The sequence below is a fragment of the Hymenobacter jeongseonensis genome, assembly GCF_015694725.1.
GTDB classification, from domain to species: Bacteria; Bacteroidota; Bacteroidia; order Cytophagales; family Hymenobacteraceae; genus Hymenobacter; species Hymenobacter jeongseonensis.
In genome coordinates this window covers 1-115,343 of sequence record NZ_JADQDQ010000003.1, presented here as the reverse complement: position 1 = coordinate 115,343, position 115,343 = coordinate 1, and the positions used below count along the sequence as shown (strand labels likewise).

General features: G+C 60.5%; 98 protein-coding genes. 50 read left to right on the top strand and 48 right to left on the bottom strand.

Features of this window, described 5'->3' with window-relative positions; translation table 11 throughout:
- Positions 1-139: 139 nt before the first annotated feature.
- The 12 genes from I2I05_RS07420 (at position 140) to I2I05_RS07365 (ending at position 17,982) form a co-directional block, all read left to right on the top strand.
- Positions 140-517 carry a ribosomal maturation YjgA family protein gene (locus I2I05_RS07420; protein ID WP_196281608.1) on the top strand — a complete coding sequence of 126 codons (378 nt, stop codon included), beginning with the start codon at positions 140-142 and terminating at the stop codon, positions 515-517.
- A 139-nt stretch (positions 518-656) separates the two neighbouring features.
- Positions 657-1,268: a sigma-70 family RNA polymerase sigma factor gene (locus I2I05_RS07415; RefSeq protein WP_196281607.1), complete on the top strand. Its 612-nt coding sequence runs from the start codon at positions 657-659 to the stop codon at positions 1,266-1,268.
- A 146-nt stretch (positions 1,269-1,414) separates the two neighbouring features.
- Positions 1,415-2,437, top strand: coding sequence for a FecR family protein (locus tag I2I05_RS07410; protein WP_196281606.1), 1,023 nt, complete (start codon positions 1,415-1,417; stop codon positions 2,435-2,437).
- Between the two features lie 153 nt (positions 2,438-2,590).
- Positions 2,591-5,890, top strand: coding sequence for a TonB-dependent receptor (locus I2I05_RS07405; RefSeq protein WP_196281605.1), 3,300 nt, complete (start codon positions 2,591-2,593; stop codon positions 5,888-5,890).
- Positions 5,891-5,899: 9 nt separating this feature from the next.
- Entirely contained in the window at positions 5,900-7,459 is a 1,560-nt protein-coding gene (locus I2I05_RS07400; RefSeq protein ID WP_196281604.1) for a RagB/SusD family nutrient uptake outer membrane protein, read from the top strand.
- 156 nt (positions 7,460-7,615) lie between these two features.
- The gene (locus tag I2I05_RS07395; RefSeq protein ID WP_196281603.1) at positions 7,616-8,989 is read left to right on the top strand and encodes a glucoamylase family protein; all 1,374 of its coding nucleotides are present in this window, start codon (positions 7,616-7,618) and stop codon (positions 8,987-8,989) included.
- Positions 8,990-9,128: 139 nt separating this feature from the next.
- Positions 9,129-10,895, top strand: coding sequence for a family 43 glycosylhydrolase (locus I2I05_RS07390; protein ID WP_196281602.1), 1,767 nt, complete (start codon positions 9,129-9,131; stop codon positions 10,893-10,895).
- Positions 10,896-11,039: 144 nt separating this feature from the next.
- Positions 11,040-13,358, top strand: a complete 2,319-nt coding sequence (gene bglX, locus I2I05_RS07385; RefSeq protein ID WP_196281601.1) for a beta-glucosidase BglX — start codon at positions 11,040-11,042, stop codon at positions 13,356-13,358.
- Between the two features lie 150 nt (positions 13,359-13,508).
- Positions 13,509-13,958 (top strand): hypothetical protein, encoded by a 450-nt coding sequence (locus tag I2I05_RS07380; RefSeq protein ID WP_196281600.1) that lies wholly within the window; start codon positions 13,509-13,511, stop codon positions 13,956-13,958.
- Positions 13,959-14,020: 62 nt separating this feature from the next.
- Positions 14,021-15,772 carry a DUF885 domain-containing protein gene (locus tag I2I05_RS07375; RefSeq protein WP_196281599.1) on the top strand — a complete coding sequence of 584 codons (1,752 nt, stop codon included), beginning with the start codon at positions 14,021-14,023 and terminating at the stop codon, positions 15,770-15,772.
- 164 nt (positions 15,773-15,936) lie between these two features.
- Positions 15,937-16,509 (top strand): DUF7677 family protein, encoded by a 573-nt coding sequence (locus I2I05_RS07370; protein WP_196281598.1) that lies wholly within the window; start codon positions 15,937-15,939, stop codon positions 16,507-16,509.
- 345 nt (positions 16,510-16,854) lie between these two features.
- The gene (locus I2I05_RS07365) at positions 16,855-17,982 is read left to right on the top strand and encodes an AMP-binding protein (RefSeq protein ID WP_196281597.1); all 1,128 of its coding nucleotides are present in this window, start codon (positions 16,855-16,857) and stop codon (positions 17,980-17,982) included.
- A gap of 23 nt (positions 17,983-18,005) precedes the next feature.
- Here the strand turns inward: I2I05_RS07365 and I2I05_RS07360 are convergent, their stop codons facing one another.
- A complete protein-coding gene (locus I2I05_RS07360) occupies positions 18,006-18,707 on the bottom strand; it encodes a hypothetical protein (RefSeq protein WP_196281596.1) in 702 nt (233 codons plus the stop codon).
- 296 nt (positions 18,708-19,003) lie between these two features.
- Here I2I05_RS07360 and I2I05_RS07355 point away from each other — a divergent pair, with 296 nt between their 5' ends.
- The 6 genes from I2I05_RS07355 to I2I05_RS07330 all read left to right on the top strand — a co-directional run bounded on the left by I2I05_RS07355 (position 19,004) and on the right by I2I05_RS07330 (position 25,631).
- Positions 19,004-19,450 carry an ABA4-like family protein gene (locus tag I2I05_RS07355; protein WP_196281595.1) on the top strand — a complete coding sequence of 149 codons (447 nt, stop codon included), beginning with the start codon at positions 19,004-19,006 and terminating at the stop codon, positions 19,448-19,450.
- 43 nt (positions 19,451-19,493) lie between these two features.
- Complete coding sequence (locus I2I05_RS07350; RefSeq protein WP_196281594.1) at positions 19,494-20,366, top strand: hypothetical protein; 873 nt, start codon at positions 19,494-19,496, stop codon at positions 20,364-20,366.
- A 38-nt stretch (positions 20,367-20,404) separates the two neighbouring features.
- Entirely contained in the window at positions 20,405-20,917 is a 513-nt protein-coding gene (locus I2I05_RS07345) for a DUF2867 domain-containing protein (RefSeq protein WP_196281593.1), read from the top strand.
- Between the two features lie 29 nt (positions 20,918-20,946).
- Positions 20,947-21,957: a sensor histidine kinase gene (locus tag I2I05_RS07340; RefSeq protein ID WP_196281592.1), complete on the top strand. Its 1,011-nt coding sequence runs from the start codon at positions 20,947-20,949 to the stop codon at positions 21,955-21,957.
- A 4-nt stretch (positions 21,958-21,961) separates the two neighbouring features.
- The gene (locus I2I05_RS07335; RefSeq protein ID WP_196281591.1) at positions 21,962-22,768 is read left to right on the top strand and encodes a LytR/AlgR family response regulator transcription factor; all 807 of its coding nucleotides are present in this window, start codon (positions 21,962-21,964) and stop codon (positions 22,766-22,768) included.
- A gap of 376 nt (positions 22,769-23,144) precedes the next feature.
- Complete coding sequence (locus I2I05_RS07330) at positions 23,145-25,631, top strand: TonB-dependent receptor (protein ID WP_196281590.1); 2,487 nt, start codon at positions 23,145-23,147, stop codon at positions 25,629-25,631.
- Positions 25,632-25,828: 197 nt separating this feature from the next.
- On the opposite strand, the gene I2I05_RS07325 is transcribed toward I2I05_RS07330, so the two are convergent.
- The 5 genes from I2I05_RS07325 to I2I05_RS07305 form a co-directional block, all read right to left on the bottom strand.
- On the bottom strand, positions 25,829-26,629 hold the full coding sequence (locus I2I05_RS07325; RefSeq protein ID WP_196281589.1) for a LytR/AlgR family response regulator transcription factor: 801 nt from the start codon (positions 26,627-26,629) through the stop codon (positions 25,829-25,831).
- 6 nt (positions 26,630-26,635) lie between these two features.
- Positions 26,636-27,697, bottom strand: a complete 1,062-nt coding sequence (locus tag I2I05_RS07320) for a sensor histidine kinase (protein ID WP_196281588.1) — start codon at positions 27,695-27,697, stop codon at positions 26,636-26,638.
- 39 nt (positions 27,698-27,736) lie between these two features.
- Positions 27,737-28,390: a hypothetical protein gene (locus tag I2I05_RS07315; protein ID WP_196281587.1), complete on the bottom strand. Its 654-nt coding sequence runs from the start codon at positions 28,388-28,390 to the stop codon at positions 27,737-27,739.
- A 236-nt stretch (positions 28,391-28,626) separates the two neighbouring features.
- On the bottom strand, positions 28,627-29,331 hold the full coding sequence (locus I2I05_RS07310; RefSeq protein ID WP_196281586.1) for a hypothetical protein: 705 nt from the start codon (positions 29,329-29,331) through the stop codon (positions 28,627-28,629).
- Between the two features lie 214 nt (positions 29,332-29,545).
- Positions 29,546-31,795 (bottom strand): TonB-dependent receptor, encoded by a 2,250-nt coding sequence (locus I2I05_RS07305; protein ID WP_196281585.1) that lies wholly within the window; start codon positions 31,793-31,795, stop codon positions 29,546-29,548.
- Positions 31,796-32,074: 279 nt separating this feature from the next.
- Between I2I05_RS07305 and I2I05_RS07300 the strand changes: the two genes are divergently transcribed.
- Positions 32,075-33,382: a PAS domain-containing protein gene (locus tag I2I05_RS07300; RefSeq protein WP_196281584.1), complete on the top strand. Its 1,308-nt coding sequence runs from the start codon at positions 32,075-32,077 to the stop codon at positions 33,380-33,382.
- A gap of 58 nt (positions 33,383-33,440) precedes the next feature.
- Positions 33,441-33,806: a hypothetical protein gene (locus tag I2I05_RS07295; RefSeq protein ID WP_196281583.1), complete on the top strand. Its 366-nt coding sequence runs from the start codon at positions 33,441-33,443 to the stop codon at positions 33,804-33,806.
- A 233-nt stretch (positions 33,807-34,039) separates the two neighbouring features.
- Here I2I05_RS07295 and I2I05_RS07290 read toward each other — a convergent pair whose 3' ends face one another.
- Positions 34,040-34,807 (bottom strand): TatD family hydrolase, encoded by a 768-nt coding sequence (locus I2I05_RS07290; protein ID WP_196281582.1) that lies wholly within the window; start codon positions 34,805-34,807, stop codon positions 34,040-34,042.
- 153 nt (positions 34,808-34,960) lie between these two features.
- Between I2I05_RS07290 and I2I05_RS07285 the strand changes: the two genes are divergently transcribed.
- Positions 34,961-35,353 carry a BlaI/MecI/CopY family transcriptional regulator gene (locus tag I2I05_RS07285; protein WP_196281581.1) on the top strand — a complete coding sequence of 131 codons (393 nt, stop codon included), beginning with the start codon at positions 34,961-34,963 and terminating at the stop codon, positions 35,351-35,353.
- Positions 35,343-36,824, top strand: a complete 1,482-nt coding sequence (locus I2I05_RS07280) for a M56 family metallopeptidase (RefSeq protein ID WP_196281580.1) — start codon at positions 35,343-35,345, stop codon at positions 36,822-36,824. The genes I2I05_RS07285 and I2I05_RS07280 overlap by 11 nt, the downstream gene beginning before the upstream one ends.
- Positions 36,825-36,911: 87 nt before the next feature.
- Here I2I05_RS07280 and I2I05_RS07275 read toward each other — a convergent pair whose 3' ends face one another.
- The 5 genes from I2I05_RS07275 to I2I05_RS07255 all read right to left on the bottom strand — a co-directional run bounded on the left by I2I05_RS07275 (position 36,912) and on the right by I2I05_RS07255 (position 41,956).
- Positions 36,912-37,973 carry a glycosyltransferase gene (locus I2I05_RS07275; protein ID WP_196281579.1) on the bottom strand — a complete coding sequence of 354 codons (1,062 nt, stop codon included), beginning with the start codon at positions 37,971-37,973 and terminating at the stop codon, positions 36,912-36,914.
- A 53-nt stretch (positions 37,974-38,026) separates the two neighbouring features.
- The gene (locus I2I05_RS07270; protein ID WP_196281578.1) at positions 38,027-38,707 is read right to left on the bottom strand and encodes a polysaccharide deacetylase family protein; all 681 of its coding nucleotides are present in this window, start codon (positions 38,705-38,707) and stop codon (positions 38,027-38,029) included.
- Between the two features lie 5 nt (positions 38,708-38,712).
- Entirely contained in the window at positions 38,713-39,222 is a 510-nt protein-coding gene (locus tag I2I05_RS07265) for a hypothetical protein (RefSeq protein ID WP_196281577.1), read from the bottom strand.
- A gap of 101 nt (positions 39,223-39,323) precedes the next feature.
- Positions 39,324-40,487, bottom strand: a complete 1,164-nt coding sequence (locus I2I05_RS07260) for a glycosyltransferase family 4 protein (protein ID WP_196281576.1) — start codon at positions 40,485-40,487, stop codon at positions 39,324-39,326.
- Positions 40,484-41,956 carry an oligosaccharide flippase family protein gene (locus I2I05_RS07255; RefSeq protein WP_196281575.1) on the bottom strand — a complete coding sequence of 491 codons (1,473 nt, stop codon included), beginning with the start codon at positions 41,954-41,956 and terminating at the stop codon, positions 40,484-40,486. The genes I2I05_RS07260 and I2I05_RS07255 overlap by 4 nt, the downstream gene beginning before the upstream one ends.
- A gap of 150 nt (positions 41,957-42,106) precedes the next feature.
- On the opposite strand from I2I05_RS07255, the gene I2I05_RS07250 reads away from it, so the two are divergent.
- Positions 42,107-43,189, top strand: a complete 1,083-nt coding sequence (locus I2I05_RS07250) for a GumC domain-containing protein (RefSeq protein WP_196281574.1) — start codon at positions 42,107-42,109, stop codon at positions 43,187-43,189.
- Positions 43,186-44,676 carry an O-antigen ligase family protein gene (locus tag I2I05_RS22315; protein WP_196281573.1) on the top strand — a complete coding sequence of 497 codons (1,491 nt, stop codon included), beginning with the start codon at positions 43,186-43,188 and terminating at the stop codon, positions 44,674-44,676. Before I2I05_RS07250 ends, I2I05_RS22315 begins: the two co-directional genes overlap by 4 nt.
- Here the strand turns inward: I2I05_RS22315 and I2I05_RS07240 are convergent.
- The 3 genes from I2I05_RS07240 to I2I05_RS07230 are packed head-to-tail and all read right to left on the bottom strand — an operon-like array spanning position 44,669 to position 47,476.
- A complete protein-coding gene (locus I2I05_RS07240) occupies positions 44,669-45,973 on the bottom strand; it encodes a PP2C family protein-serine/threonine phosphatase (protein ID WP_196281572.1) in 1,305 nt (434 codons plus the stop codon). The genes I2I05_RS22315 and I2I05_RS07240 overlap by 8 nt on opposite strands.
- A gap of 49 nt (positions 45,974-46,022) precedes the next feature.
- Positions 46,023-47,174, bottom strand: a complete 1,152-nt coding sequence (locus I2I05_RS07235) for an ABC transporter permease (RefSeq protein WP_196281571.1) — start codon at positions 47,172-47,174, stop codon at positions 46,023-46,025.
- 44 nt (positions 47,175-47,218) lie between these two features.
- Positions 47,219-47,476, bottom strand: a complete 258-nt coding sequence (locus tag I2I05_RS07230) for a hypothetical protein (protein WP_196281570.1) — start codon at positions 47,474-47,476, stop codon at positions 47,219-47,221.
- Positions 47,477-47,709: 233 nt separating this feature from the next.
- Between I2I05_RS07230 and I2I05_RS07225 the strand changes: the two genes are divergently transcribed.
- The gene (locus I2I05_RS07225; RefSeq protein WP_196281569.1) at positions 47,710-48,285 is read left to right on the top strand and encodes a hypothetical protein; all 576 of its coding nucleotides are present in this window, start codon (positions 47,710-47,712) and stop codon (positions 48,283-48,285) included.
- 342 nt (positions 48,286-48,627) lie between these two features.
- Here I2I05_RS07225 and I2I05_RS07220 read toward each other — a convergent pair whose 3' ends face one another.
- Both I2I05_RS07220 and I2I05_RS07215 read right to left on the bottom strand, forming a co-directional pair.
- Positions 48,628-49,848, bottom strand: a complete 1,221-nt coding sequence (locus tag I2I05_RS07220) for a glycosyltransferase (RefSeq protein ID WP_196281568.1) — start codon at positions 49,846-49,848, stop codon at positions 48,628-48,630.
- Complete coding sequence (locus tag I2I05_RS07215) at positions 49,845-50,918, bottom strand: lysylphosphatidylglycerol synthase transmembrane domain-containing protein (protein ID WP_196281567.1); 1,074 nt, start codon at positions 50,916-50,918, stop codon at positions 49,845-49,847. Before I2I05_RS07215 ends, I2I05_RS07220 begins: the two co-directional genes overlap by 4 nt.
- A 120-nt stretch (positions 50,919-51,038) precedes the next feature.
- On the opposite strand from I2I05_RS07215, the gene ruvC reads away from it, so the two are divergent.
- Positions 51,039-51,620, top strand: a complete 582-nt coding sequence (gene ruvC, locus I2I05_RS07210) for a crossover junction endodeoxyribonuclease RuvC (RefSeq protein WP_196282021.1) — start codon at positions 51,039-51,041, stop codon at positions 51,618-51,620.
- Here ruvC and I2I05_RS07205 read toward each other — a convergent pair.
- Entirely contained in the window at positions 51,617-54,133 is a 2,517-nt protein-coding gene (locus I2I05_RS07205) for a glycosyltransferase family 2 protein (RefSeq protein ID WP_230688212.1), read from the bottom strand. The genes ruvC and I2I05_RS07205 overlap by 4 nt on opposite strands.
- A 262-nt stretch (positions 54,134-54,395) precedes the next feature.
- Between I2I05_RS07205 and I2I05_RS07200 the strand changes: the two genes are divergently transcribed.
- Complete coding sequence (locus tag I2I05_RS07200; RefSeq protein WP_196281566.1) at positions 54,396-55,787, top strand: glycoside hydrolase family 2 TIM barrel-domain containing protein; 1,392 nt, start codon at positions 54,396-54,398, stop codon at positions 55,785-55,787.
- Between the two features lie 63 nt (positions 55,788-55,850).
- On the opposite strand, the gene I2I05_RS07195 is transcribed toward I2I05_RS07200, so the two are convergent.
- The gene (locus I2I05_RS07195; RefSeq protein WP_196281565.1) at positions 55,851-56,651 is read right to left on the bottom strand and encodes a PhzF family phenazine biosynthesis protein; all 801 of its coding nucleotides are present in this window, start codon (positions 56,649-56,651) and stop codon (positions 55,851-55,853) included.
- A 199-nt stretch (positions 56,652-56,850) separates the two neighbouring features.
- Between I2I05_RS07195 and I2I05_RS07190 the strand changes: the two genes are divergently transcribed.
- The 3 genes from I2I05_RS07190 (at position 56,851) to I2I05_RS07180 (ending at position 60,269) form a co-directional block, all read left to right on the top strand.
- Complete coding sequence (locus I2I05_RS07190) at positions 56,851-57,420, top strand: RNA polymerase sigma factor (protein ID WP_196281564.1); 570 nt, start codon at positions 56,851-56,853, stop codon at positions 57,418-57,420.
- Positions 57,417-59,216 carry an outer membrane beta-barrel protein gene (locus I2I05_RS07185; protein ID WP_196281563.1) on the top strand — a complete coding sequence of 600 codons (1,800 nt, stop codon included), beginning with the start codon at positions 57,417-57,419 and terminating at the stop codon, positions 59,214-59,216. Before I2I05_RS07190 ends, I2I05_RS07185 begins: the two co-directional genes overlap by 4 nt.
- A gap of 102 nt (positions 59,217-59,318) precedes the next feature.
- The gene (locus I2I05_RS07180) at positions 59,319-60,269 is read left to right on the top strand and encodes a hypothetical protein (protein ID WP_196281562.1); all 951 of its coding nucleotides are present in this window, start codon (positions 59,319-59,321) and stop codon (positions 60,267-60,269) included.
- 71 nt (positions 60,270-60,340) lie between these two features.
- On the opposite strand, the gene hutI is transcribed toward I2I05_RS07180, so the two are convergent.
- A complete protein-coding gene (gene hutI / locus I2I05_RS07175) occupies positions 60,341-61,618 on the bottom strand; it encodes an imidazolonepropionase (RefSeq protein ID WP_196281561.1) in 1,278 nt (425 codons plus the stop codon).
- Between the two features lie 460 nt (positions 61,619-62,078).
- Between hutI and I2I05_RS07170 the strand changes: the two genes are divergently transcribed.
- Positions 62,079-62,612 (top strand): 2'-5' RNA ligase family protein, encoded by a 534-nt coding sequence (locus I2I05_RS07170; RefSeq protein WP_196281560.1) that lies wholly within the window; start codon positions 62,079-62,081, stop codon positions 62,610-62,612.
- A 16-nt stretch (positions 62,613-62,628) separates the two neighbouring features.
- Here I2I05_RS07170 and I2I05_RS07165 read toward each other — a convergent pair whose 3' ends face one another.
- The 3 genes from I2I05_RS07165 to I2I05_RS07155 all read right to left on the bottom strand — a co-directional run bounded on the left by I2I05_RS07165 (position 62,629) and on the right by I2I05_RS07155 (position 65,535).
- Positions 62,629-64,161, bottom strand: coding sequence for a glycosyltransferase family 39 protein (locus tag I2I05_RS07165; RefSeq protein ID WP_196281559.1), 1,533 nt, complete (start codon positions 64,159-64,161; stop codon positions 62,629-62,631).
- A gap of 70 nt (positions 64,162-64,231) precedes the next feature.
- Positions 64,232-65,239 carry an alpha/beta hydrolase family protein gene (locus I2I05_RS07160; RefSeq protein WP_196281558.1) on the bottom strand — a complete coding sequence of 336 codons (1,008 nt, stop codon included), beginning with the start codon at positions 65,237-65,239 and terminating at the stop codon, positions 64,232-64,234.
- 50 nt (positions 65,240-65,289) lie between these two features.
- Complete coding sequence (locus tag I2I05_RS07155) at positions 65,290-65,535, bottom strand: hypothetical protein (RefSeq protein WP_196281557.1); 246 nt, start codon at positions 65,533-65,535, stop codon at positions 65,290-65,292.
- 54 nt (positions 65,536-65,589) lie between these two features.
- On the opposite strand from I2I05_RS07155, the gene I2I05_RS07150 reads away from it, so the two are divergent.
- On the top strand, positions 65,590-66,936 hold the full coding sequence (locus I2I05_RS07150) for a YfcC family protein (protein ID WP_196281556.1): 1,347 nt from the start codon (positions 65,590-65,592) through the stop codon (positions 66,934-66,936).
- A 151-nt stretch (positions 66,937-67,087) separates the two neighbouring features.
- On the opposite strand, the gene I2I05_RS07145 is transcribed toward I2I05_RS07150, so the two are convergent.
- Both I2I05_RS07145 and I2I05_RS07140 read right to left on the bottom strand, forming a co-directional pair.
- Entirely contained in the window at positions 67,088-67,495 is a 408-nt protein-coding gene (locus tag I2I05_RS07145; RefSeq protein ID WP_196281555.1) for a DUF6960 family protein, read from the bottom strand.
- 117 nt (positions 67,496-67,612) lie between these two features.
- A complete protein-coding gene (locus I2I05_RS07140; protein WP_196281554.1) occupies positions 67,613-68,290 on the bottom strand; it encodes a hypothetical protein in 678 nt (225 codons plus the stop codon).
- 189 nt (positions 68,291-68,479) lie between these two features.
- Here I2I05_RS07140 and I2I05_RS07135 point away from each other — a divergent pair, with 189 nt between their 5' ends.
- Entirely contained in the window at positions 68,480-70,369 is a 1,890-nt protein-coding gene (locus tag I2I05_RS07135; RefSeq protein ID WP_230688211.1) for an alpha-amylase family glycosyl hydrolase, read from the top strand.
- A 23-nt stretch (positions 70,370-70,392) separates the two neighbouring features.
- Here the strand turns inward: I2I05_RS07135 and I2I05_RS07130 are convergent, their stop codons facing one another.
- Together I2I05_RS07130 and I2I05_RS07125 are read right to left on the bottom strand one after the other, a co-directional pair.
- Positions 70,393-71,061: an NADPH-dependent F420 reductase gene (locus I2I05_RS07130; RefSeq protein ID WP_196281553.1), complete on the bottom strand. Its 669-nt coding sequence runs from the start codon at positions 71,059-71,061 to the stop codon at positions 70,393-70,395.
- 63 nt (positions 71,062-71,124) lie between these two features.
- Positions 71,125-71,754 (bottom strand): nitroreductase family protein, encoded by a 630-nt coding sequence (locus I2I05_RS07125; RefSeq protein WP_196281552.1) that lies wholly within the window; start codon positions 71,752-71,754, stop codon positions 71,125-71,127.
- A 190-nt stretch (positions 71,755-71,944) separates the two neighbouring features.
- On the opposite strand from I2I05_RS07125, the gene I2I05_RS07120 reads away from it, so the two are divergent.
- From I2I05_RS07120 to trpS, 7 genes are all read left to right on the top strand, one after another.
- Complete coding sequence (locus I2I05_RS07120; RefSeq protein ID WP_196282018.1) at positions 71,945-73,783, top strand: glycosyltransferase; 1,839 nt, start codon at positions 71,945-71,947, stop codon at positions 73,781-73,783.
- A 63-nt stretch (positions 73,784-73,846) separates the two neighbouring features.
- Entirely contained in the window at positions 73,847-74,719 is an 873-nt protein-coding gene (locus tag I2I05_RS07115; RefSeq protein ID WP_196281551.1) for a DUF4198 domain-containing protein, read from the top strand.
- A 70-nt stretch (positions 74,720-74,789) separates the two neighbouring features.
- The gene (locus I2I05_RS07110; protein ID WP_046246220.1) at positions 74,790-75,164 is read left to right on the top strand and encodes an STAS domain-containing protein; all 375 of its coding nucleotides are present in this window, start codon (positions 74,790-74,792) and stop codon (positions 75,162-75,164) included.
- Positions 75,165-75,285: 121 nt separating this feature from the next.
- On the top strand, positions 75,286-76,197 hold the full coding sequence (locus I2I05_RS07105; protein WP_196281550.1) for a ribonuclease Z: 912 nt from the start codon (positions 75,286-75,288) through the stop codon (positions 76,195-76,197).
- Between the two features lie 115 nt (positions 76,198-76,312).
- Positions 76,313-77,059 carry a queuosine precursor transporter gene (locus I2I05_RS07100; protein ID WP_196281549.1) on the top strand — a complete coding sequence of 249 codons (747 nt, stop codon included), beginning with the start codon at positions 76,313-76,315 and terminating at the stop codon, positions 77,057-77,059.
- 41 nt (positions 77,060-77,100) lie between these two features.
- Positions 77,101-77,742, top strand: a complete 642-nt coding sequence (locus I2I05_RS07095) for a hypothetical protein (RefSeq protein WP_196281548.1) — start codon at positions 77,101-77,103, stop codon at positions 77,740-77,742.
- Between the two features lie 18 nt (positions 77,743-77,760).
- A complete protein-coding gene (gene trpS / locus I2I05_RS07090; protein ID WP_196281547.1) occupies positions 77,761-78,735 on the top strand; it encodes a tryptophan--tRNA ligase in 975 nt (324 codons plus the stop codon).
- A 108-nt stretch (positions 78,736-78,843) separates the two neighbouring features.
- Here the strand turns inward: trpS and I2I05_RS07085 are convergent, their stop codons facing one another.
- From I2I05_RS07085 to I2I05_RS07065, 5 genes are all read right to left on the bottom strand, one after another.
- Positions 78,844-79,752, bottom strand: a complete 909-nt coding sequence (locus I2I05_RS07085) for a hypothetical protein (protein WP_230688210.1) — start codon at positions 79,750-79,752, stop codon at positions 78,844-78,846.
- Between the two features lie 158 nt (positions 79,753-79,910).
- Entirely contained in the window at positions 79,911-81,056 is a 1,146-nt protein-coding gene (locus tag I2I05_RS07080; RefSeq protein WP_196281546.1) for a CaiB/BaiF CoA transferase family protein, read from the bottom strand.
- A 47-nt stretch (positions 81,057-81,103) separates the two neighbouring features.
- The gene (locus I2I05_RS07075; protein ID WP_196281545.1) at positions 81,104-81,793 is read right to left on the bottom strand and encodes an ATP-binding cassette domain-containing protein; all 690 of its coding nucleotides are present in this window, start codon (positions 81,791-81,793) and stop codon (positions 81,104-81,106) included.
- Entirely contained in the window at positions 81,790-82,122 is a 333-nt protein-coding gene (locus I2I05_RS07070) for a hypothetical protein (protein ID WP_196281544.1), read from the bottom strand. The genes I2I05_RS07075 and I2I05_RS07070 overlap by 4 nt, the downstream gene beginning before the upstream one ends.
- Before the next feature lie 43 nt (positions 82,123-82,165).
- Complete coding sequence (locus tag I2I05_RS07065; protein WP_196281543.1) at positions 82,166-82,906, bottom strand: class I SAM-dependent methyltransferase; 741 nt, start codon at positions 82,904-82,906, stop codon at positions 82,166-82,168.
- Positions 82,907-83,150: 244 nt separating this feature from the next.
- Between I2I05_RS07065 and I2I05_RS07060 the strand changes: the two genes are divergently transcribed.
- Positions 83,151-84,824 (top strand): DEAD/DEAH box helicase, encoded by a 1,674-nt coding sequence (locus I2I05_RS07060; protein ID WP_196282016.1) that lies wholly within the window; start codon positions 83,151-83,153, stop codon positions 84,822-84,824.
- 82 nt (positions 84,825-84,906) lie between these two features.
- Here I2I05_RS07060 and I2I05_RS07055 read toward each other — a convergent pair whose 3' ends face one another.
- The 5 genes from I2I05_RS07055 to argS form a co-directional block, all read right to left on the bottom strand.
- Positions 84,907-85,293, bottom strand: a complete 387-nt coding sequence (locus I2I05_RS07055) for a hypothetical protein (RefSeq protein WP_196281542.1) — start codon at positions 85,291-85,293, stop codon at positions 84,907-84,909.
- Positions 85,294-85,422: 129 nt separating this feature from the next.
- Positions 85,423-86,319, bottom strand: a complete 897-nt coding sequence (locus tag I2I05_RS07050; RefSeq protein WP_196281541.1) for a 1,4-dihydroxy-2-naphthoate polyprenyltransferase — start codon at positions 86,317-86,319, stop codon at positions 85,423-85,425.
- Between the two features lie 200 nt (positions 86,320-86,519).
- Positions 86,520-87,107, bottom strand: coding sequence for a glutathione peroxidase (locus tag I2I05_RS07045; RefSeq protein WP_196281540.1), 588 nt, complete (start codon positions 87,105-87,107; stop codon positions 86,520-86,522).
- Between the two features lie 76 nt (positions 87,108-87,183).
- Positions 87,184-87,765 carry an LOG family protein gene (locus I2I05_RS07040; protein ID WP_196281539.1) on the bottom strand — a complete coding sequence of 194 codons (582 nt, stop codon included), beginning with the start codon at positions 87,763-87,765 and terminating at the stop codon, positions 87,184-87,186.
- Positions 87,766-87,858: 93 nt separating this feature from the next.
- A complete protein-coding gene (gene argS / locus I2I05_RS07035; protein WP_196281538.1) occupies positions 87,859-89,700 on the bottom strand; it encodes an arginine--tRNA ligase in 1,842 nt (613 codons plus the stop codon).
- 128 nt (positions 89,701-89,828) lie between these two features.
- Here argS and I2I05_RS07030 point away from each other — a divergent pair, with 128 nt between their 5' ends.
- Positions 89,829-90,455 carry a class I SAM-dependent methyltransferase gene (locus I2I05_RS07030; protein WP_196281537.1) on the top strand — a complete coding sequence of 209 codons (627 nt, stop codon included), beginning with the start codon at positions 89,829-89,831 and terminating at the stop codon, positions 90,453-90,455.
- A 342-nt stretch (positions 90,456-90,797) separates the two neighbouring features.
- Here the strand turns inward: I2I05_RS07030 and I2I05_RS07025 are convergent, their stop codons facing one another.
- Positions 90,798-91,043 carry a hypothetical protein gene (locus I2I05_RS07025; protein WP_196281536.1) on the bottom strand — a complete coding sequence of 82 codons (246 nt, stop codon included), beginning with the start codon at positions 91,041-91,043 and terminating at the stop codon, positions 90,798-90,800.
- Between the two features lie 278 nt (positions 91,044-91,321).
- Positions 91,322-94,891, bottom strand: coding sequence for a PAS domain-containing protein (locus tag I2I05_RS07020; RefSeq protein ID WP_196281535.1), 3,570 nt, complete (start codon positions 94,889-94,891; stop codon positions 91,322-91,324).
- A gap of 291 nt (positions 94,892-95,182) precedes the next feature.
- Between I2I05_RS07020 and I2I05_RS07015 the strand changes: the two genes are divergently transcribed.
- The gene (locus I2I05_RS07015; RefSeq protein WP_196281534.1) at positions 95,183-96,388 is read left to right on the top strand and encodes an alpha/beta hydrolase family protein; all 1,206 of its coding nucleotides are present in this window, start codon (positions 95,183-95,185) and stop codon (positions 96,386-96,388) included.
- A 22-nt stretch (positions 96,389-96,410) separates the two neighbouring features.
- Here I2I05_RS07015 and I2I05_RS07010 read toward each other — a convergent pair whose 3' ends face one another.
- Complete coding sequence (locus I2I05_RS07010; RefSeq protein WP_196281533.1) at positions 96,411-97,580, bottom strand: acyltransferase family protein; 1,170 nt, start codon at positions 97,578-97,580, stop codon at positions 96,411-96,413.
- Positions 97,581-97,659: 79 nt separating this feature from the next.
- Positions 97,660-98,634, bottom strand: coding sequence for an arginase (locus I2I05_RS07005; RefSeq protein WP_196281532.1), 975 nt, complete (start codon positions 98,632-98,634; stop codon positions 97,660-97,662).
- A 244-nt stretch (positions 98,635-98,878) separates the two neighbouring features.
- Here I2I05_RS07005 and I2I05_RS07000 point away from each other — a divergent pair, with 244 nt between their 5' ends.
- The gene (locus I2I05_RS07000) at positions 98,879-100,273 is read left to right on the top strand and encodes a type III PLP-dependent enzyme domain-containing protein (protein ID WP_196281531.1); all 1,395 of its coding nucleotides are present in this window, start codon (positions 98,879-98,881) and stop codon (positions 100,271-100,273) included.
- Positions 100,274-100,371: 98 nt separating this feature from the next.
- Positions 100,372-100,527, top strand: a complete 156-nt coding sequence (locus I2I05_RS06995) for a hypothetical protein (RefSeq protein ID WP_196281530.1) — start codon at positions 100,372-100,374, stop codon at positions 100,525-100,527.
- 78 nt (positions 100,528-100,605) lie between these two features.
- Here I2I05_RS06995 and I2I05_RS06990 read toward each other — a convergent pair whose 3' ends face one another.
- A complete protein-coding gene (locus tag I2I05_RS06990; protein ID WP_196281529.1) occupies positions 100,606-101,124 on the bottom strand; it encodes a D-glycero-alpha-D-manno-heptose-1,7-bisphosphate 7-phosphatase in 519 nt (172 codons plus the stop codon).
- A gap of 70 nt (positions 101,125-101,194) precedes the next feature.
- On the opposite strand from I2I05_RS06990, the gene hemG reads away from it, so the two are divergent.
- The 3 genes from hemG to I2I05_RS06975 all read left to right on the top strand — a co-directional run bounded on the left by hemG (position 101,195) and on the right by I2I05_RS06975 (position 104,479).
- Positions 101,195-102,568: a protoporphyrinogen oxidase gene (gene hemG, locus I2I05_RS06985; protein ID WP_196281528.1), complete on the top strand. Its 1,374-nt coding sequence runs from the start codon at positions 101,195-101,197 to the stop codon at positions 102,566-102,568.
- A 122-nt stretch (positions 102,569-102,690) separates the two neighbouring features.
- Positions 102,691-103,434, top strand: coding sequence for a polyprenol monophosphomannose synthase (locus tag I2I05_RS06980; protein ID WP_196281527.1), 744 nt, complete (start codon positions 102,691-102,693; stop codon positions 103,432-103,434).
- Between the two features lie 109 nt (positions 103,435-103,543).
- Entirely contained in the window at positions 103,544-104,479 is a 936-nt protein-coding gene (locus I2I05_RS06975) for a TerC family protein (RefSeq protein WP_196281526.1), read from the top strand.
- A gap of 233 nt (positions 104,480-104,712) precedes the next feature.
- Here the strand turns inward: I2I05_RS06975 and I2I05_RS22310 are convergent, their stop codons facing one another.
- Positions 104,713-106,836, bottom strand: coding sequence for a transglycosylase domain-containing protein (locus I2I05_RS22310; RefSeq protein ID WP_196281525.1), 2,124 nt, complete (start codon positions 106,834-106,836; stop codon positions 104,713-104,715).
- 163 nt (positions 106,837-106,999) lie between these two features.
- Between I2I05_RS22310 and purB the strand changes: the two genes are divergently transcribed.
- Positions 107,000-108,340, top strand: a complete 1,341-nt coding sequence (gene purB / locus I2I05_RS06965) for an adenylosuccinate lyase (protein WP_196281524.1) — start codon at positions 107,000-107,002, stop codon at positions 108,338-108,340.
- A gap of 92 nt (positions 108,341-108,432) precedes the next feature.
- Positions 108,433-109,533 (top strand): glycosyltransferase family 9 protein, encoded by a 1,101-nt coding sequence (locus tag I2I05_RS06960; RefSeq protein ID WP_196281523.1) that lies wholly within the window; start codon positions 108,433-108,435, stop codon positions 109,531-109,533.
- Positions 109,534-109,554: 21 nt separating this feature from the next.
- On the opposite strand, the gene I2I05_RS06955 is transcribed toward I2I05_RS06960, so the two are convergent.
- The 5 genes from I2I05_RS06955 to I2I05_RS06935 form a co-directional block, all read right to left on the bottom strand.
- Entirely contained in the window at positions 109,555-110,682 is a 1,128-nt protein-coding gene (locus I2I05_RS06955) for a glycosyltransferase (protein ID WP_196281522.1), read from the bottom strand.
- 89 nt (positions 110,683-110,771) lie between these two features.
- Positions 110,772-111,722 carry a glycosyltransferase family 2 protein gene (locus I2I05_RS06950; RefSeq protein WP_317192326.1) on the bottom strand — a complete coding sequence of 317 codons (951 nt, stop codon included), beginning with the start codon at positions 111,720-111,722 and terminating at the stop codon, positions 110,772-110,774.
- A gap of 19 nt (positions 111,723-111,741) precedes the next feature.
- Positions 111,742-112,266: a DUF4199 domain-containing protein gene (locus I2I05_RS06945; RefSeq protein ID WP_196281520.1), complete on the bottom strand. Its 525-nt coding sequence runs from the start codon at positions 112,264-112,266 to the stop codon at positions 111,742-111,744.
- Positions 112,267-112,317: 51 nt separating this feature from the next.
- Positions 112,318-112,875: a DUF4199 domain-containing protein gene (locus I2I05_RS06940; RefSeq protein ID WP_196281519.1), complete on the bottom strand. Its 558-nt coding sequence runs from the start codon at positions 112,873-112,875 to the stop codon at positions 112,318-112,320.
- 72 nt (positions 112,876-112,947) lie between these two features.
- A complete protein-coding gene (locus I2I05_RS06935) occupies positions 112,948-114,996 on the bottom strand; it encodes a BatA domain-containing protein (RefSeq protein ID WP_230688209.1) in 2,049 nt (682 codons plus the stop codon).
- Positions 114,997-115,343 lie beyond the last annotated feature (347 nt).

Genomic DNA, 115,343 nt, shown 5'->3' with positions numbered 1-115,343 from the left:
ACCTCAGCGACGTGGCCAAGCAGCGTCCTGCGAAGCGCAGTCGAATTACTAAACTGCGTCGTTATCACAAAAGAGCCTGCGAAATCCGCAGGCTCTTTTGTGATAACGACAGCTGGTTTTCCCGCAATTCTTGGTGACTATGAAGTTTACTTTCCGCCGGGGTTATTTTCTGTTAACTGTTTTGCTGCTGCTGATTGAAGTCGTCATCGGTCTTTATGTTCACGACCGAATTATTCGCCCTTACGTCGGTGATTTATTGGTGGTGATGCTGGTGTACTGTTTTCTCAAAAGCTTTATCGCGAGCCCCACTCCTGTGTTGGCGGCCGTGGCGCTGGCCATTGCCTATTTGGTCGAAGCTTCCCAATATGTTGGATTGGTCAGGCAGTTGGGCCTGCAGGATTCCCGAGCGGCTCGCCTGATTCTGGGCAGTTCCTTCTCGTGGCTGGACATGCTCACTTACACGCTGGGCATTCTACTTGTGATTGGACTTGAAAAGCGTCGGGGAAATCTCCGATAAACAGTCAGCATCCTTATTTTTTTGAGTATTCAGCAGCGCTAGGCATCGAAATCTCAAACCCTCTGGCTGCTTTTCAACTTATGGTTACGGCTACAACAGAATCGGCCTGCTGACGTACTAGCACATTCATCCCCTGTTCATGAATCACCTTGGCAGCTCTGATTCCAAGCACTTGAAGCTTTATGCTGCCTGGGATGATGCTGCGCTGGCACGGGCCCTGCGCCAAGGCGATGAGCAGGCATTTGCAGAAATCTATTCCCGCTACGGCTTTCCGCTGCTGGAGCAAGCTTTTCGGAAAATCAATTCGCGGGAAGCAGCCGAAGAAATCGTCCAGGACCTGTTTGCGGCTCTGTGGCACAAGCGCGAAACGCTGGAGGTGCAAAAGCTGAAAGAGTACCTGGGAACTGCCGTTAAATACCGGGTAATTAACTTGATAAAAAGCCGCATGACCCACGCCGACTACCAGGCGTATTGCCGCGCCATGGCCAGCGAGACGGACCGAAGTACCGAGCAGAACCTCGCCGCCGCGGATTTGTCGACGGCATTGAAGGCGGGGCTCAGGCGTTTGTCAGGCCAGACCCAAGAAGTATTCCACCTCAGCCGCATGGAGCACCAATCGGTGCCCCAAATTGCCATGCGCCTGCGCCTGACACCCAAGGCAGTTGAGTATCATCTCACCCGCGCCCTAAAACATTTGCGCGTTTCGCTGAAAGAATTTCTGGTTCTAGCCGTTTTTCTGCTTCAAGTGTAAATACCTTATTATCAATATTAATAAGCTTGACCGGGGCTAATAAACTGCGTCGAGGTAAGTGCTGGATGATTTTAATATGGCAGGAGGCTTAGGGGTTTGCGGCCGGTAACTGACTATTAAGCCAGCACCCTTATGGTGGCCCCCATATGTCGCAAGCCGAATTCCATGCGCTGTTGAATCGCTACCAAACAGGCGACTGCACGCCCACGGAAAAACAGCGCATCGAGCACTGGTACCAAAGCCTCGGCTCGGAGCGGCAGCTGGGCCTCACCGCCGAAGAACAGGCCGAGCTGGTTGCCACGGTTTGGCAACGAATTGCCCAGCAAGCGGCAGACATTCCGCCCGTTTCGGCGGCCCGTACGTTGTGGCCCTCGGGCGGAGTTAAGTGGGCAGCAGCAGCCCTATTTGCGTTGGGAGTGGGCATTTTGGCACTCTTCAACGGTGGCGGCCCGGCAGCCACCATTGCTATTTGGCAATCAGCTACTGCGCCACGTAATGCCACTTGGGTTGTGGCGGCCAACCCCACTTCCCGTTCTGCCCGCGTGGCCTTGCCCGACGGCAGCATCATTACCCTGGCGCCGGCCAGTTCCCTGAAATACCCTCGCGCATTTTCCGGGGCGCAGCGGAAGGTCTACCTGACGGGCGAGGCATTTTTCGATGTTTTTCACGACGCGGCCCACCCCTTCCTGGTATACACCGACCAAGTGGTGACAACGGTATTGGGCACCAGCTTTCGGGTGCAGGCTTTTGCCGGGCAGTCCGAAGCCCAGGTGCAGGTGCGCACGGGCCGGGTGCGGGTGAGTCCGCGGGTTGCGGTGCCCGGTGCTGCCGCAGCCAGCCTGGTGGTGCTGCCCAACCAGCAGGCCGTCTACTCGGCCGGCCGCCAGCAGCTGCGCCGCGAGGTGATGGCCCAACCGGCGCTGCTTGCGCCCCAGCCATTTGTTTTCAACGACCGGCCGGTGGCAGAAATTCTGACGGCGCTCGAAAAAGCGTACGGCGTAGCCATTGAGTACGATGCGGCGGGCTTGCGCCACTGCACGCTCAACCTGAGGCTGGCCGACGAGCCGCTTTTCACCAAGCTGGATATCATCTGCGAGGCTTTGGGCGCATCCTATAAGCAGGCCGATGGCCGAATTTTATTCACCAGCCAACCCTGCGCGGCGGAGTAGCCGAGCAACCTTCTCCCCTTTTCATAAATGCTCTAAATTCCGCAATCGATTCCGGCTCCTGCTATGGCTGCTTCAGCGCACTCCGGTACATTGGACTTTCCGTTTGAGGCCCGCCGGCCAAGAGTGATTCCCACCCACCTTACCCATTTCCTTATGAACATTCGATTACAATTCCCGCCACTGCTGCCACGCTTCCGGCGCCTGGCACTGCTTCCGGCCCTGCTGCTGTGCCTGCTGGGCAGCATCACATCGGCGGCGGCCTCGGCAGCCCCGCCCGTTTTAGACCAGCTCATTACGCTGCAGGCAAAAGAGGAACGCATGGCCACCGTGCTGAGCAAGCTGGAAAACCAGGCCAATGTGCGCTTTCAGTACAGTCGGCAGCTCATCGGCGCCAACCGGCGCGTATCGGTGAATGCCGTGGGCCAGCCCTTGGCCCAGTTGCTGAGCCAATTGCTGGAGCCGCTGCAAATCAATTATAAGCTCATCAACGATGCCATCATTCTGCGGCCCGTGGCGGCGCCGGTGGCACCCGCGGCACCTGCCGATGCAACAGTCACCGGCCGGGTGGTGGACGAGAAAGGCGTGGGCTTGCCCGGCGTGAACGTCGTCATCAAAGGCGGCAGCAATGGCACCCAGACCGATATGGACGGCAAGTTCACCATCTCCGTGCCCGAGAACACCACGTTGGTGTTCTCATTTGTGGGCTACACCTCGCAGGAAGTGGTGGTGGGAACCCAAACGACCATCAACGTGGCGCTGGTGCCCGATGCCAAAGCCCTGAGCGAAGTAGTGGTGGTGGGCTACGGCACGCAGCGCCGCCAAGACCTGACCGGCGCAGTAGCCCGCGTAGACGGCGCCGAAATTGTGAACCAGCCGGTGCAAACGCCCACGCAAGCACTGCAGGGCAAGATTGCCGGCGTGCAAATCATTAGCGACGGCACGCCTAACTCGCAGCCCAAGGTGCGCATCCGGGGCACGGGCACGCTGCTTGGCGGCGCCGAGCCGTTGTACGTGGTAGATGGGGTGCAAACCACCGACATCCGCAACCTGAGCAATGCCGACATTGCGAGCATTGACGTGCTGAAAGATGCTTCGGCGGCCGCCATCTACGGCGTGCGCGGGGCCAATGGCGTGATTATCGTGACCACCAAAAAAGGCGCGCTGGGCAAGCCCATGCTGAGCTACAGCGGCACGGCCGGCTTCAAGCAAGCCGCCCGCCTAGTGGACATGGCCGATGCCACGCAGTACGTCAACTACCTCAAAGACACCTCGCCGTCTACGGTGATTCCGACCTTCACGGGTTCCACCGATTGGTACGACGAAATTTTGCAGCGCGGCACCTACCAAAACCACAACCTGGCGGTATCGGGCGCGACGGAAAGCGTGCGCTATTATTTCTCGGGCAATTTGCTGCAGGACGATGGCACGGTCATCAACAACAAGTTCAAGCGCCTGACGGTGCGCTCCAACACCTCGTTCAACCTGTCGGACAAGGTGACGATTAGCTCGCAGGCTTCGTTCAGCCACGCCGACACGCGCGACGTGAACATCGGCACGGCCTACGGCAACGCCTACCGCGCCGCCCCGATTATTCGAGCCAAAGAAAACGGCTTGTACGGCAACACCTCGGCCTTTGGCAACGTGGGCAACCCCGTGCTGAACATCGAGAAAAACGACAACAAATCCCTCGAAAACCGCTTGCAGGGCAACATCGGCATCGACCTGCGGCCGATAGAAGGCCTGACGTTGCGCTCGGCCATCAACGTGGACTTGAATTCCGACAACCGCCGCGTGTACGACTTCCAGTACCGCAACGACGGCAGCACGTTCATCACCACGGGCGGCAACCAACGCAACGACCGCAGCAACCTGGCCGTGACCCAAGTGGGCGCCTACCGCTACCTCTGGGAAAACACCGCCACCTACCAGCGCACTTTCAACGAGTTGCACAACCTGACGTTGCTGGTGGGCAACGTGGTGGAAGAAGGCTTGCGCAGCGAGTTTTCGGGCATCCGCAAAAACGTATCGGCCGACCCCGACCAGTGGTACCTGAACACCGGCGACCCCAACACGGCCGAAAACAACGCTTCGGCCGCCAAAGACCGGCGCTTGTCGCTGCTGGGCCGCATCAACTACGCTTACAACAACCGCTACCTGCTCACCACCAACCTGCGCTACGACGGCACGTCGAAGTTCAACCGCGACCAGCGCTTCGGCTTTTTCCCCTCATTGGGCCTGGGCTGGGTGGTTTCAGAAGAAAACTTCCTGAAAGACAACAGCACGCTGAATTTCCTGAAGCTGCGCGCCAGCTTCGGCCAGCTCGGCAACGACCAGATTCCGGCCGACTCCTATATTCTGACGGCGGACGCCAACATTCCCTACGTCATCAACGGGCAGCCGGTACTGGGCGCCGCCATTCGCCAGATTAAGGACCGCGACGTGCGCTGGGAAACCACCACGGAGTACGACGCCGCCATCGAGTTCGGCTTCCTCGACAACCGCCTGACCGGCGAGTTGACGTATTACGACAAGCGCACCTCCGATGCCCTGATTCCGGTGAACATTCCCGCCATCTTCGGCGACCCCGAAAACCAGTACATCACCAACGCGGCCGACATCACCAACCGCGGTGTAGAGGCGGCCCTCAACTGGCGCGCCGCCATTGGCAGCAGCCCCGACTGGACCTACAACATCGGCGCCAACGTGACCTTCAACAAGAACCGCATTGCCAACCTCAACGGCGGGCAGGCCTTGTTTGGCGGCACCAACCTGGTGACGCGGTCCGACAACGGCGTGGCGGCTGGCAGCTTCTTCCTGCTCGACGCCATTGGCGTGTACCAAACCGCCGACGAAATCGCCAGCTCGCCCACTTCCACCGTGGGGCCGCGCGAAATCGGCAGCTTGAAATACGCCGACATCAACGGCGACAACGTAATTGACCTCAAGGACCGCAGCTACTTCGGCTCGTACCAGCCGCCCGTGTACTTCGGCATCAACGGCGGGGTGAACTACCGCAACGTGGACTTCTCGTTTGTGTTTTCGGGCAACTTGAAGAACAAGGTGTACAACGCCAAAAAGCAGCTGCGCACCACCAACACCGACAACATCGAAGCCAGCTTCGCCAACGACCGGTGGACGGCCACCAACCCCTCGAACACCAACCCCAAGGCCCTGACCAACGGCATGCCGAACTCGACGTATTTCCTGGAGAAAGGCGACTACCTGCGCCTCACCAACCTGGTGGTGGGCTACACCTTGCCCACTGCCATTCTGGAAAAAGCGCGTCTGGCGTCGGTGCGCGTGTTTGCCGCCGCCCAAAACGTGTTCACGATTACCGATTACACCGGCTTTACGCCGGAGCTGGCCGGCGGCCCCCTCGATTCGGGCATCGAAGCCACCACCTACCCCACTAGCCGCACCATCACGCTGGGGCTGAACGTCAACTTTAAATAACGCACGCCGATGAAAACGTTTTTCTCCGCCTCCGCCTTTCCCCGCCGCGCCGGCACGGCCGCGCTGGCCCTAACCCTGGCCGTGGCCAGCGGCTGCAAAGATTTCCTGGATGTAGCGCCTCAGGGCCAGCTCAGCGAAGACGCCATTCGCCGGGACCCGGCGGCTGCCCAAAAGTTGGTTGACGGCGTGTACAACTCCATGTACCTCGGCGGCTTCGGTCCCGATGTGCACGGCTTGCAGTTCGTCATTCTCACCGACATTGCTTCGGATGATTCCGAAAAAGGCAGCACGCCGAACGACTACGGCGACGCCGCCCAGGTCGACAATTTCACGCTGACTTCGACCAACAGCAACATCAACAACGCCTGGAACGGCTACTACCAGGGCATTTCGCGTGCCAATCAGGCGCTGGATAAAATCCCGCTGAGCCCCGCCGAGGATGCCGTGAAAAACCGTTTGCTGGGGGAGGTTCGCTTTCTGCGCGGGTACTTCTATTTCAACATGGTGCGCCTGTTTGGGGGTGTGCCCAAGCTCGACCGCGTGCCGCTGGCGTCGGAAATCAACAGCCCCGAATTTCAGCAGCGGGCCACGGCCGAAGAAATCTACCAGTTCATCATCGACGACCTGCAATTTGGGGTTGACAACCTGCCCATCAAGGGTGCCACCGAAACCGGCCGCGCAACCAAAGCCGCCGCTCAGGGCATGCTGGCCAAGGTATATCTCTACCAGAAAAACTACCAGAAAGCATTTGAGCTGACCAACGAGATTATCCAGGGCACTTCGGGCGCCTACGCCCTCTACCCCACCTACGCCGATGTCTGGCGCGTGGTGGGCGCCAACAGCTCGGAATCGGTGTTTGAGGTGCAGACGGGCATCAACGCGGCGTGCAACAACTCGGCCGTGGAGCTGTACACCGTGAGCCAGGGCCCGCGCTCCGGCGGCCGCGGCGGCTGGGCCGACTTGGGCTTCGGCTTCAACACCCCCACCCAGCAGCTGGCCGATGCCTACGAGCCCAACGACGTGCGCCGGGCAGGCAGCATCATCTTCATTCAGCCCACGGCTCCGGCCGGGCAGCGCTCCACGGGCACGGTGCTCTGGGACGGCTTCCGCATTCCGAGCAAGGACTCGGTGGAGGGCTTGCGCTATAGCTACAAGGCCTACCACAGCCGCACCAAGGAACCGAACTGCGGCAACAACGACTTCCTGCCCAAGAACATCCGCATTCTGCGCTACGCCGAAGTGCTGCTCATCAATGCCGAAGCGGCCCTGCAACTGGGCAACACAGCCGCGGCCACGACCAGCCTGAACGCCGTGCGCACCCGCGCCGGCCTCGGCGCCAAGCCCGCCACGCTGGCTAACATCTGGCAGGAGCGCCGGGTAGAGCTGGCCCTGGAGCACGACCGTTTCTTCGACCTTGTGCGCCAAGAAAGCGTGCAGCCAGGCCGCATCGTGCCCATTTTCGCAGCGCAGGGCAAAACGTTCACCAAGGGCAAGAACGAGATTTACCCCATTCCGCAGCCGCAGATTGACCTGAGCGGCGGCCGCCTAACGCAGAACCCCGGTTATTAAGCCGTTGGAATTTCCTGAATTAAAAAGACCGTCATGCTGAGCGCAGTCGAAGCATCTCGCGTGTGGCAGTAACTCAATCGTTGCAAAGGCATTAGTTAGCTAATGCACGCGAGATGCTTCGGCTGCGCTCAGCATGACGGTCTCTATATGATTCTTATGAGCACCAAACCCTTACTTCTCCTGCTGCTATTATTGCCTGGCTTGCTCCAGGCCCAGCCGAAGCCCGCACCTAAAAAAGCCCCGGTCAAGAAGGTGGCCTTCGACGCCACCAAGCGGCCCCGCAACCTCACCGACGACCAGCTGCTGGACCTGGTGCAGAAGCAGACGTTCCGGTATTTCTGGGACTTTGGGCACCCGGTATCGGGCATGTCGCGCGAGCGCAGCAACGTGGCCTATGATTATGGCAACGAGGTGGTGACCACCGGCGGCACCGGCTTCGGCATCATGGCCATCATCGTGGCCGCCGACCGCAAGTGGATAACCCGCGAGCAGGCCGCCACGCGCATCTACAAAATCGTGCGGTTTTTGGAGAAAGCCGACCAGTTCCACGGCGTGTTCCCGCACTGGATGGACGGAGCTACGGGCAAGGTCATTCGCTTTGGCGCCAAGGACGACGGGGGTGACATTGTGGAAACGTCATTCCTGATGGAAGGCCTGATTTGTGCCCGCCAGTACTTCACCGGCGATACGCCCATTGAGCGCGACGTGCGCAACCACATTCTCTGGATGTGGGAAAACGTGGAGTGGAACTGGCAAACCCAGGGCGGCCAAAACGTGCTGTACTGGCACTGGAGCCCCAACAACGGCTGGAGCATGAACCACCAGATTCACGGCTGGAACGAGTGCCTGATTACCTACGTGCTGGCCGCGTCTTCGCCCAAATACGCCATCGAAAAACCGGTGTACGACCAAGGCTGGGCCGTGGGGCCGGAGTTTAAAAACGGCAAGGAGTACTATGGCGTCAAGCTGCCGCTGGGCCCGGACTTGGGCGGACCGCTGTTTTTCACGCACTATTCTTTTCTGGGCATCAACCCCCACGGCCTCAAAGACCAGTACGCCGACTACTGGCAGCAAAACCAGAACCACACGCTCATCAACTACGCCTACTGCGTAGACAACCCCAAGAAGTACAAAGGCTACGGCCCCAATAACTGGGGCCTGACGGCTTCCGACAGCCACAAAGGCTATGCCGCGCACAATCCCAAAGAAGATTTGGGCGTGATTTCGCCTACCGCCGCGCTTTCGGCCTTCCCCTACACGCCGGAGCACTCGATGCGTGCGCTGAAGCACTTTTACTACGACTTAGGCGACAAAATCTGGGGCGAGTACGGCTTCGTTGATGGCTTCAGCGAGCAGCACAACTGGTACGCCAAATCTTACCTCGCCATCGACCAGGGCCCCATTGTGGGCATGATAGAAAACCACCGCACGGGCCTGCTTTGGAAGCTGTTCATGAGCTCCCCCGACGTGCAGCGCGGCATGACCAAGCTGGGTTTTGAAAGCCCGATGCTTAAGCCGGTTACCAAATGAGCCTAATTTTCAAACGTCATGCAGAGCGGAGCGAAGCATCTCGCGTGCATTGCTAAATCAATCGTTGCAACAGCTTTGATTACTACCACAAGCGAGATGCTTCGCTCCGCTCTGCATGACGTTCATTTTTAATTCCATTATGCTCAGAAGCATCTGTTTCTTCTGTCTTCTTACGCTGCTGAGCCTTTCCACCCAGGCGCAGCCCAAAACCACTACGTCCACCCCGCTCCGTACCTACTGCAATCCGCTGAACCTGGATTACGGCTACACGCCCATCCCGGAGTTCGCCACCGCCGGCCGGCACCGCGCCACCGCCGACCCGGTTATCACGCTGTATAAAGGCGACTATTACCTGTTTTCGACCAACCAGTGGGGCTATTGGCACAGCAAGGATTTATCGAACTGGCAGTTCGTGTCCCGCTCCTTTCTCAAGCCCCAGCACAAGGTATATGACGACCTGTGCGCGCCGGCCGTGTTTGTACTCGGCGACACGCTGCTGGTATTTGGCTCGACGCACAACAAGGATTTTCCGATTTGGATGAGCACCAACCCCAAGGCCAACGAGTGGAAAGAGGCCGTGGAGCCGTTCCAAATCGGCGCCTGGGACCCCGCCTTTTTCCTCGATACCGACGGAAAGCTTTACCTCTATTGGGGCAGCAGCAACGAATTCCCGCTCTACGGCCAGCAGATTAGCCGCAAAACCTTTCAGCCCATCGGGCAGCCCAAGGAGATGTTTGGGCTCAACGACAAGCAGTTCGGCTGGCAGCGCTTTGGCGAATACCTGGACAACACCTTCCTCGACCCGTTCATGGAAGGCGCCTGGATGACCAAGTACGCCGGCAAGTACTACCTCCAATACGGCGCGCCCGGCACCGAATTCAGCGGCTATGCCGATGGCGTGCAGGTGGCCGACCAGCCGCTCGGGCCATTCACGCCGCAGCCGCATAACCCCTTTGCCTACAAGCCCGGCGGCTTTGCGCGGGGCGCCGGCCACGGCAACACCTTTCAGGACGTGTGGAACAGCTGGTGGCACGTTTCGACGGTGGTTCTTTCCAGCAAAAACAACTTCGAGCGCCGCCTGGGCCTGTGGCCCGCCGGCTTCGACGCCGACGGCACGCTCTACACCAACACTACTTTCGGAGACTATCCACACTACCTGCCCAACGGCCCGGCCGACCACGCCAAGAGCAAGTTCACGGGCTGGATGCTGCTCAACTACCAGCGCCCGGTGCAGGTGTCGAGCACGCTCGGCGGCAACCTGCCCAACTACGCCGTCGACGAAAACATCAAGACCTATTGGAGCGCCGCCACTAGCAACCCCGGCGAGTTCATTCAGACCGACCTCGGCAGCGTGAGCACCGTGCGGGCCATCCAAATCAACTACGCCGACCAAGACGCCGAATTTCTGGGCAAATCCAAAGGCGTCTATCACCAATACAAGCTCTACAGCTCACTGGATGGCAAAATCTGGAAGCTATTAGTAGATAAAAGCCGAAACAAAACTGACGTCCCGCACGACTATATCGAACTGCCCGCGCCCGTAAAAACTCGCTTCATCAAGCTTGAAAACGTGCACATGCCCACCGGCAAATTTGCCCTCAGCGGCTTGCGCATCTTCGGGCTTGGCAGTGGCACGAAGCCTGCGTCCGTCAAAAATTTCGTGGTGCTGCGCACTGAAAAAGACAAGCGCAGCGCCTGGCTAAAATGGGCTCCAGTAGCCAATGCCTACGCCTACAACATCTACACTGGCCTTGCCCCCGACAAGCTCTACAGCTGCATCATGGTACACGGCGCCAACGAGTATTACTTCAAAGGCATGGACAAAGACCGGCCCTATTATTTCACCATCGAAGCCATCAACGAAAACGGGGTCTCAACCCGCACGCCGGTAGCGCTGGCGAAGTAAAAATCGAAAAACACCTACACGTCATGCAGAGCGCAGCGAAGCATCTCGCGGGCCACCACTAATTAGTTAGAGCACGCGAGATGCTTCGCTGCGCTCTGCATGACGTTATTTCCTTTCCGACCTTCCGCTTACTCTCAGCTCCCTATGAAGTCACTTTCGCTCACTGCTGCTCTCGCATTTGGCCTCGCCATCTCCCCTGCTGCCCAGGCCCAAAAGAAGCCCGTTCCCGCCTCCAATTCCACCGACCAAAAGATGAAAGCTTTCATCGACGACTTGATGGGCAAGATGACGCAGGACGAAAAAATCGGCCAGCTGAATCTGGTTTCGGTGGGGTTCGACGTGACCGGGCCGGTGGTGAGCAAGGACGTGGACGCCAACATTCGCAAGGGCTTGGTGGGCGGCGTGTTCAACACCTTCACCCCCATCGCCGTGCGTAAGCTGCAGGAAATAGCCCTGAAGGAGTCACGGCTGCACATTCCGCTCATGTTTGGGTACGATGTCATTCACGGGCACCGCACCATTTTCCCCATTCCGCTGGGCCTTTCGGCCAGTTGGGACATGGCCGCCGTGGAACAGAGCGCCCGCATCGCGGCTGAAGAATCGACGGCTGATGGCCTCAACTGGGTGTTTTCGCCCATGGTCGACATTGCGCGTGATGCCCGCTGGGGCCGCATTGCCGAAGGCGCCGGCGAAGACCCCTACCTGGGCTCCAGCATTGCCCGCGCCATGGTGCGCGGCTACCAAGGCCCCGGCAACGACCTCACCAAAGACAACTCGGTGATGGCCTGCCTAAAGCACTTTGCCCTCTACGGCGCCGCCGAAGCCGGCCGCGACTACAACACCACCGACATGAGCCGGCAGCGTATGTACAACGAATACATGCCGCCCTACAAAGCGGCCATCGACGCCGGCGTGGCCTCGGTCATGTCGTCCTTCAACGACATCAACGGCGTACCCGCCACCGGCAACAAATGGCTGATGACGGACCTGCTGCGCCGCCAGTGGGGTTTTAAAGGATTCGTGGTAACGGACTACACGGCCATCAACGAAATGGTGGCGCACGGCGTGGGCAACGACGCCCAGGTGTCGGCCCTATCGCTGAATGCGGGCGTGGACCAGGACATGGTGGGCGAGATTTTCCTGAAAAATGTGGCCCAGAACATAAAGTCCGGGGCCGTGAGCAAGGCCCAGCTCGATGCCGCCTGCCGCCGCATATTGGAGGCCAAATACCGGCTGGGCTTGTTCCAGAGCCCCTACCGCAACGTGACCCAGGAACGCGCCACCAGCACCCTAATGAAGCCCGAATTCATTGCCGCAGCCCGCGACATTGCCCGCAAAAGCCTGGTGCTGCTGAAGAACGAGCGCAACGCTCTTCCCCTGAAAAAGACTGGCTCGGTGGCTCTCATCGGCCCGCTGGCCAACCGCCAGCGCGACGTGATTGGCAACTGGAGCGGCGCCGGCGACTGGAAACAGGCCGTGTCGGTAGAGCAAGGCCTGCGCGCCGCTGCCCCCGGCCTGAAAATCACCTACGCCAAGGGTGCCAACATCGCCGACGATGCCCAGATGCTGGAGCGCCTAAATGCCCACGGCGGCGAGTTGGAGCTAGACAAACGCTCTTCGGAAGAGATGATTCGCGAAGCCGTGCAAGTGGCCCAGGGCGCCGACGTGGTGGTGGCCGTGGTGGGCGAGAGCCAGGGCATGACCGGCGAAGCCGCCAGCCGCGCCGACATCGGCCTGCCCGGCCAGCAGCTCGAGTTGCTCAAGGCGCTGAAGAAAACCGGCAAACCGCTGGTGCTGGTGCTCATGAATGGCCGGCCGCTTACCCTAAGCTGGGAAAACCAGAACGCCGACGCCATCCTCGAAACATGGTTTGCGGGCACGCAGGCGGGCCACGCCATCGCCGATGTGCTCTTTGGAGCCTACAATCCGTCGGGCAAAATCACGGCTACTTTTCCGCAGGTGGTGGGCCAGGTGCCGCTCTACTACAACCACAAGAGCACCGGGCGGCCTTACGCTGGTACCGACAAGCTCGACAAGTACAAGTCGCGCTACCTCGACGTGAGCAACGAGCCGCTCTACCCCTTCGGCTTCGGCCTGAGCTACACTACGTTCAGCTACGGCAAGCCTACGCTCAGCAAAACCATGATTTCGCCCACCGAAACCTTGGAAGTAAAAGTGACCGTGCAGAATACCGGCCAGTTTGACGGCGAGGAAGTGGCTCAGCTTTATATCCGCGACGTGGTGGGCTCCATCAGCCGCCCCGTCAAGGAATTGAAGGGTTTCCAGAAGGTGATGCTGAAGAAAGGCGAAAGCAAAACCCTCACCTTCCGCATCGCGCCCAACGACCTGAAGTTCTACAACAACGACCTGAATTTTGTAGCCGAACCCGGCGATTTCAAGGTATTTGTGGGAGGCAACTCGCGCGACGTGCAAGAGGCTAGTTTCAAGTTGGCCGACCGGTAGCGCCGGACGCGTTCAATTCACCTGCCAGGCTCTTTGAATACCTGTTTGGGCCGCTGAGATTTTATCGCCCGCTAATCCTTCCGCCAGCGGCAAAATAACGAGTCGCCTTAAGTTTAGCCGTTTAACTTAGGCCTCCTTGTTTTGCCTGCTATGACGGATGCCGACTTTCGCCGCACCATTCGCCGCCTTCGGTGGCAGCACTGGTTGCATTACCCGGTGCAGGGCCTCGTGATGGGGGCCGTGGTGCTGCTGGCCGGTCCCCGAACCGCGGTGGGCCCCACGCTGGAACCCCGCCTGGCTACCTGGCCCGTGCTGCTGCTACTCGTCGCGCTTTTGCTCGCGGCAGGGCTGGTTCTCTATGCCTTTTACCGGCGCATGCAGCCCAACTTGCGGCGCCCGCCCGAGGGCAACCTGCGCTTTTACCAGGGCCGAATCTTCCTACGCAACAGCTTGCTGGCGCTCGTGCCACTGCCCTTGCTGGCCTCCTACGTACTCACCCACAAGCCCTTCGACCTCATCGCCGCTGGGGCGATGCTCGTGGCCTTGTGCTGGCGCCTAACGCCCACCGCCGTCACTTATCAGCGCTGGCTGCTTAGCTAACGTTTCTTTGTCGGCCGCACCGGCTAGCTGCCGATTTCCTACCCAGCTTTACAGCAATACCCATGAAACCTTTTTTACTGCTGACTTTGGCTTTTTTTCTGCTCGCGCCGGGGGTTTGGGCGCAGCAGCCGGCAGTCCAGAAAGACATTGCGGGGGCGCTGAGCAGCATCCGGGAGTTTGAGGCCCAGGCGCGCAAGCGCGACAGCAGCAGTGCCCACCCGCTGGGCTCTTTTAAGGAGAGTGATTTCGCGGCGCGGCACGTCTTCTTCAAAAAAATTGACGCCAGTCTGAAGGCGATAAACCCGAAGACGCTGTCGTTTCAGGATGAAATCAACCTGGAATTATTGAGCCATGAAGTGCAGGACGAATTGGCTGATTATGAATACAAATCTTATCTAAATCCGCTGCTCACGGATGCGGGGTTTCACGCCCGGTTGGCTGCGCGGGGCAATGCCAACATCAATTCCAAAAAAGACGCCGAGCAGTACCTGTTGCTGCTAAAAGACATTCCGCGGTTTGTGAATGAAAACGTACAATTGATGCGCGCCGGACTGGCCGTGGGCATCAGTCAACCGAAGGAAGTTATGCTCGGCTACGAGTCGAGCTACGCCCAACACGTGGTGGATGCGCCAGAAAAATCGGTTTTCTGGAAGCCCTTTATCAAAAAGCCGGCGGCCATCGGCGAGGCAGATTGGACGGCCCTGCAAGCGCAAGCCAAGGCGGTGATTACCAAAGATGTCATCAGCAGCTACCAAAAAATCAAGGTGTTTTTTGACCAGGAATACCTGCCAAAGGCCCGCACCACGCTGGGCGCCAATCAGTTTCCCAACGGGCCGGCGTACTACGAAAACCGAGTGCGCCACTACACCACCACGGCCCTCAGCTCGGAGCAAGTGTACCAGCTTGGGCTGGTGGAAGTAGCCCGCATCAGAGCCGAAATGGAGCAGGTGATTCAGGAAGTGAAATTCAAAGGCAGCTTCCAGGAGTTCATCTATTTTTTGCGTAACGACCCGCAATTCCACCCCAAAACCGGCGATGAGCTGCTGAAGGAAGCCGCCTACATCGCCATGACCATTGAAGGCAAGCTGCCCGCGCTATTTGGGCGGCTGCCGCGCCAGCCGTTTACGGTGGTGCCGGTGCCCGAATACCTAGCGCCGAATTACACCTCCGGCCGCTATTCGGGGGCGCCGATTGCGGGCAAGCGGGCGGGCGAGTATTGGGTGAACACCTTCAATCTGCCCAGCCGGACGCTCTACACGCTCGAGGCCCTGACGCTGCACGAGGCCGTGCCCGGCCACCACTTGCAGCAGGCCCTCACGCAGGAGCTGACCACGCTGCCCGAGTTCCGGCGGCGCCTTTACATCAATGCATTTGGCGAAGGCTGGGGCTTGTACAGCGAGTACCTGGGGCACGAAATGGGCCTGTACAAGAGTCCATACAGTATGTTTGGCCGGCTGACGTATGAGATGTGGCGGGCCTGCCGGCTGGTGATTGACGTGGGCATTCACGCCAAGGGCTGGACGCGGGAGCAAGCCGTGCGCTACCTGGCCGACAACACGGCGCTTTCGTTGCACGAGGTGAACACCGAAGTAGACCGCTACATTCTGTGGCCGGGGCAGGCGCTGGCCTACAAAATGGGCGAGCTGAAAATCAAGGAAATGCGGAAGAAAGCTGAAGCGGCTTTAAAGGAAAAGTTTGACGTCCGCGCTTTTCACGACATGGTGCTTTCCAACGGCACCGTCACGCTCTCAATACTGGAGAAAATGACGGACCGATTTATTGCAGAACAGCTAAAGAAGAGAAAGAAATCGTAGAGCAACTATAGGGCCTGCGCAGCCAAACCGTTGACATCGCGTAGCAGTTGCGTAATCCCACCCTATTTGGCTTGTTTTAAGCTATCGAGTGGCTTACTATGGATGGATTACCGCTACTTGCAGTGCCGCTGAGTAGCGGTAATCGAAATGTTAGCACCCATTTTATGCCCGTATTATCAATTAGACAGAAATCAAGTGTTAGGCATTTCATTTACTACCTAGTGAATGGAACACTTGACTTCGATTTAGTAGAACAAACATTTGACGGACAATACCATGAGGTATTAAAAAATGAGCCTGAATTATTTTATAAAACTGCTTGTGTTTTTATTAATCAAGAAACAGCCCAAAATCTTGATTGGCCCAACGTCAAAAAATTAGGAAAATTTATTTGTAGTTTATATAAACAGGATAAAGAACTTTCAACGTTTGAGAGTTGGGAGACAAATTACGTAGCGACTGTTCCAGGCTATTCGAGCGATTTTAAGTTGTTTACAGAATGGCTTATTAAAACAGAAGTTGTCAAAGGAATTTCTTACAAGCATTACATTAGCGAGGGAGCGAGTTTTGCTGAACAGTGTTTTGCGATTTGGACAAATGTTGTTGAATTTAACGACAACAAGGTTAGCAACTCTGAATTTGCAAGAGAAAGAGTAATACGATATATAAAGTCATATTATTTAGAGGGATTTATAGACGATTTAGAAGACTGGGAATTCGAACTGCATATGGAGTAAAAACGGCGGCTAACATTGTGTTTATAAAATTATAGCTGGACGTTAAGCACTCGGTTTTTAAATCGCTATTTTACTTTTGTGTTTAATTGAAACTGACATTTTTCAAATATCACAACTTTATAAAGGAGCTATTTGGGAAGTACGCCTAATAAAACAGGGCGTCATGCTGAGCTTGCCGAAGCATCTCTACCGCGCAACTAATTCAATTTAGTATTGCGTTAGAGATGCTTCGGCAAGCTCAGCATGACGTGCGGAGACTTATTAAACAGGTTCAAACACAGAAAACGTTACCTAAACAGTAAAGCGTATCCTTTACGTAAGAACCCGGGCCGCTAGCTTTGCGTCATGCCTGCTTCCCTTCCTACGTCCCTCCTCCTCAACGGCCGCGAGTTTACCTACGCCGCCATTCGGCAATACCCGGCCCAGCTCGCGGTGCCCGTGAATGGCTACGAGGCCAAGGTGCTGGACTTGGTGCGGCAGTGGCTGAACGGCACCCAGGAATTTGGGCTCACCACCTCCGGCTCCACGGGCGCGCCGCAGCCCATTGCCCTGCGGCGACGGCAGCTGGAAGCCTCGGCCGCCCGCACGGGCGACTTCTTCGACCTCGGCCCCGGCGACCGGGCACTGGTGTGCCTGAACTGCGAGTACATCGGCGGGATGATGATGCTGGTGCGCGGCCTGGAACGCAACATGCACCTGACCATTGTGGAGCCCCAGGCCAACCCGTTTGCACTGGTGGCCGCGGACGCAGAGTTTGACTTTGCGGCATTTGTGCCCTTGCAGCTCAAAGCCGTGCTGGCGGCCGGCCTGGCCCCGCGCCTCAACGCCATGAAAGCCATTTTGGTAGGCGGGGCACCTGCCGACACGAGCCTGCAACAGGAGCTGCAACCGCTGCGGGTGCCGGTGTACCTCACCTACGGCATGACCGAAACCTGCTCGCACGTGGCCCTGCGCCGCCTCAACGGGCCCGAGGCCAGTTCCAGTTTCCGGGTGTTCAGCGGCATTGCGGCGGGGCAGGACGAGCGGGGCTGCCTGACCCTGCGCGGCGACGTTACCGACGACCAACTCATCATCACCAACGACCAGGTGAATCTGCTCGATGCCCATACGTTTGAGTGGCTGGGCCGGGCCGATTTTGTGATAAATTCCGGCGGCGTGAAGGTGCCCGCCGAGAAAGTAGAGCTGGTGCTCGACGTAGCGCTGGCCGAGCTGGGCGCGTCGCGCCGCTGCTTTGTGGCCGGCCAGCCCGATGAACGGCTGGGGCAGGCGGTGACGGCTTTTATCGAAGGCCCGGCGCTCAGCCCCGACCTGGAGGCGCAGCTACAAACGCTCCTGACCACCCGGCTGGGCCGCTACGAGTGGCCCCGGCAGCTGCGCTACGTGCCCGAGTTCCACACCACCGCCACCGGCAAGCTGGACCGGGCGGGCACGCTGCGGCAACTAAAAGAATTCACGGGCAGCGCCAATTTATAGCCCACGCCCACCAGTTACCTGGCTTAACTCTCGCGCAGGCCTTCCTGCGTGAACAGCCGCTGCTTGCCCCGCACCACCTTTATCAAGTCGCCCAGAAAGAGCTTGGCGCGCACGTAAAAAACCGGGCCGTTGAGCTCGCGCTGGATGGGCGGGGCCACCAGTACCGGCTGCCGCCAGCCCGCCCCCGCCCCAAAGCCGGCCCAGCGAAATATTCTGACATGCGCCGCAAAAGAGGGCTCGACCACGCCCATAAAATCCCGGGGGGTTTTGAAAGAGCTGCCTTCCGGCGTTGCATAAAGCACATACGCCGAGCCCATGCCCAGTTGCAGGTTGGTGCTCAGCTCCCAGCGCGGGGTTTCGAGCAGTACGTATTCTCCGTAGCCCGCCAGGTAGCGAAAACGCAGCTCGGCCAGGGCATTGGGGGCGGCGTTTTCGGGGCGGGCCTGCCGGGTGGGCACGCCGGTGCTGAGGAAGTAGATGGCCGCGCCGGTACGTAAGCGGTTTTTGAACTCCACGCCCAGTTTCAGGCCGTTGATGGTGGTGAAATGGTAGTTCAGGATGGCATAGCGCGAGTCGTACTGCACCACTAAGCGCCGGTGGTCCAGGCGGGGCACGGCCCGGCGGCCCACGGCGGTGTCGGGCGGGGCCGGGGCTTGCGGTGGGGCGGCCGCGCTGGCTTGCGCCAGCAGCAGCAGTCCGACCAATATCGGTAGCGGGGATGCCATTATGGGCGGAGTACGTAGGAACGGCAGGCCAGCGTTGCTCCCTGCCGCATCACAACCGGCGCCCGGGCGCAGAGGTTTGGCCCCGCAGCTGGCGTTAGCGCCAATCCTTCGCCTTGCGCAGCAGCGCGGGCCGGTCTTCAATACCTCCGGCCCGTGCCCTTACGTGGGCCGTCGCAATTTCATGCTGCTGACAATCCGGTTCATCCGTCAAATTAGCCGCTTCAACCCCATCGTTCTGGCAAACGGGTAATTGGAAATGTATTTTTGATGCAGTTCCTGCAACGTATCAGCCACTTATGCTCACCCCTGACTTTCTATTTTCGGTGGCCAACCCCATTGCCTCGCTTGGATGGCTGCTCCTGCTGCTGGCGCCGCGCTGGCGCGTGACGCGCGCGGTGGTGCTCAGCGGCGCCTTGCCCCTGCTGCTGGCGGCTACCTACGTGGGGCTCATTGGCTACCAAACGCTGGCCCACCCGGCGCCGGGGGCGGGGTTTGGCTCGCTGGCTCAGGTGGCGGCCCTGTTTCGCGAGCCGTGGGCGCTGCTGGCCGGCTGGGTCCACTACCTCTGCTTCGACCTGGCCGTGGGCGCCTGGGAAACCCGCGATGCCCAGCGCCGCGGCGTGCCGCACTTAGTCCTGATTCCTTGCCTGGCGGCCACGTTCATGCTCGGCCCGCTGGGCCTGCTGCTGTACTGCGGCCTGCGCCAGCGCTGGCAGCCGGCCCCGATTGCCGTTCCGATTTGACTATTTTTTTCCTCGCTCCACTCGCTTCATTTTCTTGCCAACTATGGAAACCGTGCTGATGTCCGCCCCGTTTGCCGCGCCGGCCCCGGCGGCGCCCCACCCTAATGCGGCTACCTGGCCGCAGCGTGCCCGCATGGCCCTGCGCGTGCTGCACCGCGCCAATCCGGCGCTGTCGTGGGCGGGCTGGCTAAACGTGGGCCTGCTGCTGGTAGCCGTGGTGCTGCTGCCCCTCGACCAGCGCACCGTGACCGGAGCCTTGGTGTGGGTGAAGCCCATTAAATTCTGCCTGTCGGTCATTGCCTTTGTCTGGACGCTGGGCTGGCTGCTGGCCGATTTGCCCGGCCCGGCCCAACGCGCCGTGCGCTGGCTGAGCACGGGCGTGGCGGTGAGCATGCTGGTGGAGCAAGCCGTCATTTTTATTCAGGCCGCCCGCGGCACTACGTCCCACTTCAACATCAGCTCCGCCTTCGACGGCCGCCTGTTTCAACTGATGGGCATTTTCATCATGCTCAACACCATGCTCACGGTGTGGGCCGTGTACCTGGTGTGGCGGCACCGCCCGCACGGGACGCCCGGCTACGTGTGGGGCGTGCGCCTGGGCCTGCTGCTTTTTCTGGCTGGCAGCGTGCTGGGCGGCATGATGATTCACCTCAACCAGCACACCGTGGGTGCGCCCGACGGCGGCCCCGGCCTGCCCGGCCTGGGCTGGAGTACACGGGCCGGCGACCTGCGCATTGCCCATTTCATTGGCCTGCACTCGCTGCAAGTGGTGCCGCTGCTGGGCTGGTGGCTGGGCCGCCACGTGCCGCGCCAAGCGGTGCTCTTCACGTGGCTGGGGGCCGCGGCCTACGCGGGCTTGGTGGGCGCATTGTTTGCGCAGGCCATGGCGGGCGTACCGTTGTGGGCAGGACGATGAACTTTAATCAATTCGCCCTCCATCAGCCAGCCGCCCCCATGCCTCCACCTGTTCTGCCGCCGGCCAGTATCGTTCGAAATTCGCTGCCACGGGTTGATTTCCTGGATACCTTCTGCCTTGATTTTCATCTGGGCCGGCTGCTCACGGCGAGTGAGGCCGCCCAAGCGTGCTTTCAACAAGCGCCCGCCTGGGTACTCTGGCTGATGCGGCTGCGCAATGCGCTGGTGAAAATGCTGGGCTTGGCTACGACCCTACCACCCGGGTTGCGGGCCTTGCAGCGGCCGTTGGTTCCCGGCGATTTCGTGGGGCCTTTCCGGACGTTTGCTGCCAGTCCGTCCGAAGTACTGCTGGGTCTCAATGACCGGCACCTTGACTTCCGGGTGTCGGTGCTAGTGGCCCGCGAACCGCACGCCACGCGGGTTTTTATGAGCACGGCGGTGCAGTACCACAACCTGGCGGGGCGCCTGTACTTTGCGGTGGTGCGGCCGTTCCACGCCGCGATAGTACCGGCCATGCTGCGGGCCTGCCGGGCCCGGCTGCTGGCCCGGTAACTTCGCCCTTCGGTTCCCTATCCATTTTCATGAACGAGCGCCGCCTCCTGCTTTTCGGCATCCCGGTGATTGCGACCTTGGCCATGCTCATGCGCGGCGTGAGTGAGCTGCCCATGCTGCCCACTCTTGTGGTTAGCTGGCTGATTTCAGTGGTTTACACCGTCATTTTCTGGCTGAGCAACCGGGCGCTGTGGTTTGCCCTGATTCGGCGGTTTCCCGACGTGGAACAGACTGCCCACCGGCTGTGGCGGCTGGCCCTGGGCAGCCTGGCCATCGGGGCCGCGGCCACGCTGCTGCTGGGCGAAGCCTTGCACTGGATATTCTACCAAAATCACATTTGCGCCGACCAATTTTGGCAGGAGCTGGCTCTCAACATGGTGCCTACCCTAGTAGTGCAGCTGATTTACGAAAGCCGCCACTTCTTTGAGCAGTGGAAAACCAACCTGCAGCGCGCCGAACAGCTGGCCCGCGCCGGCACCCAGGCCCAGCTCGACGCCCTACAAAGCCAGCTCGACCCGCACTTTCTGTTCAATAATCTCAACACGCTGTCCGCCCTCATCGAGCCCGGCAACGCGCCCGCCCAGCAGTTTGTGGAGCAGCTGGCCGATGTGTACCGCTACGTGCTGCAAGCACAGGGGCAGGCCACTGTGCCACTGGCCGAGGAGCTGGCATTTGTGGAAACCTACCTGTCGCTACACAAAGCCCGTTTTCGTGATAATCTAGTCGTTGAGATTGCCGTCCTCCCCGCCGCGCTGGCGCGCCGCGTGGCACCACTCAGCGTGCAGCTTCTGGTGGAAAACGCGCTGAAGCACAACGTGGCCTCGCGCCAGCACCCGCTGCACCTGCGCGTGGCCACCGGCCCCGCCGCCGATTCGCTCACCGTTGCAAACACGCTGCGCCCCCGCACGGCCGGTTTGGCGCCTGGCACGGGCACGGGCCTGGCCAACGTGCGCCGTCGCTACGAGTTGCTCAAGGCCGGACACACCATGGAAGTCCACGAAGAAAACGGGAATTTTGTCGTGCAAATCCCTTTGCTGTAGCCCCATGACCGTTTTGCTGCTCGAAGATGAATACCCCGCCGCCGAGCGGCTGCAGCGCCTGCTAGCGCAGGCAGCACCTGCTATCCAGGTGCTGGCTGTGCTCGACACCGTAGCCGGGGCGCTGGCCTGGCTGGCCAGCCACCCCGCTCCGGATTTGATTCTCAGCGATATTCAGTTGGCCGACGGCCTCAGCCTGGAAGTGTGGGAGCAGGCCGTGGTGCCGAGTCCGGTCATTTTCACTACTGCTTACGATGCCTACGCCATTCGTGCTTTCCAGGCCAACAGCGTGGCCTACCTGCTGAAGCCCGTGAAGCTGGCCGAACTGCAAGCTGCCCTGGCCAAGCTGCGCCAGTGGCCGGTAGCACGGCCCGAAACAGCGGGAGCTCATCCCACCCACTCGCCGGGCACCGCCGATGCGTCCTTCAGCATGGAGCGCCTGCTCGACGCCCTCCCCCGCCCCGGCAAGCCCTACAAAACCCGTTTTTTGGTACGCCAGGGCGAGCAGTTCCTGCCACTGGCCGCTACCGAAGCCGCTTGGTTCCTCAGCCGGAACGGGGTAACCACCCTGGTGGTCGCCGATGGCCGCCGCTTTGTGGTTGACTACACCCTGGAGCAGCTGGAAACGCTACTTGACCCCGCGCTTTTCCGGCGCCTCAGCCGCCAAATAATTGCCCAGCTATCGGCCGTACGGCGCCTTCAGCCCCACTTCAATGGCAAGATGACGGTTGACCTGCACCCCGCTCCAAGCGAAGAAGTGCTGGTGAGCCGCGAAAAAGCCGCGGCCGTGAAGGCTTGGCTGGAAGGCAACTAAAGCCGAAACCCGGAGTCATTGGCGCGGAAATCACTGAATTGAATCAGTCCGAGAAGAGCCCAATTCAGGGGTTTGCGCGGGCTGTTCAAAAAAAGTTTTCGCAAACCTGTAACGTTCCGAAACTCGCGCGGTATCCACACCCAAATACCCTGCTCACCTTCTTTCTGCGCGTGGACTAACCGTCCATAAAAAGTCCGGCGGAGCAGGCTGGTTTACGACTGGCCTGCTCCGCTGCGGAGGCACCCCCCGCCTCCCATTTCCCCACAGCTTCTCCTTTGCCGCTAGGCCTTTTGGGCCGAAGGAGACTTGCCTTGCCCTTTCTGAGCTAACCACAAACGTCCTGAATCTACTTTTTCCGCCTCTTTTCTAGCACCTTATGCACTTCTCCTACTCCCTAAAAAGCACATCCATCCGCCGCGTTGGCTTGAACGTGCGGGCAGTTGTATTGCTGGCCTTTACTGCTTGCCTGACATCTTTTGCCGGCCACGCCCAAACGGCGGCCGTGACCGGCAGCGTGCGCAGCGGCGCCGGCGCCCCCATCGAATTTGCCACCGTTACGCTGCACCGCGCTGCCGACTCCTCAGTAGTAAAAACCGAGTTCAGCGACGCGCAAGGTGCCTTCCGGCTGGAGCAAGCGGCTGGTGGACGCTACCGGGTTTCGGCCTCGCAAGTAGGGTTTGTGCGCTTTTGGAGCGACGCGTTTGAGTTGCCGGCGGCCGGCCTAGCACTGCCAGCTTTTGCCCTGCAAACCAGCGCCGCCACGGCCCTGAAAGAAGTGACCGTGGTAGGCCAAAAACCGCTGTTTGAACGCTTGGCCGACCGTACCGTGGTGAACGTAGAAGGCTCGACGCTGGCTGCCGGCAACACCTCCCTAGATGTGCTGGCCCGCTCGCCGGGCGTGACCGTGGACGGCAGCGACAACCTGTCTCTGAAAGGCCGCTCGGGCCTGTTGGTGCTCATCGACGGCAAGCGGCAGCCCATGACGGGCACCCAACTGGCCGACTACCTGCGCGCCCTGCCCGCCGACCAGCTCAAGAGCATCGAGCTGATTACCAACCCGCCCGCTAAGTACGACGCGCAGGGCGGCGCCGGCATCATTGCCATCAACCTCAAGAAAGACCAGCGCCTCGGCACCAACGGCAGCGTCAATGCCAGCCTGGGCCGCAGCGACTACACTAAGTTCACTACCGGCCTGACACTGAACCACCGGCGCGAGAAAGTGAACCTGTTTTCGTCGGTGACCTACGCCAAGCGCGAGTTTTTCAGCGAGCGCAACACGTTCCGCTACTTCTACGAGACGCGCGACGGCCAGCCCGTGCTACGCGGCACCAGCGACCAGCGCAACAGCACGGTGTCGACGAGCCACTTTATCTATTCGCGGGGCGGCGCCGACTTCACCCTATCGAAAAATACGGTGCTCGGCGGCGTGGTTACGCTGTTCTCCGTGCCAAACCCTGGGCCCAGCAGCCGGGGACTGAACACCAGCGTATTCTACGACGCCAACGGCCGGATTGAGGACTCGTACACGGCCCTGAGCACCAGCCTGGGCTACGACCCCAATTTCTCGGGCAACGTCAATTTCAAGCACACTTTTGGCGAAGGCACCGGCAGCCCCGAGCTCACGGCCGACGTGGACTACGCGCAGTACAACAACCACCGCACACAAAGCCAGACCACGTTTTTCGAGCCCAACGAGGCATTCAACACCCTGGCCAGCGACCAAACCAGCCAGCTGAGGATTCAGGCGGTGAAGGCGGACTACACGCAGTCGCTGAACGAGAAAACGAGGTTCGAAGCTGGGGCCAAAGCCAGCCTGGTAACGGCCGACAACGACATCCGCTTCGAAAACACCCGCCTGGGCGTGACCACCTTGGACCGCAACCTGAGCAACCGATTCAAGTACGACGAATTCATTTCGGCCGCCTACGTGAACCTCAACCACACCCGCGGCAAGCTCAACGTGCAGGGCGGCCTGCGCGGCGAGCAAACCCACGCCAAGGGCCAACAGGTGACCACCAACGAAGGCTTCGTGCGCGATTACTACCAGCTGTTTCCAAGCGCGGCGCTGAAGTACACCCTCAGCGAGCGCCACGAAACCAGCCTCTCGCTGAGCCGCCGCATCAACCGGCCCGGCTACAACCAGCTCAACCCCTTCCGCTTCATCATTGACCCGGCCACGTCGGGCAAGGGCAACCCCGACCTGCGCCCCGAAACCAGCCTCAACACCGAAGCCAACTACACTTACAAACAGAAGTACACCCTTGGCCTGAGCTACAGCCGCACCGACTCGCCCATCACCGACGTGGCCTACCCCGAAACCGACAGCACCACGGTCTCGACCAACGTCAACCTCGATTTGCAGCACTACGTGGCCCTCACCCTTACGGCACCCTTCACGGCCGGCAAGTGGCTGAACGTCTACAACAACGCCATCCTCTACTACATCCATTACCAAGGCAACCTGGCCGGCACCTCGCTGCGCGCCGGCAAGCCCACCCTCAACTTCAGCAGCAACTGGACTGCCACGCTGGGCAAGGGCTGGGGCGCCGAACTGAATGGCCGCTACACCTCGGCCCAGCGTGTGGGCTTCTTCGAATTCAAGCCCATGGGCCAAGTGGGCCTGGGCATCAAAAAAGACCTGTGGGACCGCAAGGGCACCGTCCGCCTGGCCGTGACCGACATTTTCTACACCGCCCCGCTGCGGGCCGTGTCGGAGTACACCAACTACCGCCAGGACCTGTACCTGCGCCGCGACTCGCGCGTGGCCACGCTCTCCTTCAACTGGCGCTTCGGCAATGACAAGGCCACCGCCTCCCCCACCCGCCGCACCGGCGCCGAGGAGGAACGCCGCCGCGCGCAGTAAATGGTAGCGTAATGTTAAGAGGTATATAAATATAAAAGGTCGTCATGCTGAGCGCAGCCGAAGCATCTCGCGTGCAGTAGTAATCATCTGAATTAGTGGTGGCACGCGAGATGCTTCGGCTGCGCTCAGCATGACGACCTTATCAGAGGACGTTGCTAGAGGACGTTAATAGTGGACGTTCAAATTGATTCCTGTTCTTATCTATCTAGCCAGCTTTTGAACACCTGCACTTTCTCACGGCTCACCAGCACTTGGGCATCGGGCGCTACGGGCTTCAGCACGGTTTGCAGGCGGGAATTGGTGTAGTGAATGATATCCTGAATGGCGCTTTGCTGGGCCAGGTAGGCGCGGTTGAGGCGGAAGAAGCGGCGCGGGTCCAGCAGGGCTTCGAGCTGGTCCATTGTGTAGTCCACCACGTATTTGCGGCCTTCGGTGGTTTGCAGAAAAGTGGCTTTTTCGAGGCTGAAAAAGTAGGCAATCTGGTCAACCAGCACCACTTTCAGGTGCTCCCCTACCCGCACCACAAACTGCGTTTTATAGGCAGTTGGGGCCGCCGTTTGCTGCATTTGTTGTAATAGTTGCCCCAGCAAAGCCGGGTCAAACGCGGGAGCCGGGGCGGCGGGCGCTGTACCCGCATGCACCGTGCGCAGCTTGTGTAAAGCCGCCGTTAATTCGTCCTCGTCGATGGGCTTGAGCAGGTAATCCACGCTATTCACCTTGAAGGCCTGCAGCGCATATTGGTCATACGCGGTGGTGAAAATGACGGGGCAGCGCAGCTGCGTGCGCTCAAACAGCTCGAAGCTGAGGCCATCGGCAAGGTGAATATCCAGAAACAGCACGTCGGGAGCCGGTGCCACGCTTTCGAGCAGGCTAAGGGCCTGCGTCACCGATTCGGCCGTGCCCAGCACCTGCACGGGCTCGGGCTGGCGGGCCAACATGTCGGCGAGGCGGCGGGCGGCCAGGGGTTCGTCTTCAACGATGAGCGCGCGGAGAATCATAGCAAATTAGAGCGTCAGGAGCGGCAAGGTCACCACAAACTCGCCGTTTTCGGGGTTGATGACAATGGGCTTATCGGTGAGAAAGGCATAGCGCGCCGCCAGGTTTTTCAGGCCCAACCCGGACTTTTCACCGTCGTTTAGTCGGCGCGGCCGCAGCGTGTTGCGCACCGTGAGCGTGCCGCTGGCCACATCCAAGCCCACCGAAATGCGCAAGGGGTCGGCCTGAAAGGCGGTGTTGTGCTTAATGACGTTTTCCAGCAGGAGCTGCAGGGCCAGCGGCGGCACGAAGAACGGCGCCAGCTGGGACGCGGGCGGCAGGCTCATCTCGACGGCCAAGGCATCGCCCAGGCGGGTTTTCTGCAGGAATAAGTACGACTCGGCAAACTTCAGCTCGTCGGCCAAGGGCACCAGTTCCTGGCTTTCGCTATCGAGCACATATCGGTACACCTGGCTGAGCTGGCGGATAAAGCGCACGGCCCGGGCCGGGTCGTTTTCTTCGACCAGCGAGGTCAGCGCATTCAGGGAGTTGAATAGAAAATGTGGATCGACTTGCCGGCGCAGGGAGTCGAGGCGCGCCACGGCGGTTTCTTTTTCCAGCCGCTCGGTCTGAATGGCGGCTTCGCGCCACTTCAGCAAAAACGCCCGACTGTGCTGAAACAGCGACAGCAGCACCGTGACCACCAGCGGAAACGCAAACTGCTGCCATACCGCCGCCGTGAACATTATGCTTATCGGTTGATGAAAATACAGCGTCCGAAAACCCAGGTTGACTAGGAAAATAGCCACCAGGGACACCAGCAGCGACACCGTCATGGTGAGCAGAAACCGCCGCACCGGCGCCGCACGCCACGACGCAAATCGGTCGAGCCACGCCACGGCGCCATCATTAGCAAACCACAGCGAACCCGTGTAGGCCAGGGTAATGAAGAAATTCACCACCATCTCGCTCTTGCTAGGCCTGTTGACGAAAAAGGTGATGACCACCGTGATGGCCAGCAGTATCAGCCCCAGGCGCAGCCAGCGGGGCATGGGCAAGCGGGCCGTGGCCGCGAAAGAAGCGTTGCTCATAAGAATAATATCAACCGCAAATGACGACCAAATGCCGGGTTACGCCAACAGCGCCGCCCGGCGCCGGGCCAGCCGCCCGTAGTACAGCACGAAGCCCACTTGCATGGCCATGCCCAACATTGAGGGCAAAAACTGGCTGTAGGGTTTGAACTGGGGCAGCACCGTGCCCGTGAATGCCGCCACCAGCGCGAAGTACGAACCTATCATCTTCCACAAATGGTCGTAGAGCCAGCCGCCGTGCCGCCACCATTTCCGAAACCTGAACCGAGCTAAATCATACACCAGCAACGCCGCCAGGTAGCCCATGGTGGAATAAATAACCACCGGCGACCACACCAGCGGACTGCGGTTCAAACCCACCAGAAACCCCACCGAACCGACCAAAAAAGCCAGCGTCACGGCCGCATCAATGGCCGTTGGACCAGTATCCCGCGTGCGCAGCACCCGGTAGCCCGACCACGCCTGGTACACGCTCAGCAGCACCACCGTGAGCAGAAAAGGCCGGAAGTTGAACACCGCCAAACCCAGTACCGCCGTGAGCAGCACCACCGCCATCACCCGCAAAAACCAGTGGCCAAGCCGCACGTGCGCAGCCCCGCCCTTGCGCACCAGCAGCGGCCCCAGCCCCAGCAGCAGCGCCAAGCTGCCACTAACGATGTGCAAGCCAATGTTGAAGTGGTGTAAGGTTTCCATTAGGGGAATTTGATGCTAGATGTGCAGGTAGGACTCGTTCGGGACGTATCGATTGGCATCCCGCTCGCACCTCCTGTCATGCTGACGAAGCAAGCACATTATCCAGTTCGCACGATTCGTTTGGCGGTGATAAGATGCTTCGTACCTCAGCATGACAGGAGGCGCGGTAGAGAAGCGTCAACTGCGCGGACGCCCGGTGAACCGAACGTTTTATGGGTGTTAAAGCAGTACCGGATTTACTTAGCGGCAGCCTGCGCGGCCGGTTGCTCGTAGGCTTTTAGGCGGCTTTGCAATTGCCGCTCGCCCCAGTTTGGCAGGAGCGAATTGCTGGGTTTGTAGGCGGCGTAGCGGGTTTTGGCTTCGTCATAAATGGGCTTGGCTACCTCCGGGCCGCCGCCGAACATTTTGGGCGTAAAGTACAGGTTGTTGGCTTGCACCAAGTAGATGCGGGGGTTGGCGGGGTTCACCTTCTTGGCCTGAGCCAGCGTCTCATTCACCAGCGCCGCATACTTGGCCGAGCGCATCATGGGCGAAATCCCGAGCCGGGCCTGGTAGATGTAGCCTTGCAACACCAGCAGCTCCGATTCGTCGCCGCCCAGCTTGCGGGCGCGGGCCAGCCCAGCCTCGGCCTGGTCGAGGTACTTGTCCCGCACGTCGCCATCTTCCTTGCTCTGAAAACAAGTGAGCAATAGCGCGTAGGACTGGTAGTACTGGGGCAGCCAGTCGGTGGCCGCCGCAGCGCTGGCCCGCTCAAACTTGCTGGCAATTTGCTTGAGTTGGGCAGGGTCGCCGGTGCTATTCAGTTCCGTGATGGTGGCGGCCATCATCTCGGCATAGCCGGCGGGCGCGGCCACGGCCGAAGGGGAGACAGCTGCAGGTGCCTGAGCCGCTGCCGAAAAAGACGTCGAGGCCAGGGCGAGTAATAACAAGTGCTTTTTCATGAGCTTGAGAAATGAAGGTTGAAAAGGTGAAGTGAGTAGCGGCAAAGGCGCCGGCCGTGGTTGATGATTCAAAAGTGGCGGCCTGCCGTAGCCCCTGAAATTTTCTGTGACCGAAGCGTCGGATAAGGCCGACGAAGCGGCGTATCAGTAGCGCGGACTTTTAGTCCGCGGCAGAACCACGCTGGCTTTTTCCAACGCGGACTAAAAGTCCGCGCTACTCCGGGACTACGCTCGTGTCGGCGGGCCGGGCCTTGTTGATGGACACCATGAGCACCACGAACAGCATGCGCGGGGCCGAGGGCGTCACGTTTACTCGCTGGTAGGTGCCTTGGTCGCTGGGCGTGGCGCCGTAGCGGTAGCCGAACACATTGTCCCGGCCCAGCAGGTTGGAGCACGATACGTGCACAATGGTCAGGTTCTTTTTGATGCTGGTGACGTAGCTGAAATTCATGCTCAATTCCTGGTAGCTGGGGGTGCGGATGGCCCGGAAGCTGGGGTCGTAGCTCAGGCGCGGGCTGGTGTAGTTGACGGTGGCTCCCACCAGCGTGTGCAGTTTGCCGAACCAGTACTTGCCCACCACGCTCATGCTGTGCCGGGCCGCAAACGTGGGCACGGCCAACCCGGGGTCGGTGCGCTGCTGGCGGCGGGTGTCGAGCAGGCCGTAGCTCACCCAGTAATCGAGGTTTTTCACCGTTTTGCGGTCGCGCCAGAACAGGTCCACGCCGCGGGCGTAGCCGCTGCCGGTGCTCTGGTAGGCACGGGGTTGGTATTGGGTGGCGGCATCGAAGCGCGTGAGGTGTTGGTAGTCCTTATAGTAGCCTTCCACGCGCAGGGTGCGGTCGGCGCGCACACGCTGGTAGGTGAGCAGGTAATGGTCGGCGCGCTCGAAGCGCAGGGCGGGGTTGCCGTGGGCAAAGAGCAGCAAGTTGTTGGCGGGGGTTTGGTAGAAATGGCCGTAGGCGGCCGACACCTGGCTGGCTTCGGTGAGTTGGTAGGCCAGGGCCAGGCGCGGGGCAGCGTTCCAGCGGTTCAGCACCCCCGAATACTCGGCCCGCCCCCCTACCCGACCGGCGAGCTGGCTGGTGAAAGCGATGTTGGCTTCGGCGAAGGCGGAGGCCCGCTGCTCGTCGAATTCCCGCTCGGGCAAGTCGGCGGCGTGGTCGTCGGCGTGCTGCCGGGCCCGTTGGGCAAACCGCTGGCCCAGGCCTTCGGCGCCCATTTTCAGGTTCCAGTAGGTGCCCACCGAGTCATTGGTAAGCACCACGCGGCCCACCACGGATTGCTCCAGCTCGTGCACGCGGCTGATTTCGGGCGCGGCGCCTTGGGTGCCCAGGTCTATGGTCTGCTCGTCGCGGGTGGCAGCAAGGCCGGTGTTCAGGCTCCAGCCGCCGCGCAAGGGGCTGCGGAAGCTGGTGTTGAGGTACACGTTGGTGTTTTGCAAATCCACGGGGCGGCCGTTTTGCCACTCCACGGCGGGCGTGCGCACGGCGGTGTGGGCTTTGGTGAAGGCGCCGTAGGCCTTGAACATGCCCGCCTCGCCGGTGCGTTGCCGGTAGGCCACCGAGCCGCTGCCCGACTCGTAGGCCGAGAGCACGCGCTGCGGCACCACCCCGAAGTAGGGCCGCATATTCATGTAGTCGCCGGCCACGGCCACCGACGACCGTTCCCAGCGCTGCTGCTGCGACAACCCGATTTGCCCCAGCGACAGCAGCGTGATGCCCGTCTGCGTTTCCGGCGCCAGGTCAATCGAATTCAAAATCACCGCCGCCGATAAGGCCTGCCCGTACTCCGCGGAGTAGCCGCCGGTGCTGAACACCGTGCCCTTGAAGAGCATGGGCGAAAACCGGCCCCGGGCGGGCGTGCCACTCACGCTGGCCCCGTACGGGCTTTGCAGGGGCAGGCCGTCGAGGTACTGCTTGGTTTCGCCGGCCGCCCCGCCGCGCACGAACAGCTTGCCTTCGTCGCCGTTGCGGGTGGTGCCGGGCAGGGTGTTGAGGGCGCCGGCCACGTCGGCCAGGGCGCCGGCCGTGGTCACAATATCCAGGGGCTTGAGTACGCTGCTGCGCTTTTCGTCGCTGGCCTCGAAGGCGCCGGCCGTCACCACCACGTCGCCGAGAGCGGCGCGGGAGGCTTTCAGGCGGATGTTGGGCAGCGCCAGGGCATCCAGGCCGAGCGTGACAGGCAGTTCCTGCGGCTCGTAGCCGATAAACGTGACCACCAAGCCGAAACCGCCCACCTGGCGCGTCTCGAACTGGAACCGGCCCAACGAGTCGGTGCTGGTGCCGTCGAAGGTGGTTTTCAGGAACACGTTCACGCCCGGCAGCGGCTGGCCGCCCGCGTCGCGCACGGTGCCAGAGATGGAGGTAGCGGCGCCAATTGGCGGACTGACAGCAGGGGCTTGGGCGGCGGAACGAGTACAGCCCAGCAGCAGCAGCAGCAAGGCCAGGAGTAAGGAAGTTTTCATGGAGACCGGCGGGTAAGTTCTGGTCCAAAGGTGCCGGCTGGGGCAATCCGCTTTCAACTACCTGTTGCCGAAGCAGCGCAGCCGCCGGATGAAGTGCCGGCTCAGGCAGACAAGAGCAATGAGGAAGCCGGCGGTTGCGGAGAGCACGCCCCTTATACCAACCCGAGAAGTGCGGCTTGCTAGCGCCCGGCTTAGTAGTTTTGCACCTAGTAGTACGACTACGCCCCTGGCCCTCTTTGCGGAGGGCTTCCGTTTGCCCAATCGTTGTTTCCCCCGACCATGCCCGCACTCGTTTCCCCTGTGGATTATCAGCAATTATTCCGCTCCCTGCCGGACAATTTTCTGCTCATGACCCCCGATGCGACCATTCTGGACAATACGGACGCCCACGTGGCCGCCTCGATGAAATCGCGCGAGGAAGCCGTGGGCCGCCCGATGTTCGAAGCCTACCCGTCGGTCGACCAGAACCAAGGCAACATCATTGCCGAGTCGCACGAGCACGTGCGCCGCTACCTGGAGCCGCACGCCATGCCTGTCATTCGCTACGACCTGGCCCGCCCCACCGAGCAGGGCGGCGGCTTAGAAGAGATGTACTGGCAGGCCACGCATTACCCCTTGCTCGACGAGCAGGGCCAGCTGCAATACATCCTGCAGCGCACCCAAAACGTAACCGAGCAGTACCGCGCTGCCCAGGAGGCCGCCCGCGTTCAGAAAGCCCTGGCCGAAGCCCAGGACCGCACGCGGTTCGTGCTCGAAAGCCTGCCGGTGCTCATCTGGACGGCCACGCCCGACGGCCACCGCGACTATTTCAATCCCCGTTGGTTGGGCTTCACGGGCCGCACCATGGCCCAGGAAACGGGCAACCAGTGGACCGCCAACATTCACCCCGAGGACCACGACCGGGTGATGCAAGCTTGGCGGCATTCGGTGGAAACCGGCGCGCCCTACCAGGTGGAGTACCGCCTGCGCCGCCACGACGGCCAGTACCGCTGGATTCTGGTGCGGGCCACGCCCCGCTACGACGAAGCCGGCGCCATCAACCTATGGGTGGGCGGCGCTACCGAAATCCACGAGCAGCGCCAGATGGTGCAAGAGTTGTTGGAGGCCAACGAGCAGCAAAGCAGCCTATCGGAGCAAGCCTACGAGCTGTACCAGAAGGCGGAAAATCAGCGCGAAACCTTCCATAACCTGTTCATGCAGGCCCCGGCCATGATTTGCATTCTGCGCGGCCCGGAGCACGTGTTCGAGTTTGTGAACCCGGTGTACCAGCAAATTTTCCCGCACCGCCAGCTTCAGGGCCTCACCGTGGCCGAGGCGCTGCCCGAAATCAAGGAGCAGGGCATCATCGGGCTGCTCGACAAGGTGTACCAAACCGGCGAAACCTTCAACGGCAACGAGCTGAACATGAAACTGGAGCGCGACGCCAGCGGCCAATTGCACGACACCTATTTCAACTTCATTTACCAGCAGTTCCGCGAGCAGGGCCAGCCGGCCGGCATCATGGTGTTTGCCTTCGAAGTCACCGAGTTGGTGAACGCCCGCCAGGCCCTGGAGCGGCTGCGCGATGCCCCCGACGCCACCGCGTAAGCCCCACTCGCCCCACCTGCTGCAATTTCCCCGCATTACCCGCTTACCCCCTCCCCGCATGGCCCTCACTCCTTTCGACTTTCAGCAAGCCCGCGTGAAGCAGGTTTTGTTTAAGTCGCGGCTACGCTCGGTGCTCTACGGGGTGCGGGAGGCGGAGCCGGAGTTATTTTCGATTCGCGACAATCCCCTTGGTCAGTGGATTCAGACCACCTTGAAGCCCGCCCTGCGCGCATCGGGCGAAGTAAGCGAACTGGAGCACCTCACCCAGCAAATGATGCGGACGGGCCAGGAACTGGCCACCCGCTACAACCGCGGCCAGATTGAGGAGTCGCGCGCCGGCCTCGACCAAATCAATGCCTTCGCCGACCAGATTGAAAACCTGCTCAGCCGGCTCGAAGCCGGAATGGTGGCGGGCGCCAAATAGCATTTCCGCCAATTTCAATTAAGAAAATTAAAGAAACTGTATAGAAATGCAATACTGGCCGTCATGCAGAGCGCAGCGAAGCATCTCGCTTGTGGCAGTAATTCAATAATTAGTGGCAACACGCGAGATGCTTCGCTGCGCTCTGCATGACGTTCTTTTGAGTTACGAATCCACTTCAATTAAAAGAAAAAGGGAGAGCCGCGACCATCCGCGGTTCTCCCTTTTTGGTTGGCTCACAAATTGAACAGCGCCGCTGCGTTGCGCGTAGTGGCCTCGGCCACTTCCTCCACGTCTTTGCCCAGCAGCTCGGCCACCCGCCGCAGTATTAGCGGCAGGTAGGCGGGCTCGTTGCGCTTGCCGCGGTGCGGCACAGGCGCCAGGTAGGGGCAGTCGGTTTCCAGCAGCAAGTGCTCCAGGCCAATGCCCGGCAGCACCTTGTCGGCGCCGCCATTCTTGAAGGTGGCCACGCCCCCGATGCCCAGCATAAAGCCCAGCTTAATGGCGCGCTCGGCTTCTTCGGGCGTGCCCGAAAAGCAATGAAACACCCCACGCAAGCTACCGTCCTGCGCAGCCTCCACCAGGTCGGCGGTTTCGGCAAAGGCCTCGCGGGTGTGTAGCACAATGGGCAACTGGTGCTGCTTGGCCATTTGCAATTGAATTCGGAGGGCCTCCTGCTGCTGGGGCAGCAAGGTTTTGTCCCAGTACAAATCGAGCCCGGCCTCGCCCACTGCGGCGAAGGGCCGGCGGCCCAGCCAGGTTTCCACTTCATACAAGTCCTGCTCGAAACTGCGCGTGACCGAGCACGGGTGCAGGCCCATCATGGCGAAGCAGGTTTCCGGGGCCTGGGCCTCCAGTTCCAGCATGGCGTCGATGGTGGAATGGTCCACGTTGGGCATCACGATGGTGCGCACGCCAGCCTCCTGGGCGCGGCGCAGGGCATCGAGCCGGTCAGGCTTGAACTGTTCGGAGTAGAGGTGGGCGTGGGAATCGGTGATGTGCATGATGCGACAAAGGTCGGGGGCAAGGCGGGCCGAACCCGAATTTTTTCGCCACGAATCTTTGATTTCGACCCCAATTCAACCAAAAACTGCTGAATCAGTTTTATAACTGATAAATAAGTTTCAAAACTGATTAAGCAGTTATACATTTGTTGCATGGAAGAATTAACCAAAACCGAGGAGCGCATCATGCAGGCTTTGTGGAAGCTAAAGAAAGCTTTTGTGAAGGACATAATCGAGCAGCTACCTGATGAGCCCAAGCCGCCCTACAACACCGTGTCGTCGGTGGTGCGCATTCTGGAGCGCAAGGCCTACGTGGGCTTCAAGGCCTACGGCAAAACCTACGAGTACTTCCCGCTCATCAGCAAAACCGAATACCGGGCGGCCAGCCTCAAACGCATGCTTTCGCAGTATTTCGACAATTCGCCCACGGCCCTGGTCTCCTTCATGGTTGAAGAAACACTGAGCCAGCGCGAGAAGCAGCAGCTCCTCGACCTACTCCACGATTCCGAGAGCACCACTTCCAAACCCGACGGCGATGCTAAGTAGCACTTTGCTCTATCTGGCCGAGGCAAGCTTTTGCTTGGCCGTTTTTGCCCTGGCCTACCGCCTGCTGCTGGCCCGGCTCACCTACTTCGCCGGAAACCGGGCCTACCTGCTGGGGGCGCTGGCGGCGAGCGTGGTCATTCCCCTGCTGGCATTTCCGGGGCTGGCCGATTTTCTGGCGGGTTCGGTTTCGGAATCCCCGGCCGGCCGGCCGCTCGTTTTTCAACTGAACTGGAAACCCAGCCCAACGGCTCCCGCAGTTGCTGCCACCGGGGTCGGCCCGGACCTGGCCGCCCTGTTGATGCACGGTCTGCTGGGGCTTTACGTCCTCGGCGCCCTCTACAAGCTCGTGGCGGCCACGCGCAACCTGCGCGACCTAGCGCAGCTCGCCAAGCGCCACCCGAGCACTGACTTAGGCGCCTTCGCCATCGTGCACCTGCCCGAGCCCAGCTTACCGGCGTTTTCCTTTGGCCGGCACGTGTTTCTGTCGCCGCAGCACGAGGCGCTGAGTGCCGAGGAGCGTCAGTTGCTGCTTTTGCACGAGGGTGTGCACGTCCGGCAGAAGCACACGGCCGACCTGCTTCTAGTTGAAGCACTGGGCGTGCTTTTCTGGTTCAACGGCTTGGTGCCCTATTTCCGCCAGCAGCTCAAAACCGTGCACGAATACTTGGCCGACGAGGCCGTGGCCCGCGCCCAAGGCAGCCCCCGAACCTACGGCGAGCTGTTGATAAAGCTGGCGGCGCAGCAGCCCCCGTTTGCCTTGGCCCACGCTTTCTCCAACAAGCAAATTTTTCTCCGCATCAAAATGCTCACCCAACCAACTTCCTCACCTATGCAAAAACTTCGTTTCCTCTTGGTATTGCCCGTGTTTGGCTTCGCCTGGGCTGCCACCGCCTGCACCGGCTCCCCGGCTACCGAGGTTGCCGCCACGCCGGCCGCTACCACTTCCACAAATGCGCCAGCTGCCACAGCCACTCGCATTGGCCGCATCACGTGGCAGGGCAATACCTACTTGTCGACGGCGGAGCTGAATGAAGCGCTGGGCCTCAAAACCGGCGACGCATACGACTCAGCCACGGTGGTGCAACGCCTGAATTTCGACCCCAAGGGCCGCGACATCACCTCTCGCTACATGGACCACGGATTCCTCTTCTTCTCGGCAGTTCCCACTGCCACGCCACAGCCCGACGGCACAACGGACTTGGCTTTTGCCATCAGCGAAGGCCGGAAGGCCAAGCTGCGCAACATCACGGTCAGCGGCAATAAGAAGACGTCCAGCACGGCCTTGCTCGCGCCGCTGCCCTTGCGCTCAGGCGATGATTTCAGCCGGGCAAATTTGATGAAATCCCAAACCATTTTGGCCCAACAAGGTAAAGTCAATCCGGCCAAAATTGCCATCAATCCCAAGCCGGTAATGAGTCCGAACACACCCACCGACTTTGTGGACATTGAGTTGGTTGTGGAAGAAAAATAGAGCGCAGAAATACAAGATATGTTGGCCAGGGCCGCCGCTACGCACCGAACGTGTAGCGGCGGCCCTTTCGGCTTGTGCCCGGCCTCTTTACTCGTAGCGTCTTCCCTTCCAGACGATGCCGCCGCCCAGCAGTCGGTAGCACACTAGGCCGACAGTCAGCCCAATGGTGTACACCTCAAATAAGGGCAACAAGTGCCACGCCAGCCGCAGCCCGGCCCGGCGGTGCGCAAAATGGGCCAAGCTTCCCTGCACCAGCACTTTCAAGCCCCAAATTCCCAGCGCAAACCCCGACCCGCCCGCCCATGCCACGGCCACCAGCGCCGGCCAAAATCCGCTGAAAAACAACAGTTCCAGGCGCAGGCGCAGCGGCAGCGCTTCCACGCCCTTCAGCCAGCGGCGGCGCTGCTTCATCAAGGCCGCCCAAGTGAGGATGGGCAACGAATCGGCCCGCACGGCGGGAGCATACACATTGCGGAAGCCGTAGCCTTGCTCCAGCGTGGCGTTGAAGAGGGCAAAGTCTTCGGTGACCGAGAACGGCAACGCTTCGTAGCCGCCGGTAGCCTGATAAGCGGCGCGGGTCACGAGCATGTTGTTGCCCATGGCCGTCACGGGCCGGCCCAGGTCGCTCACCACCTGCACCATGCTCAGCGACAGCAGCCAATCGATGCCTTGCAGCCGATGAAATAGCCGCGGCCCGCGCACCGCCGTGATGCCCGTGACCGTGCCCACGCCCGGCGCGGCATGCGCCAGCAGCCCTGCTAGCCAGGTAGGCGGCACGCTGATATCGGCGTCGGTAATAAAGAAGAAGTCTGTGGTCGCGAGTTTGGCCAAGTGGGCCAGCACATTCGCCTTGCCCCGGGCTTCGCCCAACGTGGCAGAAATGGGCACCACCCGAAACTGCCCGGCAAAGCCCTGCATGGCGGCGGCGGCCACGGCGGCAGTGCCGTCGGCGCTGGCATCGTCGCCAACCAATACCTCGATGAGTTCGGGCGGGTAGTGCAGAGCGCGCAGGCTGGCGAGGCAACGCGGCAGCGCCGAGGCTTCGTCGCGGGCAGCAATCAGCACGCTCACCCGGGGCAGCGGCGCGGGTAGCGCTCGGGCGGGCCGGGCCCCGCGCCGGCTGGCAAAGCGCCAAGCGGCGTACGCCATGCCCAGCAGCCAAATTGCCAGAAAACCGGAGGATAAGAGTAGCACTGCCCCGCTCACAGTACTGCAAATCCAAACCCCTGCCCCGCCAGGTGCGCCAGTAGCCGCGGCAACACAAACCGCAGCCGGGCGCTGGCCTTGTGGCTGTCATGAAACACCACAATATCGCCCGCGCGCACCGCCGCTAAGGTGAACCGCAGGCAATTTTCCGGGCTCAGGTCCGGGTCATAGTCCCGGGTCAGAACCGACCACATGGCCACGCGGTACCCGAGGCGCAGGGCTTGCAGCAACGGCCAGGTCAGCCGGCCGTGGGGCGGGCGAAAAAGCAAGTCGGGCGAGGTCAATTCACCAGGATGAGCTAAGCCAATTCCTGATAATTCCGCCTGGCAATCGGCAATGCCCTGCAAATAGTCAGCCCGCGTACTGGCCCAAGCGCTGCGGTGCCGGTGGGTGTGGTTGCCCAGGCGGTGCCCCGCCGCCAGGGTGGCACGGGCAATGGCCGGGTAGCGCGCCAGGTTTTCGCCCACGCAAAAAAACGTGGCGCGGGCGTTGAACGCGGCCAGCTGTTCGAGCACCCAGGGGGTTTCCTCGGGTATAGGGCCGTCATCAAACGTGAGGTACACGACGGGCGTGCCGCTCGCGGTGTGGTGCGGGCCGGTCCACTCGCAGCCGGGCAACAAGGTGTGCAGCAGCCGCGGCGGGCGCGTGAGCAGGGCGGCGTCGAGCCGGGCGCGCATCGGCATCAGGAGCGCACCACGCGCATAAACGGCGCTTCCTTATCGGGCCGCGGCCCCAGCACCGAAGCCAGGGTTTCGAGGAAAGCCAAGTGAGTATCGGGCTGGCCGCCCGCCGGGCCGCGGCCCAGGTGCCGGTGCACCTCGCCCGACCACTCCCCCACCAGCGTGGCGGTGCCGGCCGCGCTGCTCAGGCCCAGCGCGGCTTCCAGGGTGAAGTAGCGGGGGCGGGTTTCCACGGCTTCTGCATTGTCTGGATCGTCGTCCTCTTCGTACACCAGGGCCGAATAGTGTGCCTCCATGGTGGCCTGGGGGGGCGGCAGGTGCAGCAGCGCCGTGGCGCGGCCGGCTACTTCGTGCCAGCTCAGACGCAGGCCTTTGGGCGCTACTTTCTCGGCGGCAGGCAGGCTATCGGCCGCTTTCTCCCACATGTACAACAGCAGCTCGCGGGCCAGGTAAGGGTCGCGCAGCTCGCGGCGCACCGAGGCCGGCCGGCGCCAGGCCATCTGCGGGAGCATCACGTGAGTGAAATTATAGGGGTGCGACCGAGCCATTGACACAAAAGTAACGCCTGGCTTGATGAAGAATGAAGGCGGCTGGGCACCACGGCGCAAATTCCTCAGGCACGGCGGCGGGTCGCGGCCTCAATGGCCTCCCACAGGACCTCGGCGCTCCGCGTCCAGGAAAAACGGCGCAGGTTTTCGTGGCCCTTGGCGATGAGGTGCCGACGCAAATCCGCATCGCCCCACAGCTGAGTGAGGCCGGCGGCAATGCGCTCGACATCGTTGGGGTCGACCAGTAATGCCCCGCCCTTGCCGGCCACTTCCGGCATGGAGCTGACATTGGACGTGAGCACGGCGGAACCACTGGCCTGGCCCTCCACAATGGGAATCCCAAAGCCTTCAAAATAAGGCACGTACACCGTAGCTCGGGCCGCGGCGTACAGCCCGGCTAAATCGGCATCGACGACCCGGCCGGTGAAATGCACCGCCGTTTGGTGGCGCATGCGCTGGTAGGCCGTGAGGATGGGGCCGGCTTTCCAGGCCTTGCGGCCCACAATCAGCAGTTGGGCGTTGGCCGCGGCGGGGCCGCCCGTGGTTTTGAACAAGTCGAAGGCCCGCAGCAGGTTGCCCAGGTTTTTGCGGGGCTGCAAGGCGCCGACAAATAAAAAATACGGTTGCCCGTGGCTGAACCGCCGGCGAACTTCGCGTTGCCCGGCTTCGGGCTGGGGCTGAAAGAGGTCGGCCGGGGCGTTATAGGCGACGCTGATTTTAGCAGGCGAGAGGCCGTACGTCTTCACGATATCGGCCTTGGTGAACTCCGACACGGCCACCACCTGCTCCGAGGCCTTGGCAAAGCGCGGCATAAACCAATGGTAGTACTTGCGTTGCAACAGGCCCACATCGAGCGGGAAATGCTCGAAAGCCAAGTCGTGCACCACCGTCACGCGCGGAACTCGGGTGTTTAGAGTCGTAAAGCCATCGGGGCTGAGGAAGGCCGCGGGCTGGTGCTTGGCCAGCCACCGCGCTACCACGCCTTCAAACCATGCGACATACAGGAATGGATGCCGCGCGGGCGGAAACAGCACGTGCGGCACCACGTTGGGCCCCAGCAAATAGCGCGTGTCGTACGGCCGGTCGAAGAGGAAGTGAAATGTTACGTCCGGATGCAGGGCTACCAGCCGGCGCAGCGTTTCGTAGGTGAAGCGGCCAATGCCCTCCAATTGGTCGCCCGGCAGCAAAAACCGGGTGTTGACGGCGATATGAAGAGGGCGGCTACTCATGCTTTATGCCCCGGCAGCAACTGGCTGATTTCGCCTTGGCGCACCAAACCCGTCCCGAGAATAATTACTCCGAAAATCACCCCCATCAACAAGGCTTCCAGCCACCAGCCCAGGGCGTTATTCAGGCCGAATTGCAGGATGTACCACGTGCCGCACAGCAGGCCAAAAGCCAGCAGCAGGCGCGCCAATAGCCGAAACGGCACGCCTACCGCCGTGCGCCGCGCCACCAGCACCAGATAGCCTCCCGACACCGCTACGGCGCACAGCAGCGTATTCAGTGAGGCCGCCACGGCTCCGTAGCGGGGCAACAAAACCAAGTTCAGCCCGATGTTTAGGGCAATACTGCCCGCCACTAGCCAGCTCACGGCCCGCTCGTGGGTGGTGCTGGTGAGCAAGGTGCTATAAATGGCAAAAAAGGCGTGAACCAGCACGTTGAGAAATAAAATCTTCAAGCAAAAGGTCATGCGCGCCACCTCGGCTGGGGTGCTGTGCGTGAATTGCCAAAACAGCACCTCGCCCCGGAACAGCACGAAGGCCACCACAAACAGCAGCGGCAGCGTGACCACGCGCTGCCCAAACCACAGCAGCTGGCGCTGGGCCGCCGCATCGCGGGACACGCTGGCGAATTTCGCAAAAAACAGCGGCAATACCGTCCAGGCGTACATCATCACGGCATCGACCCAGCGGTAGGCCCCGGCGTAGTAGCCGGCCTCGATGGGTGAGGCCAAGCGTTCGAGCATCACCATGTCGATGCGCTCGTTGACGCCGTACAGCAGAGTCATGAGGGCAAACGGCAGGCTGGCCCGCAGCGCCGAGCGGGCTACAGGGCCGCGCCAGCGGTACTTCACCCGGCCAAAGAGGCGCGTCATCAGCCCGTAGAGCAGCACGGTGGTGAAGGCCGCCGCCGCCAGCCGGGCCCCCACGTAGCGGGGCAGCGTGAGGCCCACGGGAATGAGCACCACAACCGCTCCCAGCAGCAAAAATTTCTCGACTACCGAAAGCACGGCGTCGGTGTTGAAGCGCTGGCTGGCTTGCAGCGTGCCCCGCAAAAACTGCCCGTATTGGGCCAGCAGCAGGGCCGTGCCAATGGCACCCAGCAGCACCAACTCGCTGCCCCGGTAGCCCAGCACCCAGCCCACGGCCAGCATGGCGGCCAGGGCCACGGCGTTGAGGGCGCCGCGCAGGGGCAGCAACGTGGGAAAGGTTTCGGCCATAAACGTGGGCTCGGCAGCGCCGCGCTGCACGGAGTAGGGCGTCAGGCCCAGGTCGGAGAGGGCGGCCACGACCAGCGTGAGGGCCGACAGGGCCGTGATGAGGCCGAAAGTGGCGTGCCCGAGCCGGTCCTGCACCAGGTTTTCGACCACCACCCAGGCCGGCTTCACCAGCAGGTTGAGGAGGACGACGAAGCTGATATTGCCAAAAAACCGTTTGATACCGTCGAGTTCGCTAAGTCCGGATGTTAAAGCCAACGGCTCGCGCCGGCCGCGCAAAGCTACGCACCGCGCCGGGGCAGCCGCACCACGGGCCGCACCGGGCCATTTTCAGGCTATCTTTGCCCGCCACCGTTCCGCTGCCTGCCCACTACATATCAGCGCGGGGAACGTGGCCTTCCTCTCTGTATGTCTGCACCTTCTTTCTCGCTGGTGGGCCTCGGGCCCATTATCAACCGCTGGAAATACTTCGTGGCCGGGGCCGTGGCATTGGCCGCTTTGGTGAGCGTGGTAGTGGCCCTGATGCTGCCCAATGTGTACCGTTCCACCGCTGTTTTCATCCCGACCAACCCGCAAACGGCCGACCCCGACCGCCTGCTGGAAGACAACGCGATGACGCGCAGCAAGCTGGAACTGGCCAGCCGGGCCGAAGACCTGGACCGGGTCATCACCATCGGCGAGTCGCAGCCGGTGGCGGAATTGATTATCAAAAAGTTTGACCTCTACAAGCACTACAAGGCCGGCCCTCCAGGCGACGATGCCACCGACAATTTTGTCCTGAGCGAATTCAGCGGCAATTTCAGCATCGTGCACAACGAGCGCGACGCCATTGAGTTGACTTTCACCGACGAAGACAAAAACCTGGCGGCGGCCGTGGCCAATGCGATGGTTCACGTCATCGATTCGGTAAACCAGCAATTGACCCTGGAAAACCGCCGCACCGTGCTCGACCTCTACCGGCAGCGCTACGACTACCTCAGCATCAGCTTCGAGCGCAGCCGCCGCGAGCTGGTGGGGGCCCGCCGCCGCTACGGCATCTACGGCCTCGAAATGCAGGGCCGCTACATGGCCAAGCAAATCATCGAAACCGAGGCGGCTTTGCGCAAGGCCGAAGGCAGCGGCGGCGACGTGGCCGGCCTGCGCCGGGCGCTGCGCGGCCTCACCCGCGCCGACGGCGGCAACCTCATCAACCTGGAAAACTACGTGCAGGGCACCGACTCGCTCAACATGTTCAGCACACGCGTTATCGACTTGCAAACCCGCCTCATTGCGGCCCGCTCGGCTTTCGAGACGGCTGAATTGAGCATCAAAGGCCGGATTTCCAGCCTGTACTTGGTGCAGAAGGCCTACCCCGCCACTCGGAAGTTTAAGCCCGTGCGCACGCTCATCGTGCTGGGTTCCGTGCTGGTGACGTTCGCGCTTTCCGTTGTGCTCATTGCCTTGCTGGAGCTGTACCGCCACAACCGGCTCGGGACCACCCGCCCGGCGTGAACCCGCCCGTGAACGAGCTGCTGCACCGGCTTCGGCGCTCTTTAGATGGCGCCCAGCTCCTTTTTGTGGTATTTGTGCTGCTGCTAGTTGGTGGCGGGGCGGCGGCGGCATTGCGGCAGCAGCCGGCCCTGCTCCTGCCCGGCCTGCTGGTGGTGGGCCTGGCCGTGGCGCTGGTGGAGTGGCGCTGGCTGTACTACCTGCTGTTTTTTTTGCTGCCGTTTACGGAGGAAATCAGCTTGTTTGGGGGCTTGAGCATGGACGTGCCTTCCGAGCCGCTCATGTTGGCCCTCACGGCCTGCGTGGGCGTGGCGCTGCTACTACGCACCGGCCAACTGCCTCGGCGCGAGTGGTTGCACCCACTGGTGCTCATTCTGGGCCTCATGCTGCTCTGGACTGCCCTGGACACCGCCTTTTCGGTCGATAAAACCAAGTCCATCAAATACCTGCTGGCCAAGGCGTGGTACATCACGCCCTTCTTGCTGGGCACCCTGCTCATTGTGCGGCGCCCGCACGAAACCTGGCGGTTTGTGGCCGTTTATGCCACCGGGGCGTGCCTCAGCGTGCTCTACGTAGCGGCGCGCCATGCCACCAAAGGCTTCAGCTTTGAGGACATTAACTGGGCGTTGCACCCGTTTTTTCGCAACCACGTCATTTACGCTACCATGCTGGCGCTGCTCATGCCGTTTGGCTGGCTGGCCATGCGGGCGGCGCGCACCGCCGGAGTCCGGCTGCTTTGGCAAGTTGGGCTCGGTATTTTGCTATTTGGCTTGCTCACATCCTACACCCGGGCTTCGATTTTGTCGCTGCCCATCGCCGGGTTGTTTTATGTGGTGATGCGCTGGCGCCTAACGCGCCTGATGCTCGTGGCCGTGGCCCTGGGCACGTCGCTGGCGGTCAGCTACGTGGTGAGCGGCGACAACTACATGGAATTTGCGCCCAACTACGAGCGCACCGTTTTCAACGGCCAGAACTTCGAAAAGCACCTGACTGCCACTTATAAGCTGCAAGACGTGTCGGGCATGGAGCGGGTGTACCGCTGGGTAGCCGCCGCCCGCATGATAGCCGACAAGCCGCTAGTGGGCAGCGGCGCCGCCACTTTCTACCCCGAATACAAGCGCTACACCATCAAGAGCTTCCGGACTTACGTGAGCGACAACCGCGAGAAATCGACCACGCACAACTACTTTCTGCTACAGTTGGCTGAGCAGGGCATTCCCGGATTTCTGCTATTTCTGCTATTGGTAGCAACGTCTTTGCTGCGCGCCGAAAGTCTGTATCATCGGGCGCGGCAGCGGCCTGAGGTGCAACGGGTGGTGCTGGCTGCCGTGCTTGCCTTCGTCATCATCGTTTTCCACCTCACCCTGAATGAACTGGTGGAGGTTGACAAGGTTGGGCCGGTGTTTTTTATCTGCCTGGCGCTGCTCATACGCGCCGAAGCCTGGCTAGAAGAAGCAAACGAGCCTGCTTCGGAGAGCCAGCTTACTTGAAGCGGCAGCTCAGAATCGTAACGTCGTCGGCATACTGCGAATCCTGGGTGCTGAATTCGTTGATGGTATGCAGCAATTCCTGGTGCAGGCGGGCCAGCGGCAGGTAGCGGTTGCGCTGCAATACGGCCAGCACGCCTTCTTCGCCAAACTCGTTGCTATCGGCATCAAACACCTCGGTGAGGCCGTCGGTATAAAGCAGCAGCAGCGAACGGGGCGGTATCCTAATCTCGCCGACGCGCAGCAAGGGCAGCTCTTCCATGATGCCCAGCATCACGGTGCCATCCTTGAGGGTTTTCACGTCCCCGTCGTCGGTGATGAGCAGCGGGTCGTTGTGGCCGGCATTCACGTAGCGCAGGCAGCGGGTGCGGCGGTCGTAAATCCCCAAAAAGGCCGTGATAAACTTCTCGCCTCCGGAGTTGCGAAACAGCAGGTGGTTGAGCTCGGGCACGATGGTGGCGAGTTCTACGCCCTGGCGCAGCAGCGTGCGCAGGCCCGCCTGAAAATTCGACATCAGCAGGGAGGCCGGCACGCCTTTGCCGCTCACGTCGGCCACGCACAGCAGCAGGCGGTCGGCATCGATTTCGACCACGTCGTAGTAGTCGCCGCCGATTTCCGTGTGCGGTACGTAGCTGCGCTCAATACACAAGTGACTGTCGTTGGGCAGGTTGCGGGGAAACAGCATGGCCTGTACCTCCTGCGCAATCTCAATTTCCTTGCGCACGGCCGCATCGGCTACGCGCTGGGCTTGCAGGCGGCGGTTTTCCACGGCCCCAATCAGGGTGTTGGCCAGCGAGCCCAGAAACGGGATGAGTTGCTGGCGGTCAAAATCTGAGCGTAGACCGCCGACGAATACGTAGGCGGCCACTTGCTTCTGGCGCAGAATGGGGATGATGAGTTCGTACTTGTCCCACTCAGGCCCCAGGTGCAGGTCTTCCACGGCTTGCGGCTGCGTTACCCCGCCCTCAATCAGGAACGGCGAAAGCTTCAGTTTTTCGGCCTCGGCCAAGTCGCACCCCAGGGAAACCCGCACCCGAAAAATGTCGTCTTCGCGCGCAAACAAGAGGAGCTGCACCACGTTGCGCTGGCCCTGCAGGGTGAGGCGCAGCATGTGGTAAAGCTCGTCGACGGTATGGTCGCGGGCCGTCATGTCGTGCGCCACGCCCAATACGGTATCCAGCTCGAACTGCTTAAGCAAGAGTTGCCGCCGAAGCTGCTTGATTTGCTCATTGTGGGCCGCCTGCAGCTCGGAAGAGTCTACAAAAGGTGCCTCAGCAGAAATAGGAAGGGCAGGAGACATGTAAGCAAGGTAAGCAACGCGGGCGAAATATGCACGCGGTGGTGCAAATTTAGCCAGCCACCGGCGTTTTGGGGTCGTAGGCGTCGCGGAGGCCGTTGCCGAGGAGGTTAAAGCTGAGAACCAGCAGCGAAATAGCGGCCCCAGGGAGCAGCGTCAGCCACAAGCCGGCCTCGGTGCCGAGCAGGTCGTAGCCTTCCTTCACCATCAGGCCCCAGCTGGGCGCGGGGGGCTGCACGCCCAAGCCCAAAAAGCTCAGGCCCGCTTCCAGCAGAATGGCCGCCGCAAAGTTGCTCGTGGCCAGCACAATGAGCGGGCCGCGCATATTGGGCAGCAAATGCCGGGCAATGAGGCGTGGCGTGGGCAGGCCCAGTACCCGCCCGGCTTCCACGAACGTGGCCGAGCGCAGGCTGAGCATCTGGCCCCGCACCACGCGGGCCACATCCACCCACATAGTCAGGCCCACGGCCACGAAGCTGACCCACACGCCTTTGCTGTCGAGGGCCAGCGAAATGGCAATCACCAGCATGATGCCGGGAATGCTCCACACCACCGTCATCACGCCCAGCAGCACCGAATCGACCCAGCCGCCGAAGTACCCGGCCACGGCGCCCACGGCCATGCCGAGCACCAAGGAAATGAGCACCGCCACCAGCCCGATGCCCAGCGAAATGCGGGTACCCAGCAGCAGGCGGCTCAGCTCGTCGCGCCCGGCTTTGTCGGTGCCCAGCCAGTAGGTGCGGGTAATGAGGTGGTTTTGCTTCACCTGCGCTTGCAAGTCGGCGCGGGGGCCGGGGTGGCCCACCACCTCGGCCAGGGCCAGGCGCCGGAGCCGGCCGGCTTCGGCCGAATGCTGGCCCAGAGGTTTGAGGATAATGGAATCGCCAGCAAATTCGTAGCCGCCGATGGGGGTTTCCTGCACATCGGGCTCGCGGCCGCGCAGCCAGGTAGCGAAGAGGTTATCGGCGGCTTGGTTGTCGCGGGCCGAATCGGGCAGGGGCTGGCGCAACACCTGCACGCGCAGGCCGGGCCGCTCCTTCTGTATCTGCACAAAGCCGTGGTTGGCATTGGGCGAGTTGTCGGGCAGCACCCAGTAGCCCAGCAGCGCCACCAGTGTGCAGAGGACAATAAAGGCCAGTCCGGCCACGGCGGGCCGGTTTTGCCACAGGCGCTGGCGCACGTAGTAGCCCGGGGGCCGGGCCACCGAATTTGCTTTTGCCGCTGCTGCCGACACTGCCGTGGCCACCGCTAGCGGGTGTTGTGCTGCAACAGGCCTTCCTTGGAAGCCAGGTACGAGGCATCGCGGGCAATGGCGCCAAACGAGGTGGTTTCGTAGGCCAACTCGGTGTCGGGGTCGGGCCAAAAACTGCGGATGAGGCCCTGTTCCAGCAAGTTGCGCAGCTGCCCTTCCAAGTCGGCGGCGGGCAAGCCGGTTTTTTCCAGCAGCGTGCGGAACGGGGTAACGAAGTATAGCTCGTCGAGCAGGTCGAATTCGGGGTCAGTCACGGGGAATTTGGCGTGAGGAGGTAGTTGGGCAAATGTAAGCCCGGCTTGCTGCACCCAAAGCCATGGCTCACATCATTTGCATTCGCCCCAAAAGCTACATTGCAGGCACTAGCTTCGGGCCGGAGCCCATATTTGCAGCTTATTTGATGTTGGAATAACAGCGGCAAACACACCGGATTTAGCAAGGTTTATGCAATTGCATTAACCTGAATTTTGGACATAATTCTAAAAAAATGAATTCGAATAAACCAGCAAAGTCTTTTAATCCAATTCAAGTACTTGACGATAAAAATAATTATCAAAAATTTATTCTCGTTGAGAAAGATGGAAAGGCTAAAACAAGAATAATTTTATCCATTCCGGACATTGAATTAAGGGAACAGATTATTTGCAATCATTTTTTAAGCCGATATGTGCAAATATTTATCGAAGAAGATATCGGGGTGAGATTTATTTCTAGGGACAAACCTTGGGACTTCGAATTAGAGCTTAGTAATTCAGAGAAACTAATCATTGAAATAACAGCTATTGCGGATGAAGTCGATTTGTTCAAGACCTTCAAATACCAGGAAAGAATCACTCAAAAAAGCAATCACGAATACATAGAATTTCACGAATTAGTCAAACTGAATACCATATTTCCGAGCTTTGAAATCGAAAAGTTGATAAGCACTTTAAAACAACAAGGAATTAACAAGGATATGTTAATAGCAAATCCACATTACAAAAGCAAGTTCTTATTTCAAAGTCGAATAAGTGATGACTTAAAGTCCTTTAATGAATTAATGATAGAATCAATTAGAAAGTAAGTCAATAAAAATCATTCTGGAAAAGAAGATGTGATTTTGATAATAGACAACAGAACTGTTACTTATGAACTCGATGACATAATCAATCACCTTGACAATTTAGGAGACTATTTTGCAAATCTCCCCTTCAAAGAAGTTTGGCTGTACACGGGGTACTATTCAGATATCGATGGAAGTAACGCGGAGTATAGTTTTGCACCGTTAAAGCTTGAGGAGCAGAAACTTGAAAAGTTGATAAACAATTTAAAACAACAATAAATCGAATATTCATTCTATCATTTAAGCATTCGGGTGTGTTTATTTTTATATAATCTCCCATTACGTCAAGTTGCAATACGTCACCTAGCGCACTGCCCGCCCCTTCCACTGGTAGCCACCACGCCAGCCCGCCGCTCCCACCGCCAGCGCATACGGCGCATACAGTACCTGCAGCGGCAGCAGGCCCCACAGCCACTTGCGCTGGCCAAAAAACGCCAGCACCGGACTCAGAAACCAGGCATCGGCGCCCAGTTTGATACCCCACGCGGCCAGTACCCAGGGCCAGAGCACTGGCCACAGCAGCCCTGCTCCCAGCCCAGCGGTCAGGGCCACGTTGGCGCCCAGCACCAGCAGGGCCAGTCGGCGCGGCGCGGCACTCTGGTAATGCCGCCACTTGCTGGCCCAACGCACCCGCTGGCGCAGCAGCGAAGGCAATGTTTCTGGGGCGGCCGTGCGGACAATGGCGGCCGCATCGGCCAAAAAATGCACCGATTCCGGAAACGCCGCGTGAATTTTGTGCAACAAAAACTCATCGTCGCCGCTGGCCACATGCAGGTTATCCACGAAGCCGCCCACGGCCTCGAATGCTTCGCGCCGATAGGCCAGATTGGCCCCGTTGCACATGGTGGGCTGCTGGCGCGTGATGCAGGCCCCGCCCACTCCCACCAGCCCCGCAAATTCCAACCCCATCAGCAGTTGCAGCAAATTGGGCGGGCCCGTGAGCAGGACGGGCCCACTGATAAAATTGGCCTGGGGCGTCCGTTCCAGCAGCGCGGCGTAGGCCGCCAACCAGCCCGGCCCGACTCTGCAATCGGCATCGGTGCACACCAGCCACGGTGCGCGCGCCGCTTGCAGCGCCGCAAGCAGCGCCGCTTTCTTACCCGTTTGGGAGGAGGCCAGCGGGATTAGCCGCAATCGAAAGCCCATTGCCTGAGCAGCGGCCGCTACCAAAGCCGCCGTGGCATCGGTGGAGTGGTCGTCGGCAATCAGGACTTCGAACTGCGAACTGTGCAGCGTTTGGGCCGCCAGGTCTAGGAAGAGTTGCGGCAGGTTGGCGGCCTCGTTGCGGGCCGCGATGAGGACGGAGAACAGCGGCAACGTATCTGCTCCCCCCGCTGCCGATGGAAAGCTCTTGCTTTTGACTAAATTGGAAATTGTCTTGGAATCAAGCGTTGATGCTTGAGCATCGCTGCATGCGGGCTGCGTTTGCCGCGTGGCCCGGTACCAGCCGTCGCGCAGCCATACCATCAGGCCCGCGTATAGCAGCGGCAGGGCCAGCAGGGCCATTCCGGCGGCCACGGTCATCGGCCGGGGCGGGTTGAGCGCAGCACCCGCAGCCCCGGCACCAGCAATAGTCCGGTGGCGCTGGGCAAGGCAATATTTATCACCCACAGGCTCAGGCTGGCGCTGAGCACGGGCAGCGCGGGCTGCCCCAACAAGCCAAACAAGTGCGTAGCCGACAGCTCCCGAACGCCTACATCGGCCAGGGCATTGAGGGACGGCACGAGGGATTTCATCAGGAAAGTGCCCGCCACGGCCGCCAGCCCGGGCCCGAAGGGCGAGGCCGCACCATAGGCGTGAAGCAGCAGCAAAAACTGCGCACAAAATACCGCGTAGCGCAGTCCAGAGATGGCCAGCACCGCGTGCAGCGCCTGCGCCGGATACGTGGGCATGATGGCCAGCGCCGGCCGGAAGCGCCGCAACGGCCGCCACAGCCCCAGCGCCGCCAGCAGCAGCCGCGACCGATACAGCGGCACCAGCACCGCCAGGCAAATCAGGAGTGCTGAAACGCTAATGCCAACTCCCGCCGCCGGGTAGCCATTGAAATAAAAGGTCAGCAAAAAGTAGAGCAGCCCCGCCACGCCCGCCAGCACCGTGGCCACCAACTGGCAGTAGCGCCCCAGAAAAACCGCGCCCAACGCACTCACTCGGCGGCTTTTCAGCTCAATGATGCGGCCGGCGTAGTCGCCCACGCGGTTGGGCGTGGCAAAGCCCAGCGTGAGGCCCACCAGCACCGCCCGCAGGCTGCGCCCAAAAGTCACCGGCTCGAGGTGCCGGGCCAGGCGGTACCATTTCCAGGCCTCCAGGCCCCAGTTGACGGGCACCAGCGCCAGGGCCAGCAGAACCGGCGTGCGCCCGGCGCCACTGAGCGAGGTAGCCAGCAGCGTGCGCCAGGCCGCAGCCGTATCCGGCGCGGCAAAAATGGAATTGTAGAGAAAACCCAGCGTGAGAAGCGTAACCAGCACTTTGCCCCAGAACACCAAACGTCCCCACTTGCGCGGGCCGGGGCCTTTGTTGGGTTCGGGTTGGCTACGCGGTTCTGCGGGGAGCGGCACGGGCGCAGCCGAGGCCTTGTCTGCTTCGTAGCTTTGCAAAGGAGGCCTACTTCCAGTATTTATTTCTTCGCTTCCACCGTTCGCCTTCCCGCTCTCACTTTGGCCGCTCCCCTTCGCCCCCGCCCCGCTCCCGCCGTCGAGCTGCTGCCCAAGATTATCATGGGCGTGGACCCCGGCACCCAGATTATGGGCTACGCCCTGATTGAGGTGCGCGGCCAGCGGGTCGACGTGCTGTGCTACGACGTTATCAATATGAAGGCGCTGGGGTCGAATCACGCCGTAAAGCTAAAGCGGATTTTTGACCGCATGCTGGAGCTGATAGATGAGTACCTGCCCGATGAACTGGCCATTGAGGCCCCGTTTTTCGGGGTCAACGTGCAGAGCATGCTGAAACTGGGCCGGGCACAGGGCGTGGCCATTGCCGCGGCGCTCAGCCGGCAGATTCCCTACGTGGAGTATGCGCCCACCAAGGTAAAGCAGGCCGTTACGGGCTCGGGGGCGGCCACGAAGGAGCAAGTGGCCCACATGCTGCGCCAAACCCTTACGCTGCCGCCCATCGCGGAAGCCAGCAAGTTTCTGGACGCCACCGATGCGCTCTCCGTGGCGCTGTGCCACCACTACCAGAAGGGCAACAACGTGCAGGCCGGCAGCAAAAGCTGGGGCAAGTTCTTGGCCGACAACCCCAGTCGCCTCAATGCCACTACCACCACTAAAAAGACCCCGGCCAAAAAATCGGCTTAGCTTCCGGGGCGGCCAGGCAGGCGTACCGTTTGGGCAGTGCTGGGCGGGCGGCTAGCGGGCGAAAACAACACGGCTTTTACTTCCGGGTATCGCCCAACCAGTTGCTTGACCCATTGGTAAGAATTGGGCGTGTAGGGCTGCGGCACCAGCAGCAGAATGGGCTTGCTTTGCATCTCAATCTGGGCGGCCACCTGCTGGCGGAAGGGCGCGTAGCAAGCAGCCGTCAGGGTTTGGGCCGAGGCGGTGCGGCAGTCGCTGGCCACCCACGTCACGTTGGCTGAACCGGGGAAATAAGCAGAGATGGAATCAGGCCGCGGGGGCGTCCACACCCACACCACGGTGGTATCACCGGTGTCGCGGTAGCTTTTCACCAGTTTGCGCCAGGCCGTGCGGTGGGCTGCGGGGGGGGATGGCGGAAAAATGGGACGCAGCAGTAGCTGGTTTTCGTGGCCAACGAGGCGGAGCACTTGCTCCTGAAACGCCCGGTTCTCGGTTGCCGCCTCGGGCACCGTCCAGGTGAGAACCGGAATATCGCCGCGCTGGTTTATCTCCTCAATGGCTGCCACCGGCACCTGCGGAGAAGCCGAGGCCGGCAGTTCTAAACTGATGAGCTGGCTGGTGGCCCCCGGCGACGAGTCCCAGGTGATGCCGGGCCAATTGGTGGAAACCGGCGAAGCCTGCACGGGCAGCGGTGCCACGGCCCCCGCTGCCGGCTGGCCGATGCGCATTGGCCCGAAGCCGGTGTGGGCCCAGATGTAATCATCGGAAATCGATACCTGCTCGTGCCACTGCACCAGCACGACCCCTGCGCTGGTCAGCGTATGCAAAATGGCCAGCCCCGTGGCAAAGGCCACGGAGCCCGTGCGCAGCCGCCGGGTAATAATGCCGCCACCTGCCGCCAGCAAGCTTTCCACCCATTGCTTGAGGGCGTGCAACGGCCGCGCCGACCACAGCAGCGAACGCAGGCCGCGGAGCAGCGCATGCTGGGCCATGAGCACCGATACCAGCAAAATAAAGGCGTTGATGAGCGCCAGGGTGGCCATCAGCTTGGTGTAGGGCCCCCGAATGCCTTGTACCTGCATGCTGTACGCAGCCGCCCCGATGGACAGGAAGGCCAGCAGCAGGTTGGGCAGGCACAAGAGCCATTCGTTCTTCAGTTTCCCTTCTTTCGGCGTTGGAATGTAGGGCACCTTCACGTTGAGAAAGGTGTAGACCAGGCCCAGCGAATACACCCACCAGGTGGCAATCCGCAGGAAGCCGCCGGCCAGGTGCAGGCCCGGTTCGTGGGGCTCGCGCAGCCACTGCTGGGCGTTGTAGCGAATAAGCAGGCCCACCAGCGTGACGGGCAGCATGTGCAAGGCAAACTCGGGCAGCGACAAATGCCACGGAAATTCCAGCAGCAGCAACGACGCCACGGGCACGGCAATGTCAATCAGGGCCACCACTCCCGAAAAGAAGTACAGCGGCAGGGTGAAATAGTGCACCCGCTGCCGCCAGCTGAAGTTTTTGAACAGCTTTGGGTACACGTGCGCCAGCAAATCGAACGTGCCGCGGGCCCATTTTAGCTGCTGCATGTAGAAGGCGCCGAGCGAGGAAGGCACCAGGCCCCGGCTCACCACCACGGGGGCGTAAATGGATTTCCAGCCGGCTGCGTGCAGGCGCATGGCCGTGTGCATGTCCTCGGTGAGGCCAGGGGCGTGCCCGCCAATGCCATCGAGCGCCAACCGGCGAAAGGTGCAGTTGGCCCCGATGGCCTGCACGGTATTGTAGCTGTTCATGCCCATCATCAGCGGGCCGTAGAAATGGTAGGTTTGCTCGGCGGCGCCCCGGGCCACGAGGCTATCTTTTTGGTTGCCATAAGCTTGCACTACCTGCACATAACCCACGGTGGGGTCTTCGAAGTAGGCCATCACCTGGTCCAGAAAATCGGGCGTGACTTCGTGGTCGGGGTCGAGCACCACGCAGAACTCGCCGGTGGCCTGGCGTAGCGCGTTGTTGATGTTGCCCGCCTTGGCGTTCTTTTTCTCCGTCCGGGTCACGTGCACCACGCCCAGCCGGTCGCACACTGCGCGCAGCACGGGGTCGTTGCCTTCGTCGCAGAGGTAGGTGGTGTGCGGGTAGCGCACGGCCACCAGGGCCTCCAGGCTCCGAATAATCATGTCGTGCGGCTCGCCGGGACAGGCCGTGGTCAGCATGTCCACTTGGCGCAGGGGCGCACCGGGCGCCACGGCCGGCGCAATTGGCTCCTTCACGTGGACGTAGTGGTACCACTCGTGCAGCATGCGCAGCATTTTGTAGCACAAAGAAAACGTCAGCAGCCAGTACAGCGGGGCATAGCCGACGTGGTCAGAATCGGCAAACCACCAGAAGAACTGCACCAGCAGCGCAATCCCTATCACCACGAGGATGCGCATCTGCTTCGTGCCTTTCGCGTCCTGGAACTGCACCCTGGGCGGTGGAAGCACTTTATTCGCCGGCTGTCGCTCTTCGACTGAAAGGGGTAGATGATTCATTAACACAATCTGAAGCCGTATTGAAGTTAATATATATTTTCACAAATCCTTAGTAATGAATGCATTTTATCTCTGCAATGGTGATGCGGCCCCTTTTAGGCCCCTGCCAGCCTAAGGCTGCAAACGCAAAATAAAAATGCGTTGTCGGATTGCAAGATTAAGAATTTTTACGACCTTCGAACACATTAAAATTTATTTATTAATTGCTTTAATTCAATTAAACCCCACTATACCTGTTACGATAGTGCCTGTAACTAACCACATGACCGTTTTTCGCTTTCCGAAGGGAAGCCGGTTGCGCTCAATTATTTGGGTATGGCTGTGCTTTTTGTGGGTGGGGTGCCGGTCTGCTCCCGAACTGGTGGTTGAAACAGTGGAGCCATTGCACCCCGCGGCGGGGGTGGTGCCCGTGCGGGTGGTGCGCACCGCCAACCGCTACGAGCTGCAGCGCGCCGGCAAGCCCTACCTGATAAAAGGAGCCGCCGGCGTGCAGCACTTCGACCGCATCCGGGAGCGCGGGGGCAACTCCGTGCGCATTTACACGGCCAACTACGCCGATGTGCTGATGGACCAGGCGCAGCGCCACGGCCTGACGGTGATGTTTGGCCTCTGGATGAAGCCGCCCTACGAAAAATTCGACTATTACGACCCCAAGGCCGTGGCCGAGCAGCAGCAGGAGGTGTACCGGCAAGTGCAACGGTTCAAAAACCATCCGGCGCTGCTCATGTGGAACCTGGGCAACGAGCTGGACAACCACTACGGCGACTTCAAGGTGTATCAGATTGTGAACGAGACGGCCCGGATGATTCACAAGCTGGACCCCAACCACCCCGTCACCACCACCATCACCGATGGCACGTACTCGCTGCCGGCCATTGCGCACCTTTGCCCCGATGTCGACGTCCTCACGGTCAACGTGTTCACCAAGCTAGCCGAGCAGCCCCAGCGCATGACCGAAGCCGGCTGGACAGGCCCTTACATCATCGGCGAGTTTGGCGGGCGCGGGTGGTGGGAATCGCCCCTCACCAGTTGGGACGCCCCCCTCGACCAGAGCGGCACGGCGAAGGCTGCGTTTTTGCGCCACGGCTACCAAGCCACCATCGAAGGCAAACGCGCGAAGTGCCTGGGCTCGTACGTGCTGTATTGGGGCAACCGCTTCGAGCAGACGGATATGTGGCTGAGCATGTTTGCGCCAACCGGCGAGAAAACCCCTATGGTGGACATGATTGAGATGCTGTGGACCAATAAAACGCCCGCCAATCAAGCCCCGAACGTCGGCTTCGTGCGGGTGAACCGCAAACGGGATTACGACAACGTCGCCCTCCGGCCCGATACCGACTACCCAGCCTCCGTGAGTGCCGTGGACCCCGACGGCGACTCCCTGCGGGTGGAATGGAAAATAACCCGCGACGTGGACGAGTTTCACACCCTGCCCCACAACCGCACCGCGCCCGAAGCCATTCCCAGCGCCATCCGAGAGGCCCACGGGCTGACCGCCGTGGTGCACACCCCCAAAGCGCGCGGCGCCTACCGCCTGCTCGTTAACGTGTACGACGGGCAGGGCAGCGTCTCGAACAATAGCTTTCCGTTTTTCGTGGGCACCCCCGACCACCCGGAAATTGGCATCCACATGCCCAAGTACCGGCGCGACTGAGCCCTCCGTCCTCCAAAGCCTTCCTGACTACCGACGGCGCCCATTTTAGTACCGCAGTAGGTACTACACGAAAATTTCTCCCGTCTTATACGTCACCGCGTAGCCGCTGATGTCCACCCGGTCCTCGCGCAGGCGGCACCACAGGTCCCCACCGCGGGGCGAAATCTGGCGGGCCCGCAACTCGTTTTTGCCCAGTTTGTTGGCCCAATAGGGAATCAGGGTGCTGTGGGCCGAGCCGGTAACGGGGTCTTCGGGCACGCCCACGCGGGGCGCAAAGAAGCGCGAAACGAAATCAATGCCATCCGCCGCCGCGCCGGGAGCGGTGGCAATCACGCCCACGTATTCGAGGGACGCAATGCAGGCAAAGTCGGGCTTCAGGGCCCGCACTTCGGCTTCGGAGTTGAACACGGCCAGCAGGTCGCGGGACGCGAGCACCTGCAGCGGCGTGGCGCGCAGGCCATCAACCAGCCCGGTGGGGTGCCCGGCCAGCAACTGCGGCGGCCGCGAAGGAAAATCGAGCGTCAGACGGCCGTCGGCCTCCCGCGACACCCGCAACGGCCCGCTCTGGCTATGAAAAACCACCTCCGGTCCGGCAAAGCCCAGGTGGGAAAACAGCACGTGGGCCGAGGCCAGCGTGGCGTGGCCGCACAAGTCGATTTCGACGGCCGGCGTGAACCAGCGGATGTCGTATTCGGCAGCCGAGCTGGGCCGGGGCACAAAAAAGGCCGTTTCGGCCAGGTTGTTTTCGGCCGCTATCTGCTGCATCAGCTCCGCGGGCAGCCAGGTTTGGAGCGGGCACACGCCGGCCGGATTGCCGGTGAAAGGACATTGGGCGAAGGCGTCGACGTGGAAATAGCGTATCACGGAGTTCGGAGGGGGTTTAGGGGGTTGGCGGATTGCTTCGGCAAGAATACGGCGCAGCCCGCCGCGGTGGGCAGTAGGTTACTTCTTGGAAAAGCAAATTGTGAAATAAATTTAGGGGCCGTGCAACTTCGGGGTTTACCCGCCGGTCAGGCTTTCACGAGGCGGGTGCTGTACAGCCGGCCTTTCCTAACTTTCTTCTATGCCGCCTACCATTGCCCCGGTCGATGAGGCGTTGCTGGCGGCCTGCCGGCGCGGCGAATCGGCGGCGCAGCACCGGCTTTACCAAAAGTTGTCCTATTTGCTCATGGGCGTGTGCCTGCGCTACTGCCCCAACCGGGCCGAGGCGGAAGACGCGCTGCAAAACACTTTCGTCAAAATCTTCACCCGCCTCGACCAATACCGGGGCCAGGGCCCGTTTGAGGCGTGGGCCCGGCGCATTGCCGTCACCACCTCGCTGCATGCCGTGGAGCAGCACCGCCTGCGCCACCCCGGCCCGGGCCCCGACCTCGACGACCTGGCCGGCGACCTGCCCAGCGCCGAGCCCTCGCCCCTGGAGCAGCTGGCGGCCGACGACCTGTTGGCCCTGCTGGCCACGCTCCCGCCCGGCTACCGCACGGTGCTCAACCTCTACGCCGTGGAGGGTTACTCTCATCAGGAAATCGGCGAGCTGCTGGGCATCGCCGAAGGCACTTCCAAATCGCAGCTGGCGCGGGCCCGTCGGCTGCTTCAAACCCGCCTGGCGGCCCACCATCACCCGCAATTGCCATGACCGACCGCAAACCCGACGACTTATTTGATGCCCTGCGCGACCGCCTGGCCGATTACGGCCAGGAACCGCCTGCGCAGCTCTGGGCCGGGATTCGGGCCCAGCTGCCACCGCCGGTGGCGCAACCCCAGCTTCGGCGCCGCCGCCGCCGCTGGGCCCCGCTGGGCCTGTTGCTTTTGCTGTTCACCGTGGGCGGCGGGGCGGGCTGGCTTTGGTGGAAGCCGGGCCGCGCAACCCGAACGACGGCCACTTCGCAACCAGCGGCGGTGGACATAGCCGCTGTGAATACCGACCAGCCAGCGACAACGGGCAATAAAAAATCTGCTTCCGGCGCCGCAACAACGGAATCCTACGACCAGCCTACTTCTGCTACTCAAGCCGAAGAGCGAGCAGTTGCTTCGGTTAAAGCCGCTGCTCCTTCTACTCAACCTCTTGGTTCGTCAGCCAATAATCCGGACCTGACAAAGGCTTCTTCGGCCATTCGTTCGTCCGTGGCCAACGCGCCGAGCCGGGCTACCACTAGCGCCGCTGCCCGCGTAAGCGGTGCCCGCGTCGCAACTCGGCCAAGCGCTATAACGGCAGCCGCTGGCGCGATAGCCAGCAGCCGAAGCAAAACGCGACGGGCCAAAGAGTTGGAAAATGGTGAAATGTTGGTGGCCGCCAACCGCACCACTCGCTTATCGGCAGCCCGCACCCTGCGCGGCCAAGCAAGGCGGCCAAAATCGGCGGCCACTTTCCCTTCGGCTGAACCCAACCAGATTTCGTCAAGTGCCACGCAACCAAGCGGCCGCGCTGCATCACAACGGCCAAAGGCCGGCCCGACCGTTGCTACGGCGGCCCATGCGCTGTCCGTCCAAAAACCCAATCCGTCGTTGCCAGCCGGCATCAATGCATTGGCAGGCGTACCGGCCACAAGCGTGGCCGCAGCTGCCAACGCGGCCCTGCCCCTATCGGAGCGAGTTGCCGAAACCAGCGTGCAATCCCGCGTGGCAGTCCTTCAACTAGCCACTTCCCCCCTCTCGTCGGTTCTGCAGCTCACTCCCGTGGAGGTCGATAAGCCCCCGGTTCCTCCAATCGCGACGCGCTGGGCCGTGCAGGTACTGGCTGGCCCGGCCCTCACCTACCGGCAGCTAGCAGCCGGGGCGCAGACCAAAGCGCCGTCGCCGTTACCGGCTCCTCTACCAGTGCGCGGCCAATTAGTTGCGGTAGGCCGCAATGCTAGCGGCGTGGCAGACTTGGAACGCCCGGCCCTGGGCAGCGGCGCCCAAGTGACGGTGCGCCACACGCTCACCAAGAACTGGAATGTTAGCGCGGGCCTGGGTTACTCGGAATACGCCACCCGGCTGGTCATCAAGCAAGTTTATTCCAACAATTTTAGCTCCACCATTCCCAACTCTATTGACTCTACTGGCACCAGCTTCCGCCGGCGCGACACCTATCGGTTTGCCACCGTTCCCCTGCGGGTGGGCTACGGGTGGGCGCCCACGGGCCGCTGGCGCGTGGGCCTGGTAGCCGGAGTTGATGCGGCCCTGTACGTGGGCGGCAACAGTACCGAAGGCAGTAGCTGCGCCTGCACCACCCAAAACTGGGGCTTTTCGGGCAGCCCTTACCGCCGCTTCAGCTTAGGCACGAGCCTGGGGGCCGATTTCCGCTACCAACTCACCGGCCAATGGGAACTGGTGGCCCAGCCCACGGCCACCTACTTTCTCACGCCGCTCACCTCGGTCCGGTCGGGGTATTATCCGCGGCGTCCCCTCGGGGCCACGGCGCTGCTGGGCGTTTCGCTCAATCTGCCCTAAAAACCTGACGTTAAAATCCGACAGTTGGCTGGCCAGCGGCTGAAGGATTCTGACCGGCAGCAATGCTGCCTGCTTTCTTCTCACCCCAAATTCTTCCAACTGATGAAGCATTTCGCATTAGTATGCCTGGGCGTGGCCCTTCTGGCCGGTTGCCGCAAAGACGATGTCATTGTGTGCGCAGTATCACCCGTCTCCACTATTTTCTCTGACTTGCGGGCCGCCGCGCCACCGGTCCAAACGTTTGCTTTTGACCTGGGCCAGGCCCAGAGCCTGCGCACCAGCGGCGGGGCCACCGTGGCCTTCGGGGCCAATGCCTTTCTTGCACCCAATGGCAGCTTGGCCACGGGCCAGGCCACGCTGCGAATGCGCGAAATCTACACCGTGCCCGACATGCTGCTGGCCAACATCCCCACCATGTCCAATTACGGCCAGATGTTAATATCGGGCGGCGAATTTGATATTCAGGTGTGGCAGGGCAGCAATCGTCTACGCATGGCCAGCAACGTATCCGGCGTAGCGCAGCGGCTCACGCTCATGTCGCCGGTTCCCACCGCTGGCCTAGATACGACCCGAATGCTGCTTTGGAATATGCCCTTTACCACTCGTGGCCAAGCTGCGGGCGCAGGGCGTGATACCTTAGCCTGGCAGTTAGTTGGGGGGACGGTGCCGTCAACTGCCGGCTATTATTCGGCCGCTTTGCCGCTGGATTCTATCAGCAGATGGAATATCGACCAATTTTGGTATGCTTACCAGAGCCGCGGCACAGCCATCGTTGAAACAGAAGTCACCACCAGCTCGGCATCAACGGTAACACGGGTTTACTTCCGTCCTGTAGGCTTTAATGGGCTGGCGATTGGCTATAATTCGGCTGCTACCCGCTGGATTTGCAACCTGCCCATTGGCGCCGACATGGTGGCCGTGGTGCTGCAGGAGCGCGGCGGCCAACTTTATTATGGCACAGAGCGCTTCACCGTTCGGGCTACCAGCGTCTTAACGCCTACATTGCAAGCACTGAGCTCCGCCGAAATCATCCAACGCATTCGCCAGCTGTAAACGCCCGCGCTCCACACGCAAAAGGCCATTCCGACACCTCGGAATGGCCTTTATTTTTAATTGGTTCAGGTTTAGCCCTGTTGAATTTCCCCGCTGATAATCACCTCCCGCACCGGGTTTTCGCCGAGCCAATACGGGATTTCGGCCACGCTACCTACGTTCAGCACTAGCACATCGGCGCGCTTGCCGGGCTCTAGGCTGCCACAGTCGTGCTGCTGGGCAATGGCCCAGGCGGCGTTTAGCGTGACGGCAGCCACGGCCTCTTTGGGATGAAGGCCCATTTTCAGACAAGCCACTGATACGGCCAGCCAGAGGTTTTTGCTGGGGCACGAGCCGGGGTTGAAATCCGTGCTCAGGGCCACGGGCAGGCCGCTGTCGATGAACTCGCGGCCGGCGGCAAACTGCTGCTGTCGCAGAAACAGCGGCACCAACGGCAGCAGCACTGCCACCGTGCGCCCCTGGGTTTGGCGGGCAATGCGGGAGGCGGCGGCGGGCGTGAGGTAGTCGCAATGGTCCACGCTGGTGGCGCCCAGCGCGGCGGCCATCTCGCAGCCGCCCAGGTCGTGCAGCTGCTCGGCGTGAATCTTCAGGCCGAAACCCATTTTGTGGGCCTGCTCCAGGTAATACTGCGCAACGTCCAACGGAAAAGCGCCTTCCTCGCAGAAAATATCGACAAACGCCGCCTCCCCTTTGAGGTCCGACAGCACTTCGCGCAGCAAAAAATCGACGTAAGCCTGCGGCCCTGCTTCTTTGAATTCGGGCGGAACCACGTGCGCGCCCAGAAACGTGGGCACCACCCGCACCGGCTGCTGCTGGCCGGCTGCGCGGGCCACCCGCACCAGCCGCAGCTCGGTGTCGCGGTCGAGGCCGTAGCCGCTTTTCGCCTCCAGGGTGGTCACGCCGTAGCGGCGAAACCCGTCGAGGTGGTGCAGGGCGTTGGCCAACAAGTCGGCCTCGGAAGCGGCGCGCGTGGCCCGCACCGTGCTCAAGATGCCGCCGCCGCTGGCCAGGATGTCCAGGTACGTTTCGCCCCGCAGCTTGCGCTCAAACTCATCGGCCCGGTTGCCGCCGAACACGAGGTGCGTGTGGCACTCCACCAGCCCGGGCATCACCACGCAGCCCGAAGCGTCGATAAGGCGCGTTTTGGGGCCGATATGGGCCGGATTCAGCTCACTCATCGGGCCTACGGCTACGATTTTATCGGCTACGCAGGCCACATAGCCGTGCTCGATAATGGTCCAGCTGCTTTGGGCAGCACCGGCCAACAGCTGGTCGGCAGGGCCGCCAGCCAGCGTCAGAACTTGCGCGGCGTGTTGAATGAGCAGCGAATACGGAGCAAAGTCGGACATTGAGCAGAGAGCAGGTGGGCCGGCAAATTACGTTCAACTCCCGTTCTCACTCTCCTCATTACGTCCAAGTACTACACGGATACGTCCGGGAAGCGGCGCAGCCGCTCGGCGTAAAACCATGCCTTCCTGGCATTCATCAGGTCGGGCTGGTACCCTTATTTGAGGACTCCAACTTGTTGCGCTTCTCGGTGTGGCCTTCCTCGGCGGGAGCCTTCACGATGACCCAAATGTTTTTGGCGGCGTACCGGGTGCGCGGAAGTGAGCATAAAAACGAGTTGGCGACGGATATTTTACCAACTCTTTTCATCCGAAAACAAGCCCTTAAAAGCGCTTTAACGCCCCGACTTTGGCAGTATATGCGGAATCAATCACCTACTCTATTTCGCCGGCTTGGCACAGCTTAAAGCAGCGAAAGTGTGCTGCTTTTCGTAATTCCGAATGCGTCGATTTCTTTTTGCCCATGTCCTACCCCGCTGCTGCCCCGCTCATCCTTACCCTCACACTAGATGATGCGGCCCAAACCTACTTCAACGCCCTGCGGCGCCAGCATTTTCCGCCCAAAATCAATTATCTGGCCGCGCATCTTACTCTCTTCCATCACTTGCCTGGCAACGAATTGGCGACCGTGTGCGAGCAGTTGCGCAGCTACAGCTTGATGCAATGCGAGTTGCCACTCAAAGTTGAGGGGCTGCGCTCCCTGGGCCGGGGCGTGGCCTTTACGCTGGAAAACGACGACTTGCGGGCTCTGCACCGCCAGCTGCAACAGGCCTTCGCCGCCCACCTCACGCCGCAAGACCAGCAAAAACTCCAGCCCCACGTCACGGTCCAAAACAAGGTAGAGCCTACAGTGGCCCGCCAACTGCTGGCCCAGCTTCAAGCCGATTTTGCTCCCTTTTGCGCCGTGGGCACCGGGCTGCAGCTGTGGGCGTATCGCAACGGGCCGTGGGAGGCGCTGCAAGCTTTTCCGTTTCAAGCCGCCGTCAGCCGGCTGTAGCGTGCCGTAGGTGAGCTTAGCGGCTTCTTCCCTCCCACGAAGCCAGCGCCGTGCGCCATTCGCGGCGCACCAGGTTGAGCACGGCGCTATCGGGCTGCAGGCCGAGGGTGATGTGCGTGCCCTGCTCCCGGGCGTAGGGGTCGGTGACGGTGCCGAAGCGGCGGTAGGCGGCAAAATGCGCAACCAATGCGTCATCGGGCTCGTCGTCAACAATAATGATGGCCTGGCACTGGTTCAGCAGCGGGTACCAAAACAGGAAGCTGCCGTTGAGGCTGTTTGCGATGGGCAAGGCGCGGTGGCGGTTGTAGTAGTTGATGGCGCTGGCTTGGCCGTAGTTGGCGCAATGAATGAGCGTCTGGGCGCGCACCGAATCGGGCAGGCTGCGGTAGGCGGCCCAGGTTTTGTCGGCCATTTCGCGCCAGCCCAGCATGTCGGCGTAGTCCTGGGGCAGGCGGTGCTGCTGGCCGTCTTCCCAGCGGTACACGCCCAGGCTTTCGTACTTGGGACGCAGGGCGGCCATGGTAGCCGGGCTGCGCAGGGGGTACACCAAGGGCAAAAAAGCCAGGTGGAAACCCAGCGGCACGGCCAACAGCACAGGCTGCGCCAGGTTCTTCCATCGAAAATCGGCCAGCCGCGTTTCCCACCACACGGCCCCAAACGCAAACAGCACCGGGTAGTAGCCTAGGGTGTAATAATCCTTGCCGTGCAGCGCGGCCAGCAGCCCCACGCCCAGCACCACCACCAGCCCCACAGCCCGGTATGGCCGAAACCAACGCGCCAACAATACCGCCAGCAGCCCCGGCACCCACACCAGCAGGGCCGGGAAGCACATCAGCAGTTGTGCCTTCCAAAAATCGGCCGCCTCCACGTGCACCAGCTGGCTTTCCTTGAGCAGGGCCATGTGGTGCAGAAACGGGATGCCGTGGCGGATTTGCCAAATCACATTCGGCAGCCACACCAGCAGCCCCAGCCCCGCCGCACCCCAAAAGTGGCGGTTGGCCAGCAGCCGGCGCGCGGGCGTGAGCAGCAGCGCGCCGCCCAGCGCCGCAATGAAAAACAGCGTGGTGTACTTATTCAGCAAGCCCAAGCCCAGCCCCATGCCCAGCAGGTACAAGTGGCGCGGCCGCGCCTCCTGAAAAAAGCACACCAGCCAGTACAGGCAAGCCACAAACCCCAGAACCTCGAAAGAATTGGGCTGAAACAGCAGGTTCAGCCGCGCAAAGGCCGTGCACAGGTAGCAGATGCCCGCCAGCGCTTGTGCGAACCAGCCGCCCCCGAGCCGGCCGGCCAGCCGCACCACCAAGTACACCGTGGCCGCGCCCCAGAGAAAAGGCCATAATTTCACCCAGCCCTCGCCGCCGCCCAGCAGCAGGCTCACCCAACCCTGCGCGGCAATGAGCGGCGGCACCTCCAGGTAGCCCCAGGCCAGGTGCTGGCCCTGGTTGAGGTAGAGGTATTCGTCGCGCTGCAGCTCATAAGCCGGGCTGATGAGGAAGTAGCCGGAAATGAATTTGAGCAGGGCAAACGCCAGCGGCAATCGGTGTTTCATGCGCGGCAAGGTAGTCATGGCAAACGCATAGCGCTTTACGCATATATCAACCTGTTGTCGGCAACTGGGGCTACTTTATTAGGCCAGCCCAGCGCAAAAAGTCGGCCCCCACCTTGTCCCAGTAGAAGTCATCGTAGTTCACCTTCCCGTCTTTGTACCCGAAAAAATTGTGCTCCCGGCCCGGATACTCACGGAAAATCAAGTTGGTGTTGCGCAGGCGCTGGGCTTCCAGGCGCAGGTAGTCGTCGCCGGCCACGCCCCGGTCGCGGGTGCCGAACCCCACAAAGACCGGCACCTTGGCGCGGAGCAATACCGGCAATGGGGCCGCCGAGAAGCTCATGGTGGTGCGGTTGTTATCGCCGGGAGCACAGTCGGCGCGCGCCGGGTCGGTCAGCACGTCGTGCCAGTAGCGGAACATCTGCGGCACCGCGGCCGTGTCGCCGGCCGCTTGTTCTTGGCGTGCCTCAACGAGGTTGGAATGCATCCGCCCCAGCGGGTTGCCGCTCAAATACACAGCCCGACTCACCAGGCCGGGCACCGCGGCGAGGTGCGCGGCCACGGTACTGCCCTCCGAATGACCACCCACGATGACTTGACTGGCATCAACCCACGGCTGCTTTTTGAGGTAGCGCAATACGGCTACGTTGCGCCGGACGTAGTAATCGAGGTAGTTGCGCTGGCAGTAATAAAGCGGCGGCGTTTTCTCAGCAAATACCCGGTTGGGGTTCACGCCTTGCACGTTGGCGACCAGGGCAACCCCGGGTTTGCTGATAATCGCGAAGTGACACCTTGCAGCGCTCAGGTCTGGTCGAAAAGGAAACACGGGGTAAGCCCCATGCTGGTCGTACATAATTAAGGGTGTCGGCAATGAGCCTTGCACCCAGAGCAAAAGCGGCATTTTTGCCTGCTCCCGGCCTTTCGGCGAAAGTACCAGCACATTCACGCTGTCTTTCCCAAACATCACCACCAGTTGGCGGTAGCCGAAGTCCGCGGGGGTGCGCGGCACGGCGGTAGACTGCGCGGCAGCCGAGGTAGCCAGGTTAAAGAGCAGCAGTAGAAGCAGGAAGACAATGCGCATTCGCAACGAAAAAGGCCCGCAGCAAAGGTATCAGGAGCGGCGCAAGGACCTTACAGATTGCGCGGCAATTGCACCAGCTTGAGATAATCCCCCAGCCCGGCGGGCTTCTGAAACACGTGAATGAATAGGATATCCTCCTCGCCGCGGCTGCGCCATACTTCCGCATAAAATCCCTCTACTGCGAACAGCGTCAGGTCGAAGCTGTCTTCCTGGCGCGCGGCCAAGCGGTGGCCGTGCCGGGCAAGGTGCTCGGCCTGGCGGCGTTGGTGCAGGGCTTTGAAGTCGGCGATGGTCATGGGGGCGCAACCGCTTTTTTGCAAAGTTCGTGCGCAGCCGCCCTACTTTGTGCCATGAACACCTTTCGCTTTCCCCACCCCCTGGTGCTGCTGGTGGGCTTTATCATGTTGGCGGCCGCGCTGAGCTACGTGCTGCCCGCTGGCCGCTTCGACCGCCAGAAAGACCCCGCTACCGGCCGCGACGTGGTGGTGGCCGGCTCCTACCACCGCGTGCCCGCCACGCCCGTGGGCCCGCTCGATATGCTGGTCGACATTCCCAAAGGCCTGGCTGACGCGGCGGCGGTGGTGTTCCTCATTTTCCTGGCCGGCGGCGCCTTCACGGTGGTAGACCAAACCGGGGCCCTGCGCCACGGCGTGGACTGGCTGCTCGTCAAAGCGCACGGCCGCGAAGTAGTGGTTATCCCGTTGGTGTGCCTGCTGTTTGCCACTATGGGCGCCTTGGAAAACATGGGCGAGGAAATCATCCCGCTGGTGCCGGTGCTGCTGGTGCTGATGCGACGATTGGGCTACCCCACTCTCACAGCCGTGGCCGCCAGTGCCGGCGCGGCCTTTGTGGGCGCTTCGTTCAGCCCCATCAACCCGTTTCAGGTGGGCATTGCCCAGAAACTGGCGCAGCTGCCGTTGCTTTCGGGCGGCGGGTGGCGGCTGGGCTTTCTGGCCGTGGCCGTCACCATCTGGATTATCGGCACCATGCGCTACGCCACGCGCCACCGCGTGCAGCCCGAAATCACCGCGGAGGAAGTAGTGGCCGACCAACGTGGGGCCGGGCGCCACGGGCTGGTGCTGCTGTTGCTGCTCGTCACGTTTGCCGTGTTTGCCTACGGGGTGCTGAAGCTGGGCTGGGACTTCGAACAGATGTCAGCGCTATTTTTTGTGCTGGGCGTGAGCGCCGGCTTGCTGGGTGGCCTGGGCGCCACCGGCACCGCCGAAGGCTTCGTGCAAGGCTTCCGCGACATTGCGTTTTCGGCCATTCTGATTGGGTTTGCCCGCGCCATTTTCGTGGTGCTGGAGCAGGGCAACATCGTGGATACCATTGTGAACGGGCTAGCTTCGCCGCTGGCGCACTTGCCCGTCACCTTCGCCGCCCTGGGCATGATGGCCGTGCAAACCGCCCTGCACGTGCCAGTGCCCAGCGGCAGCGGACAAGCCACGCTCACCATGCCGCTGCTCACGCCGCTGTCGGACCTCATCGGCCTTTCGCGCCAGGTGATGGTGCTGGCGTTTCAGTACGGCGCCGGCCTCTGCGAGCTCATCACGCCCACCAACGGCACGCTCATGGCCATGCTGGCAGCCTGCGGCGTACGGTTTGAGCACTGGCTCAAGTTTGTGTGGCCGCTGTATGGAATTTTGGTTTTGCTCGGGATTGCCAGCGTGGTGGGCGGCATTTGGGTGGGGCTGTAAACCTGAAATTTGACGTAATCCGACCCGTCATGCAGAGCGCAGCCAAGCATCTCGCGGGCCACCACCAACCCAATCAAATGAGTCACCATTGCACACGAGATGCTTCGCTGCGCTCTGCATGACGACCTTTTGTTTTACTCAGCGCTGGCTGCTAATCCGCCCGCAGTTCGGCGGCTTTGAACACCTTCGGCAGCTTGCGCTTGCGCTCCACGATTTGGAAAGTGGCCGTGTCGGTGCTCTCGTCCCAGAACACGTCGGAGACAAGGCCGAAATGCCGGTACTGGCCCGGCTCGGGCGTCACCTCCTCCACCGAGTCGCCGAAGCTGAACTTGGGCTTGTGGTAGATTTCCTTGAACAGCTCGGGCTTCACCAGAAACTGCTGCTCGTCGTAGCGAATGGTCACCCACTCGCCGTCCTCGTCTTCGCTGATTTTCTCAAACAGCTTGCCCACTGGCTCCAGCAGCTCAAACGACCGGCGGTTGGCGGGGTGAATGTATCGGAAGCCATAATCGGGCGACCAGCCATAAAGGCCAAAAATAACGGGTTTGGGACGGCGCATTCTTCTTTTCAGGGAGCTGTTTTCGGTGAGCGGTTAACAACCGCAGGGCGCAATTTGCTCACGCCGACCGCAAATTTTCGGTAAGAGAGGGGCTGCGGGTGGCTAACTAGCTCATGGCTACCGGCTGATTGATTTTCGCAGGTGGGCCAGCAGGCGGTCGCGGTGCACGGTGCCTTCGTGCAGGCTGTCGAACACAATGCGGTGCTCCTGGCCATCGGTGCGGCGCACCACCACGCCGGTGCTGCCTTCGGGGTCGGCGCTGGCAATGTCGGCCCAGCGCAGGTTGTGCTCTTTGCCGAAACGGCCCGTGCGCACCGCAAACCCATCGGCGTGCAAGTGCAAAAACGTGCGCCCGGTGAGCTGCCGCATGCGGAAGGCCAGCACGATATAGGCAACCGCAACCAACGCATATACCCACGGCAGGGCGTGAAACCGGGCCGGGGCACCCGCCAGCTCGGCCGCGTGGTGGCGGTGCCAGATGTGGTAGCTTTCGATGAGCAGAATGGCGGCGGCGGCCAGTTCCAGCCACGCCACCCGCTCGCTGTGGAATGGATTATGGCGCAGGTTCCGCAGCTCGCGCACCATGAGCGTTAGGTAAACTACGCCCACCACTACCTCCAGGCCCACCAGCGCAGTGAATGCTTCGGCGCCCGACAAAACGGGCACCACGGCGAGCACAAATACAATAGCCGGCCCGATGTGGCCAACCGATTTGGCGACCTGGCGGCGCAGGTGGCGGCGGTGAAATAGCGTGGTGCGGTCCGGCGATTCGGGCGGGGGGCTGGCAGCATTCATGCCCGAAAGTCGACAAAAAATGTGACCCTGGCACACTAGGCATGAGCAGGGCCCGCCGCGTAGCACCCAGTGCGGCTTGGTTGGGGCCACTTATGGCCAAAATCTGCCCATTTCCGTATTGCCCAGTTCCCTACTGTCCAGCATCGGCCGCATTTTCGGCTGCCCGGGCCGTGGTCACTCTTCTCATTAATGCCCCTCGCTCCTGCTTCCGCCGCGGGCCGCGCCACAGCCGCGCCCAAAATTTCCCCCAAAATCCCTTCGAAAAAAGCGCCCCCGCTGGCCACTGGCAACTTGCAGCCGGGCATGGGCGCCGTGCCCCACGCCGCGGGCACCACCTTCCGAGTATGGGCACCCCACGCCGAGGCGGTAGCGGTTATCGGCTCCTTCAACGACTGGACGGCCACCCAACACCCGCTGCAACGCGAGGGCGACGGCTACTGGGCCACCGACGTGGAAAATGTCCAGCCCGGCGCCGAATACAAATACCACCTCACCAGCCAGGGCAACTCTTTTGACCGCAACGACCCCTACGCGCGGCAGATGACCAACTCCGCCGGCTCCTCGGTGGTGCACGACCCGCATTTTGACTGGGGCAATGACAACTTCCAAATGCCCGCCTGGAACGAGCTTGTGATATACGAGCTGCACGTGGGCACCTTTAACGCGCCCGATGAGCACCGCGTGGGCACGTTCCTGAGCGTGGCCGAAAAGCTGCCGTACCTGCGCGATTTGGGCATTAATTGCATTGAATTGCTGCCGGCCACCGAGTTTCCGGGCAGCCGTTCGTGGGGCTACAACCCGGCCTGCCCGTTTGCCCTCGAAAGCGACTACGGCGGGCCCGTGGCCTTCAAGGAAATGGTGAAAAAAGCCCACGAGCACGGCATTGCCGTGGTGCTTGACGTGGTGTACAACCACTTCGGCCCCGGCGACCTGGACCTGTGGAAATTCGACGGCTGGAGCGAGAACGACGGCGGCGGCATCTATTTTTACAACGACTGGCGCGCCGAGACTCCCTGGGGCGACAACCGCCCCGACTACGGCCGCCCGGAGGTGCGCCAGTACATCCGCGACAATGCCCTGATGTGGCTGCACGACTACCGCGTGGACGGCCTGCGGGCCGATGCCATTGCCTTCATCCGCAACGTGCACGGTGAAGAACACCCCGACCACGACCTGCCCGACGGCTGGAGCCTGATGCGCTGGATAAACGAGGAAATCGACCAGACCATGCCCTGGAAAATCACCATTGCCGAGGACATGCGCGGCAATTGCAAAATCACCGAATCGGTGGAAAGCGGCGGTCAGGGCTTTGATTCGCAGTGGGACAGCTCGTTCGTATACCCCATTGTGGAGGCCCTCACGGCCCACCACGATGCTGACCGCAACATGCATGCCGTGGCGGGCGCCATTTCGGAGTCGTACAACGACGACGCCTTTCGGCGGGTCATCTACACCGAAAGTCACGACGAAGTCGCCAACGGCAAAAGCCGCGTGGCCGAAGAAATTATGCCCGGCGCGGCCGACAGCTACTTCTCCAAGAAGCGCACGGTATTGGGCGCGGCGCTGGTGCTCACGGCGCCCGGCATCCCCATGCTGTTTCAGGGACAGGAATTTCTGGCCCTCGGGGCGTTCAACGACGCCGAGCCCTTGGAGTGGGCCGATGTGGAGGCCCGCGCCGGCCTCGTGCACCTCTACCGCGACCTGATTGGGCTGCGGCGCAATGTGGGCGGGCAAACGCGGGGCCTGAGCGGGCAGCACACCCACGTGTTCCACATCAACGACAACGCCAAGCTGGTGGCCTTTGCCCGCTGGGCCGATGGCAACAGCGGCCCCCAGGACACCACCATCGTAGTAGCCAACTTCGCCAACCACGCCCACGACGCCTACACCATCGGCCTGCCCGGCCCCGGGCACTGGAAGGTGCGCTTCAACAGCGACTGGCGCGGCTATGACGGTGATTTTGGCGATTTTGACAGCTTTGGCATGGAAGCCCAACCTGGCGAACGCGACGGCTATGCGTGGAACGGCAGCATTGGGCTGGCCCCCTACGCGGTGCTGATTTTATCGCAGGAAGTATAGCCCATTGCCGGAGTTCGCTCCTGCTAGGCGGCGAACTCCAGCGTGGATTTCTTGAGCATTTTGAAGGCGTGGGCCCATTCATTGGACCGAAAACCCGGAATGCACCACAGAATGCACAGCGGCTCGATGGCCCGGGCGGCTTCGGCGCCGCCCATGTCTTCGGGCTCGTGCCCAAAGGCGCGCACCACCTCGGCCACTTCGGCCTTGGCGGCGGCGGCGTTGCCGCAGATGAACATGCTGGGCTGCACGCCGCCAAAGTCTGGCTGTACCATCAGGCCCGCCCCCACGCAGCTGAAGGCCTTCACGAAATGGGCACCGGGCACGGCCGCCTGGCACTCCTCCATCAGCGACTCGTCGAAGTTGGTGAAAAAGTGCAGCACCCCGTTTTCCGGCGGAGTGTCGGAAATGGGGTTGGTGGCGTCGATGATGGTCTTGCCCGCCAAGGCTTGGGCATCGAGCGTGCGCAGCAGGTGCACCGCCACATTGCCTTTCACGGCCAGCACCAGCAGTTCGCCAAAAGCGGCCGCTTCCTGCATGCTGCCCACTCGGGCGTCAGGGCCAGCTTTGGCCTGCCACTCGGCCAGCTTGCCCGGGTGCGTGGTGCCCAGCATCACGGCGTGGCCTTGCTTGATGAAGCCATCGCCCAAGGTGGTGGCCACTATTCCCGAGCCTAGAATCCCTATGTTTTTCATAGCTGAACAGTTTGATTGTTAGCTACTAATATAAAAAGATTATTGACTGGAATAGCCATTTATTTAAACGGGTGCCTGGTCGTAGCGCTCATCCTCCACACCGGGCCAGGCGCCTTCGAACATGAACTCGGCCAACGGCTTGCGCACGCGGGGGGCGGTTTCTTTGTCTCGTAGGCCTTCGGGCAGGTTGGCGGGGTCGCCGGGGTAGCCAATGGTGAACACGGCCACCGGCTCGTAGCCGGCGGGGATGTTAAAAGCCGTGCGGATTTTATCCACGGAAAAGCCCGCCATTTGGTGGATTTGCAAGCCCAACTCGGTGGCTTGAATGGCGAGGGTGGCCGTGGCTTGGCCGACGTCGTGCTTGGCCCAGGCATTGGGGTTGTCGTCGTGCGAGAAGTGCAGCTTGGCGATGCTGACCGCCAGCGCCGGCGCGGCTTTGGCCCACACTTGGTTGAATTCGCCCATGCTCGTCAGGATTTTATCATACGCCTCGGGGCTGCTTTCGCGCGTGCCCACTAGGTAGCGCCAGGGCTGCTCGCCGAAGCAGGACGCCGCTGACGACGCGGCGACAAACAGTTGCTTGAGCACATCGGCGCTGACCGGCTGGCTGGTGTAGGCCCGGAGGCTGCGGCGCTGCGTGAGCACGGGCAGAATGGGCTGTTCGAGGGCGAGGATGTTCGTGGAATCGGCCATGGGTGGCGGGAGAGAATAAGGGGAATGTAATTGAAGTGCGGGTAACAGCCGGCGCGGCGCGAAGTTTTGAGGCCGAGAAACGGCCACTGCTAACCCCGTAAATTAAAAAAAATCGTTTGCAGTGGCTTCTAACCAATCATAGGCTTACCTTTCGCCGCGTTCAATTCCTGTCCTTTTGCCTCCCATCCGTATGCAGCCTACGCCCAATGCCCCCGATGTCCTGTTTCCCGATGCTTTATTGGTGGAGGTGGCTTGGGAAGTTTGTAATCAGGTAGGCGGCATTTACACCGTTATTCGTTCCAAAGTGCCGGCTACTGTGCCCGCCTGGGGCGACCGATACTGCCTGCTGGGCCCTTACTTTCCCAACCAGGCGCAGGGCGAATTTGAGCCGATGGATGAGTTGACGCTGCACACGGCTTCGGACCCGTTTGGAGCGGCGGTGCGCACCATGCGCGCCCAGGGTTACGACGTGCACATCGGCACTTGGCTCGTGACGGGGCGGCCCCGCGTCGTGCTCATCAATCCTTTCCAGTTCTACGAGCAGCTCGGCCAGCTCAAGGCCGACCTTTGGCAGCGCCACGGCATTCCGGCGCCCGACAACGACGACTTGCTGCACCAAGTCATCGCCTTTGGCCACCTGACCACGATTTTCTTCCAGCACCTGGCTGCGCAAGTGGAGGCGGGGCAGCGCCTGCTGGGCCACTTCCACGAGTGGATGACCGGCTTGGCCATCCCGGAACTGCGCCGCCTGCAAGTGCCTGCCCACCTGCTATTTACCACCCACGCCACGCTGCTGGGCCGCTACCTGGCCATGAACGACCCCAATTTTTACGACCACCTGATGTGGGTGAATTGGGAAGCCGAGGCGAAAAAATTCAACATCGAGCCGGCCGTGCGCATGGAGCGCGCTGCTGCCCACGGCAGCCACGTTTTCACGACGGTGAGCGAGCTCACGGTGCGCGAATGCATTTATTTGTTGGACAGAATTCCGGATGCGGTGCTGCCCAACGGGCTTAACATTGAGCGGTTTGTAGCCCTCCACGAATTCCAGAACTTGCACCAGCAGTACAAGGGCAAAATTCACGAATTCGTGATGGCCCACTTCTTCCAGTCGTACGCCTTCGACCTGGACAAGACGCTGTATTTCTTCACCTCGGGCCGCTACGAGTACCACAACAAAGGCTTCGACCTGACCCTCGAAGCCCTGGCCCGCCTCAACCACCGCCTGCAGCAAAGCGGCCTGGAAGGCCAGGTGGTGATGTTTTTCATCACCAAACGTCCCTTCACCAGCATCAACCCGCAGGTATTGGAGCGCCGCGCCATGCTGGACGAGGTGCACGAAACCTGCCAAGCCATTGAGCGCCAGGTGGGCGAACGCCTGTTTTATGCCGCCGCCGCCAGCCAGGACCACAAACTTCCCGAGTTGGGCTCGATGGTGGACGACTACTGGAAGCTGCGCTACCGCCGCACGCTGCAAAGCTGGAAAACCAAGGCCCTGCCCCCCGTCATCACCCACAACCTGGTGAACGACCAGGACGATGACATTCTGGACTTTATGCGCCGCGCCAACTTGCTCAACAACCAGCACGACCGAGTGAAAATGGTGTACCACCCCGATTTTGTGTCGCCGGCGTCGCCGCTGCTGGGCATGGAATACGGCCAATTCGTGCGCGGCTGCCACCTCGGCGTGTTTCCCTCTTACTACGAGCCCTGGGGCTATACCCCGCTCGAATGCGTGGCTCGTGGCGTGCCCGCCATCACGTCGGACCTGTCGGGCTTTGGCGACTACGTGCTCCAAACCATTCCCGACCCCGAGCAAAAAGGCATTTTTGTGGTGCACCGTCAGGAAAAATCCTTCGACGAGTCGGCCGAGGAGCTCACCAACATGCTCTGGGATTTTGTGCAGCTCAACCGCCGCGAGCGCATCATGCAGCGCAACGCCGTGGAAAGCTCGGCCGAACTCTTCGACTGGAAGAACCTGCGCGTGCACTACGACCGGGCGTACAGCCTGGCCTTGGAGCGAAAGTAGCTTTTATTGCGCGCCGCCCGAAATTTTGCCTAACGGTCGGTCATGCATCCGGCGTCAACGAACATGAAAATAGTTATTTCTGCCGCTGTGCTGGTGATGGTCGGCCTTACGGCGGTGGGCCGCGAGTTCTGGCTTGAGGCGGCGAGCTTTCAGCTGCAAGCGGGTCAGACCATCAGCATTCGCCCACTAATCGGGGATAATTTTACAGGCGGACCGTGGACTAAAAAAGCTGAAAAGGTGATGCGCCTGGTGCGCTACGGCCCCACCCCGGCCGACTCCACCAACCTCACGCCCGTTCGCGGCTTCGCCCCGGCCGATACCTTCCGCACGGCGTTCACCTTTGCCTACCCCGGTACCCACGTGGTACTATTGCGCTCCACCAATTCGTTTGTCGAGCTGCCCGCCACCGAGTTTGCCGCCTACCTGCGCGAAGCGGGCCTGGACTATACCCTGCAGCTACGCCAGGAGCGGGACCAGCAGGCTACTCCCGGCCGCGAAACCTACCGCCGCTGCGCCAAAGCCTTGGTACAGGTAGGCGAAGCAGCGGCCACGCCCGCCGCCACCGACAGCGCCTGCCGCAAAGTGTATGGCTTGCCGCTGGAGTTGGTGCCCGAGCAAAACCCGTATCGCCTCGCAACTGATAAGGCACTCACGGTACGGGTGTTGCGAGCGGGCCAGCCCGTGCGGGGCGCGGCCGTGCAGATATGGCAGCGCCAGCCCGGCGGCTTGCCAACTACTCATTTCACGGTCCGTTCCAACCAAAACGGGCGTGTGCTGTTACGATTATCCGGCCCCGGCCCGTACCTGCTGGCCACGGTGAGCATGACGGAGGCGCCGGCCAAGCTGCGCGACCGCGCCGACTGGCAGTCCACCTGGGCCTCGCTAACGTTTGCGGGGCCGCCTTCGGCCGCCCATAGGCCCGCCGCAAAACATTAGCCAACTTCGCCCCAAATTTTGGGTTTTTTCTTTACCTTCGCCGTTCTCTTACCCTCCTTGCCTACGTTGTATGAAGTACACGATTGATAAAAAAGAAAGCTACACCATTATTACCATTGAGGAAAAGAAGCTCGACACCACCGTTGCGCCCGACCTCAAATCGGAATTCGTGAAGCTTAACGCCGAAGGCATTAACAACCTGATTCTCGACCTAACCAACGTTAAATACACGGATTCGTCGGGCCTCAGCTCCATTCTTATTGCCAACCGCTTGTGCAATTCCACCGGCGGCCTGCTGGTCCTCACCGGCCTGCAAGACCACGTGCTCAAACTCATCACCATCAGCAAGCTGGAGTCGGTGTTGCACATTCTGCCTACGGTAGAAGAAGGCATTGACCGCGTGTTTCTGCACGCCATCGAGCGCGACCTGACGGATAAGGAGTAGTTTTTTTGAGTTGTCAGGGGTTGGTTGTCCGTTGTCAGTTTGTTGAAGCTGGCAGCGGACAACCAACTTTTGTTTCCACTCTTTTCGAAAGCTGACCACGCGCCATTAACGACCAGCACCCTTGACTTTTGAGTTGAAGATTTTGGGCTCGGCTTCGGCCACTCCAGTTCTTGCCCGCCATCCCACGGCGCAGGTGCTCACGGTGGATGCCCACAATTATCTGATTGACTGCGGCGAGGGCACACAGTGGCAAATGCTGGAATACCGGGTGCGCCCCCACCACCTGCGGGCCATTTTCATCTCGCACCTGCACGGCGACCATTACTTTGGGCTGTTTGGCCTGCTGGGCACCATGCACCTGCAGGGGCGGACGCAGCCACTCCAAATCCTTGGGCCGGCCGGGCTCGATGAGGTGCTCACCACCCAGGCCCGGGTTTCCAATATGCAGCTGGGGTTTGCCATGGAGTTTACGGCGGTGAATACCGAAGTTCACGCCGTGGTGTATGAAGATGAGCACCTTACGGTGTCGTCGCTGCCCATGCGCCACCGCATTCCGTGCGCCGGCTACCTATTTGCCGAAAAGCCGCGCCGCGCCAACCTGCTGAAAGAAAAACTGCCCGCCGGCCTTCGCCCCGAACAGCTGGCCCGCCTGGCGCAGGGCGAAGACCTGCCCGCCGACGACCAGCGGCCCGGCCTGCGCCACGCCGACGTGGCGGGCCCGCCGCCCACGCCGCGCCGCTACGCCTTCTGCTCCGACACGCTCTATACGCCCGCCCTCGCCGACCTCATTCGCGGGGCCGACCTGCTCTACCACGAAGCCACTTTTCTGGAAGACCTGCGGGAACGGGCGGCCCAAACCCACCACAGCACCGCCCGCCAGGCCGCGCAGCTGGCCCGCGCTGCCGACGTGAAGCACCTGCTGCTGGGCCACTTCTCCAGCCGCTACAAGAACCTGGAGCCGCTGCTGCACGAAGCCCACACCGTGTTTGCCGAAACCTCACTTGCCACGGAAGGGCTTGTGGTGAGCTTGTAGCAACGCGCCCCGGCGCGTTCAGTGGCCAAACCCAGCCGGGAGGGCCGTTTCCTCCGCGCAACCGATTACCCTCATTTGTTCAACGACCACACGCGCCACGGCGCGTTCCTACGGCATGGCCACTTACGCCCACAAAAAGCAGCAGCTTTACCTTGTTCTCAGCGGCATATTCATTGTGAATGCGCTGCTGGCGGAAATAATCGGGGTCAAGATTTTCTCGGCCGATAAGCTCCTGGGAATGCCTGGCAACCTCACGGCCGGGGTACTCATCTGGCCGGTGGTGTTCGTGACGACTGACATCATCAACGAATATTTTGGCAAGGCCGGGGTGCTGCGCATCAGCTACCTCACGGTGGCGCTTATCCTGTTTGCCTTCGGGGTTATCTACCTGACTACTACCTTGCCGCCGGCCGATTTTTGGCTGGACGTGAACAAGACCGACGACCAAGGCCGGCCGTTCAACATTGAGTACGCCTACGAGAGCATTTTTCGGCAGGGGCTGGGCATTATCACCGGTTCCATCATCGCTTTCGGGGTGGGCCAAGTGCTCGATGCCACCATTTTTGCGGCCATTCGCAAGGCTACCGGGGGCCGCTTTGTGTGGCTGCGGGCCACGGGCTCTACGTTGGTTTCGCAGTTGGTCGATTCCTTTGTGGTGCTGTTCGTGGCGTTTTACCTGTTCGGCAACTGGACACTGGACCAGGTGGTGAGCGTGGCCAACACGAATTACTGGTACAAGTTCGCGGCGGCTATTTTGCTCACGCCGGTATTATACTTGGCGCACTTTCTGATTGACAAGTACTTGGGCAAAGAGGAAACTGTAGAGTTGCAGCAGGAAGCGACTGCGAACGCCAGTGTGTAAGTGTAACCCTCAATCCATCTTAACTTTCTACCCTTCCCCAGATGCGCTTTTTTCTACTACTTGTAGCCTTGTTGTTCCCACAACTCCTATGGGCTCAATTCAACGAATTTTACGACGGTTCCTATGTGCTGGCCAATAATCCCACCACGCGGTACCAAACGATGCTTCGAATCCGAGATGCTCACCAAATTGTAGTCAAGCAACCGGACGGTAAAAAAACAAAGCTGTCTCCCGAACAGGTTTCTTCTTTCCGCATTGGCAGACAGAAGTACATCGCTGTGAAGGGCTTTACCATAAGTGGTACCTGGTCCGACACCCAAGTAAAGCATGCTTTTGTGGAGCAACTTGATAGCGGTAGAGTGACCCTCTTGCGCTACGAAAACACCGTCAGTTCGCTCATGATGATTGGTGCAAACGGAGGTATGTCGGGAGGCATGGCTTCTACTCAAACAATTTACTTCCTGCGTAAAGCGCAAGACCCCACCCTTTACTCCATTTCTAGTAATGGCTGGACGGGGGCAGGTAAGCAATTCCGCGAGGACCTACTGCCCCACCTCACAAGCCGCCCCGATTTAATTAAGCTCGTGGAAGGCAAAACGATTTCCGTGAACGAGTTGCCTTTTATCGTACGTGCGCTGAATTCGGGTCTGGCTTATCGAGACTTGGCTACCCCAACCAATTAATTCTGTTTTCCCATCCCCATGTCCCGCATTCTTACCGGCATCCAAAGCACCGGCCGCCCCCACTTGGGCAACCTGCTCGGCGCCATCCTTCCCGCCATCGAGCTGTCGAAAAGCCCGGCCAACGACTCGCTGTATTTCATTGCTGACTTGCACTCGCTCACCACCGTGCGCGACCCCGAGCTGCTGCGGGCCAACACCTACGCGGTAGCCGCCGCCTGGCTGGCCTGCGGTTTTGACACGGAGAAGAACCTATTCTACCGGCAGTCCGACGTGCCGCAGGTCACGGAGCTGACGTGGTACCTGAGCTGCTTCACGCCGTACCCGATGCTGGCCAACGCGCACTCGTTCAAAGACAAATCCGATAAATTGTCGGACGTGAATGCCGGCCTGTTCACCTATCCGGTGCTCATGGCGGCCGATATTTTGCTCTACGACGCCGAAATCGTGCCGGTGGGCAAAGACCAGATTCAGCACCTGGAAATAGCCCGCGACATTGCCCACGCGTTCAACACGCGCTACGGCGAGACACTCGTGCTACCCCAGGCCCGCGTCGATGCCGAGCTGATGACAATTCCTGGCACCGATGGCGCTAAAATGAGCAAAAGCTACGGCAACATCATCGACGTATTTGCCCCCGAAAAGGAACTCCTGAAAGCCATCAAAACCATCGTCTCGGACAGTACACCGCTGGAGGCCCCCAAAAACCCCGAAACCGACACCACTTTCAAGCTCTATTCCCTGCTGGCTACAGCCGAGGAAACGGCCACCATGCGCGCCAACTACGAAGCGGGCGGCTACGGCTACGGCCACGCCAAAAAAGAGCTGTATGAGTTGATTCTGCGCCGGTTCGCCCCGGAGCGCGAGCAGTTCACGTTCTTCATGAACAACCTACCTGAGTTGGATGCCAAACTAGCCATTGGTGCCCGCCGCGCGCAGGAATACGGCGCGGGCGTGCTGGCCAAAGTCCGACAAAAAGTAGGGTACGGCCGGTAAAAACCGCCTGCGCCCTTGTCGCAGCCAGCCAAATGGCCTTTTGCTTTTTTGAAGCGAGTTGCGGGCCTTCGGTTGGGTGGCTGCGCGCCGCCCGCAACGCCAACGAGCTTAGAAATGCTGCTGCTGCGCCGAAAAGCTGAAGCCGACTTTGCTGCCGCGGCTCACCTGCTGGTTTTCCAGTTTCTGTTTGACGCTGATTTTCTGGATTTCGGGCAAGGGCGGGGCAATCAGGTCGTTGTTGACGGCGGCAATCATGGCGCTTTCCACAAAGAGACGCATGGCTTCAGTAGTGATTTTGTTGTCCGACATGTCGTTGTCGGGCAGTTCGAGTTGCTGCACGCCTTCGAGGTAGTAATGGTTGTCGATGTTGACGAGCAGGCGGCCCACGAGGTAGCCCGGGTCGTTCAGGCGTTGGTATTTAATGCTATCGGCCATGAAGTTGTAGGCCATGATGTGCCCAAAAAAGCGCCGGCGAAAGTCTTCGTTCACATACGCGCTGTTCATCGGGCCGTAGTCATCGGCGAAAGTGACCACATTGGAATGCATGATGAACACCAGCAAATCGCCCGAAAACTTGATGTGGTATTCCATCTCGTTGATGGGTCGATACTCGATGACGACGCTGGCATCCAGCATCGTGAGCTTGCGCGACAGCTCCACCACCAACTCTTGGGTTACCAACCGCAGGCAATCGAAGGCGGCTTGGGTGTTGCGAAAAATGGCTTGCTTGGCGGTTGATTTTTGCTTGAGACCTTCAAAAATCTGGTCAAGGCGGTCGGCCGGGGCCTCCGTTGGCGAGCCGGCTTCGGCGGTGGGGCGGTTGTCGGTGGCAGTGGCGCCGCTGTGGGCCAAATCCGGGGCCGCTTTGGGTTCGGCCGCGACTTTGGGCTTGCGGGCCTTGGCGGGCTTTTTGGCCGGAGCGGGAGCCTCCGCACTGGTGTGGGCAACATTACCAGCGGTTTCAGCGGCGGTGAACAGCCCAGGCACGGATTTGGGGTTGGGAGATGACTTGGCCATGCGAAAAGGATAGTGCTTCGCCCCGGAAACTGGACGTGCAAAGGATTACAGCTAAAAGTAAGCAGAACAAGCAGCGCCATCAGCGTTTTCGTGCTGCTTATCAAAAGGTACGAAAGAAAGCAGAGCCTTAGTTGCAAAACCAGCCAATTAGTGGCAATTCAGCCTGACTGCGGCGGGCTGCCCAAAGCTGGTGGAGCAGATAGCTGCACGGCCACGGCCCAAGTCGAACTATGAAAGGCCACGGTGCGCAGCCCGGCGCCATTGCCTGCCCCAACAGGCAGCAACATGCTTTCGGCAGAGGGCAGAGACAAAGCTTCTCCTACGGTGTTCACCGCCCCGGCCGGCACCGCGCGGCGCTCCAACTCAGCCAGCAACTCATCGCCGTTCACGGCCGCAATGCGCTCGGTCAGCAAGGCTTCCAGTTCGGCGCGGTGCGTCACCCGGGCGGCATTGGTTTCAAAGCGACTGTCGGTTGACCAAGCGGGCTGGCCCAACGCCGCGCAAAGCTGGCGAAACTGGCCATCTGAACCCACGGCCAGTACCAGTTGCCGGCCATTACTGGCGCGGTACACGGTGCCATACGGCACAATGCTGGGGTGGCCCGAGCCCAGCGGCTGCGGGTCGTGGCCTGTAACGAGGTAAGTAGCCGCCTGATTGGCCAGAGCCGACAATGCACTCTCCAGCAGGCTCACGTGCACCAAGGCGCCTTGCCCCGTTCGCTCGCGCTGGAATAAGGCCGTGAGCAAGCCTTCTTTCAGCTGGTGGGCCGCCAGCAAATCCACCATGGCCACGGGCATTTTCTGCGCCGGCTGGCCCGGGCCGGGGGCGTTTAGGTACATGAAGCCCGCTTCGGCCTGGAGCACGGCATCGTAGCCGGCGCGGGCGCTGGCGGGGCCGTAGCCGGTGAGGTGGCCGTAGATAAGCCGCGGGTTTTGGGCTGATAAAGTGGCGTAGTCGGCGTTGAGCTTCTCGGCATCGCCGGGCTTGTAGCTGGCTAGCACGATGTCGGCCTCCGTAGCCAAGCGGAGCAGAATGGACTGAGCGTCTGCGGTGGTCAGGTCCAGTACCAGCGACTGCTTGCCCCAATTGGATGCCGCGAAATAAGCCGAAACGGACGCTTCCCCAGTTGCTGAAGTAGCTGTTTCGGCGGCTGTTTTCCAGGTGCGCGTTACATCGCCATTGGGACTTTCAATCTTCAGCACCTCGGCCCCCAGCTCAGCAAAAAACTGGCCTACCTGCGGGCCGGCCAGCACGGAGGCCAGTTCCAGAATGCGGAGGCCGGCGAAAGGAAGTTGCTTAGTCATTGGCTTGCAAAATACGCCGCTGGCTTGCCAACCAAGCCGCCGCCCGGCTAATGAGCGAGGTAGCCGTAGTCCCGCAGCTGCTCCCTCACGTCGCCCTCCAGCTTCAGCAAGCGGCCTTGGTGCAGCAAATACACCACGTTGCAGAGCGGCAGCACTTCGGCGTAGCGGTGGTCGGTGATGAGCAGGCCCTTGCGCTGCTTGAGGCGCTGCATCTCCTCGGCCAGCGTTTCGATGTGCACAGGCATGACGCCGGAAAACGGCTCGTCGAACAGCGAAAAAGCGGTATTGGCATGCAACAGCAGCAGGGTTTGCAGCAGGCGTGCCGAACCACCCGACAGCTCGCCGGAGCGATAATCGAACTGCGCCCGAAGTGCGGGAAAGCTCGCGGTGGCTTCATCCAAGTTGACTCCTAGCATGCGGGCAGCCTGGCGCAGCGGCAACGCAGGCGGCAATAGCGGCACTTGTGGCAGGTAGTTCAGGAGCCCCCGCTGGTGGAAAGCCGGCACCATGCGGTGCCCGTTTACCCGCACCGACGCATCGGCCACCGACCGGGCCCCGAAAATGGTTTGGAGCAGCACCGATTTGCCGCTGCCGTTGCGGCCCAGCAAACCCACAATCTGCCCCGTTTTCACTTGCAGGTAAATATTGGCCAACACCTGCCGTTGGCCAAACGCCACCCGAATGCCATCGGCTTCCAGCACCTGCGGGCCAACCGGATTCCAAGCCACGGCGCTCATGCTAAGCTGGCGCGCAAGGCCACGGCGCCGCCCAGAAACACCAGGGCGTCTAGGAGCACCACGCTACCCCACAATCGCCTCCGCGACACGCCCAAATTGAAATAGAACCAGTACTGGTCGGGCCGCAGCTGCTCCGATAGGTACCACACCACCGGCGCAGTCGCCAGCTTGGTGAGCAGCAGGCCGGGCAATAAGCCCCCACCCCAGCCCTCGTGCATGGCCGGCAGCAGCACCGCAAGCAATATCAAGGCCGATACACCCAGCATAAAAGGAGCCACCGTGCGGTAAAAAAGCAGTACCGCCCGGATTTGGGTAGCCAATAGGGTCATAGAACTATTGTTTGTGAGGCCGTGTAACGCGGGCGGTTGCCGATTATTCTACTCGCCCAGCCCGCGCGAACACCGGAAAGACGACTTCCCGCTCGCCAGCGCCCCACTTCTCTTTCACGGCGTCTTCAATTAGGGCCACGGGGTCTTCACTCCGCTCCTGCTGGTATTTGGCCACGCTCGACCACGTGCGCAGGTACTGCAAAAACCAGTCGGCCGACCACTGCCGGCGCACCGCAAAGTGGGCCCGCTGCACGGCAGCAAACGGGAACGAAATGCGCGCATACTCCTCGTCGATGTGCCACCGGTTGGCGTCCCAATACGGCCCCATCACTACATCGTGAAAGTGCCGAATAAGCGGGTCGATTTCGGGGCTGATATTCACCAGTCCATATCCCCATTCGGCCAGTACGGCGCCCGGCCGGGCCACGCGCCGCACCTCCCGGTGGTAGGCCTCGTGTTCAAACCAATGCACGGCCTGCGCCACGGTGATGAGGTCGAAGCGCTGGTCAGGAAAAGGCGTTTGCTCGGCGCGGGCTGTTTGGTAGTGGAGGTTGGGACGCGGAGGGGCTTGCGCCAACTGTTTTTCGCTGAGGTCGGTAGCATCAACGCGCACAAAGTGGTCGGCCAGCACTACGGCTACCTGGCCGTTGCCGGTGGCGCAGTCCCAGGCCCGTTCCCGGCTGGTTACCTGGGGCAGCAGCCAGTCGTAGAGTTCCACGGGGTAATGGATGCGGTAGCGGGCATAGTCGGCGGCTTGAGTAGAAAAACGGTCGAGGGCGGGCATTAAGCTGGGGTTTGGTGGATGGGCGGCTTAAAGAACGTCATACTTCGCGGCGCTCGGCATGACGTTCTTTTTACGCAGCTTCCACTCGCTAGAAACCTGCGCCCTGCCCGCCGTATCTTTACCTCAAATCAAGCGGTTTGCTGGCCAAAGCATTAAGGTCAGCCCTTTACAAATTCTTATTAGCTGAACCTTGACGTTTCACGAATTTAACCTCCACGACGACCTGCTGGCTGGCATCGACGCCATGAATTACCTGCAGGCCACCCCCGTTCAGGAGCAGGCCATCCCCAAAATCCTCGACGGTAAAGACCTCATTGCCTGCGCCCAAACTGGCACCGGCAAAACGGCCGCCTACCTGCTGCCGCTGCTCGACAAGATTTCGCACGCCAAGCACGGCCACACCACCACCCTCATTCTGGTGCCCACCCGCGAGTTGGCCACCCAGATTGACGAGCAGGTGATGGGCTTCGGCTACTACGTGGAAGCCAGCTCGATAGCCATTTACGGCGGCGGCAAGTCCGAGAACTGGGAGCAGCAAAAGCGCGCCCTTACCTCTGGGGCCGACATCATCATCGCCACGCCCGGCCGCCTCATTGCCCACCTGCAAATGGGCTACGTGAAGTTCGACCAAATCAAGTACTTGGTGCTGGACGAAGCCGACAAGATGATGGACATGGGCTTCTCCGATGACATCTTCAACATCGTGCGCCAGCTGCCCAAAAACCGGCAGACGCTGCTGTTTTCGGCCACCATGCCGACCAAAATCCGCGACTTCTCGCAGCAGATTCTCCAGAACCCCGAGGAGATTCGCCTGGCCGTGTCGAAGCCCGCCGCCGGCATCGACCAGCAGATGTACATGGCCTTCGACCGCCAGAAAATCTACGTTCTCGAGCACATCATCAAAACGCAGGACGTGCAGAGCATGGTGCTCTTCACCAGCCAGAAAGCAGCCGTGGGCGGCATCGTGAAGGCGGTGAACAAGCTCGGCATCGAGGCCCGGGGCATTAGCTCCGACCGCACCCAGGAAGAGCGCGAGGAAATCATGCGCGCCTTCAAAAACAAGCAGTTCCCCATCTTGGTGGCCACCGACGTCTTGAGCCGCGGCATCGATATAGACTCGCTGAGCCATGTGGTGAACTACGACATCCCGCGCGCCGCCGAGGACTACGTTCACCGCATCGGCCGCACGGCCCGCGCCGCCACCAAAGGCACGGCTATCACCTTCATTTCGGACCAAGACCAGGACCGGGTGGTGAAGATTGAAAAGCTCATCGAGCGCGACCTCGAAAAGAAGAGCATCACCGAGGAGCTGGGCCTGGGCCCGGCCCCAGAGTTTGACCCCAAACGCTTCGCCGGCCTCGGTGGCAAGATTGGTGGCCGCCCGGAGCGGGGTGGTCGTAGCGGCGGCGGTTCGCGTGACGGCGGCCCGCGCCGCGAAGGTGGCGGAGGCCGCGACGGCGCCCGGGATGGTGCCCGCGACGGCGGCCGCCCGCCCCGCCGCGATGCCCCCGACCCCAAAGACCCCAAGCACATCGAGCGCATGGCCAACGCCAAAAACGCTCTCGCAGCGCTCGATGCCGGCCACGCGCCCACCGTGCCTTACCAGCGCCCTCCCCGTGCCGAAGGTGAAGAGCGCCGCGACCGCGGCCCCCGCCCCGAGCGCTCCCCACGCCCAGAGGGGGAGGCCCGCCCGCCACGTGAGCCGCGCGCTCCCCGCCCCGAAGGAGAACAACGCCCGCCCCGCGAACCGCGCCCGGAAGGTGAAGACCGCGAGCCCCGTGCCCCTCGTGCAGAAGGCGAATCGCAGGAAGCCCGCGCCGAAGGCGAGCGCCGCCGGAGCCGCGGCGGCCGCAACCGCAAGCGCGGCCCCAAGCCCGAAGGCAACGGCGAGGCAACTGCCACAATAACCCCAGCTTAGAACCAAGCAGACAGCAAAAAGGCGACTCTACATGGAGCCGCCTTTTTGCTGTTGGGGCGGTGTCGCCGTTTCGTTTTGAGTATTAATTCTTCATAGAGCGCACCCAGCCTTTCACGAACTGAAAACCGCCAAAAATGATGGCGCCCCAGGTCATGAAGTACGACCCGCCATCCGGTGCAGCCATGGCGTAGGTTACGCCCGTAACGAGCAGGCCGCCGCCCAACCACAGCCCGCCGTGCAGCATGTCTTTGCGAGCGGCTTCCTGGTATATTTTGTGGTATTCGGGACGCAGTTCGCTGATAACGGCTTGCGCGCCTTCTTCGCTGGCGCCTTGCCCAACCAGCAAGGCCTGGATTTGGTCATCGGACTTGCCCGCGTGCATCTGCTTAGCAGCTTGCTGAAACAGCTGTTCCACAGCCTGCTGTTGCTCAGCTTGTTCGGTTTGTGGTAGAGGTTGGGTAATTCCCATGAATGTAGAGAGTGACGAAGCCTCGCCGGTTAAAATGAAGAAGGTGAATTTTGCCGGTAAGCTACGCACATTCCACACTATCGGCAAGTTCAATCCCTAATCTTCCCAACCCCAGGTGCCTCCTGCACCCTACCCCACCACCTGGCCTACCCCAAACAGCACTGTGAACACCAACGTACTCAGGGCCATTTGCTTGAGCAGCGGGTCAATCTGCATGGAATCCTGCCGCTGCCACACCTGGATGGCATTGAACACAAAGAGCGGGGTGGCCAGCGCAAACAGCCACTGCCAAGGCGAATGGTACGTGAGGGCCACATACACCGTGGCGCAGCCCATGCCCAGCAGCAGCAGCAGCCAGTGGTAGCGCCGGGCATGAATCGGACCGAGCCGCACCGGGATGGTGATTTTACCCGCCAGCACATCGGAGTTGATGTCCCGGATGTTGTTCACGTTCAGCACCGCCGTAGCAAAGCAACCCAACGCAGCGGCCGGCAATAGAATTGGTAAGGGTAGCGTCCGAGCCTGCAAAAAGTAGGTGCCGCACACGCCCACTAGGCCGAAAAATATAAACACCGAAATATCCCCCAAACCGGCATAGCCATACGGATTGGAGCCTGCTGTGTAGTTCACCGCCGCCCAAATGGCAGCCAAACCCAGTGCCAGAAACGCCAAGAACAGCCCCAAGCCCGCCGCGCCTAGCGATACCCACAGCAACGTCACGCCACTGGCGAGCGACAGCAGCCCACAAATCAGCATGCCGCGCTTCATTTGGGCGGGGGTGATGGCCCCGCTTTGCACGGCGCGTTGCGGGCCCTGGCGGTGCACGCTATCGGCGCCGTTTTGGGAGTCGCCATAGTCGTTGGCGAGGTTGCTGAGGATTTGCAGCAGGATTGTGGTCAGGGCAGCCAAGCCTACTACCAACCCATTGAACTGGCCCGCCGCCGCCGCTAGAAAACCGCCCGTGAGAATGCTGGCCAAAGCCAGCGGCAAGGTGCGGGGTCGAAATGCAGAAATCCAGGGCGACATATCGTGTATTAATAGAGCCTAAAACAGCCCGGCAGTTGAGCGCAGAAGGTCATGCAGAGCGCAGCGAAGCATCTCGCGTGCTACAACTAAACCAAACGATTGAGTTACTACCACACGCAAGATGCTTCGCTGCGCTCTGTATGACGGGCTTTCAGCATGAAGGGCAACGACGGTATAAATAAATCAGAAACCGGCAGCAACTACTTCGCGATGTCGGCCAGCAGTTCGGGGCTCAAGGGCTTCACGTCTGATTTGTAGAATTTCACCACCCGGCCGTTTTCATCAACCAGATACTTGCAGAAATTCCACGACGGTGCGCTGTCCACGGTGCCATTCTGCTTCTTATCGGCTAAGAATTTGAATAGTGGCGCGGTGTCGGCGCCACTCACCGATACCTTGCTGAACAGCGGGAAGGTCACGCCGTAGTTCTTCTCGCAAAACGAGGCAATATGGGCTTCGGTGCCGGGCTCCTGGCCCCCGAAGTTGTTGGCGGGGAAGCCGAGCACGGTCACCTTGTCGCCATGCTGCTTGTAGAGCTGCTCCAGCTCCTTGTACTGGGGCGTGTAGCCGCACTCCGAAGCCGTGTTCACAATCAGCAATTTCTTGCCTTTGTACTGGCTCAGCTGCACGTCTTTGCCATCAATGGATTTTACGGTAAAATCGTAAACGGAAGCCGGGGCCGTGGTTTCAGCGGAAGTAGTCATGGGAACGGGTTGAGTGGGTTTGGCCACCAAGTACAGCGCCGCGGAGGCAGCCAGAACCAGGGTGAGGGGAATGATTTTCTTCATGGGTTGGAAATGCTAAGCCGAAGCTGCTGCCTGCCTAACCGCGCGCCCGTCGGCAGGGTTTTGGGCCGGAGTGAGTTTAGGTGGTGGGCGGCGTGAGCCACTTTTCGAGCTGCACGGGCTGGTAGGCGACCAGCTGGGCCAGCAGTTCCTCCGGGTCGGCCGATTGCAGGAGTTGGGCGCGGTTTTCGGAGCGCAGGAGTTGGTCGTCGCGCATGCGGTCGAGGGCGAGGAGCAGGTGGTCGTAGTAGCCGTCCACGTTCAGCACGGCCACTGGCTTGCTGTGCAGGCCCAACTGGCCCCAGGTCAGCACTTCAAATAGCTCTTCGAGGGTGCCATAACCGCCGGGCATGGCCACGAACGCATCGGCGCGGTCGGCCATCAGGAGCTTGCGCTCGTGCATGCTTTTCACCACGTGCAGTTCTGTGCACCCCAGGTGCGCCAGTTCCTTGTTGGCCAGAAAATCAGGAATCACCCCGATAACCTTGCCGCCGTGCGCCAGCACCGCATCGGCGATGGTGCCCATCAGGCCCACGCGCCCGCCGCCGTACACCAGCGTGAGGTCGTTGGCTACCATGGCGGCGCCCAGGGCTTGCGCCTGCGCAACATAAAGCGGGTTGGTTCCGGCGCTGGAACCACAGTAAACGGCAATGCTTTTCATGAAATAAACTGTAGCGTGGACTCTGCGAGTCCGCGCGTGATAGAACGAATGGCGCGGCTCCAGCGCGGACTCGCAGAGTCCACGCTACATACACTACATGCGCTCGGGCACCTGAATGCCCAGCAGGCCTAGTGAGGCCTTTATCTGCTCGCCCACGCGGGCCGACAAGGCCACCCGTAGGCTGCGCTTGGCCACGTCGGTTTCCTGAAAAATGGAGACTTCGGCATAGAAGCGGTTGTAGGCCTTGGCCAAGTCGTAGGCGTACTGCGCAACCACGGCGGGCGAGAGGTTGCGCGCCGCATCGGCCACCACGGCGGGGTAGCGGGCCAGTTCCTGCACTAGCTCGCGCTCGGTGGCTTCGAGGCTGGCGATTGTGTTCCAGTCCGCTGTTTCGGCAATGCCCAACTCGGCGGCTTTGCGCCGAATGGCGGCAATGCGGGCGTGCGAATACTGAATAAACGGCCCCGTGTGCCCTTCCAGGCTCACCGACTCTTCGGGATTAAAGAGCATGCGCTTCTTGGGGTCCACCTTCAGCAGATAATACTTCAACGCGCCGAGGCCCAGCATGTGGTACAGTTCCTCCAGGTCGGTATCAGACAGGCCCTCGGTTTTGCCTTTTTCGAGAGTGGCGGCTTTGGCGGCGGCCACTACGTCGCGCACTAGTTCATCGGCATCGACCACGGTGCCTTCGCGGGATTTCATTTTGCCGGAGGGCAAATCCACCATGCCGTAGCTGAGGTGGTGAATGGCTTCCGCGTAAGGCTTGCCCAGCTTTTTGAGCGTGGCTTCCAGCACTTGCATGTGATAGTTCTGCTCATCGGCGATGACGTAGATGCTGCTATCGTAACCGAAATCTTGGTATTTCAGCTCGGCCGTGCCCAGGTCTTGAGTAATGTAGACGCTGGTGCCGTCGGCGCGCAACAAAAGCTTCTCGTCGAGGCCTTCGGCCTGCAAGTCAACCCATACGGCGCCGTTTTCTTTCTTGAAGAACACGCCCTTCTGGAGGCCTTCTTCTACCCGCTCTTTGCCCAGCAGGTAGGTTTCAGATTCGTAGTAGAACTTATCGAAATCGACGCCGATGTTCTTGTAGGTTTCATCGAAGCCTTCGTAGACCCAGCCGTTCATCCGGCGCCAGAGGCTCACGACTTCTTCGTCGCCGGCTTCCCAGGCCTGCAGCATCTGCTGGGCCTCGCCCATGAGCGGGGCGCTTTTCTTGGCCACGTCGGTGGCCACGCCTTCGGCTTCGAGCTGCTTAATTTCTTCGCGGTAGTGCTTCTCAAACAGCACGTAGTACTTGCCAGCGAGGTGGTCGCCCTTCAGGCCCGCGCTCTGCGGCGTTTCGGCGTGGCCGAAGCGCTGGTAGGCAATCATCGACTTGCAGATATGGATGCCGCGGTCATTCACCAGGTTGGCTTTGGTGACGGTGGCGCCGGTGGCCTTCAGAATCTCGGCCACCGAGTAGCCCAGGAAATTGTTGCGCAGGTGGCCCAGGTGCAAGGGCTTGTTGGTGTTGGGTGAGGAATACTCCACCACCACGTTCTGCGGGCCATCGGTGGCCACGGGTGCGCTGGCGGGCTGGGCGCGCAACTGGTTGAATACCTGCAACCACTCCGAATCGGCTATTTCCAGGTTGAGGAAGCCTTTCACCACGTTGTAGCCGCTCACGCGGGGCTCGTTCGTTTTCAGCCACTCGCCCAGGGACTGGCCGATTTGCTCCGGCCCCTTACCAAAGGCCTTGGTGAGCGGGAACGTGACGAGGGTAAAGCTGCCGGCAAACTCCTTGCGCGTGGGCTGGAGCGTGAGGCTGGCGGCGGGGATTTCAAGGCCAAAAACTGCCTGAGCGGCGGTTTGCAGGGCGGTTTTGAGGGAGGATTCTAACTGTTGCACGGGGCAAAGGTACGTGCGGGGCTTTTCCGAAATTTGCTTATCGGTCATGTTGAGCGCAGCAAAGCATCTCGCGTGCTACCGCTAACCTTTTTCTTGCAATTAGATTACTACCACACGCGAGATGCTTCGCTGCGCTCAGCATGACATTCTTTTGATTTCTACTCAAACAACTCCACATGCCCACCGAAAACGAAAAACCGGAATTTTGGGAATCCGCCTTTCTTGAAAAGGAGGAAATGTGGGGCTTTGAGCCTGCCAAATCCGCTGCATTGACCCGGGATTTTTTCGTGCAGCAAGGGGTGAAAAACGTGCTGATTCCCGGCATTGGCTACGGGCGCAATGCGCAAGTATTCCGCGAGAGCGGCATGGCGGTAACCGGAATTGAGATTTCGCAAGCCGCTATTGCGATGGCGCGCAAGCACTACGGCCCGGCCATGCCCATCTACCACGGCTCGGTGACGGATATGCCGTTTGACGACGGCCGCTACGAGGGGATATTTTGCTATGCCCTCATTCATTTATTGGATAGCGACGAGCGGGCGAAACTAATCCGGGACTGCTACCGCCAGCTGGCGGAGCCGGGCTACATGGTGTTTACCGCCATTTCGAAAGCGGCGCCTACCTATGGCAAAGGCACCCGCCTCGGCCCCGACCGGTACGAGCTGGTGCCGGGCGCGAAACTCTATTTCTATGACCGGGAATCCATCCGCGCGGAGTTTGGCCCGGCGGGGTTGGTCGACATTACCGAAGTGAGCGAGAGCCAGCCCTTCTATGTAATTAAATGCCAGAAAGGCGGCCGCTAGCCCGGTAGGCGTGGCGGGCGGCGTGGGTTACCCAGTCACCCTCCCCCACCAGACGAATACCCCACCGAAACATGATGCAGCGAAAAGCCCTGTCAGTGTCTGGCGGGGCTTTTTGATTTGCGGTAATGAAGTTCAGGAAACTCATGCTCGTCCAGCATTTCCTAAACTTTGATTAGTAGACGAGTTTCTTAAACTCGGGCCGACCATTTAGAGTTAGTCGGCTCTTTATGTTATTAGTTAATTCAAAGGAGGAATATGTCAGCCGACTGGTCGCGCTAATGCTACCTTCGCTCTGGCCTCTACGGGGATGCTAACAAGCTCTTTCCTGGCAATAAACGGGGCTTACCCGGCGTCGCCGGACCTGGAAACAGTGGGCTCCAGGGCTTTGCGGGCCCGGGCCGAAGCCAGCAGCCGGCAGGCGTCGCGGTGCAACGCCGTAGCTGCGCGGGCCACTAGCTCGTTCAGTTCCACGCCCGGCAGGGCCCCACCCAGCACGTTGATGACCGCGAGGCAGGCCAAGGCGAGCCCCGCCGTGAGCAGCGCGGCCGCCCGGAACAACAGATGGGCGTAGAACTGGAGCAGGGGCATATGGCGGGCGGCAAAAGCAGAAAGGCGAGTCCTTCCGGCGGGCTAAGATATGGAAGAAAAATAGGCCAGCACCCGGGCGCGGGTAGCCATGTCCAACTGGTTGGTCAGCCTAGCAGAACTTGCGTTCAGGAAAACGGTGGATTTAGAAGTATACTAACACATCACAAGGTAGTCTGCTTTACGAAACAACACCCACAAAAAAGCCCCGCCAGCTTCTGGCGGGGCTTTTCGTTGCTCTCGCAGCTTAAGCGGCGGGCTTGGGGATAGCGACCGGCGGCTTATTCCGCGGCGGGCCGGTCCGCCGTTAGCTGTAATAAAATCTGGCCGAGGTCGGCTTCCTCGTAGGGCTTGGTGACGCACGCATTCATGCCGGCGGCCAGGTAGGCTATCCGGTCGGCCTCGAATGCATTCGCTGTCAGAGCGATGATTGGGAGATTTGCGCGGGTCGCGTCGGGGTTGGCCCGGATGGCCGTCGTCACTTCTACCCCGCTCAGGCCGGGCATTTTAATATCCAGAATGGCGGCATCGAACGCCCCTTCGCGCAGGTGGGCCAAGGCGTCCAGGCCGTTGCTCACGGCTTGCACCCGTACGCCCCAATTTTCCAGCACTACCACCGCAATCCACTGGTTCACGAGGTTGTCTTCGGCCAAGAGCACGCGCAAGCCCCGCAGGCCGTCGTAGGAAGCAGGCGGCGCTTCGCGGCTTTGCTCGGCCGTGGCTTCGCGGGGCCGGGGCAGGGCGAGCGTGAAGGAAAACGTCGTGCCTTCGTTGGGTTCGGTGCACAGCAGCAGCATGCCTCCCATTTGGCTCACCAGTTGCTGGCTAATGGATAGGCCCAGTCCCGTACCGCCGAACTGGCGGCTGGTTTCGGCACTGGCTTGGGCAAAGGCTTCAAAAATGTGGCCTTGCTGCTCTGCCGCGATGCCGATGCCCGTATCCTCCACCCAAAACCGTAGGGTAAGTTGGTCGGGGGTATCGTGGATTACGTTGGTGCCGAGCCGCACGTAGCCCCGTTCCGTGAACTTGATGGCATTTGAAAGCAAGTTGAGCAGCACCTGGTGCAGCCGGTACGCATCGCCAACCACGCGCGGCGCGGCCGTGGCCAACGGTTCCACAATCAGACGCAGCCCCTTTTGCTCGGCCAGCGCCGCTACGGTTTGCCCGGCCCCGTGCAGGGCCACGGCCAGGTCGAAGGGCGCATGGTCGAGCTGCAGGTGCTGGGTGGTGATTTTGGCCATGTCCAGCACGTCGTTGAGCAGCGAGAGCAGGTGCCGGCCCGCGTGCTGCATCGTGTTCAGGTACTCGCGTTGCGGTTCCGTGAGCGGCGTTTTTTGCAACAAGCCGGCCATGCCCAATACTCCGTTGAGGGGCGTGCGGATTTCGTGGCTCATCCGGGCCAGAAACGCTTCTTTGGCCTGGGCATTTTCTTCGGCATCCTGCTTGGCGTGCTGGAGGGCACGCTGCGCCAACACCCCGGTGGTTACGTCGTAGCCGGAAGCCACTACGTAGGGCGCGTGGCCGTCCTCGGATACCTGGTAGGCGTAGTATTGCAGGTAGCGCCGCTCGCCAGAGAAGGTCCACACCGTCATTATGCCGGGTTGCTGGTGCTGGTGCTTGCTGCCCGCGAGGTAGGTCTGCAGGGAGGCATGGTGCTCGGGCGGCAGGGCCTCGTGGAGGAAGTGGCCCACCAATTGGCTGGCCGGGGCGCCCATCAGCCGCTCGATGGCCGGGTTCACCGTCAGCACCTTGCCCTGCAAATCGTGCGTGCAAATCAGCGCCTGCGAGTAGTACACCAAGTCGTGGTACTGCTTTTCGCGCCGCTCCAGCTCGTGGCGGGCCAGCTTCACGTCCGTGACGTCGGTGCTAATCGTGAGGATGCCCAGTTGCCCGTCGGTGCGCCGCAACGGCCGCTTGTGCACCTGGTAATAGCGCGTTTCGCCGGTAGCCAAGGTGAAGAGCAGCTCCTGGGTTTGAGTTTGGCGGGTGGTGCGCACCAGTTGGTTGAGTCGCTGGACCTCTTGTAGCTGTTCGTGAATTTGGGGAGCCGGACCCATGTTCTGCCGATACCCGCTTTTGGCCATCATCATCTCATACGCGTGGTTCGAGAAGGAAACGCTATTGTCGGGGTCCACCATGTACAGCACATTGGGCAACGCATCCAAAATCTGGCGAATGAAAGTTTGCTGCGTTTTCAGCATCCGCTGCACTTCGTGCTGAAGCTTTTCGGCCGTGTAGCGGGCCGTGATGTCGATTCCCGAACCTACCACAAGCTGCAAATTTCCCGTGGCATCGAACACCGGCCGCAAGTGGCGCAGCATCAGCTGCGGGCGCTGGTTGGGCCCGGTGCGCATTTCCTCCCAGGTCACGTCGGCGCGGGTGCGCACGGCTAGGTCAAAATACTGTTCTCGCTGCGCGGCTGTGGCGGCCGGGTGGCGCTTGTGGCGGAACGCGAAGTACTCGGCGCTGGTCATCCCGATGATTTGCTTGCGCACGGCGGGGTCCGAAACCGAAGACGGATTGACAAACAGGAACCGGTGCTCCGCATCAAAAACGGCCACGTCGACGGGCAGCAGGTTGAGAATGGACTCGTAGAACTCCTGCTGGCGGACTATTTTCTCCTCCGCCTGCTTGCGCTCGGTAATGTCGATACCCGAGCAAATGACCCGGACCACGCCGCTGGGGCCGCGCATGGGCCGGTACCGGAGCAAAATATGTTGCGGCTGCCCGTTAGCGTCCAAGCGCGTTTCCTCCCAGCTCACCTCCCGCTGCTCGCGCAACACTTCGGCAAAAGCGGTGGCTCGATTCCGCATCACCGCTTCCGGACGCAGACGGTACGCACAGGCTTCCTGGTTGGTCTTCCCTATCATCCAGGCCCGGACAATGGGGTCCGGCTCAATCACCGGGTTCAGAAACAAATAGCGGTGCTCGGCATCCAGCACCGACACCGCGCAGGGCACTTCTTCCAGCACGCTTTCGTAGAAGGCCTGCTGCTCTGCCAAGAGTTGCTCGGTCTGCTGGCGTGCGGTGATGTTGGTAAGGTATAGCGTGGCGTAAGCTTGGTCCGGCAGGGCCACCGCTGTGGACACGTAGTGCTGCCCCGCAACCGCAAATTCGGGGTGCGGCAGTTGCTGGCCGTGCAACGCCGCGTGCACCAGCGCGCGAAGGGCGGGCGGCCAGCCGGCCGCGGCGGGCTCCGCCCTGAGCGCGGCCAGCAGCGGCTCGGCAGCAGGGTTGGCATACACCACTTCCCCGGCCAGCGTTAGGCGCAAAATGGGGTTGGGGTTTTGCTGCGAGATGTACGAAAGGGCCCGAACCTGCGCCTCGCGCTGGTGCCGCTCGGTCACGTCCCGATAGCAAATCAGCCGCCCCGCCCGCAGGGAATCCAGCACCAGATAATCGAGTTCGACAACCCTGCCATCGGCCAGCATAAACACCTCGTTCAGCACCGTTTGGCCCGCCGCGTGCAGCGCCCGCGCCCGCGTGGCAAAAGCAGCTGGGTCCATGAAAGCTGCGCCAATGTGAACTGCCGAATGAGCAATGGGCGGTGCGCCCTCGGCCGGACCCGCCACCGGCGGCAGCCCAAACAGCTCCCAGAAATAGTGGTTGACAAACTGGATTTGCCCTTCGTCGTCGACCAGCAACAGGCCGGCCCGCAGGGTTTGCACCAGCGCCGTGAGTTGGGCAAGGTGCCGCTGGCCGTGGCTGGCCGTGGCTGCCAGTTCTTGTTTGAGAGCCGCAATCTCGGCTTGCGCAACGGCCAACGCGGTTTCGGACTGGTGGCGAACGCTGCGCTCCTCGGCTACCTGCGCAGCCCAATCGGCATCGGAAGGAGAAAGCGGCTTATTCATGGCCAAAATGCAGACAGGGTAGAAAAGCAAGACAGCCCCAAACACAACAACGACATCAGCCGCAGTGCCTGCCCTTCACAGAAGCTCCACTGTAAGCAAAGAAAGCACTTTTTGGCAGATTTACTTGGATAACCCAAGCCCCGTGCCGCGCCGGCTCCCGCATGCCCCGGGCAAGGGGCGAAAAGCCGGAGCGACACCGGCAGCAATTGCGTGGGGTGCAGCAGCCATTCGGAACGCCAGCGCTAGTAAATGGCGTTGTGCCCGTGATTCCTGCTCTTAAACTCCGCTGTAGTGACGCTATCCACCCTCACCATCCTTTCGAAATACCGGTTTATCTGGTTGTTTGTGGCTTTGCTTGGGGCCCCCGCCTGCAAGAGCAGCATTCCGGAGCCCGCAACCGAAGCCCCCGCAGCGGCCGAAACCGTCCTGACCGGCAGCACCCTGATTGCCGAGGTAAGCGCCACCGCCCTCACCGACCGCGTGCAGGGCGTGCCGCTGGCCGGCGCGCTGGTGCGCTACCCCATTCAGGTATACCGCCTTACCTACCGCACCAAAACGCCCGAGGGCACCGAAACCACGGCCTCCGGCGCCGTGCTGGTGCCCGTGGGCGCTGGGCCATTGCCGGTGCTCAGCTACCAGCACGGCACGCTGCAGCCGCGCAGCGAACCCCAGGCTCCCTCCTACTACGCACGCGGCAGCGACGTGTGGTCGGTAATCTCGGTGCTGGCCTCCACGGGCTACGTGGTGTCGGCGCCTGACTACTTGGGCTACGGGGCGTCCAAGGCGCTGCCCCACCCCTACGAGCACGCCGCCTCGCTGGCCTCCAGCTCGGCCGACATGCTGCGGGCCACGCGGGAATTTTGCCAGCAGCAGAAGGTGAACATCAACCAGAAAAACTTCCTGCTCGGCTACTCCGAGGGCGGCTACGCCACCATGGCGCTGCACAAATTATTGGAAGAGAAATACGCCACGGCGCTGCCCGTCACGGCCAGTGCGCCCGGCGCGGGGGCTTACCACAAAAGCGCCTTTGCCCGCTATATTCTGGGGGCAACGCAGCCACTCAGCTTTCTGAGCACCTACGTGTGGGTGCTGCGCACCTACGACCGCATCTACGCCTTGAACCGGCCGTTTTCCTTCTACTACCAGCAGCCCTACGCCGCGCAGCTGCAGGCTGACCCCTTTGCCGATGTGCCCAGCCAGCAGGCGCAATTATTTGCCGCCTCTTTTCGCGAAGCCGTGCTCGGCAACAACGATGCGCCCCTGGCGGCGGCCTTGGCCGCCAACGACATTTACGACTGGAAGCCGCGTGCGCCGCTGGCGCTTTTCCACGGCACCGCCGACGATTACGTGCCCTTCTTCAACTCGCAGGATGCCTACGACACCATGCAACAGCGCGGCGCCACGCAAGTGCAGTTGCGCCCCATTCAGGGCGGCAACCACTTCACCTCGGTCACGGCCTACACGCTCGGGGCGTATGCGTTTATCAGCCAGTTTTAAATAAGGAAGCGAATTATGTTCGCTAAAGCACTGGCTGCAAAGTGGCGGACTGTGGGCGGGGTTTGCGTTGCAGAAACGGCCGCTCCAAGCCGTAGTACGAAGCCATGGCCAGCAGAACGGTGAGCCCGAGGCTTGCCAGCAGGGTGAGGAGCCAACGGAGCCAGCCAATTTGCGTGTCAAGCCACGGGCCCCACTGCTGCAGCACCAAGGCAACCGCCAGGTAATGCAGCATATAAAGCCCATACGAAAGCTTGCCCAGGTAGCTGAGCCAGCCTTTTTCCAGGGTGATAATCGGTTTTTTGGCGGCTGCTAAATTCAAAATCAGAACTGCGAACAAGCCGGCGTACACTTGCTCGTGCAGGGGGAAACGCTGCCCCCAGGCCAGTAGGCCCAGCACCGCCAGCAAACTCAACCACTGCACGGCCGGAGCCATCAGCCAGCGCAAAACGGCCGTGCGCCGCTGAAAAAGCAGGATGGCCGGCACCGCCCCCACCACCAGGCAGTCCAGTCGAAAAAAATAAAGAAAGTTGAAAGCAAACGCTAGCACAGGGCCCGGCTCCGGCTGGGCCGCGTGAAAAGCAACCACGATGACGCGCTGAGCGGCCAGCAACAGCAGGAAAACACCGCCTACCACCGGCAGCACCTGCGCCCCCGCCCGGCGCAGCACCCACGGCCACACCAAATAAAACTGCTCTTCGGTGCCAATGGACCAGGCCTGGGACAGAAAAGGAATGCCTCCGTAGAGCACCAGCGCTACGTTGGGCAGTAGCACGGCATGCAGCAAGGCCTGCTGAGGCAGTTGAGCAATATCGGTGCTGAATCCATCGGCGCGCAGCAGCGCCGCGTTGGGCAGCACCAGCAGGGCCAGCAGCACCACCGCGTAGTACAAGGGCCAGATGCGCAGCGCCCGCCGCTTGTAAAACTGCCCCACCGCAATCTGGCCAAATTGCTCCTGTTCCAGCAATAAGAGGTAGGTAATGAGAAATCCACTGAGTACAAAAAACAGCGTCACGCCTTCATCCCCAATACGCTGAACGACGGGAATGTAGCTCAGCGAGGGGCGGCCATGAAACAGCCGCTGCTGCTCGATGTGGTTTATAATAACCAGCAACGCGGCCACGAAGCGTAACCCATTGAGGTTGGGAAAGTAAACCGGGCTGCTGGGACGGCGGTAGAAAGTCGCTTCGGGCATCGGCCAAAAGTACTGGCTACTCCCACTTGCCAGGGCCTACGTGCACCAGTCCCTTGGGCCCGCTGAGGCGCGGCAGTGGCTAACGACTCACCACTTCATCCAGCCGCAGGCGCCGCTCAATGGCTTCGGTGGCGGCTTCCAGAATGTTGAAGGCATTGTTAGCCATGGTGTTTTCGCTGTCGAGGGTCGGGTTGATTTCCACCATCTCGAAGCACACCACCCGGTCGTTTTCGAGCAGGGCGCGGCACAGGGCAATGGCTTCAGGCACGTCGAGGCCCAGCTCTACCGGCGTGCCGGTGCCTTTGCTGAAGCGCGAATCCAGCGAGTCGACATCGAACGAGATGTACACCATGTCGCAAAAGCGCAGCCGCTCGTAAATCTCGCGGGCTACCTGGCGCGGGCCTTTGGTGCGAAACTCATCGAGCTTGAAATTTTTGATGCCAAGCGAGTCGATGATGGCATTTTCTTCCTCCTCGGTGTCGCGCACCACCACGTACACGAGGTGGTCGGCGGTGAGCTTGGGGCCGGGCTCGCCGAGGTTTTGCAGGCGGTGCCAGAAAAACTCCGTTTCGGGGTCGGGCACGTTGTGCTGGTGAGCTAGGTTGTCAACGCCCAGGGCGGCGGCCAGGGGCATGCCGTGCACGTTGCCGCTGGGCGTGGTGTAGGGCGAGTGAATGTCGGCGTGGGCATCAATCCAGACCACGCCCAGGGTTTTGTGCGGGTAGGTGGCCTTGATGCCAGCAATGGTGGCGTTGGCGTTGCTGTGGTCGCCGGCCAGCACCAACGGAAACTCGCCAAAGCGCAGGGTTTGCTCCACGGCGTTGGCAATGCCTTTTTGCACCGTGTAGATGGAATCGATGTGCTTGGCGAAGGGAAAGTGGTTCTTGTCGAACAGCACGTGGTTCAGGTCGGGCACGGCCACGGCATTGAACCGGCGGAAATAATCGGAGCCTTTGTTGAGGCAGGCCACGCGCAGGGCGTCGATGCCCATGCTGGCGCCGCGGGTGCCGGCGCCGAGTTCGGAGCGGACTTCCAGGATTTTAATGCGTTTCATCGGGTGGGAATTTGGGTAGCGAAATGGGGCATCGTTCCAAGGCGGACCGCCCGGGGGCGGCAACCTTCGAGCGCTGCCTTGCGGTAGATATGCTCCACCGTAGCCAAGTCGCTTTATTCCATCGTCACGATGCGAGGAGGAGACCAGAGAACAGTGGACTGTTCCAACCTTTTATCTCCACCCCGGCGGTACTTTTGACCCGCCGACTGCAAAGGTCGGCTTTTCCCGCCGCTTTTAAAAACCGATGGATACTTATCACGACCTAATTTCCCAAACGTTCGACTTCCCCACGGCCGATTTTACGGTGCAGGAGCACGAACTCCGTTTCCACGACATCGACCTCATGGGCCTCGTGGAGAAATACGGCACCCCGCTCCGCCTCACGTACCTGCCCAAAATCAGTTCCCAGATTCAACGGGCAAAAAAATGGTTTGCCGACGCCATTACCCAAACCAATTACCAGGGCACGTATTCCTACGCCTACTGCACCAAGTCGTCGCACTTCCGTTTCGTGCTGGAAGAGGCCCTAAAAAACGACATCCACCTCGAAACCTCGTCCTGGTTCGACATCAGCATCATCCGCAACCTGCACGCCCAGGGCAAAGTCGACAAGCAAAAGCACATCATCTGCAACGGCTTCAAGCCCGAAGCTTACAAGAAAGAAATTGCCGACCTGATTAACGACGGGTTTGTGAACTGCATGCCCATCATCGATGCGCCAAACGAAATCGAGTACTACCACGACCACGTGCGCGAGAAGGTGAACCTGGGCATGCGCCTGGCCTCCGACGAGGAGCCGCGCTTCCAGTTCTACACCTCCCGCCTGGGCATTCGCTACGCCGACGCCATTCCGCTCTACGAAAAGCGCATCAAGGAAGACCCGCGCTTTGAGCTCACCATGCTGCACTACTTCATCAACACCGGCATCAAGGACACGTCCTATTATTGGTCGGAGCTGAGCCGCTTCGTGCACAAGTACTGCGAGCTGCGGAAAGTGTGCCCCACCCTCACCACCATCGACATTGGCGGCGGCTTCCCCATCCAAACCAGCATCCAGCCCGAGTACGACTACCCCTACATGGTGGCCGAAATCCTGCGCACCATCCAGCGCATTTGTCTGGAGGAAGGCGTGCCCGAACCCAACATTTTTACTGAGTTCGGCATCTTTACGGTGGGCGAAAGCGGCGCCATCATCTACAGCATTCTCGACGAAAAGCTGCAGAACGACAAGGAGCTCTGGTACATGATTGACGGCTCGTTCATCACCAACCTGCCCGACACCTGGGCTCTGAACCAACGCTTTATCATGCTGGCGATTAACGGCTGGCAGAAGGGCTACAAGAAGCTCCAGCTCGGCGGCCTCACCTGCGACTCGCAGGACTACTACAATGCCGAAAAGCACATCTACCAGGTGTTCTTGCCCGAGCGCAAGCCCGCCGATGCGCAGCCGCTGTACGTGGGCTTCTTCCACACCGGCGCCTACCAGGAAAGCCTGAGCGGCTACGGCGGCGTCAAGCACTGCCTCATTCCCGCGCCGCAGCACATCATCCTCGACCGCGCCGAAGATGGCACGCTTATCGATACGGTTTTTGCGCCCCAGCAGGAAGCGGCCAGCATGTTGCGAATTCTAGGGTACTAAATAATGCAATTTTTGCGTTCGATTTTTTCTTAGAATATAGGTCTAGCTGCTTATCTTTGAAGCGCAACCTCGTCTTCCCTCACTCGTTTTTTATAATTATGAAGAAGCTCATTCTGCTTGCTGCCGGTTTTACGGCGCTCTCACTTGGCGCCTGCAACCGCCAGGTGTGCCCCGCCTACACCAGCACCAAGGCAGCAACGCCTGTTTCTGCGCCTATCACGGCCAGCACGGCTACGCCCGCAGCGCGCCAGTAAGCACAGGGGTTGAACACCAAAAAGGCCGGCCTTCCCACGTGGAAAGGCCGGCCTTTTTGGTGTTCGCATTTCGCGTTTTTAACCTTCTAGTATCAATTCCGTGGCCGCCCGCAGGTCGGCCACGTGGGGCACGAAGCCCTCCGCGTTTTCCTCCTCTCCCACCAGTACGCCGCGCACGCCAACCTTGGCGCCGGCCTGCATGTCCCGCAGGCGGTCGCCCACTATCCAGCACTGGGCGGGGTCGAGGTTGAAGCGGGCCACGGCTTTTTCCAGCATGCCGGAGTTTGGCTTGCGCAGGATGGATTCGCTCACGCTGGGGTGCGCCTCACTGAAATAAAGCGCATCGATGAGGCCGCCACAGGCATCCTGCAGCTTGGCGTAGCAGGCGCGCACGTCGGTGGCGGTGTAAAGGCCCTTGGCGATGCCGGCCTGGTTGGTGACCACGATGAGGAAGTAGCCGGCCGCTTTGAGCCGAGCCACACTCTCGGGCACGCCGGGGCACACAATGAATTGCTCCGGCTGCCACACGTACGTCCCGAGTTCTTCGTTCAACACGCCGTCGCGGTCTAGGAAAACGGCTTTGTTCTTTGTTGTCATGGCCGCAAAGCTACGGGCGAACCGCAGGACCGCGCCGCTACCTTTGCAGTCCCATTCCCGCACTCAGCATATGAAAATTGCCATCATCGGCGGCGGCGTCAGCGGCCTCACGCTCGCGTGGTACCTGCAACAGGCCGGTGTGCCCTACGACCTATTCGAAGCCGAAACCCGGCCGGGCGGCAACCTCCGCACCTGGGCCACGCCGGAAGGCTACTTGCTGGAAAACGGCCCCAATTCGTTGCAATTGAGCCCTGAGCTGGAAGCATTGCTCGCCAACCTTGACCTGACCGACCAGATTCAGGAAAGCGCCGACGTCAGCAAGCATCGCTATGTGCTGCGTGGCGGGCGCTACCGCCAACTGCCCGGCTCGCCTCCCGCCCTGCTCACCAACGGTTTTTTCAGCCTCAAAGCCAAGTGGCAGCTCCTGCAGGAACTGCGCAAGCCCGCCGTGCCGGCGGAGCCCAACGAAACGGTGGCCCACTTTTTTCGCCGCCGGTTTGGGCCCGAAATCGTTGACTACGCCGTCAACCCGTTCATGGCCGGCATCTACGCCGGCGACCCCGAAAAGCTGCTGCTGCACAAGACGTTTCCGCAACTCGCGGCGCTGGAACAACAATACGGCTCGGTGCTGCGGGGCCTGGCCAAAACCGGAAAAGGCACGCCACGCCGCCGCATCGTCACCCTCGAAGGCGGGGTGCAAACCCTGACGGATGCCCTTGCGGCCAAGCTCACCAATTATTACCCCGGCGTTCAGATTTCAAGCATCACGCGCAATGCCACGGGCAGCTATGAGGTGCATTCTCCGGCTTCGGGCAGCCCCGTTTTTTGGCCCCCAATTGGGCCAGGTGAAGTCCGCAAAACGGCCGTGGCCTACACCCACCTGGCTCTGGCCCTGCCGGCCTATGCGGCTGCCGAACTCCTGCAGCCCTTATTTCCGAAACCGGCCGCGGCTTTGGCCGCCGTGCACTACCCGCCCATGAGCGTAGTGTTTTCTGCCTACGACCGGGCGGCGGTGGCGCATCCCCTCAACGGCTTTGGGGCGCTGCATCCGAAAGTGGAGGGCGCGTACGCGGCGGGCTCCATCTGGACCAGTGCCATCTACCCGCAGCGTGTGCCGGCCGGGCAGGTGCTATTCACCACGTTTGTAGGCGGCGCGCAGTACGAAGCGGCCGCCCGTGAGCCCGAGGACGTACAAAAGGCCGCCGTGCATGCCGAGCTGAGCCGTTTTTATGGCATTTCAGGGAAGCCGCGTTGGCAAGGGCGCTATTTCTGGCCGCGCAGCATTCCTCAATTCGATGCGCCCATTGTGGAGGCCCACGCGGCGGCGACAGCCCTCGAAACTGAAAACATCGTGGCCGTGGCCAATTGGCGGGCCGGCGTCAGCGTGCCCGACTGCATTCGCCACGCCAAGCGGGTGGCGGCCACGCTAGCAGTTGGGCAGTAGCCATTTCTGCTTGCGTACAACAATATTGCAAGGCCGCATTATTACCATTAAGAAAGCAAATTATCATCCGGGCACCAGTTGGGGCATGCAGCTTCGCACAGGGGAACCCTATCTTTGAGCCCATGAGTGAAGGCCTCGTCCTAATTCCTACTTACAACGAGCGCGAAAATGCGGAGCTTATTATCCGCAAAGTGATGTCGTTACCGCGGGCTTTCGATGTCCTGATTATCGACGACGGCTCGCCCGACGGCACGGCGGACATTGTGCGGGGCCTGCAGGCCGAATTTCCGGGGCGCTTGTTTTTGGAGGAGCGCAAGGGCAAGCAAGGCCTGGGCACGGCCTACATCCACGGCTTCCGGTGGGCACTGAGCCACGGCTACGAATACGTATTCGAGATGGACGCCGACTTCTCGCACAACCCCGAAGACTTGCTGCGCCTGCACGATGCCTGCCGCCTCGAGGGCTTTGACCTGGCCATTGGCTCGCGCTACATTCAGGGCGTGAACGTGGTGAACTGGCCCATGTCGCGGGTTCTGATGTCCTATTTCGCCTCCTGGTACGTGCGCCTGATAACGGGCATGCCCATTCGCGACGCCACCGCTGGCTTCAAGTGCTATTCGGCGCGGGTGCTGCGCACCATCGACTTGCCGGATATCAAATTCGTTGGCTACGCTTTTCAGATAGAGATGAAGTGGCTGGCCTACCAATTAGGCTTTCGCATCAAAGAAGTGCCCATTATTTTCACCGACCGCACCCGGGGCACCTCCAAGATGTCGTCGGGCATTGTGAAAGAGGCCTTCTTCGGCGTGCTGCAAATGAAAGTAAGCAGCTGGTTTCGCCCGCAAAGGCCCGTGAGCAACCGCTAATCCGCGGCGCGGGCCTGCGCCGTTAGCTGGTTTGTTATCGAACCAGAACCGCCGCGGCTCGCCCCAAAGCCAACCAGCTTGCAAGCCCCGGCGTATCTTGCCCCAACGCATGGAAAATTCTCCCCTGTTTTGGCTGGTCTTTAACGTTTTTGTAATCGGGCTGCTCCTGCTCGATTTGCTGGTCTTCAACCGCAAAGCCCACGCAATCAAGCTGCGCGAAGCCCTGGGCTGGAGCGCCTTTTGGATTGCGTTGTCGTTGGCCTTCAACTTTTTGGTGTACCGCACCATGGGCCCCGAAGCGGGATTGCAGTGGCTCACGGGGTATTTGGTGGAGAAGGCGTTGAGCGTCGACAACCTGTTTGTCTTCCTGCTTATTTTCAACTACTTCAATGTGCCGCCGCAGTTTCAGCACCGCATTCTTTTTTGGGGAGTGCTAGGCGCACTGATTTTACGCGCCGTCTTTATTCTGGTGGGGGGCGCACTGCTGGCCAAGTTTCACTTCCTGATTTACCTACTGGGAGCCTTCCTCGTGTACACCGGCGTGCGGATGGGACTGAGCGGCGACGGCCCGGAAATAGACCCCGAGAACAACCCGATAGTGCGCTTTCTGAGCCGCCATCTGCCCATTACCCGGAACATGGAGGGCGGTAAGTTCTTTGTGCGCCGCGACGGGGTGCGTTTTGCAACCCCGCTGTTTGTGGTGTTGGTAATGGTGGAAACCACCGATGTGGTTTTTGCGGCCGATTCCATTCCCGCCATTTTGGCTATCACGCGCGACACTTTTATCGTCTTCACGTCCAACGTGTTTGCGCTGCTGGGCCTGCGGGCCCTGTACTTTGCCCTGGCCAGCATGATGCGCCTGTTCCACTACCTGCACTACGGCCTCTCGCTGATTCTGGTCTTTATCGGCGCCAAAATCCTACTGGAAAGCTTCTTTCCCATCCCCATGCCGGTGGCGCTGGGCGTAGTGGGCGGCTTGCTGCTGTTGAGCGTACTAGCCTCGGTGGTGTGGCCCAAAAAGGAAGCCGACACGCTTCCAGAATAGGGCCGCGCAGCTGTGGAACTTGGTCATGGCCCTCCTCCCAAAGAGAGCCGACCCTGACGTTAATGAACAAACAAAAAGCCCCGGCTCAATTGAACCGGGGCTTTTTGTTTAAAACTGAATCTTGTGGCGTGGCTCCCCACTCTTTGGAAGATGGGCCAGGGTGAGGTTTTCAAACCAAGGGCTTCGCCGACACGTCAGCCGCCCCGTTCTTTTCTGAGTTGCTTGGGAATGGGCTATTTAGGCTCTTTCCCGGGTACCACTTCGGCGGCACCGGTATTCACGCCCGCATCGGGAGCCGCGCCGGTGTTGAGCAAATCCAGCAAATCCAAGGGTTCAAATTGCGTCGAATCGGCTTGGGGGGTGATACGCGTCGTATCGGGGCGCACGGCAAAGCTCATGTACCGGCGCGCAGGCCCGTTTAGGTTGAGCGAATACGGCATGCTTTGGCGGTCGTTGTTGGTAATGAGGCCGCGGGTAGCCATGATGTCGGCAATGAGCCGGAAGAAATAGCGGGTGCTCCGGCGCAGGTCCCCGTAGGAATCGAAGGAATAGCGGGCGTACTTCGGCTTGGGGATGATGCTGGCCAGGTACAGGCTTTCGGATAGGTTCAGCTCGTTGGGGCGCTTGCCGTAGTAGAACAGGGCCGCGTCTTTCACGCCGTACACGCCGCGCTTGCCGCTGGGCCAGCGGAACCCACTCGGGCCCCACTCAATGATGTTGAGGTACACTTCAAACATGCGCTGCTTGCTGGCCAGTTGCATGTTCTCGAGCAGCCACACAATCAAGGCTTCCTCCATTTTGCGGGCCACGGTTTTCTGACGGGTCAAAAACACGTTTTTCACCAGTTGCATCGAGAGCGTGCTGCCGCCGCGGGCAAAGCGCTTTTCCTTGATGTTCTGAATGGCTGACTTCACAAAGGCTTTCTCCATGAAGCCCTTATGCGTGAAAAAGCGCGGGTCCTCGGCCGTGGTGATGGCGTGAATGAGGTAGGGCGACACGTCGTTGTAGGACACGAAGTCCGGGTTGGGCGGCCCCACCCGAAAGGTGCGCACCGAGTCGCCCTTGTCGTTGTACACCGTGTGCTCGAAGGCCGTATTCAGCTTGTTCAGGTCCTGCTCTCCAAAACTGGTCAGCTTGAACTTGTTGCCTTTGAGGCTGGAATCGAATTTTAGGCTGTCCACTTGGGCCATGTCGAGGCTGCCGCTCATGCGGTAGGTGAGCGTGCCGGTGCCGCGCACGCCGCGCACTTCATCAAAAATGCCGGTGGGCAGGGACGAAAAGAAGTCGTTGGCCTGTGTCTCGGCCGACATGACCTTGATGGCCACGGCCCGGCTGGGCTTCATCCGCACGCTGATTTCGGGGTACAGCACCAGCTTGTTGATCGTGACCTGGCTGCCTTTTTCCAACGAAGCGGTGCCGCGTCCCAACTGGGCCACAAAATCCAGCGCGCCGCTCTTGATTTCTATCTCGTCGGCCGCCAGTTTGGGATGGTAGAGGCTAAAATTTCGGGCTGCCACCGAGCCACGCACCGTGAGCTGGCCGCCGGTATCGTCGTTGTCAAAGTCCTTGCTGTCGAGGCGCACCAGCACCGTATCGAAGCTGACCAAGGCGCCAAAGCGGCGCGGCAAATACGGCAACTGCACCGAACTGCCCCGGCCGAATACCCGGGCCGTCAAGGCATAATCATCCGGCTCGATGTGCCCGCTGATGCCGAGCTCATTCACCATCGAATCGATATTGGCCGTCAGCCGGCCCGAAATGTCGCCGTCTTTAATGCTGAGCTCCGGCAATTGCAGGATGGCCATGTGCCGGGGGCTCGAATAGCTAACGTAAAAATCTTTGAAGTCGGCCTCGCCGGGCACGTTGTCAAACCCCGTTTCGAGCACCTGGTTCAGGAGCAGGCCGTAGTTGGTGCCCTTGGTGGTATCCACGGGCACGGTGCTGGTCTTTTGCTTTTTGGCTAAGAACCCAAAGTTGTCGGTGGTAGCCGTTTTGCGTGCGGTGAGGCGTGCGGCGATAATTTCGAGGCCGCTGAACACCGGGCGGCCCGCAAACAGCGAACGCACGCTCAAGCTAGCCTGCAAGCGCTTGGCCGTGAGTAATGTATCGGTGGGGGCCGTGCGGGGCACTAAGCTCATGCCGGCAATTTCCACGGTTTTGAAGCCGATAAATCGGGCCGGTCCTAGGGTGAGTGTAACCGGGTATTTGAGCTCAACTTTGGCTTTAACTTTCTCAAGCGCGTAGGTGAGCAGCTGCTGACGCTTCCACTGAAACACGGCGAAAGCCACGAGCAGCAACAAGGCCACACTGCCCAGAATGCCGATAATAAGTCGTTTGGTGGAAGGAGATACGGACACGGAATAGAATAAAGTGGGCGGGTTCGCCACCATCAAAGGTAAGAAAAACGGAAACGGGAAGCAGCGCTTTTCTTACCGCACCGCGGGTACTATACGGGTAATGTGCAGGCTACGGGGGAGCCCAAGGTAGTGTCGCGCTGATTTCTGCCTGTACTTTTGCTCCATGTCTAGTCCCCTTACCGCTCTTTCGCCCCTCGACGGGCGCTACGCTCGGGCCACTGCTCCGCTGGCCGCCCGCTTCTCCGAAATGGCTTTGATGCGCTACCGGGTGTTGGTGGAAGTGGAGTATTTTATTGGGTTGGCCGAGTTGCCGCTGCCCCAGTTACAAAGCGTATCGGCCGAGAGCTTTCCGGCACTGCGCCGGCTATACGAAAGCTTCACCGAAGCCGATGCCGAGGCCATCAAAGCCCACGAGGCCGTTACCAACCACGACGTGAAAGCCGTGGAATACTTTCTGCGCGACCAGTTCACGGCCCTCGGCTTGGGCCACGTTGTCGAGTTCATTCATTTCGGCCTCACCTCGCAGGACATCAACAACACGGCCATTCCTTTGAGTTTCCGCGATGCGCTGATGGGCGAATTGCTGCCCGCCTACGCGCAGGTGCGCAACGCCCTCTCGGCCCGCGCCCAGGAGTGGAGCGCCGTGCCCATGCTGGCCCGCACCCACGGCCAGCCCGCCTCCCCCACCCGCCTCGGCAAAGAGATTGAGGTGTTTGTGGCCCGGCTCGATGCCCAGGTAACGCTGCTGGCGCAGGTGCCGTTTGGCGCGAAATTCGGCGGGGCCACTGGCAATTTCAATGCACATTACGTGGCCTACCCGCAGGTGGACTGGCACGCCTTTGCCGGCACTTTCGTCAACAACCGGCTGGGCCTGCACCGCTCCTTCCCCACCACCCAGATTGAGCACTACGACCACCTGGCGGCCCATTGCGACGCCCTCAAACGCCTCAACACCATCCTGCTCGACCTGGCCCGCGACGTGTGGCAGTATATTTCGCTCGGCTACTTCAAGCAAACCATCAAGGCCGGCGAGGTGGGCTCCTCGGCCATGCCGCACAAGGTGAACCCCATCGATTTTGAGAATGCCGAGGGCAACCTGGGCGTGGCCAACGCCTTGCTCGAACACTTCGCGGCCAAACTCCCCATCTCCCGCCTGCAGCGCGACCTCACCGACTCCACGGTGCTGCGCAACCTGGGCGTGCCGCTCGGCCACATTCTCATCGCCCTTGGCGCCTTGCAGCGCGGCCTGGGCAAGCTGGCCCTCGACGAATCGGCCCTGCAGCGCGACCTCGAAGCCAACTGGGCCGTGGTGGCCGAAGGCATCCAAACCATTCTGCGCCGCGAAGCTTACCCCGACCCCTACAACGCCCTCAAGGCCCTCACCCGCACCGGCGAGGCTATTTCGGCCGCCAGCATCGGAGCGTTTATCGAGGGGCTGGATGTGGGCGAACCCGTGAAAGCCGAGTTGCGGAGCATCACCCCGCATAGCTACGTGGGGCGGTAAGCCGTCGCTCAACCGCCACTACCACCTAGGTGGCTTTTGGGTAGCCCAGGTTGGGCAATCCACTACTTTTGCCTGCTTATCGTTTCCCCTCCGTGCCTCACCTGCTCCACTCCGTTTCCGTGCATCCCGACTGTCGCCATTTTCGCGGCGACCTGCCTTGCCGCCCCAACAAAACTCACGGCTACGTTTGCGACGGCTGCCCGGTGTATGCGCCCGTACGCAGCCGGGTGCTCATCATCAAGTTGGGGGCCATTGGCGATGTTATTCGGACCACGCCGCTACTGCGGCGGCTGCGGGAAGAGCGGCCGGACTGCTTCATTACCTGGCTCACGCACACGCCCGCCATTCTGCCCCAGGACGCGGTGGACGAGATTTTGAAGTTTGACTTTGCCAGTGCCCTCCAGCTCCAGGCCCGGCAGTTTGATGTGGTTATCAACCTCGACAAGGAGAAAGAGGCCTGTGCCCTGCTTAACACCATTCAGGCCCCGGAGAAATTTGGCTATGCCCTACGCCCACACGACGGCGTGGCTTGGCCCCAGAACCCGCTCGCCGAGCACAAATTCCTAACCGGCCTCTTCGACCAGATAAGCCAGGCCAACACCAAGCCCTACGTGCAGGAAATCTTCGAGCTCTGCGGCTTCGATTTCCGGGGCGAAGAATACGTCTTCGATACCCACGAGGACAAGGGCTACGATTGGCGCGCGCTGCCCACCGGCGCGCCCCGCATCGGCCTCAATACCGGCTGCGGCGACCGGTGGACCACCCGCCTCTGGAGCGACGAGAAATGGATTTCCCTCATCGAGGGCCTGCAACGGGCCGGCTACGCCCCCGTGCTGCTGGGAGGCGAGGCCGAAGACGCCCGCAACCGGGTGCTGCACGCCGCCACCGGTGCCGCGTACCTGGGCACCTTTCCCCTGCCCCAGTTCATCAACCTGATGCACCAGCTCGATGCCATCGTGACGCAGGTAACCATGGCCATGCACATCAGCATTGCGCTACGCAAGCCCACCATTCTGATGAATAATATCTTCAATTCCCACGAATTTGACCTCTACGGCCGCGGCCAAATTGTGGGCCCCAACCGGGAATGCGTCTGTTTCTACCGCGGCACGTGCAAGCTGGGCACGAGTTGCATGGAAGACCTGCCGGCCGAAAAAGTGCTACAAGCCGTGCGCGAAACCGTAGCGCTGTAGCCGTTCGGCGCGGCGCCTGACCTAGCGGGCCACTTCTTTAAGCGCGGCAACCATCACTTCCCACGAAAACTGCTTCTTCTGCTCGCGCACGCCGGCCGTGAAAGCGGGCTCTCGTTTCTGGGCATAGAAATCGACCACCGCATCGGCAATGGCGGCGGCGGTTGGCGGCACCACGTAGCCCACCACGCCGTTGGGAATCAACTCGGCTAGGCCGCCCACGTCGGTCACGAGCATGGGGCGCTCAAAATGATACGCAATTTGCGACACCCCGCTTTGCGTGGCATTCTTGTAGGGCTGCACGATTAAATCGGCAGCACAGAAATAATCCACCACCTTTTCATTGGGAATAAAATCGGTGGCTCTGATTATTCTTTCTTCCAGCTGATAGCGTTTAATTAACTCTTCGTAGGGGGCCGCCGGCTCGTAAAATTCGCCGGCAATAATTAACTTAATGGGCAGCGCGGCTATTCGCTCATCGGCAAAAGCTGCCAGCATAATATCTAATCCTTTGTAGGCGCGAATGAACCCGAAGAACAGTAAATAGCTGGTTGTATTTGGCAAATTCAGCGCATTTAGGGCATCGCTCTTGGTCTTGATTGGCCCGAAATTATCGTAGAGCGGATGCGGCCGGTACAGCGCCGGTTTCTGGCCAAAACCCAGCCGTTGTAAGTCACCTAATACGCTGCGGCTCATGGTCACAAATCCGTCGCAGGCGCTCAAAAAATAGCGCGTGAGAGGTCCATCGCCCGGCCGTTTTTCGTGCGGAATTACGTTATCCGTAATGGCAACCACGCGCGTGTGGCCATTGCCGCGCACCAGCCGTGCCACCGTGCCGAGGGCTGGGCCCATAAACGGCAGCCAAAACCGGAATATCACCACATCGGGCTTTTCGGTGCGCAGCTTGCGCCCCACTTGCCACCAGGTGAAGGGGTTGACGGAGTTCAGGCTTACTTCAATATCCAAATCGACCGGGCCGGCCTCCGTGCTAAACTGGGTTTGGCCGGGGAACAAGAAGTCCGGGTATTGAAGCGAAAACGTCACGAGGCGCACTTCGTCTCCCGCCGCTTGAAACGCCCGTGCCAGCCGCTCGTTGTAGGTGGCCAACCCACCGCGCAGCGGATACGCCGGGCCAATTATGACAACCTTCATTGCAGGCACTAATTAATTCGTGTCGACGCCTAATTACGCCCCATGTTGAGCCTGTGTAATAATTACAAGTTGCGGAGTAGTACGCACGTTTAATTGAGCGTTTCCCGCACCAGGTAATCGTTGCGGCGCGGCCCGTTTAATTGCACCATTTCCGCCAGAAAGCCGGCTAAAAACAGCTGTACGCCCACAATCACCGCCACCAGCGCTAAGAAGAACAACGGCTGGTCGGTTACGTTGCGCGCCCGCAGATTATGATAAGCCAGCCACCACTTTTCGCCCGTCAGCCAGAGCGTCAGGAGCATGCCCACGAGAAAAGAAAAGGAGCCCAGCGTGCCGAAAAAGTGCATAGGGCGCCGCCGGAACCGGCTCACAAACGTGATGCTGGCCAAATCGAGAAAGCCATAAACGAACCGCTCCAGCCCGAACTTAGTCACGCCGTATTTGCGCTCCTGGTGCTGCACCACTTTCTCGCCGATGCGCCGGAAACCATTCCATTTCGCGATGACGGGAATGTAGCGGTGCATTTCGCCGTACACCTCAATGCTTTTCACCACGCGCTGGTCATACGCTTTCAGGCCGCAGTTGAAATCGTGTAGCCGAATGCCCGAAATCCAGCGGGTGGCACCGTTGAACAGCTTGGTGGGAATGGTTTTCGACAGCGGGTCGTAGCGTTTTTGCTTCCACCCGCTCACCAGGTCAAACTTGTCCTCGGTGACCATGCGGTAGAGTTCGGGCAATTCCTCGGGCGAGTCCTGCAGGTCGGCGTCCATGGTGAACACCACCCGGCCCCGCGCCGCCTCAAAGCCCACATTCAATCCCGCCGATTTGCCGTAATTCCGGTTGAACCGGATGCCCCGCAGCGCATCGTCGGTCGCGGCCAGGGATTGAATCACTTCCCAAGAATCGTCCGTCGAGCCGTCATCAATCAGGATAACCTCGTAGGAAAGGGCGCGGGGTTGCAGCACCCGCGCAATCCAACGCGTCAACTCAGGCAACGACTCTGCTTCGTTGAGCAGCGGAATCACGATGGATATTTCCACCGGAAAAGTAACAGATGATTTATTCAAACTCAGGTTTTGAATGCTTGACAAATGCCGAGATAATCAGTGACAGCAAAACGCCCGTAATAATGCTTGTCACCAACACGATAACCACCATCATGGGGCCGTTCATGAACTTACCAGCCATGGCCATTCCCTGGTCAATTTGCTCGTCCGACAAGCCGCCTTTGGCTTCCATATCGGCCCGGGCCTTTTCCATCATCCGTCCCACGGCATCGGTGTCAATGATGTTTAAGTACACATAGGTAAACACGGCGCTCAATGCGCCCACCACGGCCGAAATCATTGTTCCAATGCCCAAACCCTGGCCAAAGCTCATGAACCCGTAGTTGTGTTCTTTGAAATGGCGCATGGCCAGCACAATGCCCACAATCAGCACCAAAAAGGTGACGAACCGCAACGGGCTCTGCTCCATGCTGGCGGCAAACAACCCGAACGAAATAATGACGCTGATTAGGCCCGTGAGCAAGCCATAACGCAGTCCCACCGAAGTGGCCGAAACAGGAGTAGCATTTGTTTCCATTGAGTTGGATTTGAAAAAGGTGAAGTAAAAGAGCCGAAAGGTAAACCGAATTTATTCGCGCAGAAATATTCCGCTTGGCACAGCCAGCACAAGGCCCAGCAGCACAAGCTGCGTGAAATTACTGATGGCCATGTCACCAACGGATACATTTGCGACCTTCTGAAGCTGCTGTTGCTTCTGCTGCGGGCTCAGCTCTACTTTCGAGTTCTCCCGCTGTTGTGCCCGCACTATCTCCAAAATCTCGGCCCGGTGCACCGCCAACGCCTTCTCCCCAGCCCCATAGGCCAGCCCAACCAAGCTACCGGCTGAGATAAGGGCTGCTACTAACACGGTTAGCATTCCCACGCCCAACGAACGTCCCAAACCCGGCTTTTCCGGCTTAAGCTGCCGCCGCAGTATCCATTGGCTGGCCACGGCCACCAGCGGCACCAACAGTTGCGCCAGTATCTGCTTCGGCCCGAAACCGTTGTTGCCGGTAAGCTGCAACCCCATCATCCAAAGCGCGCACACCGCCCCCACTCCCACTCCAAAGCGCACGCCCAGGCGCGTCGCTAGTCCCGCTGTCGGGTTGGGTTGAGCAAGAGGGTTTGCTTTAAAGGAAGTATCCATGGGCCAGGCAGTGATTCAGGCGACAAGATACGCTCCATTACCTCTGCAACGCCATTTTTCTCGCATTCACGGCTACGCCACTACCTTCTCCACAGGCCGGGCCACGGCCCGATTACCAAAACGAATCAGCAACGTTTCCGCAAGCAAACACACCAGAGCAAATGCCAGGAAATAGCGCCACAGCGGCTGGCCCATCTGGTCGGCGCTAAACTTGGCCAAGCCGGCCCCGTTTTCGCCGCTTTCCAGGACCGTAACATTGGGCCGCCCACTAACTAACCGGCGCAACTCATCTGCCGTGTAAGCCGCTAATTCTGATTCTCTTTTGTCCTGATTGAAAGCCAACGTAGTCAGCACCTTGCCCCGCTGCTGCACTTGGTAAAAACCCGGCGTATCCATGCCTTGTGGCAAATCCAAACGCACCTGTTGCCCGAACACCCGCTGGGAAGGAATCAGCGTTAGGCTGTCCTTCACCAACCGTATGCCGGCCTCTTCCGAGCTCCCAGTTCCAGTTGTGGCGGGTAGTTGCAAACTCAGCGAAGGTTGCGTCAGGCGGTAGGCGGGCAATTGCTCGGCGCGGTAACTCAGCATTGCCAACCGATACATGACCGGTACAAAGAGAGCATGCTGCACAAAATCAGAATACTCCTCCGCAAACGGTGCGGAAAAAACATAAACCCGTCCTAACCCGCTCGTAAAATTTGCCAAATAGCTTTCTCCATCCCGCAACCGCAGAATGTCAGTTCCCGTGCGTGACCACCGCAACACCGGCGCCACCCGCGGCATTGTTGCCGCCCGCTGTTGTGCCCCAAATACATCTCGAAAAAACGGCTCACGTGCACTCGGCATTGCGACCTCACGCAACTCCGGCGTAGCAGTTTTTGCTTCCCACTGCACCGTCCCGAGGCCCAACTCCCTAAAGAGTGTTTGGTAAGAGTTCTGTGCGGCAACTGAAGCCGGCGGTACCACCACCACACTTCCCCCCCGTTGAACGACAGCCTTCAATCCATCACGTAAACCAGCATCCAACCGCTCTACTTCCTGAACGATTACCAAATCTGCCCGTTGCATCACCCCGAAGCTCAGGTTTTCAGGCTTCGAAAACGCGTAAGTGAACAGGGGTTCATTGCCATAGAGCTGCTGCGCAACTGGGGTATTGCCAACCTCCAACACCCGAATAGAAGCCGCTGGCTGCATGGTGAAGTAGTAAGTGTTATCAAAAGTGACTGGTGCATCTTCGACCACTACCCGTCCCAGCACTAACTTCTCATCATCCAAACGCACTTGCACTACGGACGCAAACGCTTGGCCAGGCTCTACGTTAACACGAAATGCTGCTACCTGTCGACTGCCCAAAAACACCTTTACTGGGCAATCAGATGCCACAACACTGCCCCCATTCCTCACTCGTACATGCAATCCCACATTGATTCGCGCCCGAACGAACGCATCATCCAACCAAACGCTATCGACATAGATATTACTGCTTGACTCCGCTGAAACAGGAGCCAAAATAAGTTGCCTTCCTGTAGCTAATTTATCTATCGTCTTTATATCAAAGGAATTCTTCTGGTAATCAGAAAAAACAAACCGGTTGATATTAACATTCTCCCTGCCATTAGCCTCGCTAACTTTTGACACAATTCCCTGCGCCTTTAAATCAATCTCATCTAGCTTATCTCGAAAAGCCTCCTGAGAAAAAAAGGCATTCCCAATATTCAGCAATCTTAATTTACTGCCTACTGGGGCAGAATTCCCCAATTTTTTAGCTTCTGATATAGCCTCACGCACCAACGGGGCTTGCGGCCCAGGCTGTTGCATGCTAAACGAATCATCGATTAAAATTTCCGACCCCATCCCATTCGATGTCGCATTCTCAGATTCAGCAGCAATGAATGGTTGGCAAAATACCAGCACCAACCCAGCAATAGTTAAAGTCCGTGCTACCAGCACCAATAAATGTTGAACCTTACGATGACGAACGGTCACCAGTTCTACTTCTCTAATGAAAGATGTATTAGTAAATAGTATCCGTTGCGGTCTACGTAATTGCAGCAAATGAATAATTACTGGAATTACAACAGATACTAAACACACTAAAAACCAAGGATACAAGAAATACATTTGTAAAACTGTTAATTAATTATATACAATTAGTATATACCAAACAATTATTCTTCAACAGCAACAAGTTTGAGTAAGAATTGTCTGCTAATGAATCAAAACACATAAGCAAATGATTTTTTGAACTGCATTCGCCACAATTATACATATAATTACCCTTGCCCCATGCGCTGCTTCGGCGCACATGGGCCGGGAGCACCCGGCCGCCGGCCGCCGCGGCGCCCGGTTGTCGGCGGGGGTAAGCGGGGAAGTGGGGGCTTGTAAACGCAGAACGCCCCTGCGCGGGCCGGTGAAGGCGGGCGCAGGGGCGTTGGGGCAAATAAGGTTGGCGGCGACCGACTCTCCCA

Bases quoted from the DNA above. Each gene is read 5' to 3' on its own strand.
- I2I05_RS07390 (WP_196281602.1), top strand. From the start codon at position 9,129: ATGCTCAGAAGCATCTGTTTCTTCTGTCTTCTTACGCTGCTGAGCCTT.
- I2I05_RS07030 (WP_196281537.1), top strand. From the start codon at position 89,829: ATGCCCACCGAAAACGAAAAACCGGAATTTTGGGAATCCGCCTTTCTT.
- I2I05_RS07260 (WP_196281576.1), bottom strand. From the start codon at position 40,487: ATGAGTAGCCGCCCTCTTCATATCGCCGTCAACACCCGGTTTTTGCTG.
- I2I05_RS07180 (WP_196281562.1), top strand. From the start codon at position 59,319: ATGAAGCATTTCGCATTAGTATGCCTGGGCGTGGCCCTTCTGGCCGGT.
- I2I05_RS07225 (WP_196281569.1), top strand. From the start codon at position 47,710: ATGAATTCGAATAAACCAGCAAAGTCTTTTAATCCAATTCAAGTACTT.
- I2I05_RS06990 (WP_196281529.1), bottom strand. From the start codon at position 101,124: ATGACAACAAAGAACAAAGCCGTTTTCCTAGACCGCGACGGCGTGTTG.
- I2I05_RS07095 (WP_196281548.1), top strand. From the start codon at position 77,101: ATGCGCTTTTTTCTACTACTTGTAGCCTTGTTGTTCCCACAACTCCTA.
- argS (WP_196281538.1), bottom strand. From the start codon at position 89,700: ATGACCGATAAGCAAATTTCGGAAAAGCCCCGCACGTACCTTTGCCCC.
- I2I05_RS07040 (WP_196281539.1), bottom strand. From the start codon at position 87,765: ATGAAAAGCATTGCCGTTTACTGTGGTTCCAGCGCCGGAACCAACCCG.
- I2I05_RS07290 (WP_196281582.1), bottom strand. From the start codon at position 34,807: ATGCACATCACCGATTCCCACGCCCACCTCTACTCCGAACAGTTCAAG.
- I2I05_RS07165 (WP_196281559.1), bottom strand. From the start codon at position 64,161: ATGAAACACCGATTGCCGCTGGCGTTTGCCCTGCTCAAATTCATTTCC.
- I2I05_RS07055 (WP_196281542.1), bottom strand. From the start codon at position 85,293: ATGGGAATTACCCAACCTCTACCACAAACCGAACAAGCTGAGCAACAG.
- I2I05_RS07140 (WP_196281554.1), bottom strand. From the start codon at position 68,290: ATGAATGCTGCCAGCCCCCCGCCCGAATCGCCGGACCGCACCACGCTA.
- I2I05_RS07330 (WP_196281590.1), top strand. From the start codon at position 23,145: ATGCACTTCTCCTACTCCCTAAAAAGCACATCCATCCGCCGCGTTGGC.
- I2I05_RS07300 (WP_196281584.1), top strand. From the start codon at position 32,075: ATGCCCGCACTCGTTTCCCCTGTGGATTATCAGCAATTATTCCGCTCC.
- I2I05_RS07325 (WP_196281589.1), bottom strand. From the start codon at position 26,629: ATGATTCTCCGCGCGCTCATCGTTGAAGACGAACCCCTGGCCGCCCGC.
- I2I05_RS07315 (WP_196281587.1), bottom strand. From the start codon at position 28,390: ATGGAAACCTTACACCACTTCAACATTGGCTTGCACATCGTTAGTGGC.
- I2I05_RS06935 (WP_230688209.1), bottom strand. From the start codon at position 114,996: ATGTATTTCTTGTATCCTTGGTTTTTAGTGTGTTTAGTATCTGTTGTA.
- I2I05_RS07345 (WP_196281593.1), top strand. From the start codon at position 20,405: ATGCCTCCACCTGTTCTGCCGCCGGCCAGTATCGTTCGAAATTCGCTG.
- I2I05_RS07275 (WP_196281579.1), bottom strand. From the start codon at position 37,973: ATGGCGTACGCCGCTTGGCGCTTTGCCAGCCGGCGCGGGGCCCGGCCC.
- I2I05_RS07360 (WP_196281596.1), bottom strand. From the start codon at position 18,707: ATGGCATCCCCGCTACCGATATTGGTCGGACTGCTGCTGCTGGCGCAA.
- I2I05_RS07070 (WP_196281544.1), bottom strand. From the start codon at position 82,122: ATGACCCTATTGGCTACCCAAATCCGGGCGGTACTGCTTTTTTACCGC.
- I2I05_RS07365 (WP_196281597.1), top strand. From the start codon at position 16,855: ATGCCTGCTTCCCTTCCTACGTCCCTCCTCCTCAACGGCCGCGAGTTT.
- I2I05_RS07010 (WP_196281533.1), bottom strand. From the start codon at position 97,580: ATGCCCGAAGCGACTTTCTACCGCCGTCCCAGCAGCCCGGTTTACTTT.
- ruvC (WP_196282021.1), top strand. From the start codon at position 51,039: ATGGGCGTGGACCCCGGCACCCAGATTATGGGCTACGCCCTGATTGAG.
- I2I05_RS07295 (WP_196281583.1), top strand. From the start codon at position 33,441: ATGGCCCTCACTCCTTTCGACTTTCAGCAAGCCCGCGTGAAGCAGGTT.
- I2I05_RS07005 (WP_196281532.1), bottom strand. From the start codon at position 98,634: ATGAAACGCATTAAAATCCTGGAAGTCCGCTCCGAACTCGGCGCCGGC.
- I2I05_RS07155 (WP_196281557.1), bottom strand. From the start codon at position 65,535: ATGACCATCGCCGACTTCAAAGCCCTGCACCAACGCCGCCAGGCCGAG.
- purB (WP_196281524.1), top strand. From the start codon at position 107,000: ATGTCTAGTCCCCTTACCGCTCTTTCGCCCCTCGACGGGCGCTACGCT.
- I2I05_RS07400 (WP_196281604.1), top strand. From the start codon at position 5,900: ATGAAAACGTTTTTCTCCGCCTCCGCCTTTCCCCGCCGCGCCGGCACG.
- I2I05_RS07415 (WP_196281607.1), top strand. From the start codon at position 657: ATGAATCACCTTGGCAGCTCTGATTCCAAGCACTTGAAGCTTTATGCT.
- I2I05_RS07100 (WP_196281549.1), top strand. From the start codon at position 76,313: ATGGCCACTTACGCCCACAAAAAGCAGCAGCTTTACCTTGTTCTCAGC.
- I2I05_RS07000 (WP_196281531.1), top strand. From the start codon at position 98,879: ATGGATACTTATCACGACCTAATTTCCCAAACGTTCGACTTCCCCACG.
- trpS (WP_196281547.1), top strand. From the start codon at position 77,761: ATGTCCCGCATTCTTACCGGCATCCAAAGCACCGGCCGCCCCCACTTG.
- I2I05_RS07265 (WP_196281577.1), bottom strand. From the start codon at position 39,222: ATGCTCCCGCAGATGGCCTGGCGCCGGCCGGCCTCGGTGCGCCGCGAG.
- I2I05_RS07145 (WP_196281555.1), bottom strand. From the start codon at position 67,495: ATGCGCCGTCCCAAACCCGTTATTTTTGGCCTTTATGGCTGGTCGCCC.
- I2I05_RS07340 (WP_196281592.1), top strand. From the start codon at position 20,947: ATGAACGAGCGCCGCCTCCTGCTTTTCGGCATCCCGGTGATTGCGACC.
- I2I05_RS07160 (WP_196281558.1), bottom strand. From the start codon at position 65,239: ATGCGCATTGTCTTCCTGCTTCTACTGCTGCTCTTTAACCTGGCTACC.
- I2I05_RS07130 (WP_196281553.1), bottom strand. From the start codon at position 71,061: ATGAAAAACATAGGGATTCTAGGCTCGGGAATAGTGGCCACCACCTTG.
- I2I05_RS06940 (WP_196281519.1), bottom strand. From the start codon at position 112,875: ATGGATACTTCCTTTAAAGCAAACCCTCTTGCTCAACCCAACCCGACA.
- I2I05_RS07185 (WP_196281563.1), top strand. From the start codon at position 57,417: ATGACCGACCGCAAACCCGACGACTTATTTGATGCCCTGCGCGACCGC.
- I2I05_RS07020 (WP_196281535.1), bottom strand. From the start codon at position 94,891: ATGAATAAGCCGCTTTCTCCTTCCGATGCCGATTGGGCTGCGCAGGTA.
- I2I05_RS06975 (WP_196281526.1), top strand. From the start codon at position 103,544: ATGGAAAATTCTCCCCTGTTTTGGCTGGTCTTTAACGTTTTTGTAATC.
- I2I05_RS07350 (WP_196281594.1), top strand. From the start codon at position 19,494: ATGGAAACCGTGCTGATGTCCGCCCCGTTTGCCGCGCCGGCCCCGGCG.
- I2I05_RS07380 (WP_196281600.1), top strand. From the start codon at position 13,509: ATGACGGATGCCGACTTTCGCCGCACCATTCGCCGCCTTCGGTGGCAG.
- I2I05_RS07205 (WP_230688212.1), bottom strand. From the start codon at position 54,133: ATGAATCATCTACCCCTTTCAGTCGAAGAGCGACAGCCGGCGAATAAA.
- I2I05_RS07355 (WP_196281595.1), top strand. From the start codon at position 19,004: ATGCTCACCCCTGACTTTCTATTTTCGGTGGCCAACCCCATTGCCTCG.
- I2I05_RS06980 (WP_196281527.1), top strand. From the start codon at position 102,691: ATGAGTGAAGGCCTCGTCCTAATTCCTACTTACAACGAGCGCGAAAAT.
- I2I05_RS07280 (WP_196281580.1), top strand. From the start codon at position 35,343: ATGCTAAGTAGCACTTTGCTCTATCTGGCCGAGGCAAGCTTTTGCTTG.
- I2I05_RS07125 (WP_196281552.1), bottom strand. From the start codon at position 71,754: ATGGCCGATTCCACGAACATCCTCGCCCTCGAACAGCCCATTCTGCCC.
- bglX (WP_196281601.1), top strand. From the start codon at position 11,040: ATGAAGTCACTTTCGCTCACTGCTGCTCTCGCATTTGGCCTCGCCATC.
- I2I05_RS07080 (WP_196281546.1), bottom strand. From the start codon at position 81,056: ATGACTAAGCAACTTCCTTTCGCCGGCCTCCGCATTCTGGAACTGGCC.
- I2I05_RS07135 (WP_230688211.1), top strand. From the start codon at position 68,480: ATGCCCCTCGCTCCTGCTTCCGCCGCGGGCCGCGCCACAGCCGCGCCC.
- I2I05_RS07395 (WP_196281603.1), top strand. From the start codon at position 7,616: ATGAGCACCAAACCCTTACTTCTCCTGCTGCTATTATTGCCTGGCTTG.
- I2I05_RS07410 (WP_196281606.1), top strand. From the start codon at position 1,415: ATGTCGCAAGCCGAATTCCATGCGCTGTTGAATCGCTACCAAACAGGC.
- I2I05_RS07305 (WP_196281585.1), bottom strand. From the start codon at position 31,795: ATGAAAACTTCCTTACTCCTGGCCTTGCTGCTGCTGCTGCTGGGCTGT.
- I2I05_RS07025 (WP_196281536.1), bottom strand. From the start codon at position 91,043: ATGCCCCTGCTCCAGTTCTACGCCCATCTGTTGTTCCGGGCGGCCGCG.
- I2I05_RS06995 (WP_196281530.1), top strand. From the start codon at position 100,372: ATGAAGAAGCTCATTCTGCTTGCTGCCGGTTTTACGGCGCTCTCACTT.
- hutI (WP_196281561.1), bottom strand. From the start codon at position 61,618: ATGTCCGACTTTGCTCCGTATTCGCTGCTCATTCAACACGCCGCGCAA.
- I2I05_RS07420 (WP_196281608.1), top strand. From the start codon at position 140: ATGAAGTTTACTTTCCGCCGGGGTTATTTTCTGTTAACTGTTTTGCTG.
- I2I05_RS07110 (WP_046246220.1), top strand. From the start codon at position 74,790: ATGAAGTACACGATTGATAAAAAAGAAAGCTACACCATTATTACCATT.
- I2I05_RS07335 (WP_196281591.1), top strand. From the start codon at position 21,962: ATGACCGTTTTGCTGCTCGAAGATGAATACCCCGCCGCCGAGCGGCTG.
- I2I05_RS06955 (WP_196281522.1), bottom strand. From the start codon at position 110,682: ATGAAGGTTGTCATAATTGGCCCGGCGTATCCGCTGCGCGGTGGGTTG.
- I2I05_RS07050 (WP_196281541.1), bottom strand. From the start codon at position 86,319: ATGTCGCCCTGGATTTCTGCATTTCGACCCCGCACCTTGCCGCTGGCT.
- I2I05_RS07150 (WP_196281556.1), top strand. From the start codon at position 65,590: ATGAACACCTTTCGCTTTCCCCACCCCCTGGTGCTGCTGGTGGGCTTT.
- I2I05_RS07220 (WP_196281568.1), bottom strand. From the start codon at position 49,848: ATGACCGTGGCCGCCGGAATGGCCCTGCTGGCCCTGCCGCTGCTATAC.
- I2I05_RS06945 (WP_196281520.1), bottom strand. From the start codon at position 112,266: ATGGAAACAAATGCTACTCCTGTTTCGGCCACTTCGGTGGGACTGCGT.
- I2I05_RS07405 (WP_196281605.1), top strand. From the start codon at position 2,591: ATGAACATTCGATTACAATTCCCGCCACTGCTGCCACGCTTCCGGCGC.
- I2I05_RS07250 (WP_196281574.1), top strand. From the start codon at position 42,107: ATGTCTGCACCTTCTTTCTCGCTGGTGGGCCTCGGGCCCATTATCAAC.
- I2I05_RS07060 (WP_196282016.1), top strand. From the start codon at position 83,151: ATGAATTACCTGCAGGCCACCCCCGTTCAGGAGCAGGCCATCCCCAAA.
- I2I05_RS07065 (WP_196281543.1), bottom strand. From the start codon at position 82,906: ATGCCCGCCCTCGACCGTTTTTCTACTCAAGCCGCCGACTATGCCCGC.
- I2I05_RS07200 (WP_196281566.1), top strand. From the start codon at position 54,396: ATGACCGTTTTTCGCTTTCCGAAGGGAAGCCGGTTGCGCTCAATTATT.
- I2I05_RS07320 (WP_196281588.1), bottom strand. From the start codon at position 27,697: ATGAGCAACGCTTCTTTCGCGGCCACGGCCCGCTTGCCCATGCCCCGC.
- hemG (WP_196281528.1), top strand. From the start codon at position 101,195: ATGAAAATTGCCATCATCGGCGGCGGCGTCAGCGGCCTCACGCTCGCG.
- I2I05_RS07270 (WP_196281578.1), bottom strand. From the start codon at position 38,707: ATGCGCGCCCGGCTCGACGCCGCCCTGCTCACGCGCCCGCCGCGGCTG.
- I2I05_RS07190 (WP_196281564.1), top strand. From the start codon at position 56,851: ATGCCGCCTACCATTGCCCCGGTCGATGAGGCGTTGCTGGCGGCCTGC.
- I2I05_RS07045 (WP_196281540.1), bottom strand. From the start codon at position 87,107: ATGAAGAAAATCATTCCCCTCACCCTGGTTCTGGCTGCCTCCGCGGCG.
- I2I05_RS07240 (WP_196281572.1), bottom strand. From the start codon at position 45,973: ATGTCTCCTGCCCTTCCTATTTCTGCTGAGGCACCTTTTGTAGACTCT.
- I2I05_RS07075 (WP_196281545.1), bottom strand. From the start codon at position 81,793: ATGAGCGCCGTGGCTTGGAATCCGGTTGGCCCGCAGGTGCTGGAAGCC.
- I2I05_RS07375 (WP_196281599.1), top strand. From the start codon at position 14,021: ATGAAACCTTTTTTACTGCTGACTTTGGCTTTTTTTCTGCTCGCGCCG.
- I2I05_RS07085 (WP_230688210.1), bottom strand. From the start codon at position 79,752: ATGGCCAAGTCATCTCCCAACCCCAAATCCGTGCCTGGGCTGTTCACC.
- I2I05_RS07310 (WP_196281586.1), bottom strand. From the start codon at position 29,331: ATGAAAAAGCACTTGTTATTACTCGCCCTGGCCTCGACGTCTTTTTCG.
- I2I05_RS07285 (WP_196281581.1), top strand. From the start codon at position 34,961: ATGGAAGAATTAACCAAAACCGAGGAGCGCATCATGCAGGCTTTGTGG.
- I2I05_RS07370 (WP_196281598.1), top strand. From the start codon at position 15,937: ATGCCCGTATTATCAATTAGACAGAAATCAAGTGTTAGGCATTTCATT.
- I2I05_RS07170 (WP_196281560.1), top strand. From the start codon at position 62,079: ATGTCCTACCCCGCTGCTGCCCCGCTCATCCTTACCCTCACACTAGAT.
- I2I05_RS07120 (WP_196282018.1), top strand. From the start codon at position 71,945: ATGCAGCCTACGCCCAATGCCCCCGATGTCCTGTTTCCCGATGCTTTA.
- I2I05_RS07115 (WP_196281551.1), top strand. From the start codon at position 73,847: ATGAAAATAGTTATTTCTGCCGCTGTGCTGGTGATGGTCGGCCTTACG.